We start from the raw sequence: 115,343 nt of genomic DNA on the forward strand, positions 1-115,343 counted from the left end.
AGAGCCGTGCAGCCTCTAATCCGCCTACGATTAAGATGCCATCTGATGTCACTTTTTATAATGATGATGCCATCACGAATTTTCAGATACAATTACGTGATGATAGAGGGATGGATAAAATCAAGGCTTCTGACTCCAATGCTATCATTACAGGTGTAACTTCCCCAAACTATCCTGCTACTAGTAGAAGAGGTCCAGGGGATTTGTGGACCTATGATTATCAAGGAAGGCGAACAGGATTCCAAAAATCATATAACATTGATATAACAGGAACGCTTGGTCGTAAAGGTACTGCTTGGGAACCGTATAAACCAGGTACCTATCCTCTTGAATATACAGTTACAGATATTGATGGTCAGCCTGCTACAGCCACTACCAATTTCCATGTCAAAGGATTTAACGAGCGACAAAACCCTGTGAGTGGTGCGACTGTCGCAGTTAATAATACGAAAAATCTAAGTCCGGCGGAAAGAGAGCAAGTATTGGCTAACTTTAAAGCAGCTAATGCAAGCGTTCTTTCAAGTACAGACTACAAAAAAGGATCTGAAGAAGGATCAATCAGTGTAGCTAATAATGGAGATGTTACCATTACTTATCGTGATAAAACCACGGATACAGTCACAAACAATGTTAAGTATGGTGTAGAGAAAACAACTGAGCACTTTTATGCAGTTAGCGACGAGCCTTTATCTAATATAAATCCAAGAAGTCTTGTGCGTCCAGTTGGCGGAGCTTCTGACTTCCCTAGTGGGACAAGATTTGCATGGAAACAAGGGCAAGCTCCTACAATGACAGCGATGGGGGACAGAGAGAACCCTAGAACTGCAATCTTAACGGTAACTCATCCAGATAATACTACTACGGATTTAACATATAATTACAGAGTCTATCAAAAGATAGAGACTAAAACCAAGAATGGAGTTACTGGTCAGTTTTATGCCTTTAAAGCAGCTTCAGGTGATCGAACTGTTGGCAGTAGCTATGCTAATAATATAGGTGGAGATTCATATCTTTATATCAATAGTCCATCTCTTCCTTCGGGGACTACATTTGCTTATGAATATCGTCTGAATAATAATGCAAGTGCACCACTAAATAATCGAACTGGGTCACCTAAATTTAGTGATGTCTGGCATACAACTGACTCTGCAGCTACGACACACCGTACAACCTATACTGCAAAAGCAACTTATCCAACAGGACGCTTTGGAACTCCGTCTGCACAAGATCGTGCTTTGACAAGTGAGACAAGCTTTACTTATACAGTAGTGGATCCAGTAGCTAAACAAGAATATACTACAAAAGTTGGGGATACAACTCCGCTAAATGATATTATTGCCAATCCTGGCAATGCACTTAAAAATTCTGATTCTAGAGTGGCGATTCCTACTGGAACAACTTATGAATGGGTATCCAGACCTGATGCTTCAGCTCCAGGTATCTATAAGAAAGAAGTTAAAGTTACTTTACCACAAGGTTCTGCAGATAAAGCAGGCAACAGTACAAATGTTCCTGTAACTATCAAAGTTAGACCGAACCCACCACGAATCGCAGATAGTCAAGTGAAGCTACAAGGAGGTCTGCCAAATCGTAGTATTACAGTGACAGATGTAATACCAGGAGCAACAGTCACTTTAACCATTGGTACCGAAACCTTTACTAAAAAGTCTACTGGAGCAAGTGTGACGTTTGAACCGTCTGAGTTGAAACGGGTTACTGATACCAATAATGGTTTGTTGCCTACAAGAAATGTAACGGTTAAACAAGAAATGGTTGTTAGGGATCCAAATGGTAGCAATGTAACTCTTCAATCTGACACATCTTCTAATATAATTACTAAAGAAAATGTATCTCCAAACCCTGAATTTGAAATCTATGTCAAGAATAATGGTAAGTGGGAAAAACTTTCTCCGAAAAATAATGTCCGTCCTGGTACGAGTGGATACGAGATTTTTGCAGGAGACGAAGTTAAGGTTGTCTTAAAAGGTTCAGATAATAGTGGTAAACTTAGAGATTTGAAACTTTACGATGGTACATCAGATAAAGATAGAATATTCTCAGGTGACTATTCTTCGAATGATAGTGCACTAGGATTCAAGAATAAACCAACGAATGCTCCTGCTACTTTAGAGTATACAGCTACTTATAATCCTAATCAGCCACATGCAGATGGAAATAGATGGACACTTGGTGTAAAAGCTGTGGACTTGTCTAATAATGAATCGAGAACTCCAACAGTAGTTGTCGCCCAAGGGAAGTTGAATGAGAAATTCCCTGGTAAGAAGCCGTCAGTAGTCTTCCAAGTTAAACATCCAAACGCTCTGAGTCAGCGTGAGAAAGATGAAATCTTAGCTGCTGTGAAAACAGCGAACCCTGAGACTGCAAACCGTATCAGAAGTTATTCTATTGCAGAGAATGGAACGGTAACCATTACTTATAAAGATGGAACGGTAAATACGGTAACGCCAAATATATCTGACTCAGATTACCGTGCGTCAGTATCAGCGTCAACCAGTGCCAGCCAAAGTGCTTCAACGAGCGCGTCTAAGTCCGCGTCAACCAGTGCGAGCCAATCAGCCAGCACGAGCGCGTCTAAGTCCGCATCGACCAGTGCGAGCCAATCAGCCAGCACGAGCGCGTCTAAGTCCGCATCGACCAGCGCAAGTCAATCAGCCAGCACGAGCGCGTCTAAGTCCGCATCGACCAGCGCAAGTCAATCAGCCAGCACGAGCGCGTCTAAGTCCGCATCGACCAGCGCAAGTCAATCAGCCAGCACGAGCGCGTCTAAGTCCGCATCGACCAGCGCAAGTCAATCAGCCAGCACGAGCGCGTCTAAGTCCGCATCGACCAGCGCAAGTCAATCAGCCAGCACGAGCGCGTCTAAGTCCGCATCGACCAGCGCAAGTCAATCAGCCAGCACGAGCGCGTCTAAGTCCGCATCGACCAGCGCAAGTCAATCAGCCAGCACGAGCGCGTCTAAGTCCGCATCGACCAGTGCGAGCCAATCAGCCAGCACGAGCGCGTCTAAGTCCGCCTCGACCAGTGCAAGTCAATCAGCAAGTACATCAGCTAGCCAGTCGGCTTCAACCAGCGCAAGCCAATCAGCCAGCACGAGCGCAAGTCAGTCAGCCTCGACCAGTGCAAGTCAATCAGCCAGCACCTCAGCTAGCCAGTCGGCTTCAACAAGTGCAAGCCAATCAGCCAGCACCTCAGCTAGTCAATCGGCCTCAACAAGTGCCAGCCAATCAGCCAGCACGTCAGCTAGTCAGTCCGCATCGACCAGTGCGAGCCAATCAGCCAGCACAAGTGCTAGTCAGTCGGCTTCAACAAGTGCGAGCCAATCAGCCAGCACAAGTGCTAGTCAGTCGGCTTCAACAAGTGCGAGCCAATCAGCCAGCACGTCAGCTAGCCAATCAGCCAGCACAAGTGCGAGCCAATCAGCCAGCACCTCATCTAGTCAATCGGCCTCAACAAGTGCCAGCCAATCAGCCAGCACGTCAGCTAGCCAGTCGGCTTCAACAAGTGCAAGCCAATCAGCCAGCACATCGGCTAGTCAGTCAGCGTCAACAAGTGCAAGTCAATCAGCCAGCACCTCAGCTAGTCAGTCGGCCTCAACAAGTGCGAGCCAATCAGCCAGCACCTCAGCTAGCCAGTCGGCTTCAACAAGTGCAAGTCAATCAGCAAGCACAAGTGCTAGTCAGTCGGCTTCAACAAGTGCAAGCCAATCAGCCAGCACCTCAGCTAGCCAGTCGGCTTCAACAAGTGCAAGTCAATCAGCCAGCACAAGTGCTAGTCAGTCGGCTTCAACAAGTGCAAGCCAATCAGCCAGCACCTCAGCTAGCCAGTCGGCTTCAACAAGTGCGAGTCAATCAGCAAGCACGTCAGCAAGCCAAAGTGCTTCAACAAGTGCGAGTCAATCAGCAAGCACGTCTGCAAGCCAAAGTGCTTCAACAAGTGCGAGTCAATCAGCAAGCACGTCAGCAAGCCAAAGTGCTTCAACAAGTGCGAGTCAATCAGCCAGCACGTCTGCAAGCCAAAGTGCATCGACAAGTGCGAGCCAATCAGCAAGTACCTCAGCTAGCCAGTCAGCATCGACAAGTGCGAGCCAATCAGCAAGCACCTCAGCAAGTCAATCGGCTTCAACAAGTGCGAGCCAATCAGCAAGCACGTCAGCTAGTCAGTCAGCATCGACAAGTGCAAGTCAATCAGCCAGCACCTCAGCTAGTCAGTCGGCTTCAACAAGTGCAAGCCAATCAGCAAGCACGTCAGCTAGTCAGTCGGCTTCAACAAGTGCAAGCCAATCAGCCAGCACATCGGCTAGTCAGTCCGCATCGACAAGTGCAAGCCAATCAGCAAGCACCTCAGCTAGCCAGTCGGCTTCAACAAGTGCAAGTCAATCAGCAAGCACAAGTGCTAGTCAGTCAGCATCGACAAGTGCAAGCCAATCAGCCAGCACGTCAGCTAGCCAGTCGGCCTCAACAAGTGCAAGCCAATCAGCAAGCACCTCAGCTAGCCAGTCGGCTTCGACAAGTGCAAGCCAATCAGCAAGCACATCGGCTAGTCAGTCCGCATCGACAAGTGCAAGCCAATCAGCCAGCACCTCAGCTAGCCAGTCGGCTTCAACAAGTGCAAGTCAATCAGCAAGCACAAGTGCTAGTCAGTCGGCATCGACAAGTGCAAGCCAATCAGCAAGCACAAGTGCTAGTCAGTCGGCTTCAACAAGTGCAAGTCAATCAGCAAGCACATCGGCTAGTCAGTCAGCATCGACAAGTGCAAGCCAATCAGCAAGCACATCGGCTAGTCAGTCCGCATCGACAAGTGCAAGCCAGTCGGCTTCAACAAGTGCAAGCCAATCAGCAAGCACGTCAGCTAGCCAGTCGGCATCGACAAGTGCAAGCCAGTCCGCATCGACAAGTGCAAGCCAGTCGGCATCGACAAGTGCAAGCCAGTCCGCATCGACAAGTGCAAGCCAGTCCGCATCGACAAGTGCAAGCCAATCAGCAAGCACAAGTGCTAGTCAGTCAGCATCGACAAGTGCAAGTCAATCAGCAAGCACAAGTGCTAGTCAGTCGGCTTCAACAAGTGCAAGCCAATCAGCAAGCACAAGTGCAAGCCAGTCGGCTTCAACAAGTGCAAGCCAATCAGCAAGCACCTCAGCTAGTCAATCAGCTTCAACAAGTGCAAGTCAATCAGCAAGCACAAGTGCTAGTCAGTCGGCATCGACAAGTGCAAGCCAATCAGCAAGCACCTCAGCTAGTCAGTCGGCATCGACAAGTGCAAGCCAATCAGCAAGCACCTCAGCTAGCCAGTCGGCTTCAACAAGTGCAAGCCAATCAGCCAGCACATCAGCTAGTCAATCGGCCTCAACAAGTGCAAGCCAATCAGCCAGCACCTCAGCTAGCCAGTCGGCTTCAACAAGTGCAAGTCAATCAGCAAGCACAAGTGCTAGTCAGTCGGCATCGACAAGTGCGAGCCAGTCGGCTTCAACAAGTGCAAGCCAATCAGCAAGCACGTCAGCTAGCCAGTCGGCATCGACAAGTGCAAGCCAGTCCGCATCGACAAGTGCAAGCCAGTCCGCATCGACAAGTGCAAGCCAATCAGCAAGCACAAGTGCTAGTCAGTCAGCATCGACAAGTGCAAGTCAATCAGCAAGCACAAGTGCTAGTCAGTCGGCTTCAACAAGTGCAAGCCAATCAGCAAGCACGTCAGCTAGCCAGTCGGCTTCAACAAGTGCAAGTCAATCAGCAAGCACATCGGCTAGTCAGTCAGCATCGACAAGTGCAAGCCAATCAGCAAGCACCTCAGCTAGTCAGTCAGCATCGACAAGTGCAAGCCAATCAGCAAGCACCTCAGCTAGTCAATCGGCCTCAACAAGTGCAAGTCAATCAGCAAGCACGTCAGCTAGTCAGTCGGCCTCAACAAGTGCAAGCCAATCAGCAAGCACAAGTGCTAGCCAGTCGGCTTCAACAAGTGCAAGCCAATCAGCAAGCACCTCAGCTAGTCAATCAGCTTCAACAAGTGCAAGTCAATCAGCAAGCACAAGTGCTAGTCAGTCGGCATCGACAAGTGCAAGCCAATCAGCAAGCACCTCAGCTAGTCAGTCGGCATCGACAAGTGCAAGCCAATCAGCAAGCACCTCAGCTAGCCAGTCGGCTTCAACAAGTGCAAGCCAATCAGCCAGCACATCAGCTAGTCAATCGGCCTCAACAAGTGCAAGCCAATCAGCAAGCACATCGGCTAGTCAGTCAGCATCGACAAGTGCAAGTCAATCAGCAAGCACATCAGCAAGTCAATCAGCTTCAACAAGTGCAAGTCAATCAGCAAGCACGTCAGCTAGTCAGTCAGCATCGACAAGTGCAAGTCAATCAGCCAGCACCTCAGCTAGTCAGTCGGCTTCAACAAGTGCAAGCCAATCAGCCAGCACAAGCACGTATGAGTCAGCGTCCACAAGTGCATCAGAATCAGCAAGCACATCAGCATCTGAGTCAGCATCAACAAGTGCGTCAGCTTCAGCCAGCGTATCAGCATCAGCAAACACATTATCTTCTGAAACACCATCAGAATCAGCAGGTAAGTCAAGACAGCAATTGCCAAATACAGGTACAGAAGCTTCCAAATCATCTGTACTCCTTGGAGCTTTGGCAGCCGTGACTGGTCTAGGTCTGTTTGCGAAACGCCGTAAACGTGATGATGAAGAATAATCGGATTAAAAATACATAGAAAGTATTGTTATTTCGATTTATGAAGAATCCCTTGGATGAAAAATCATCCAGGGGATTTTTTTGCATTATTTCGTCGTAAATGTCCACTAATGATCGATAGTTGTATTCGCATTTTTCCTGTACGATTGTAACCTATGGTAAACAAGACTTTAAGACCTCATTTTACTTGTTGATTAATATCCTTGAAGAAATAAAACTCCATCGGCATGACTTTGAATCGTATATGATTATCCTTCCAATTCGTTAATTGTATGTAAATTTATTAATTTTCAATTCTGGGATATCCTTGATATTTCTATGTAAGTTACTTTTATTATAAGAGTATTTGTGGTAAGATGTATATAACAAGAGAACACTATATAGTCTCTCTATATGAAGGGTAAATAATACTAAATTGTATAAAAGTTTTAGTTAGATGACTACTTAGTCATGTTGTAGGCACACTGATAGATATAGTCAATTTAGTTGAAGGGGGAGAGTTTTAATTGCTATCTGGAAAATTCTGTTTATTTTCACATAAAAATAAGCAACACCAACGTTATTTTCAATTCTTACCTGATGGTCAGATTAGGGATATTGGTGGAACAGGTCATGATAATGAGCGATTTTGGGAATTAGAAGATCAAAAACTTAAATTATATTCTAAATCAGAGCAACTAACAGCAGTTTTTGAGTGTTGCTATGAAGAAGTAGGCCATTCCTATTGGGAAGGATTACATCAGGAAACGATTCCCTTGGAAATACGAATATACGATTCGCGTCCAGATTTATTTGATTACCTGACAAAATATACTTGTCGCTATTTGATTGATTACGGAGCCTTAATAGTAGGGAAACATACGTATGGCATTCCACAATTAATTGACTATGACCACGGAGGTCAAGTTATAATTGGTGATTATTGTTCTATTGGCCATAATGTTCAATTTATAACTGCAAATCATGATTTAGAGTTGATTACAACTTATCCATTCAAGAGTTTAGAGGTATTTTACACGGATGAGTCATTGCAGATGACTGATGATCATATTTTGAAAAGTCCAACTCGAGTTGGTAATGATGTTTGGATTGGTAACAATGCTCAAATCATGGCTGGGGTAACTATTGGAGATGGTGCAGTCATAGCAGCAGGTGCTCTAGTGAGCAAGGATGTAGAACCATATGCTGTTGTAGGAGGCAATCCAGCAAAAGTGATTCGTTATCGTATAGCAGAACCTACTTTTCGGAAACAGATGTTAGAAATTGCGTGGTGGAATTGGCCAGAAGACATTATTTCTGAACGATTGGATAAAATCATGAGTAAGGATATATCAGAATTTATAAGAGAATACTTACCAAATGCTGGGGAAGTTAAATGTGATTAATCTGTTATCAGAAATATTAGAATTGATTTAGGATATATCTTAAATAATACGCACTGTACTAGAATTGACTTTGTTTTTTATATAATGCATCAGAAAAGGAGTATATGATTGAAATGATGGAAAAAATTAGTGTTATCGTTCCTGTTTATATGTCAGAACTATATCTTGAAAAATGTTTGGATAGTATCGTTCAACAAACCTATCAAAATCTTGAAATTATTTTGATTAATGATGGCTCAACAGATGGTTCAGCAGCAATCTGTCAACGTTATCAAAATCAAGATGAACGTGTTAAAGTCTATCATAAAAGAAATGGGGGAGTTTCTTCTAGTCGTAATCGTGCCTTGGAAGTTGTAACTGGGGATTATATCGTTTTTGTAGACAATGATGACTGGTTGGAGTTGGATCATATCCAAAATCTTTACGATTTATTGAAAAAAACAGATGCAGATATTGCAATCGGAAACTTTACTCAATTTTTGGATGATCAAGCTAGTTTTTTGATTCATGTAGGAGCAGATGATTATTTTGAGAAGACTTATTCGCCATTTGAATGGTTTTGCCATCAATATGACAGTAAGTATAATCTCAGTCAATGCTTTACAGTTCCGTGGGCGAAGTTATACAAGACAGAGCTATTTAAGGATATTGTATATCCAACAGATAAAAGTGTAGAGGATGATTACACAACTTATAAAGTTTATCTTCAGGCAGATAAAATTGCTTTTATGAATAAGGCTATTTATATCCATAGAAAACGTTCTACAAGTGTTACAAGGACAGTCAATCTTGCAGATGTATATCCCTTAAAGAGTATTGAAGAACGTATGACTATTCTCCAATTGATTGGAGCTCCTCAGGAGTTATTAGATAGAGAAATTCAAGCTTATAAATGGCGATTATCTATTCATGAAGAAGAAACTCTTAAACATGGAGATGTGGAATCTTATCAACAAATTTTGGTCAAAAAAGCAATTGCAGCTAAATATTTTAAAGGTTAGTAAAACACATTTTACAAATTTGTTTTTCTCTATTTTTGGTGGATGTTTTTAGATAGAAAAAGTGACCTATACTCAAAAATTAGAATGATATCTAATTTTTGATGTGGGTTGCTTTTTACGTTTATCAGATAGCTATTCTAAAATAATAAGGTTATTTACATCAAAAGATTCCTAAAAGATACTTGATATGCAGATAGACGAGTCATTTTTTGTATGTCTGAGATGAATTAAAAATTTATTTTTAGGATTGATCATTTGAAAATGTTATTGTGTAACTGTATTAAGATTATAACGCTGAATATTTTAAATTATTCAACTTATATTTTTGCGAGATTATTCAATTTGGAAAGTGATTATAATTTAGTGCTGTATGAACGATACTATCAATGAAATAAATATATTTTTGGTAACTTCTAAAACTAACTTCCAGTTTCCCACAACCTAGCTTTTAGTATGAGAAAAACGCGTGAAATCAGTGGAAATCCGTCTTAGACTAACTTCCGCTGGTTTTCTTTTTCTTGATATATAAGGGTTCAAAAGCGAAAAGACTCAGAAAAAAGTGCACGACAAATAGCCCTAAAACAGAGTCGTCTTAGAGTAACTTCCAGTTGCTAGCGTTTAGTGTGAGACTTTTCGATGGTGATAAGATGTGTAGTTAGAGGGGAAAATTCCCTTTATTTCAATAAATCAGGTGATAAGTGTGTGTCTTCTGGTTTGACAAATTGACACCCCAGAAGAGCAGCGATGTCCTCGCCAAAGTTGAAGGTGAAGACGTTGTAAGCAGATTTTCCTTGAGACTCTTCTCGTTTCAAGGAATTGACATGGGAAATGACTAGATTGACGTCTTTCTGAGTCAGCTGGTCAAAGGAAGTGCCCTTGGGAAGAATGGCTCGCAAAACTGTATGGTTCTTCTCAATCCGCCCCTTCTGGTCAGGACGGCTAGGGTCGCAGAAGTAGAGGTGAGACTTCCCATCAATGTCTCGCTCAAGCTCCTCCACATAGGAGAACTCAGATCCGTTGTCCGTTAGAATGACAGGGAACAGCTGATGGAACGCATACCCTCCGTCCATGACTCTTTCTTTCAAAGCTGCGAATTTAGTGGCGACCTCCAGAGCGGTCTTGTTGTCCAAAAGCAAGGCGAAGAGGAAGTTGCAGAAGGAAACGTTGAAGGTGAGTAGCACCTTTCACCAGGTCTGCCGATGACCGTGTCCATTTCCAAACATTTGAAGAAATCATCTGTTTCTCGTAACTGTTGGAAATCTTGGTAGGTCCGTCCAATTTTTAGCTCTTTGGGAATAGCTACTTTTCTGGATTTTCTGCGTTCCTTGAACTTGACCATCCGAGGAAAATCAATGGGCTTGGCTGTCAGATATCCCAGCTTGGCATGCCGATACACCGTGGCTTTCGACACAGGTAGGTTATGTGTCTGAATGATATGGTAGATGCTTTGTTTCTTCTGGATGCCTTGGGTTAAGACCTTATCCATCTGATAAAAACTTTCCTTGTTTAGGGGGATGCCTTGTCTGGATTCCCTCAACATAGTCTCGTACTGTTCCTGCGCCTTTTTCGCGTAGTAAAGATAGCGGTTAAACCCATAATCCGTCCTCTTTTTTGGACAGTTGTTACAGACATAAGGAGCTTTTTTGAGAAGAGGGCAATCCGTGCAATCAGATTTGACGGATGTTGGATGCGTGATGCGATTGCGCTTGATTTCCTTTGAAATCGTTGACGGATCTTTTCCCATCTTCTCAGCGATGGAACGGAAAGTCTCTTGTTGGCTGATTCCGGTTTGGATGTCAATCCGGTCTTCTAGAGTGAGATGTTTTTTGTTTTTTCGTCATGAGGTGCCTCCTCACGAAAAGTCTCAGGCTTAATTCTAGCATAATTCGTCGTCTGAGACTAACTTCCAGTTTTGGGAGAGAGATGGAAGTTACTTTGAGAAGTTACGTAAATATATTTTTTTAAATTTGAAATTCCGTAATAGCTCAAAAAATAGCAAAAAAATGTTATAATAGTAGGAAAGGAGAATAGCTTCATGACTGAAAAAATTACGGTAATTGTACCAGTTTACAATGTTGAAAATTACCTAAATAAATGTCTGGATAGTTTAATTAACCAAACTTATAAAAATCTTGAAATTATCGTTATCAATGATGGCTCTACAGATAATTCGGGGACAATTTGTCAAGAGTATGCACAAAAAGATAATAGAATTGTCTATATTGAAAAAGAAAATGGTGGTTTATCAGATGCGAGAAATGTAGGTCTGAACAAAATGACTGGCTCCTATGTAACTTTTATTGATTCTGATGATTGGGTTGAATTAGATTATGTAGAAGTTCTATATAATAAAATAATTGAGTATCAGGCAGATATTGCAGTTGGAAATTATTGTAAGTTTAATGAGTCTGATTCAAATTTCTATTTTCATATATCTGGAAATTATTTTGAGAAACTTTATGACAATGTGTCTATAGTGGATTGTTTAAATGACTCTAATAAGTTATTTAATTCAGCATTGATAGTTGCTTGGGGGAAAATTTATAGAAAAGAAATTGTTTCTAATTTTCGTTTTCCGGTAGGAAGAGTAGCTGAAGATACAATATTTAATTTGAGAGCATTATTAGCTTCTAAAAATATTGTTTATATCAATAAAGCTTCTTATATTTACAGAGTTAGGAGTGGAAGTATTTCAAATACTTGGGATGAAAAATGGGTTAGAGATTGCATATACGCTATAGAAGATAGATTGGCATTGTTATCAACATTAGGTTATCCAATGTCAGAACATATACATGCTTATAAATCTATTTTAAATCATATAACTTTTGAAAGTAAGAACAGAGGAATATCAGATTCTCATGTGTTAGATCAGATAAAAGAGAAGAAGATGTTATTAGATTTGCTTCAGACTCAAAATCAGGAATCTAAGAAAGCCATCGTATTGGCAGCTAACTATGCCTATGTCGAGCAGGTCATGACGACCATTAAGTCTATTTGCTATCACAATCGCTCGATTCGGTTTTATCTGATTAATAGTGATTTTCCTAATGAATGGTTTAAACAATTAAACAAGCGATTAGAAGGATATGACTCAGAGATTATCAATTGTCGGGTAACTTCTGAGCAAATTTCGCGTTATAAAACAGATATTAGTTACACAGTATTTTTGCGTTATTTTGTATCTGACTTTGTGCAAGAAGATAAGGCTCTCTATTTAGACTGTGACTTGGTAGTAACTAAAAATTTGGATAACTTGTTTGAAACAGATTTGCAAGAATATCCATTAGCAGCTGTTCGAGATTATGGAGGAAGAGTATACTATGGCAGGGAAATGTTCAATGCGGGTGTTTTACTAATCAACAATCGTTTGTGGAAACAAGAAAACATGTCCCAACGCTTGATAGATTTGACAAATGAGTGGCATGACAAGGTGGATCAAGCAGATCAGAGTATTTTAAATATGCTCTTTGAAAATAGATGGATAGAGATGGAATTTGACAATAACCATGTTGTGATTCATAAGCAATTTACAGACTATGAGTTACCAGCAGGTCAAGATTATCCTGGTATTATCCACTATCTCTCGCATAGAAAACCGTGGTTTGATTTAGCTGCGCAGACCTATCGTGATGTTTGGTGGTATTATCATAGCCTCGAATGGACAGAGTTAGGAAAAAATCATCATTTACACCCATTACAAAAATCACATATCTATCCTATCAGAGAGCCGCTTACTTGTTTAATTTATACGTCTTCAGATCAGATTGAACAAATCGATACATTGATTCAATCTTTGCCTAATATTCAATTTAAGATTGCTGCTAGAGTGATGGTCAGTGATCGTTTGAAACAATTGTTGGTTTATCCAAATGTAACTGTTTATGCTGGAATTAATTATTTAGTAGAACTAGATCAAGAATTAATTGAGACTAGTCAGGTACTTTTGGATATTAATCATGGCGAAAAAACAGAGGAAATGTTAGATCAATTTTCAGAAAGAGGAAAGTTGATTTTAGCTTTTGAGAATACAAAATATCGTGAAGTTGGACAGATAACCTACAAAATAGAACAAGTTCAAGAAATGATTGAGAAATTAAGAGAGTTAAATAAATGAAGAAAAATCATATCGTTGGAGATGCTCTGATTTTGACGGTTAGTGATCAGATTGAAGAGTTGGATTATCTCCTTGAAAACTTGCCAAACATCTGTTTTCATATTGCAGCACCTGTCCAGTTTTCGGATAGAATCCGTAGTTTAGAAACTAAACACAATGTCCAACTCCTAACAGTTACGAATGAACAACAGTTAAACTTTCTAGTGAACATGTCCGACATTCTATTAGATATCAATCATTTTCAAGAAGTCGATTCTATTGTTTCTAAGTTTGTCCAGACTGGGAAACTTGTCTTGGCTTTTGACAATACAGTCCATGGAAATCAGGGGCAGGAACTCTTTTCTTCAAGCAATCCAGATAAATTGGTTTCTAGAGTGAGAGAGTATCTGAATGAAGCCAGAGTAGGCATTAATCATCAAGAGAAAATCATTCAAGATGGGACTTGGAATGTATTTCAAATTGATAATAAAGCGGACCTAATTGTCGGAAGCAATGTCATTTGTAGAAATTTTGAAAATTTCCATGTTTCTTCTGGCAAGTTGGTATTGAATGATGGTGTCTTTATCAATAACTCTTGTAGTTTTAACTGTATGGAAAGAATTGAAGTCGGAGCAGGTACCATGATGGGGGAAGGAGTTCGTTTTTACGATCACGACCATGTTTATACCGCTGAAAAGATAGAAAAGTGGCAGTGTACTACGGCTCCGATTAGAGTTGGAAGAGATTGCTGGATAGGAAGCAATGTCACGATTTTAAAAGGAGTGACTATTGGGGATAATACCATTATTGGAGCAGGATGTTTGGTTCGTAAGGATGTTCCAGCTAATAGTGTAGTTTATAATGATGGAAATGTACTTGTAAAAGAACGTAGCTAAAAATAGATATTCTAGGGAATGGTTATATGGAAAATGAATTAATTAGTATTATAGTTCCAATCTACAATGTTGAAAATTATTTGCGACAGTGTTTGGATAGTATTCTGAATCAAACTTATCAGAACTTTGAGTGTTTATTGATAAATGATGGCTCTCCAGATAATTCAGCAGATATTTGTAGAGAGTATGTTGAGAAGGATTCTCGTTTCAAATATTTTGAAAAGGAAAATGGTGGAGTTTCTTCAGCACGTAATCTAGGTATTGAACGTTCGGGGGGGGGGCGTACGTTACGTTTATTGACTCAGATGATTGGGTAGATTCTGATTATCTAGAATTATTGTATATGAAAATAAATGAATATAATACTGATTTAGCAGTTCTGACATATAAACAATACAGTATGAACGATGGATGTTTTTATCTGCATGTTTGGGACCAAGATTATTACGAAAAATATTATACTGGAAACGAGTTGTTAAATTCACTACCAAATTTAGAGAATTATGACAGTACATTTAATGTATCGTGGGGGAAGTTATTTAAACGTAATTTTTTAGAAACTGCTACCTTTAATGAACAACGAATAATGGGAGAAGATTTAGAGTTCAATTTTAAGATTTATTTACAAGTTAAGAGTTGTATTTATCTCAATAAGGCGCTTTATAATTTTCGACAGCATCATTTATCTACTAGAGCTAAAAAAATTAGTGAGAAATATTTGATGGATGATGTAGAAATAAGATTAGGCCGTTTACCGTTTCTTATCGAAAAACCTGTTGATATCAATCTTTATATAGCTAAAACAAAAGAATTCTTAAAACGTTACATTGAAAGAAAAGAAGAACTTGGGATTGAAAATACAAATGCTTTACAAATTTATAAAGAAATTTTTAACAACTTATAAAATTACTAGTCAATAAATAGAATAATGGAAATGAATAGAAGTTAAATTAAGGGAGAAATAGATGGGAAATGAATTAATTAGTATTATAGTTCCAATTTACAATGTTGAAAAATATTTGCAACAGTGTTTGGATAGTATTCTGAATCAGACTTATCAGAATTTTGAGTGTTTGTTGATAAATGATGGTTCACCGGATAATTCAGCAGATATTTGTAGAGAGTATGCTGTTAAGGATTCTCGTTTCAAATATTTTGAAAAGGAAAACGGTGGACTATCAGATGCGCGTAATTATGGAATAATACAATCCAAAGGATCCTATCTTACTTTTGTAGATTCAGATGATTGGCTAGATTCTTATTACATAGAAACTCTATATGAACTGATGATAAAACATAATGCAGATATTTCCGTAGCTTGTTATGGTGCTTTTGATGAAGAAAAGGGAGTCTTTCTCTTTTATGCTTATGGAGATGAGTATGAGAAGGTTTATAGTGGGAGAGAGGTAGTTGAACAGTTGCCTAAATTTGAAGGAGGAGACTTAACCTTTCAAACTTCATGGGGGATGTTGTCAAAACGTGATTTATTTGATCAGATAATGTTTCCAGTGGGCAGGATTAACGAAGATATAGGGACAAATTATAAGTTATTTATGCAAGCTAGCCGAGTAGCCTATGTACATAAAAATCTATATCTATATAGAATTCGAAAAACTAGCATTTCAAATAGTGGTTTTTCAGAAAAAATGATGAGGGACGATCATGATTTGAGATTGGAACGGATTGCGATGGTAGCTTTAAAAGGATACGACATCAGTCACTACATTCAACAACATCGTTTCTACCTAGACTATTGGCATAGAACAGCTGAGGTGCAGGGATTGAGAAATAGTATTGAAACGAAGAGATTAGAAGAGTTAGATTATCTATTAACAGGGAAAATTTACGAGGAGAAATAAAGTGAGAAAAGCGATCGTTCTTGGAGCAGATAATGGTTACTTAAATAAGCTAGAGACTACAATTAAGTCAGTATGTACGCATAATAAAAATTTAAAATTTTATATTTTTAATGATGATCTTCCGAGCGAATGGTTTCAAGTTATGAATAGACGGTTGAAAGTAATTGATTCAGAAATTGTCAATATTAAGATTTCGAATCATCAATTAAAAGGTTATCATCTTCCGATTGCGTATTTGTCATACGCGACATTCTTTAGATATTTTATAGCAGATTTTGTAGTTGAAGAAAAAGCTTTATATCTAGATTCGGACATAGTAGTGACTCATTCATTGGATGAACTATTTCAGGAAGAATTAGGAGAATATTGGATTGCTGGAGTTCGTGATGTTTTTGTTAAAGGTTATGAAGACCGCTTTAATGCAGGAATGATGTTGGTTAATGTCAAGAAATGGAGAAGAGAAAATCTTTCTGTGAAATTAATTGAATTAACAAATCAACACCATCAAAATGTTTTTGGAGACCAAGGTATTCTCAATATGGTATTTGGAGAAAACTGGAAAAAATTGGATCGTAAATTCAATTTTATGGTTGGTTTAGATAGTTTAATTCATATCGCTGTTGAGACAACTCCAGAAGCACTATCGGCTTGGTACAGTTCAGCCCTTCCTGACGATGTTTTGCCTTACATCATCCACTATACAGGAGAGAAACCTTGGTTACATATGAGTCAAAATCGTTATAGAGATATTTGGTGGTTCTATCAGGGGCTAGATTGGTCTGATATTTTGTTACGTAAGGAAAGGGTATTTCAGACCTATCAAGATCTGACAGTTATTCCTAAGGCATACACAGCTGTTTTTACCAATAGTTGTGAACTGGAGCAAGTAGAGCATTTAATAGAAAATTTACCAGATGTTCATTTTTCTATATTAGCTCATACTTGGGTTGCTTCTAACATTATTGATTTAATGAGATACCCGAATGTAACAGTTTATCATCAGTATAACCGTTTTTCTTATGATAAAGTAATGAAAAAATTAGATTTTTATTTAGACATAAACCATCATGATGAGGTTGATGATATTACAAGTGTAGTAATGAATATGGGGAAACCAGTATTTTCTTTTTCAAATACAAATCATTGCAAAGAAGGTGCAAAGATATTTTCTCCTACCGAGCCAGAAAAAATGGTTCAGGAAATAAGAAAGTATATAAATTAAGAGGAGAATTAAATGGAGAAAAAAGTTATCGTTTTAGGTGCAGATAATGGTTATCAAGATAAGCTAGAAACGACAATTAAGTCTATTTGTGCCCATAATCGAAATTTAAAATTTTATGTCTTTAATGATGATATTTCCTCAGAATGGTTTCAATTAATGTCTAAGCGACTGGAACCTTTATTATCTGAAATCGTTAATGTGAAAATAAGTGGTAATAGTTTGAGAGATTACCATCTTCCGTTACCTCATTTAAGCTATGCAACATTTTTTCGTTATTTTATTCCTCAATTTGTAAAAGAGGAAAAGGCTCTTTATTTAGATTCGGATATTATAGTAAGAGGGGATATCGAAGAATTATTTTTGACTGACATGACGGATATTCCTATAAAAGCTGTTCAAGATGAGTTGGTTCCAAGCACATTTAATGCTGGAGTAATGTTAATCAACGTTGAATTATGGAGAACAGAAGGAGTAACAGATAAACTTATTGTATTAACAAATGAATTTCATGATAGTTCTTTTGGTGATCAAGGAATTTTAAACAGATTATTTGAAAACCGTTGGCAGAATTTGAACTCTTCTTATAATTTTATGGTCGGAATGGATACAGTTGCAAGGAATTATCAGATTGATAGCTGGTATATCGATTCGTTGAAATTAGAAGATTCAGCAAAGATTATTCATTTTACAGGAGACAAACCATGGTATCAAGTGAATTTAAATCGCTTTAGAGAAGATTGGTGGTTCTATTATTCTTTGGAATGGTCTGATATTGTGATGAGAAAGGCCGACTTTAAGAAGGGCTTAAACTCACTCATAGAAGCACCACTCTATCATACAGCTATCTTTACAAATACTTGCAATATAGAGCATCTGGAATACTTGATTAGAGAATTACCGCAGGTTCACTTTTCAATTCTGGCTCATACAGGATTTGCATCTGAAATTGTTGATTTACAACGATATTTAAATGTACGAATACTACCTTCATTCAATCCGATGAATTTCAAAAAGGTCTTAGAAAAGATTGATTTCTATTTGGATATTAATCATGAAAATGAAATTGCTAATGTTATTGAAAAGGTATATCAATTTGGAAAACCTATTCTCTCATTTGATAATACATGCCATAATGTAGAAAAAGCAAGTTTTATCTGTGAATCTAAGAGACCGGAAAAAATGGTAGATGCGATTAAAGAATTATTGAATAGTGATGGATACTAAAATATAGGTAATTAAAGATACTTTGTAATTACTGAGTTAAAGAGTTTGAAAACAATGATTAGTAGTTATATTAGGGGAATTTGAAACTTTTCAGGAAGATATGTATATTATTTATCAGTTGTTCGAAAATGACATAAACGAAGAATCATCTGTTTGTTAGAACGATAAATCATATGAATAATGATGTAGGAAATAAGCTTGATACAAATATACAAGGGTAGAGTGAAGGAAGAATGGAAAAAGAATTAGTTAGTATTATAGTACCAATTTACAATGTTGAGAATTATTTGCGAATGTGCTTGGATAGCATTCAGAATCAGACGTATCAAAATTTTGAGTGTTTATTAATTAACGATGGGTCGCCAGATAACTCTGCTGATATTTGTAGAGAGTACGTTGCTAAAGATTCTCGTTTCAAATATTTTGAAAAGGGCAATGGAGGTCTATCAGACGCACGTAATTATGGAATAAGACAATCAAAAGGTTCCTATCTTACTTTTGTAGATTCTGATGATTGGTTGGAAAATGATGCTTTACAACTGCTATATGATGCATTGAAAAAAGAAAATGCAGATATTAGTATAGGACGTTATAATTGTTATGATGATTCGCACTGTCAATATTTATTTTATGATTCTAATCCAGATGATTCTCTTGAAGTGATTGAAGGAAAAGAAATTATTGATAGAGAAGGTGTGGAAGAAATGAGAAATGGGAATTGGACTGTAGCTTATTTGAAGTTATTCAAGAGAGAGTTGCTACTAGATTCACCATTTCCTATAGGTAAAATTGCAGAAGATACTTACTGGACATGGAAGGTGCTTCTAAGAGCTTCAAGGGTGGTCTATTTAAATCGTTGTGTTTACTGGTACCGTGTTGGTTTGACTGGTACTTTATCGAATATATGGAGTGAAAAGCGTATATATGATGAAATCGAGGCTAGGGAAGAAAAACTCGCTATTTTAGCAAGTTTGAATTATGACTTGACCAATCATATTTTGATTTATAAAAATAGATTACAAAGAGCAATAGCAAAATTAGAAGAACAAAATATGCAGTTCACAGAGATTTATAGAAGAATGATGGAAAAATTATCTTTACTTCCGTAGATATTGATAAATAATGAGAAATACAATATGAAACTACATTTAACAAACTTATACGGTATGGCAGGAGATAGTACCGTCATTCTTGCCCAAAATGCTGTTCAAAAAATTGCCATCCAACTGGGATTTAGAGAGGTTGGCATTTATTTTTACAATATTGCTTCAGATAGTCCTTCTGAAATGAATAAGCGTCTGGATGGAATTATGGCTAGTATTTCTATTGGAGATATCTTAGTCTTTCAATCTCCTACTTGGAATGGCTTTGAGTTTGATCGAGTCTTGTTTGATAAGCTGAAGGATATGCAGGTGAGAATTATTTGCTTTATCCATGATGTTGTACCTCTCATGTTTGATAGTAACTATTATCTCATGAAAGAATACATGTATATGTATAATCTATCGGACGTTTTGATTGTTCCATCTGAACAGATGAAAGAACGCCTGATGGAAGAAGGCTTGACAACTAAGAAGGTTCTCGTTCAAGGTATGTGGGATCATCCTCATGATTTATCCTTATATACCCCAGCTTTTAAAAAAGAACTCTTTTTTGCTGGAAGTTTAGAGCGTTTTCCAGACTTACAAAATTGGTCTCAAGACACGCCTTTAAGAGTATTTTCAAATAAAGGAGAAGCTAGTTCCAATGCCAGAAATCTGAGTATTGAGGGTTGGAAAAAAGATGAGGAACTGTTACTAGAATTATCAAAAGGTGGCTTTGGTCTTGTCTGGGGAACTCATCAAAATGATGGAGAAAGCAACCAATACTATACCTTGAATATATCTCATAAGGTTAGTACCTATCTAACAGCTGGTATACCAGTGATTGTACCGAGCAGCTTATCAACTGCTAAATTTATAGTAGATCAAGGCTTGGGCTTTGTGGCAGATAGTCTAGAGGAAGTACATGCGATAGTTGATAAAATGAATCTACAAGAATATCAAGAAATGTCGAATCGGATAAAAACCTTTAGCTATTTGTTAAAAGAGGGTTATTTCACTAAAAAATTATTGGTAGATGCAATCTACCATTTGGGAATTGATTAAGAGAACAAGATGATTAAAACAATTGTATTAGCTGGTGATTGTAATTACACCACGCAATTAGAAACAACCATAAAATCTATCCTATACCACAACCGAGATGTTAAGATTTATATTTTAAATCAAGATATCATGCCAGATTGGTTTCGCAAACCACGCAAAATAGCTCGCATGTTAGGTAGTGAGATTATTGATGTTAAACTACCTGAACAGACTGTATTTCAGAATTGGAAAAAACAAGCTCACATTAGTTCGATTGCCTATGCTAGGTATTTTATCCTAGATTATATACAAGAAGAAACTGTTTTGTATTTAGATTGTGATTTACTTATAAACGATAAATTAGACAGTCTATTTGAGCAGGATATAGAAGAACGTTATATCGCAGCGATTAGAGATGCAAATGGCCAAGGTTTTAATACTGGTGTCCTACTAATCAACAATAAAAAATGGCGTCAAGAGAAACTAAAAGAACGATTAATTGAACAGTCCATCCTAACAACGAAGGAAGTTGAAGAAGGTCGTTTTGAACATTTTAATGGTGATCAAACGATTTTCAATCAGGTCTTGCAAGATGATTGGTTAGAGCTAGGTCGAGCTTATAATTTACAAGTAGGACATGATGTGGTGGCCTTGTATAATAATTGGCAGGAACATCTGGCTTTTAACGATAAACCAGTGGTGATTCATTTTACGACCTACAGAAAGCCTTGGACTACCTTGATAGCTAATCGTTATCGTGATTTATGGTGGGAATTCCATGATTTGGAGTGGACTAAAATTTTACAACATCATATAGGGGAGTTTGAACTGACATCGCCTCTAGATAAGGGATTTTCTTGTTTAACTTTGACAAATTCCCAAGATTTAGAAGGAATAGAAGAGCTAGTTACAGCTCTACCAGATGTAGTATTTCATATAGCGGCTTGGACGGATATGGGTGATAAGCTAACAAAATTAGCTGTATATGATAATGTGAGATTGTATCCACAGATTGTTCCTCCTGTACTGGAAAAACTGAAAAGAAAAACGGATATTTATTTGGATATCCATCAGGGATCCGAAGTTGAAAGTATCTTGAGAGATGTTTGTAAGTTTGAGATTCCTATCTTAAGTTTTTCTAATACACAGCATGGAATGTATGATCAAATAGTATTTGACAAAGAAGATATCAATTTAATGATAGAAGCTATCAAAGACTATGCAAGTCATTCTCGGTTTTTAAAAGATTATAATCAGGAGACATTTCATTGCTTAATATTTACAGATACACAAGAAATTGAACAATTAGACTATTTAGCTCAATATCTTCCATATGTTATTTTTGATGTCGCAGCCTGGACAGATATGGGGCCTAAGTTATATGAACTACAAAATAACTATCGAAATATTCGTTTACATCCAGCTATAACTATAGAAAAATTAGAACAATTAAAAGTAAGAATGGGCTTGTATTTGGACATTAGCTGTGGCCATTCGACACATGATATAGTGAAGTCAGCTCATGAAATGAATAAAATCATTTTCTCTTTTGATAGTACCCAACATGGCTCTTTTGGACAGCATATATACTCTTCAAAATCACCTGAACGTATGGTGGAAGACATTGAAAATCTTATTTCTGGAACATTCCAGGCAAGAAGACCAGCGATTATAGTTAAGGATATTGATCAAACTCTAGATTATATAATAGAAAACCAATCTTCTATTATCCGTTTTGGAGATGGGGAGATGGATTTAATCTTAGGGAAATCTATTCCTTATCAAGTTTATGATGAAAACCTTGCAAGTCAGTTGAAAAAGATTATTGCTCTTCAAAGTGATAAAAAATTGGTTATCGGTCTACCAAATGTATTTTCTGATCGCTCTAATTTTACACCAGCAGCGGAATCATTTTGGCAGGGGCATTTAGAACAGCATTTGAAAGATTATGTAGAATTAGCTAGCGCAGATTGGTATGGGACTACATTTGTATCTCGACCATACATAGACTATGTGGACAAATCTAAATCGTTTAGTCAGTTTGAAAAATTAAAACAAATTTGGGAGAATCAGGACATCCTGATTGTAGAAGGAGTAACTTCTCGTTCAGGTGTAGGTAATGATTTATTTGATGGAGCAACTTCAATTAAGCGAATTATCTGTCCCTCCCATAATGCTTATTCGCGTATAGAAGAAATTCAAGAAGCTGTATTGCAATATGCTGAAAATCGCCTTATTTTATGTATGCTGGGCCCCACAGCTAAAATTTTATCCTACAATCTTTTTAAGAAGGGATATCGGGTCCTAGATATTGGTCATATTGATTCAGAGTATGAATGGATGAAAATGGGAGCTGACACAAAAGTTAAATTTAATCACAAGCATACTGCGGAACATAATTTTGATCAAGATATTGAATTTATAGAGGATGAGACATATAATAGTCAAGTGGTTACTGTCTTATCGTAATGAATTACCTTAAATTTAAAGGAGATAAAATGTTAGAAGATAAAAAAGCTGTAGTTTTCGCAGGTGATTACGCTTATATTCGACAAATCGAAACGGCAATGAAGTCACTTTGTAGGCACAATAGTCATGTGAAAGTTTATGTACTAAATCAAGATATTCCCCAGGAATGGTTTAGTAGATTAAGACTGTATGTACAAGAGATTGGGGGCGATTTGATTGATTGCAAGTTAATAGGGCAACAGTTTCAAATGAACTGGTCAAATAAACTACCGCATATCAATCACATGACCTTTGCACGCTATTTTATTCCAGATTTTGTAACAGAAGATAAAGTTCTTTATCTTGATAGTGATTTAGTGGTGACAGGTGATTTGACATCCTTATTTGAAGTAGATTTGGGTGAGAATTATCTGGCTGCAGCACGCTCTTGTTTTGGAGCAGGTGTTGGTTTTAATGCAGGAGTTCTATTGATAGACAATAAAAAATGGAAATCAAATAATATTCGTCAACAGTTAGTTGAATTAACTGAGAAAGAACATGAAAATGTTGGAGAAGGAGATCAATCTATTCTTAATATTCTTTTTCAAAATAGTTATTACCAGCTAGAGGATACCTATAATTTTCAAATAGGTTTTGATGCTGGTGCAGCTGAAAAAAATCATGCTTTTGTTTTTGAAATTCCACTAACACCTCTTCCAAAAATTTTGCACTATATTTCTCCTGATAAACCATGGAAGCAGTTTTCGGTTGGACGTTTGAGAGAAGAGTGGTGGAAATATTCTTTTATGGAATGGAGTTATATAGTATCTAGCTGGAAAGAAAAGGGAGTATGGTATTCTCCAAATATTTATGAAGCCAAATTGACTTGTATGAATTTAACCAATTCTTGGTGTGTAGAGAAAATTGATTATTTAGTCGAACAATTACCAGAAATACATTTTTATATAGCCGCTCATACTTATATGTCGGATGAATTAAAGAGACTATCTAAGTTTCAAAATGTAACTCTTTACCCTAATTCTTTTCCTATTTTAGTGGAAAAACTTCTAAAGAGTTCAGATGTTTATTTAGATTTAAATTTAGACCATAAACTAGTATATATCTATGATTTGGTGAAGAAATACAATAAACCGATGTTAACTTTTTCTAATACTCGTTATCATAATAATGAGGAAGAATTATATGATGGTATTTACTTACGTGAAAATCCTGAATCAATGGTCAATGCAATCAAAGAATTTATGGAGAAAAAAATATGCAAAAATCAATCGTTTTAGCTACAGATAATAACTACTTAATACAGGTCGAAACAACGATTAAATCTATTTTAGTTCATAACACAGATGTATGTATCTATGTTTTAAATAGCGATATAGCTCCAGAGTGGTTCAAATTACTAAATGCGAAGTTAAGAAATGTAAATTCAGAAGTAATCAGTATCCATGTTGATCAGAATATGTTTAATAGTTATAAAACAGGTGACTTGATTAATTATACAACTTTTTTTCGATATCTGATTCCAGATTTAGTAACTTCCGATAGGTCTTTGTATTTAGATTGTGATTTGGTAGTAACAGGTGATTTATCTGAGTTATTTAATATGGACATGGAAGAAAAACCAGTGGCTGCTGTTGCTAGTCCCTATGCATGGGAAAGTGATCCATATGGTTTCAATGCTGGTGTTTTATTAATTGATAATAGGATGTGGAGGTCGCATTCTTACATTTCACAACTTTTAAAACTAACAGAAGAGAAGCAAGCAGAAGTTGCAATGGCAGATCAAAGTATCTTAAATATTTTCTTTCAGCATAATTGGAAAGAAATAGATAGTACATATAATTATCTTGTTGGATTGGATTACAATTATAGAGCGGCAGAATTATCAAGATTAGAAAATTCTCTTCCTAAGATTATTCATTTTGCAGGAACTCATAAGCCATGGCATACCTATAGTAGTACTAGGCTTCGGGAACTTTGGTGGACTTATAGAGATTTAGATTGGTTTGAAGTTTTATCTAAATCTCCTAATTTAAATTACTACAAGCGAGTTAATCAGTCAACAAAACAAATTTTTATTTTAACATTAGCTGCAGAAATAGAGCATATTCACTATCTTATTACCTCGTTATCTGATTGGCACTTTCATTTAGCAGCCCCATGTGATTGTTCTGAACCATTGACATCTCTTTCACAGTATAGTAATGTAACGGTATATCAGAATATTTTACATAGTAAAATAGACTGGTTGTTGGATGATTCAAAAGTTTATCTAGATATTAATCATTATGTAGAAACGATGGATATTCTTAGTAGAGCGAAGGAGAGAAATAAAAAGATTTTTACGTTTGATACGACAAGAAAGTCGCAAGATGACAGTTTATATGATGGAATATTTTCTATAGATGCCCCCGAACAAATGGTTGAAGTTATAAAAAAATTATAAAATGTAACATTAAATTGGGAACGGGATAATGAGATATGTCTGCATAGGAAGTAGAGTTAAAGCTAAGAAATAATATCAGTAGTAATAAAGGAGTATTAAGTGAACAAAATTTACTCATCAATGGCAGTAAAAAAAGGATTAACAACTTTATTTCTGCTGTTTATTTATGTATTAGGAAGTCGTATTACCCTTCCTTTTGTTGATTTGAATAGTAGAGACTTTCTAGGTGGGTCAACGGCATATTTGGCGTTTTCAACCGCCCTTCTAGGAGGGAATCTGAGGAGCCTATCTCTATTTTCTATAGGCCTTTCACCATGGATGTCATCAATGATTTTATGGCAACTACTTTCCTTTTCTAAGAAATTGAATATTTCTTCAGGGTCAGTAGAAGTTCAAGATAGAAGGAAGATGTATTTAACACTAGTTATTGCTTTGATTCAATCTTTAGCGCTCTCGTTGAATCTACCAATCCAGCATCTCTATTCATTTTTATTGGTGACTACAATGAATACCTTATTATTAATAGCAGGAGCCTTCTTTCTAGTATGGTTATCAGACTTAAACGCGCAACTTGGAGTAGGTGGCTCGGTGGTCATTTTACTGTCTAGTATTGTTTTAAATATTCCACAAGATATTTTAAGTACATTTCAGCTTGTTCGAATTTCTATGGGAATAATGATATTGATTGCATTGAGTAGTATTGTATTGACCTATATGATGGTGCTCATGTATAGAGCGCGTTATCGTATACCAGTTCATAAAATTGGCTTACGTAGTCGGTTTAAGCGTTATTCTTATTTTGAAATAATGTTAAATCCAGCTGGTGGTATGCCATTTATGTATGTGATGAGTTTTTTAAGTTTGCCTACCTATATCTTTTTATTGTTACAGACTCTTTTTCCAAAGTCATCAGTCTTCTCTGAACTATCAGCTCAATATGGAGTCGGAAAACCATTATGGATTTACTCATACATTGCCATGATTTTTTTATTTAGTATTGCTTTTGCTTTTGTCAATATGAGTGGAGACCAAATATCTGATCGTATGAAGAAATCTGGGGAGTATATATATGGGGTTTATCCAGGTGAGGAAACAAGTCGTTTTATTAATCGATTAGTATTACGCTTTTCGATCATAGGAGGAATCTTTAATGTTTTGATGGCAGGTACTCCAATGTTATTTGTTTTATCTGATGAAAATTTATTGAGGATTGCTATGATTCCAGGTTTGTTTATGATGTTCGGAGGTATGATTTTTACAATTAAAGATGAAATGAAAGCTCTGAGATTAAATGAAACTTATAAACCCTTGATTTAGGAGGTTTTTATGTATTATTTTATACCAGCTTGGTATGGTTCAAACCGCCAATGGCACGCTGATTTAACTCCATGGTATTATTCTCACTTTAAACTTGAATTTGATGATACTTTCAATCAAATTAGGCTTTTTCAAAGACAAGAGATAGCATCTCGACTATTAGTATTAGCCTATCAGCCACATTTACGTTATTTTTTACATAGACACGGTGTCTTAGAGACAGAAGTCTATTCTATCTTTGATGACATGCAAGACTTCCATGATATACCACCCAGGTTCTTAATATGAGAGATATTGAGTGGGATAGTGATTGTCAATTTCTTTACAGTCCATTTGTAATAGTGGTTCAGAAAAATGGCAAAAAGTATGCTAAGGTAGAACATGGTGTAGAAGGATTTATTACTGAGATACAATATTTTGATCACGATGGACAAATAAGCAAGAATTATATCATGGATGATCGTGGTTTTGTATCGAGTGTTATTTATTTTGATAATGGACAGCCTACCTATCAAGACTACTTGGATCCGAAAGGTATCTGGAGATTTAGGGAGCATTTAAACGAGGAAGGACGAGTAGAGGTAAATCCAATATTTGGTTATCGTTTTAAACAGCTTCACTATACTGATATGAGTCAACTAATCGCAGAATATTTTGATAAATATCTGAAAACGCAACAGAAAAAACAGGATATTTTTATCATTCCATCTCATCCTCATCATGACCAATTTATCTTTAGTTGCTTACCAAGTGACACTGCTAAAATTTTGAGTCTTTTTATTAACCGGAATTCTCAAGCTAGTTTTAAAGATTTAGCTCCATCATTTGAACAAGCAGATCTAGTCCTAGTGGATAGAGAGGATAGTTTACAACTTTTGCAGGAACTATATCCTAAACTATCAGATAAATTTTATCATCTCTCTCCTTTTGATACGCGTTTACGACTCGGTCGAAGTCAGACTCGAAAAGAATCAATACTTTACTATCAATTAGATTTTTCTGAAGGAATTGATAGACAAGCCCTATTTCAGGTTTTATCATTTATTGCTGAAACCAAAAATACAGAGGTCATTTTTGGAGCCTTTTCTGCTAGTCAGGAGCAAATGGAGGAAGTAGAATCACTTATCAATGAAATCATTCAGGAACAAATCCATACGGATAGTTTAGAAAAAGGAATAGACTATGGTGGAGCAGAAAATCCTTTAGAAGAAAATCAAGAGCAGGAATTACGTTTTCAATTTGTCAACATGAATGATGAGTTGGATCTGATCAAGACGCTAGAGTTTGTTCGTTTGATTGTGGATTTGAATAAACAACCACACCTCTATACTCAAATCGCAGGTATTAGTGCGGGAATTCCTCAGATTAATCAGGTCGAAACCGTCTATGTGGAACATTTGAAAAATGGTTATTTGATTTCAGATGTGACAGAATTTTCCAAGGCTGCACATTATTATACAGATAAACTAAAAGAGTGGAATCAAGCTCTAGTATACTCTATTGATAAAATCAAAGAACATACTGGTCAACGATTCTTAGATAAGTTGCATCACTGGATTGAGGAGGTTACAGATGTCAAAGGATTATAAAATCCTACAGATAGGAATTGATAATTGGGCTCATTATTATGAAATTCCTGAAAATATGGATTGGTATTATTTTTGCCCTAACTCACCGCTAGCCCTCCGTAAAATGATGGAAATGGATAGCATCACAAATTTTCATGCAATTTTGGTAGAGGATGGTCAGTATATAAGAGATTTAATGCCTTTTGTACACCATATCGAACCTTATACTCTACTTTATAGTCAAGATTTTCAAACGACAGATTTGGGTATTCTTGATTGCTTAAAAAAGCGGTGTGCTCAGGCTGTAGATTTCTCAGATCCTCAGCAATTAGTGAATGATTTATCCACCTCTCTTTTTAGCGGAGGTTACGGTGATAAATTATTTCCATCAAGTATTCAAATTCATCCCTCCTTTGAAGGTTCCATTTCCTATCAAGGATTTGAGCATGTGACCTTAGAAGGAAATTTTGGGGATGATTTTCAACAACTAGCATACTGGTCTTATAATTTTGTGGTTAATAAAAACTTACCCATAGAACTATGGTTAGAGTACGAAAAACAAGGAAATTGTGAATTTCAGCTAGTGGTTCGCAAGATATGGGATGGTTCAGTGGATAAATTTTTTGAAGAGGAAGTTTATTCAGAAGATGATTTAGAAAAATCTATTATCATGGATAGTAAAGAAGCGAATTATATTATATATATATCGATTGAAGGACGAGGTGAAGGCAAACTTCAATTAGGAAATCTTCATCAGCGCTGGAGTCGTAAACAATTCGGGAAATTTTTCCTCGGAGGTCATATTTTACATGATAGTAAGCGCGATGAAATTAATTACTTTTTCCATCCAGGTGATTTCAAGCCACCTTTAGCTGTTTATTTTTCAGGTTTTCGTCCTGCCGAGGGATTCGAGGGATATTGGATGATGAAAAAATTGGGTTGTCCTTTTCTCTTGTTTTCAGATCCCCGTCTACAAGGAGGCGCTTTTTACTTAGGAAGTGATGAATTAGAAAATAAGGTAAAACAAACAATTCAATATTATTTGGATTATCTTGGTCTGACTCCTAGAGAGTTGATTTTATCGGGTATTTCTATGGGAAGCTTCCCATCATTTTATTATGGTTCTATCTTTGAACCTCATGCCATTATTGTAGGTAAGCCTCTTGCTAATATTGGAACAATAGCTAGACGTGGGCGTTTGGAGGCGCCGGGAGTTTTTGATACATCGTTTGATATTCTAAGACTTCAAACAGGAGATATTAGTCAACAAAATATGTTGGACTTGGATCACCGTTTTTGGAAGGTCTTTAAACAAGCTGATTTTTCAATGACAACCTTTGGCTTATCTTATATGAAGGATGAAGATATGGATAGTAAAGCCTATGAGCAATTAGTATCTCATCTATGTAATACTGGAGCAAAGATACTATCTAGAGGAACAGTGGGTCGACACAATGATGATTCCAATACCAATATTTTGTGGTTCTTGCATTTTTATAACATGGTTCTAGAAGATTTCGGAAGGAGTAGATAGTGATTATCAAACAACGAGAAGATATTGGGTGGGGAGAGATTGCTAATACTTATATGTATGGTACGAAGGTTTTATACCATACTAACAAATGCATCAGTATTTATAACCCTTTGGTACGTTCTGGAGTAGTAATCAGAAGTTGGGATTCTAGTGTAAACTATCAAGCCTCCAGAACTCAGCCCAGTCTCCCTTTGCTGAAGAGAAAACAGGATTATCAATTATGTATGAATTTTGAATGTCATCCTACAAATGGAGTCTATACAAAGATTGCATTTTTTGATAGATATGGGGATGTGATTGAAGAGAAAATTGAAAAAATGAAAATCTTTAATTTTACCTATCCTGATGACACCTATACCTACCAAGTCTCCCTTCTAAGTGCTGGTTTTGAGTCCTTAGATTTCTATTCTTTTTCTATTAAGGAGATGAATCGTGTTTAAAGGTATATATCAAGATTTTCAGTTGCGGAAAGTCAAAAGGATTTTAAAAAAGATTAATGCCCTTAAAGGGAAGATGGAGTCTCTAACAGACCAGGAACTAGCGACAAAAACAGTGGAATTTCGCCAACGTCTTGCTGAGGGGGAAACCATTGACGACCTCTTGGTAGAAGCTTTTGCAGTTGTTCGTGAAGCGGATAAACGCGTATTGGGAATGTTCCCCTATGATGTCCAAGTCATGGGAGGAATTGTGATCCATCAGGGAAATGTTGCTGAGATGAATACTGGTGAGGGGAAAACTCTAACAGCTACTATGCCTATTTATCTTAACGCCCTAACAGGTAAAGGTACCATGCTGATTACTACCAATGATTATCTAGCTAAACGCGATGCTGAGGAGATGGGACAAGTTTACCGCTTCTTAGGATTGACAATTGGGGTACCTTTTACAGATGATCCAAAAGAGGAATTGACGTCAGAAGAGAAAAAAAGAATTTATGAATCAGATATCATTTATACAACTAATAGTAATTTAGGTTTTGATTATTTAAATGATAATTTGGCCTCAAATGAGGAAGGAAAATTTTTACGTCCTTTTGATTATGTCATTATTGACGAGATTGATGATATCTTGTTGGATAGTGCCCAAACACCTCTTATCATTGCCGGAGCCCCTCGGGTTCAGTCTAATCACTACGGTATTATTGATACGCTGGTAACGACTTTGGTAGAAGGAGAGGACTATATCTTTAAAGAGGAGAAGGATGAAATCTGGCTTACTACCAAGGGAGCTAAAGCTGCTGAAAGCTTCTTAGGAATAGATCATTTTTATAAGGAAGAACATGCGGTTTTTGCTCGTCATTTAGTTTATGCGATCCGAGCCCATAAACTCTTTACAAAAGATAAAGACTATGTCATTCGTGGGGATGAAATGGTACTGGTGGATAAGGGAACAGGGCGTCTAATGGAGATGACAAAACTACAGGGAGGTCTTCATCAGGCCATTGAGGCAAAGGAACATGTCAAATTATCTCCAGAAACGAGGGCCATGGCTTCTGTCACCTATCAGAGTCTTTTTAAAATGTTCAATAAGATATCAGGTATGACAGGGACAGGTAAGGTCGCAGAAAAAGAGTTTATTGAAACCTACAATATGTCGGTAGTGCGGATTCCAACCAACCGTCCTAGACAACGGATTGACTATCCAGATAATCTATATATCACTTTACCTGAAAAAGTGTATGCTTCTTTGGAGTACATCAAGGAATACCATGCTAAGGGGAATCCCTTACTCGTTTTTGTAGGCTCAGTTGAAATGTCTCAACTTTATTCGTCACTCTTGCTTCGAGAGGGAATTGCCCATAATGTTTTAAATGCTAATAATGCGGCGCGTGAGGCTCAGATTATCTCCGAGTCAGGTCAAATGGGAGCTGTTACAGTGGCCACCTCTATGGCAGGACGTGGTACGGATATCAAGCTTGGTAAAGGAGTCGCAGAGCTTGGGGGCTTGATTGTTATTGGAACGGAGCGGATGGAAAGCCAACGAATTGATTTACAAATCCGCGGTCGTTCTGGCCGTCAGGGAGATCCTGGGATGAGTAAGTTTTTTGTATCCTTAGAAGATGATGTTATTAAGAAATTTGGTCCATCTTGGGTGCATAAAAAATACAAAGATTATCAGGTTCAAGATATGACTAAACCAGAAGTATTGAAAGGTCGTAAATATCGGAAACTAGTTGAAAGGGCCCAACATGCAAGTGATAGTGCAGGACGCTCTGCGCGTCGTCAGACTCTAGAATATGCTGAGAGTATGAATATTCAACGAGATATGATTTACAAGGAGCGTAATCGTCTAATAGATGGATCTCGTGACTTAGAGGATGTTGTGGAGGAAATCATTGCTAGTTATACAGATCAAGTGACTTCTTCAGAATATGAAAGCCGAGAGTTACTCTTCCACTTTATTGTGACCAATATTAGTTTTCATATTAAAGAAGTTCCAGACTATGTAAATGTGACTGACAAAACTGCAGTTCGTAGCTTTATGAAGAAGGTGATTGATAAAGAACTTTCTGAAAAGAAAGAATTACTTGATCAACATGGTCTGTATGAACAGTTTTTACGACTTTCCATGCTCAAGGCTATTGATGACAACTGGGTAGAGCAGGTAGACTATCTACAACAGTTATCTATGGCTATCGGTGGTCAGTCTGATAGTCAGAAAAACCCGATCGTAGAGTATTATCAAGAAGCCTACGCGGGCTTTGAAGCTATGAAAGAACAAATCCGTGCGGATATGGTGCGTAATCTCCTGATGGGCTTGGTTGAAGTCACTCCGAAGGGTGAGATTATGACTCATTTCCCATAAAAAGAGGAAAATATGACAATTTACAATATAAATTTAGGAATTGGCTGGGCTAGTAGTGGTGTTGAATACGCTCAAGCCTATCGTGCTGGTATTTTTAGGAATTTAAATCTGCCCTCTAAGTTTATCTTTACAGATATGATTTTAGCCGATAATATTCAGCACTTAACAGCCAATATTGGTTTTGATGATAATCAGGTTATCTGGCTTTATAATCATTTCACAGATATCAAGATTGCGCCGACTAGCGTGACAGTGGATGATGTCTTGGCTTACTTTGGTGGTGAAGAAAGTCACAGAGAAAAAAATGGCAAGGTTTTACGTGTCTTCTTTTCTGACCAAGATAAGTTTGTCACCTGTTATTTGGTTGATGAGGACAAGGACTTGGTTCAACACGCAGAGTATGTCTTTAAAGGAAAACTGATTCGAAAGGATTACTTTTCTTATACGCGTTATTGTAGCGAATACTTTGCTCCCAAGGATAATGTTGCAGTCCTATACCAACGAACTTTTTACAATGAAGACGGGACTCCGGCCTATGATATCTTGATGAATCAAGGGAAGGAAGAAGTTTATCGTTTCAAGGATAAGATTTTATATGGGAAACAAGCCTTTATGCGTGCCTTTATGAAATCCTTGAATTTGAACAATTCTGATTTGGTCATTCTTGATAGGGAGACAGGCATTGGACAGGTTGTGTTTGAGGAAGCACAAGCAGCGCATTTAGCGGTAGTTGTTCATGCGGAGCATTATAGTGAAAATGCTACAAATGAGGACTATATTCTTTGGAACAACTATTATGACTATCAGTTTACAAATGCAGATAAGGTTGACTTCTTTATCGTATCAACTGATAAGCAGAGAGAAGTTCTGCAAGAGCAATTTGCTAAATACACCCAGCATCAACCAAAGGTTGTTACAATTCCTGTAGGAAGTATTGATGCATTAACTGAGCCAAGTCAGGGGCGTAAGCCCTTTTCATTGATTACGGCTTCACGTCTTGCTAAAGAAAAACACATCGACTGGTTGGTCAAAGCGGTCATTGAGGCTAAAAAAGAAATTCCTGAATTAACCTTTGATATTTATGGTAGCGGTGGAGAGGATTCTCTGCTCAGAGACATTATTGCAACTCATCAGGCTGAGAATTATATCCAGCTCAAGGGGCATGCGGAACTTTCGCAGATTTATAGCCAGTATGAGGTCTATTTAACGGCTTCTACTAGTGAAGGATTTGGTCTGACCTTGATGGAAGCTATTGGTTCAGGTCTACCACTAATCGGTTTTGATGTGCCTTATGGCAATCAGACCTTTATAGAAGATGGGAAAAATGGTTATTTGATTCCAAGTTCATCAGACCACGTAGAAGACCAAATCAAGCAAGCTTACGCGGCTAAGATTTGCCAACTGTATCAAGAAAATCGTTTGGCGGATATGCGTACCCATTCTTACCAGATTGCAGAAGGCTTCTTAACCGAAGAAATTTTAGAAAAGTGGAAGAAAACAGTAGAGGAGGTGCTCCATGATTGAACTTTATGATCGTTATAGTCAGGAAAGTCGAGATTTACATGAAAGTCTAGTCGCTACTGGACTATCTCAACTTGGAGTGGTCATCGATGCAGATGGTTTTCTGCCTGATGGTCTGGTTTCTCCTTTTACCTATTATCTAGGTTACGAGGATGGAAAACCTCTCTATTTTAACCAAGTCCCTGTTCCAGCTTTTTGGGAAATTTCAGGAAATAATCAGTCTGCTCGTATTGAGGATATGACACAGGAGAGGGCTATCATTCATTATGCAGATGGTTTGCAGGCTCGCTTGGTTAAACAGGTAGACTGGAAAGACCTAGAGGGTCGAGTACGTCAGATTGACCACTACAATCGCTTCGGAGCTTGTTTTGCTACAACGACCTATAGCGCAGATAGTGAGCCGGTTATGACGGTTTACCAAGACGTCAATGGTAAGGAAGTCTTGCTGGAAAACTATGTGACGGGTGATATCTTATTGACTTTGCCTGGTCAGTCCATGCGTTACTTTGCAAATAAGGTTGAATTTATCACTTTCTTTTTGCAAGAATTGGAAATAGATACAAGTCAGCTTATCTTTAATACTCTAGCGACTCCTTTCTTGGTTTCCTTCCATCATCCAGATAAATCTGGCTCAGATGTCTTGGTTTGGCAGGAACCTCTCTATGATGCCATTCCAGGCAATATGCAGTTGATCTTGGAAAGTAATGATGTGCGTACTAAGAAAATCATCATTCCCAATAAGGCGACTTATGAACGTGCTTTAGAATTGACTGACGAGAAATACCATGCTCAGTTTGTGCACTTGGGTTACCATTATCAGTTTAAACGTGATAATTTCCTAAGACGAGACGCCTTAATCTTGACCAATTCCGATCAGATTGAGCAAGTAGAAGCAATCGTAGAAGCCTTGCCTGATGTTACCTTCCGTATCGCAGCGGTGACAGAGATGTCTTCTAAGCTCTTAGACATGCTTCGTTATCCTAATGTGGTACTTTATCAGAACGCTAGTCCACAGAAGATTCAGGAGCTCTATCAATTGTCGGATATTTACTTGGATATCAACCATAGCAATGAGTTGCTACAGGCAGTGCGTCAGGCCTTTGAGCACAATCTCTTGATTCTTGGATTTAACCAAACGGTGCACAATAGACTTTATATCGCTCCAGAACATCTATTTGAAAGTAGTGAAGTTTCTGCTTTGGTTGAGACCATTAAATTGGCCCTTTCAGATGTTGATCAAATGAATCAGGCACTTGGCAAACAAGGCCAACATGCAAATTATGTTGATTTGGTGCGATATCAGGAAACCATGCAAACTGTTTTAGGAGGCTAACATGTCAGAGGAAGATTTATTTTACAAAGACGTTGAAGGTCGCATGGAAGAGTTGAAACAAAAACCTATCAAGAATGAAAAAGAAACCCGAGGGGAAAAGATTAGTAAGACTTTTTCACTCTTACTGGGCTTAATGATTCTGATTGGTTTGCTCTTTACTTTGCTGGGAATTTTGAGGTAGGTCTATGATTGAAATACTAATTGTTTTAGCTATTATCCTATCTCTTGCTTTGATTGTATTGGTAACCATACAACCTCGTCAAAATCAATTATTTTCCATGGATGCGACTAGTAATATTGGTAAGCCGAGTTACTGGCAGAGTAACACCTTGGTAAAGGTGCTCACTTTATTGGTGAGTTTGGCCTTATTCGTTTTACTATTAACCTTTATGGTAATAACTTACAAATAAAAGAAAACTTCAGATATTCACTTTTTGTGATTTGTCTGAAGTTTTCTTTTTTACTGTCCATATTTTTTGTAAAAGTCAACTTTTACTTGGATGAAGGTTTTTGCTTCACGTAGGAGTTGAAGAAGGGTGGCACGGGTTTCAAATTCTTCTCTTGTCTTTGGCAGACTGCGATTACGGAAGACTTCCAGATAACGTTCAATTTCATCTAGCAAATCAGAAGCAGGATTGGTCTGGCTCAGTTGGCCTGCAATTTTTGAAAAGAGTTGCGCTAAAATCAGGCTCTCGCTGGCAGCTAGGTGACAGGTGTTGATTTGCTGGGCCATGTTTCGCAGGATGCGACTTTGCCGCTGTCTCATCTCAAAGTAGTGAATGTGGTAATCAGTCTGGTGAAAGAGGTGGTCTGAGTGATCCAAATAGACCAGTCTGAGGGCTTCTTCCAAAAGGGTGTCCAATTCTTCAACCAACTGTGCTTGGTTGCGTCCATCCCCTCTGGATAAATAATATTTGAAGCGCTGGAGAATATCTTTTAACTTTTCTTCTACCAATGTGTGGTAGTGATGAATTTCCTCTTCTCGTGAAGGCATGTAGAGATTGACCAGCAAAGCAAATCCAGTACCGATAGCAAAGAGAAGGAATTCGTTGACTAGGAGGTCTGGAGAGGTTGACTCTTGAATCAAGAGGTGGCTAACCAAAACAGTGCTTGGTGTGATGCCAATTTCCCAGCCCATCTTGTAGGCTAGGGGAACATAAAGAGCCAGATAGAGGCCAAGGCTCCAGATATGAAATCCGCTCAAGTGAAAAGCCAAACCCCCGATAACCAGAGCCAGAAGCATGGAAAAGAGCCGATTGCGGGCCAGTTTTAAGGTACTTCTACGCGTATCAGATATGCTCAAGAGAGCAATAATTCCGGCCGAAACTGCTGACGAAAGATTGAGAAAATAAGCAAGAAGGCAGGCAAGACAGGTAGCTAAGATGAGCTTGGCAGTACGTTGGCTAATAGACATAAGAATTTCCTAATAAGTTAGAATAAAAGCGTAAAAGACAAGACCCGAGAGGCTTGCCTTTATGAGTTATTTTTTACGGGCTGCTGCGTATTCGGCAACGGCGGTAAAGAGGACATCTGTAGAAGAGTTAAGGGCTGTTTCACATGAGTCTTGGATGACACCAATCACAAATCCAACCCCAACAACTTGCATGGCAATATCGTTAGAAATACCGAAAAGGCTACAAGCAACTGGGATAAGAAGGAGGGAACCTCCCGCAATACCGGAAGCACCACAGGCTGAGATTGCGGCAACTACACTAAGGACAAAGGCTGTCGCAAAGTCAACAGGAATTCCAAGAGTGTTAACTGCAGCAAGAGTCAAAACGTTAATAGTAATCGCTGCTCCGGCCATGTTGATAGTAGAACCAAGTGGGATAGAAACAGAATAGGTATCTGGATCCAGACCGAGGTCGTGGCAAAGTTTCATATTGACAGGGATATTAGCCGCAGAACTACGAGTAAAGAAGGCTGTCACACCGCTGACACGCAAACATTTCCAAACGAGGGGATAAGGGTTGCTCTTCATAAAGAGGAAGGCTATTAGTGGATTGACCACCAGAGCCACAAAGAACATAGTTGTCACCAAGAGGGCAAGCAAGATTCCGTAGTTGGCTAGGCTTCCGATTCCCTTATCAGAGATGGTTTTGAAGACAAGACCAAGGATACCAAATGGAGCTAGGTTAATGATCCATTCGACAATCTTAGAAGTCACATCAGCCATAGTTTTCAGTAATTCTTTACTATTTTTGCTGGCTTCTCTCATAGCAATCCCGAAAACAACTGCCCAAGATAGGATACCGATGTAGTTGGCAGTAATGAGGGCATTAACTGGATTGTCAACCAGTTTGAGCAAGAGGTTGCTGAGGACTTGTCCAATCCCATCTGGTGGAGCAATATCGGTATTAGCGCTATTTAGGGTAATTTCAACAGGGACGATGAAACTTGCTAGTACAGCGATAAGGGCAGCGGCAAAGGTTCCCACCAAGTAAAGGAAGATAACGGTTTTCATATTGCTATCTTGTCCCTTTTGATGTTGGGAAAGGGCATTGGCAACGAGGGCAAAGACCAGAATCGGTGCGATGGCTTTGAGGCCACCAACAAAGAGATCTCCTAGCAGGCCAATTCCTGAAATGTTAGGAAGTGTCAGTCCTAGGGTTCCTCCAATAAGCATGCCAATCAAGATACGTTTGATTAGGCTTGCCTTATTCCAAGCATGAATAAATTTTTTCATAACAATCTCCTTTGTTGTGTAATGTTTATGATTATAGTATAAATATGAACTAAAATCAAGAATTTTCTGTCTATTTTTGAAATTATTTTTGAATATTTATGGAGAATGACACTTTATGAAAGTATGGTATAATAAATGAAAGGAGTTTTCTATGCAAGAATTTTTTCACACCTACCTCAATAAGCTTGATATAACAACGATTATCGAGAATATCTTAACCAAGTTACTTTCTCTGTTATTTCTTTTTTTGCTATTCTACATAGCTAAAAAACTGCTTCATACCATGGTGCAGAGAATTGTTAAACCTTCTCTAAAAATGTCTCGTCATGATGTCGGGCGTCAGAAAACCATCTCACGTCTGTTAGAAAATGTGTTTAATTATACCCTCTATTTCTTTTTACTCTACTGTATTTTATCGATTTTAGGCTTACCTGTATCTAGTTTGCTGGCTGGGGCTGGAATCGCTGGGGTGGCCATTGGTATGGGAGCTCAAGGTTTTCTGTCTGATGTCATCAATGGCTTTTTCATCCTTTTTGAACGTCAACTGGATGTGGGAGATGAGGTTGTTCTGACAAATGGTCCTATTACTGTCTCGGGCAAGGTTGTCAGTGTCGGCATTCGAACAACGCAACTCAGAGGAGAAGATCAGGTTCTGCACTTCGTTCCCAATCGGAATATCACCGTCGTCAGCAATTTCTCACGCACAGACTAGACCTGTTATTTTAAGTAATTTGTGGTACAATAGAAAGAGTTTAATTTTAATAAAGGAGAAAAAAAAGATGGTTTTAGAAAAGCAGTTGGGCAATGGTTGTATTTGGATAGACCTTGATGTGGATAAGATTAAAAATATGGAAGATCTTTCTGACATCTATGGATTGGACAAGGAAACCATTGAGTATGCTCTGGATAGAAATGAACGAGCTCATATGGATTATAACCGTGAAACGGAGACGGTAACCTTTATTTATAATGTTCTTGATTTAGAAAAAGACAAAGAATATTATGAAGCGATTCCGATGACCTTTATCGTTGAAAAACAACGAATGATTACCATCAGCAACCATAAGAATGCTTATGTCATTGATCAGATGTCAGCTTATCTGGATAGCCATGAGTCGCTTTCTATTTACAAGTTTCTCTTTGCTGGTTTAGAGATTATCAGTAACGCTTATTATCCTGTCATTGAAGAGATGGATAAAAGTAAGGACGAAATTAGTGCCTTGCTACGTCAAACTACAACAAAGAAAAATCTCTTCGCCCTCTCTGACTTGGAGACAGGTATGGTTTACTTGACAGCAGCGGCAAAACAAAATCGACTCCTCTTGGAACATATCCAGGGCCATGCTCTTTATCGGAGATTTAATGATGTCGAACGAGAGCAGTTTGATGATGCCATGATTGAAGCCCATCAGTTGGTGTCTATGACAGACTTGATTTCTCAAGTCTTGCAACAACTCTCAGATTCTTACAACAACATCCTAAACAATAACTTGAATGATAGTTTGTCAATTTTGACTATTGTCTCCGTCTTACTAGCAGTACTTGCGGTTATTACAGGTTTCTTCGGAATGAATGTTCCTCTACCATTTACAGAAGAGCCAAATGCTTGGATTTATATCTTAATGGCTAGCTTGATTTTATGGGCAGCCTTATCTCAATGGCTGAAGAAAATTACTAGAAAATAAAAGAGAAGGAGCCAGAATGGCGATTGAAAATTACATGCCAGATTTTGCTGTGGAAGCAGTTTATGATTTGACAGTAGAAAGCCTGCAAAAACAAGGAATAAAAGCTGTTTTGGTGGATTTAGATAATACTCTCATTGCTTGGAATAACCCTGACGGGACTCCAGAGATGAAACGATGGTTGCATGACCTTCGTGATGCTGGTATTCGCATCATCGTAGTCTCAAATAACACAAAAAAACGGGTTCAACGAGCAGTTGAGAAATTTGGGATTGACTACGTTTATTGGGCTCTGAAGCCCTTCACATTTGGGATTGACCGTGCCATGAAGGAATTTCATTATGAGAAAAGTGAAGTGGTCATGGTTGGCGACCAGCTCATGACAGATATACGAGCAGCCCACCGTGCAGGCATTCGCTCGATTTTAGTCAAACCCTTGGTCCAACATGACTCGATCAAAACGCAGATCAACCGAGCTCGTGAGCGCCGTGTGAAGCGAAAAATCACTGAAAAGTACGGACCGATTACATATAAAAAAGGAATTTAACTATGGAAGAAATTCTCTGTATTGGTTGTGGAGCAACCATTCAGACGACAGATAAGGCTGGTCTTGGTTTTACCCCCCAGTCGGCACTTGAAAAAGGTTTGGAAACTGGCGAAGTCTATTGCCAACGCTGTTTCCGTCTCCGCCACTATAATGAAATCACGGATGTCCAGTTGACGGACGATGATTTCCTCAAGCTCTTGCACGAGGTGGGAGACAGTGATGCCTTAGTGGTCAATGTCATTGATATCTTTGATTTTAATGGCTCTGTCATTCCAGGCTTGCCACGCTTTGTATCGGGCAATGATGTCCTCTTGGTTGGAAATAAAAAAGATATTCTACCTAAGTCAGTTAAACCGGGCAAGATTAGCCAGTGGCTGATGGAGCGTGCCCACGAAGAAGGTCTTCGTCCAGTCGATGTCGTCTTAACTTCGGCACAAAACAAACATGCCATTAAGGAAGTCATTGACAAGATTGAACACTACCGTAAGGGCCGCGATGTCTATGTGGTCGGTGTAACCAACGTTGGAAAATCAACTCTCATCAATGCCATTATCCAAGAAATCACGGGTGACCAGAATGTCATTACGACTTCGCGCTTCCCAGGGACAACCTTGGACAAGATTGAGATTCCGCTTGACGACGGATCTTATATTTACGATACGCCGGGGATTATCCACCGTCACCAGATGGCTCACTACTTGACGGCCAAAAACCTCAAGTATGTCAGCCCTAAAAAGGAAATCAAGCCTAAAACCTATCAGCTCAATCCTGAACAAACCCTGTTTCTAGGTGGCCTGGGACGATTTGACTTCATTTCAGGAGAAAAACAAGGTTTCACAGCCTTCTTTGACAATGAACTCAAACTCCACCGTACCAAGCTAGAAGGCGCTAGTGCCTTTTACGATAAGCACGTCGGAACTCTTCTGACACCACCAAATAGTAAGGAAAAAGAAGATTTTCCAAAATTAGTCCAACATGTATTTAACATCAAGGACAAGACAGACCTAGTCATCTCAGGCCTAGGCTGGATCCGAGTAACAGGCACCGCCAAAGTCGCCGTCTGGGCACCAGAAGGCGTCGCCGTCGTCACACGAAAAGCCATTATTTAAAATAAAATCACTGAGCGAACAAAGTGAGCTCATAAAAAGATAGTTATTGCCGTGGTGTGATTGCCAATCTGTAGATTGGCAAGGGGCACAATTGAGACCAAGGCTCAATTGTGAGGTCAGGAAATCCATTTTTCAAAGATGAGATCTTTGGAAAATTAGTTCCGACCGTCCCTCACCACCTAAAATAACTATCAAAAAACAAGGAAGAAAATTATGTCATTAACATCAAAACAACGTGCCTTCCTCAACAGTCAGGCACACACCCTCAAACCCATCATCCAAATTGGGAAAAATGGACTTAACGACCAAATCAAAACCAGCGTCCGTCAGGCACTTGACGCCCGTGAATTGATCAAGGTTACTCTTTTGCAAAACACCGATGAAAATATCCACGAAGTAGCTGAAATTTTGGAAGAAGAAATCGGTGTGGACACAGTCCAAAAAATCGGACGAATCTTGATTTTGTATAAACAATCTAGCAAGAAAGAGAATCGCAAGATTTCTAAAAAAGTCAAAGAAATTTAAAAAACTACTCCAAACAACTGTTTTTACAGAGAAATAAAGGAGACTAGCCTATGGCAATCGAACTATTGACTCCCTTTACCAAGGTAGAGTTGGAGCCAGAAATCAAGGAGAAAAAACGCAAACAAGTCGGGATTTTAGGGGGGAATTTTAACCCTGTTCACAATGCCCATCTCATCGTTGCGGACCAAGTACGCCAGCAGTTAGGACTGGATCAAGTTTTGCTCATGCCTGAGTACCAACCTCCTCATGTAGATAAAAAGGAAACAATCCCTGAACACCATCGTCTCAAGATGCTTGAGTTGGCGATTGAGGGGATTGAAGGTCTGGATATTGAAACTATTGAGTTGGAGCGCAAGGGCATTTCCTATACCTACGACACCATGAAGATTTTAACAGAGAAGAATCCAGATACGGATTATTACTTTATCATCGGTGCCGATATGGTGGACTATCTGCCTAAGTGGTACAGAATTGATGAACTGGTAGATATGGTTCAGTTTGTGGGAGTTCAGCGCCCACGCTACAAGGCAGGGACTTCCTATCCCGTTATCTGGGTGGATGTGCCTCTCATGGATATCTCGTCCAGCATGGTGCGTGACTTCCTTGCCCAAGGTCGGAAACCCAACTTTCTCCTGCCTCAGCCTGTGCTAGACTACATCGAGAAGGAGGGGATCTACTGATGGCCTATCAAGACTATATCAACTGCTCTCGTGAGGCTTTGTTAGAAAAAATGGCAGAGCTTCTGCCTGAAAAACGCTTAACCCATTGCTTGGGTGTGGAGAGTGCAGCCATAGAACTGGCTCAGCGCTTTGGAGTCGATGTCGAGAAAGCAGGTCTTGCAGGCCTTCTTCATGATTATGCTAAAAAGCTGTCAGATCAGGAATTTCTGGATTTGATTGACCGTTACCAGCTAGATTCTGATCTCAAAAACTGGGGCAATAATGTCTGGCATGGCATGATTGGCATCTACAAGATTCAGGAAGATTTGAATTTGCATGATTCTGAAATCCTGCGAGCTATTGAAATCCATACAGTCGGGGCGGCTCAGATGACAGACCTAGACAAGGTTATCTATGTCGCAGACTATATAGAGCACAATCGTGCCTTTCCAGGTGTGGACCAGGCGCGTGAAATTGCTGAGCTATCGCTCAATAAAGCTGTGGCCTACGAAACAGCTCGTACCGTGGAGCATCTAGCTCATCAGGGATTCCCCATCTATCCCCAAACACTTGAAACCTATAACGCCTTTGTGCACTATTTGAAAGAGGACTAAATGAACGAAAAAGAATTACTAGAACTAGTTGTGAAAGCGGCTGATGAGAAACGTGCGGAGGATATCCTCGCACTTGACGTACAAGATTTGACTAGCGTGACGGATTACTTTGTTATTACTAGTTCAATGAATAGCCGTCAGTTGGACGCTATCGCTGATAACATCCGTGAAAAAGTAGCTGATGCAGGCTTTAAAGGTAGCCATATCGAAGGCGATGCAGCTGGAGGTTGGGTCTTACTAGACCTAGGCGCTGTCGTTGTGCATGTCTTTTCAGAAGAAATGCGTGCCCACTATAACCTAGAAAAGCTATGGCATGAGGCAAATTCAGTAGATATTTCAGAAGCTCTTGCTTAGAAGATGAACTCAGTTGTAGTCAACTGGGTTTTATTTGCTTATTTTAGAAAAATTGATAGAAAGGTAAAGGGCGAGTGGTGTTTGCCATTGACGCTCTTGGTATCATGATTATGGCAACTTATGAAACTTTTGCGGCTGTTTACGATGCGGTCATGGACGACAGTTTATACGATAGATGGACGGATTTTTCGCTTCGTCATTTGCCTAAGACCAAGGAGAGAAAGAAACTCTTGGAATTGGCTTGTGGGACAGGCATTCAATCTGTGCGCTTTTCTCAGGCTGGTTTTGATGTAACTGGACTTGACTTGAGTGCGGATATGTTGAAGATTGCTGAGAAGAGAGCTACTTCAGCCAAACAAAAGATTGACTTTATTGAAGGCAATATGCTGGATTTGTCCAAGGTAGGTCAATATGATTTTGTCACTTGTTATTCGGACTCAATCTGCTACATGCAGGATGAGGTGGAAGTAGGGGACGTCTTTAAGGAAGTGTATAATTCCCTCAACGAAGATGGTATCTTTATCTTTGATGTGCATTCGACCTACCAGACAGACGAAGTTTTTCCAGGCTATTCTTATCATGAAAATGCAGAAGATTTTGCAATGCTCTGGGATACCTACGAGGATGCAGCGCCTCACTCTATCGTTCATGAGTTGACTTTCTTTATCAAGGAAGAGGATGGGTCCTTTAGTCGCCACGATGAAGTGCATGAGGAGCGTACATACGAAGTATTGACCTATGATATCTTGCTGGAGCAGGCTGGTTTCAAGTCTTTCAAACTCTATGCAGACTTTGAGGACAAGGAGCCAAAAGAAACCAGCACCCGTTGGTTTTTTGTGGCGCAGAAGTAGGAGATCACTATGACCATCACAGGTATTATCGCGGAGTTTAATCCTTTTCATAATGGACACAAATACCTGCTGGATCAGGCAGAGGGGCTGAAAATCGTGGCTATGTCAGGGAATTTCATGCAGCGTGGAGAGCCTGCTATTGTGGATAAGTGGGCACGGGCCCAGATGGCTATGGAAAATGGCGCAGATTTGGTAGTAGAATTGCCCTTTTTAGTCAGTGTTCAAGCAGCAGATTTCTTTGGTCAAGGAGCTGTGGATATCTTAGCTCAGTTAGGGATTGATAACTTAGCCTTTGGGACGGAGGAAGTTCTGGATTACCAGAAAATCGCTGATTTATACACAGAGAAAGGTGCTGAGATGGAGAAATTTGTGGAAAATCTACCTGATTCCCTCTCTTATCCTCAGAAAACTCAGGTCATGTGGAAGGAATTTGCAGGTCTTGATTTTTCTGGTAATACGCCCAATCATGTTCTTGCTCTGGCTTATGCTAAGGCGGTTGCTGGGTACAACATCAACCTGCATCCGATTCAGCGTCAGGGGGCTGGTTACCATTCTGTCGACAAGGATGTGGACTTTGCCTCGGCGACAGCCCTCCGTCAGCATCAGAAGGACCAAGACTTCTTAGAACGCTTTATGCCATCTGTTGCTCTCTTTGAGCAGGCTAATAAGGTGAGTTGGGACGACTTTTTTCCTTTGCTCCGCTATCAAATCTTGTCAAATCCAGCCTTAACAACGATCTATCAGGTTAATCAAGAAATGGCTGTGCGCATTAATGAAGCTATTAAAACAGCCCAGTCTGTGGAAGAATTGGTCGAGTTAGTGATTACCAAACGTTATACAAAGGCGCGTGTCAGACGCCTCTTGACCTATATCTTAGTGCAGGCAAGAGAAAGTAATTTGCCAGAAGCCATTCATGTCCTTGGTTTTACCGAAAAAGGCAGACAACACCTCAAGTCTCTGAAAGGGCAGGTCAATCTAGTCAGCCGAATTGGCAAAGAGCCTTGGGATGCCATGACTCAAAAGGCAGACCAGATTTATCAACTTGGAAATCCAAGTATAACAGAGCAGAATTTTGGAAGAGTGCCGATTAGAATAGAAACAAACTAAGTCTACTGAAATGTAGGCTTTTTCTCAAATCTCTACTAAACTACTATTTCTAAATAACAATTTTATTTTGGCAAACGCGTTCCAAATTCCCCAAAACATATTCTATTTTAGGTTTGTGAAAATCACTTTTTTATGGTAGAATGTAAAAGAATGTATGTCATTCGGAATAACAATAAAATGAGGTAAAAACATGGAAATCATGTCGCTTGCGATTGCTGTTTTTGCCGTCATCATTGGTTTAGTCATTGGATATGTCAGCATCTCAGCCAAGATGAAATCATCTCAGGAAGCTGCAGAGTTGATGCTTTTAAATGCTGAACAAGAAGCAACTAATTTACGTGGACAAGCTGAGCGTGAAGCAGATTTACTTGTTAATGAAGCTAAACGTGAAAGCAAGTCTCTTAAAAAAGAAGCACTATTGGAGGCCAAAGAAGAAGCCAGAAAATACCGTGAAGAAGTGGACGCTGAATTCAAATCAGAACGTCAAGAACTCAAACAAATCGAAAGTCGTTTGACAGAGAGAGCTACTAGCCTCGACCGCAAGGACGACAATTTGACGAGTAAAGAACAAACACTTGAACAAAAAGAACAAAGTATTTCTGATAGAGCGAAAAACCTTGATGCGCGTGAAGAGCAATTAGAGGAAGTCGAAAGACAAAAAGAAGCTGAACTAGAACGTATTGGTGCTCTGTCTCAGGCAGAAGCACGAGATATTATCTTGGCTCAGACAGAGGAAAACTTGACCAAGGAGATTGCCAGCCGCATTCGTGAAGCTGAGCAAGAGGTCAAGGAACGTTCTGATAAAATGGCCAAGGACATCTTGGTTCAAGCTATGCAACGTATCGCTGGTGAATATGTGGCGGAATCAACAAACTCAACGGTTCATCTGCCAGACGATACTATGAAGGGACGCATTATTGGTCGTGAAGGTCGTAACATTCGTACCTTTGAAAGTTTGACAGGGGTCGATGTGATTATCGACGATACACCAGAAGTGGTAACCTTGTCAGGATTTGATCCGATTCGTCGTGAAATTGCTCGTATGACCATGGAAATGTTGCTTAAGGATGGACGTATCCATCCAGCTCGTATCGAAGAGTTGGTTGAGAAAAACCGTCAAGAGATTGATAATAAGATCCGTGAATACGGTGAGGCTGCTGCCTATGAAATTGGTGCGCCAAACCTTCATCCAGACTTGATGAAAATCATGGGACGTTTGCAGTTCCGTACTTCTTATGGACAAAATGTCTTGCGCCATTCGATTGAGGTTGCTAAGTTGGCTGGTATCATGGCGAGTGAGCTTGGTGAAAATGCGGCTCTTGCCCGTCGTGCTGGTTTCCTTCACGATATCGGGAAAGCCATTGACCGCGAGGTTGAGGGTAGCCACGTTGAAATCGGTATGGAATTGGCTCGTAAGTACAAGGAACACCCAGTTGTGGTCAATACAATTGCTAGTCACCACGGCGATGTCGAAGCTGAGAGCGTGATTGCAGTTATCGTTGCTGCAGCAGATGCCTTGAGCGCAGCCCGTCCAGGTGCTCGTAGTGAGTCTCTTGAAAGCTATATCAAGCGTCTTCATGATTTGGAAGAAATTGCTAACGGCTTTGAAGGGGTACAAAATAGCTTTGCCCTTCAAGCAGGACGTGAAATCCGCATCATGGTCAATCCAGGACAAATCAAGGACGACAAAGTCACAATCTTGGCTCACAAAGTTCGTGAGAAAATTGAAAACAATCTCGATTACCCAGGAAATATCAAGGTAACCGTAATTCGTGAACTTCGTGCAGTAGATTATGCTAAATAAATAAGAAAGAGCAGTTGAAAAATTACTGCTTTTTTGTTACACTAGATAGAAAGACTGTAGAAGGATAGTTTGCGCAAATTGCTACTATCTGAAGGGAAATCTTATTTTATTTTCACAGACTGACTAAAGGAGACACAATGGCAGACCGAGGCTTACTAATCGTTTTTTCTGGTCCTTCAGGGGTTGGAAAAGGAACGGTTAGAAGAGAGATTTTTGAGAGTTCTGAAAACCAATTTCAATACTCTGTATCGATGACGACACGCGCACAACGTCCTGGAGAAGTGGACGGTGCTGACTATTTCTTCCGCACTCGCGAAGAGTTTGAAGAGCTGATTCGTCAAGGACAGATGTTGGAATACGCGGAATATGTCGGCAATTATTATGGAACTCCTCTGACCTATGTCAATGAAACCTTGGACAAGGGAATCGATGTTTTCCTTGAAATTGAAGTTCAAGGCGCTCTTCAGGTCAAGAAAAAGGTTCCAGATGCTGTCTTTATCTTCCTGACACCACCAGATTTGGATGAATTGCAAGATCGTTTGGTAGGACGTGGAACAGACAGTGCAGAAGTGATTGCCCAACGAATCGAAAAAGCCAAGGAAGAAATTGCGCTTATGCGTGAGTATGATTATGCGATTGTCAACGATCAGGTGCCCCTAGCTGCTGAGCGTGTCAAACGTGTGATCGAAGCAGAGCACTTCCGTGTGGATCGTGTCATTGGTCACTATCAGGAGATGTTACCCAAATCTCCAACTACCCGATAAAATTTAGAAAATAGGTACAAGCAAATGATGTTAAAACCCTCTATTGATACCTTGCTCGACAAGGTTCCTTCAAAATATTCACTCGTAATCTTGGAAGCAAAACGTGCCCACGAATTGGAAGCAGGTGCGCCAGCAACTCAAGGTTTCAAGTCTGAAAAATCAACTCTTCGCGCTTTAGAAGAAATCGAATCAGGAAATGTAACAATTCACCCAGACCCAGAAGGAAAACGTGAAGCAGTGCGTCGCCGTATCGAAGAAGAAAAACGCCGCAAAGAAGAAGAAGAAAAGAAAATCAAAGAGCAAATCGCTAAAGAAAAAGAAGATGGTGAAAAAATTTAAGGTTGGGGGGACTCAATCTTATTTTTTCTATTGCAAGAATATACTGACAAGGAGGAGGTGAGAAGATGGTGATAGCTAAGATTATCGTAGATGTGCCCTTGATGCAGACGGATCAGCCCTATAGTTACAGGATTCCTGAGGAATTTGAGGGAATGCTGGAAGTTGGGATGCGGGTTCATGTGCCTTTTGGTAAGGGCAATCGCCTGATTCAAGGGATTGTTCTTGGTTTGGAGTCTCAATCAGACGAAGGAGAGGCTAATCAAGATTTAAAAGATATTGCTGAGGTGCTGGATTTTTCTCCTGTTCTCACGCAAGAACAACTCTGGCTGGCTGAGGAGTTACGCAAGTCCGTCTTCTCCTACAAGATCTCCATCCTCAAGGCTATGTTACCGGGATTTCTGAACTCCAGCTATGACAAGATTCTCTATCCTCTGGCAGGTCTGAGTCATGCAGATCGAGAGCGTCTGTTTGGTTCAGAGGATTCGCTTGCCTTTTCTTCTCTAGATATAGGTAAGCAAGCTGAAATGATGCGATTAACTAGAAAAGGCCTGCTTGGTCTAGAATATCAGGCGATTGATCAAAAGAAGGTCAAGACCCAGTCTTGGTATGAGGTAGACCTTGCTCAATTAGAAAGTGTAGAGATTTCTGCACGTGCCAAGAAAAAGTTAGAATTGAGAGACTATTTACTGTCACATCCTGAAAGTGCTTCCTTGGCTAGTTTGTTAGAGTCCTACTCACGGGAGCAAGTCAACTTCTTTGTGGAACAAGGTGCTGTGACCATAGTCCAAAAGGAAGTGCAACGCTCGGCTGCTTATTTTGAAGGCATTGAGGCAAGTCGGCCTTTGGAGTTGAATCCAGAACAAAGGCAGGCGCGTGATGCGGTTGTCAGTGCAATTGGCAGTCATCAGCCTCCCTTCCTCCTTCAAGGGATTACAGGAAGTGGGAAGACCGAGGTTTACTTGCAGATTATCCAAGGGGCTTTGGATAAGGGCAAGACAGCTATTTTGCTGGTACCTGAGATTTCCTTGACTCCTCAGATGACGGAGCGTTTTATCGCTCGTTTTGGGGATAAGGTTGCCATTCTTCACTCTGGCCTGTCTAATGGTGAAAAGTATGATGAATGGCGCAAAGTGGAACGTGGCGATGCCCAAGTTGTTGTTGGTGCTAGATCGGCCATCTTTGCTCCGCTGAAGAATCTAGGTGTTATGATTATCGATGAGGAGCACGAAGCGACTTATAAGCAGGACAGCAATCCCCGTTACCATGCTAGAGAGGTTGCTATTCTAAGGTCCCAGTACAATCAAGCAGCTCTGGTACTTGGTTCAGCAACTCCTAGTCTGGAAAGCCGTGCGCGGGCTGGAAAAGGCGTCTATCAACACTTGCGTCTGACTCAACGCGCCAATCCTTTAGCTAGGATCCCTGAGGTTCAAGTGGTTGATTTTCGTGACTATATCGGACAAAACGAGACGTCAAACTTTACGCCTCCCTTGCTAGAAGCCATTCAAGACCGTCTAGCTAAAAAAGAGCAGGTGGTTCTCATGCTCAATCGCCGTGGTTATTCTAGCTTTGTCATGTGTCGGGAATGTGGGACGGTAGATACTTGTCCCAACTGTGATATTTCCCTGACCTTGCATATGGATACCAAGACCATGAATTGCCATTATTGTGGTTTTTCAAAGGACATACCTCAGGTCTGTCCTAACTGTAAGAGTCGCAGTATTCGTTATTATGGGACAGGAACTCAGAAGGCTTATGACGAGCTGGCAGAACTCTTTCCCCAGGCCCGCATTTTGCGGATGGATGTGGACACGACTCGTAAGAAAGGTAGTCACCAAGCTCTTCTTGACCAGTTTGGACGAGGAGAAGCGGATATCTTGCTAGGAACTCAGATGATTGCTAAGGGATTGGATTTTCCAAATGTGACTTTAGTCGGAGTTCTAAATGCGGATACGGCCTTGAATCTGCCTGATTTCCGTTCTTCTGAGAGAACCTTCCAGCTCTTGACTCAGGTTGCAGGCCGGGCAGGTCGTGCTGAAAAAGCTGGGCAGGTCTTGATTCAGTCTTACAATCCTCAGCACTACGCTATTCGATTTGCAAAGGATCAGGATTACGAAGGTTTTTATGCCTATGAAATGGGAATCAGACGACAACTTGGTTATCCGCCTTACTATTTCACCATTGGCATTACCATTTCTCACAAGAAAGAAGAAGAGGTGGTCAAACGTGCTTATGAAGTTATGAACATTTTGCGGTCAGGATTGTCAGAGACCAGTAACATTCTTGGGCCAACCCCCAAACCGATTGCTCGTACCCACAACCTCTATCATTACCAGATTTTAATTAAATACCGTTTAGAAGATGAGCTGGGGCTAACCCTCAACCAGGTCTTGGCCTTGACTCAAGAGCGGGAAAATAGTGAGCTCCGTCTCAGTATTGACCATGAGCCACAGCAATTTTTATAAGAAGGAGAAGATATGACAAAATTAATCTTTATGGGGACCCCCGACTTTTCAGCAACAGTCTTAAAAGGACTTTTGACAGATGACCGTTACGAAATTCTAGCCGTTGTGACCCAGCCAGACCGTGCTGTAGGACGTAAAAAAGTGATCCAAGAAACCCCAGTCAAGCAGGCTGCTAAAGAAGCGGGTCTTCCAATCTACCAACCTGAAAAATTATCTGGAAGTCCAGAGATGGAAGCTATTATGAAGCTAGGAGCAGATGGAATTGTGACTGCTGCTTTTGGGCAGTTTCTCCCAAGTAAACTCCTTGATAGCATGGACTTTGCGGTCAATGTTCACGCTTCTCTTCTTCCTAAACATCGTGGTGGAGCGCCAATCCATTATGCATTGATTCAAGGGGATAAGGAAGCTGGTGTGACCATTATGGAAATGGTTAAGGAAATGGATGCAGGAGATATGATTTCTCGTCGTAGCATTCCGATCACAGATGAGGACAATGTTGGCACCTTGTTTGAGAAATTAGCTCTTGTTGGTCGCGATTTGCTTTTGGATACTTTGCCTGCCTACATTGCTGGTGACATTAAACCTGAACCGCAGTATCCAAGTCAGGTCACTTTCTCGCCAAATATCAAGCCAGAAGAAGAAAAACTAGATTGGACTAAGACCAATCGTCAACTTTTCAATCAGATCCGTGGAATGAACCCGTGGCCTGTTGCCCATACTTTCCTTAAGGGCGACCGCTTTAAGATTTATGAAGCACTACCAGTAGAAGGTCAGGGAAATCCAGGTGAGATTCTCTCTATTGGCAAGAAAGAATTGATTGTCGCAACGGCAGAAGGGGCTCTATCCCTCAAACAAGTGCAGCCAGCTGGTAAACCTAAGATGGACATTGCTTCCTTCCTCAATGGAGTTGGACGTACATTGACTGTAGGAGAACGATTTGGTGACTAAAGTAGAAACGGCTAGAAGTTTAGCCCTAGCAGTATTAGAGGATGTTTTTATCAATCAAGCATACTCAAATATCGCCTTAAATAAGCATTTCAAGGGAAGTCAACTTTCGGCAGCAGACAAGGGCTTGGTGACCGAGCTGGTCTATGGAACGGTAGCCCGTAAACTGACTCTGGAATGGCACCTATCCCACTTTATCGAAGACAGAGACCAGTTAGATAGTTGGCTTTATGTTCTTCTTCTCATGAGTGCCTACCAACTCCGCTATTTGGACAAGATTCCAGATCATGCTGTGGTCAATGAAGCAGTAGAATTGGCCAAAGTCCGTAAAAAAGGCAGTGAAAAATTGGTCAACGCTGTCCTTCGCCGTATCTTGCGTGAAGGCTGGCCAGATATTGCTAGCATCAAGCGAAAAAACAAGCGTGATTCCGTTGCCTATTCTCTCCCAGTTTGGCTTGTGTCTAAACTTAAGGAAGAATACGGCGAAGAGCGAGCGCAAGCTATTTTTGAAAGTCTTTTGGTGCGCAATAAGGCCAGCATCCGCGTGACTGATTTAAGTCGAAAAGAAGAAATCCAAGTCTTGTTGGAGGCCAGTGATTCATCCTTGTCTCCCTCTGGTCTTGTGAAGGAGCAAGGCCACTTTGCGGGATATGACCTATTTTCAGAGGGAGCCATTACCATCCAAGACGAGTCCAGTCAGCTTGTTGCTCCGACGCTTGATTTACAAGGTGATGAGCAGGTTCTAGATGCTTGTGCAGCTCCAGGTGGAAAAACAGCTCATATAGCCTCTTATCTCACGACAGGTCAGGTAATTGCTCTGGATTTATATGACCACAAGTTGGACTTAATCCAAGAAAATGCCCAACGTCTAGGGGTTGCAGAACGAGTTCAAACGAAAAAATTGGATGCCAGAAAGGTGCATGAGTTTTTTGGTCAGAATTCATTTGATAAGATTTTGGTGGATGCTCCTTGTTCAGGAATCGGTCTTCTGCGTCGCAAACCAGATATCAAATACAACAAAGAAACGGCAGATTTCGCGTCCTTACAGGAAATTCAGCTAGAAATATTAGGTAGTGTTTGTCAAACACTACGCAAAGGTGGTATAATAACTTATAGTACCTGTACTATTGTCTCAGAGGAGAACTTTCAAGTCGTTCAGGCATTTTTAGAAAGTCATCCCGACTTTGAGCAGGTAAAACTAGAACATGAATGTAAGGATATCGTGAAAGATGGTTGTATTCTCATTACACCTGAATTGTATGGAAGTGATGGATTCTTCATCAGTCAATTTCGTAAGATATCGGATTAGGAAGGAACTAACACATGGAAATTTCATTATTAACAGATGTTGGTCAGAAACGAACAAATAACCAAGACTATGTCAACCACTATGTCAATAGAGCTGGACGTACCATGATTATCCTAGCTGATGGTATGGGAGGTCATCGCGCAGGGAATATCGCTAGTGAGATGGCGGTAACAGACCTAGGTGTAGCTTGGGTAGATACTCAAATCGATACAGTTAATGAAGTACGTGAATGGTTTGCTAACAACCTTGAGATTGAAAATCAAAGGATTAACCAATTGGGACAAAATGAAGCCTATAAAGGAATGGGAACAACCCTTGAGGCTGTAGCCATTATTGATAATCAGGCTATCTATGCCCACATTGGGGATTCTCGTATCGGTTTGATTCGTGGAGAAGAATACCACCAGTTAACGAGCGACCATTCTTTGGTCAATGAATTGCTTAAGGCAGGTCAATTGACCCCTGAAGAAGCTGCTAGCCATCCACAGAAAAATATTATTACCCAGTCAATCGGTCAAAAAGACGAAATTCAGCCTGATTTTGGAATGATTACCCTTGAGCCTGGGGACTATCTCTTACTCAATAGTGATGGCTTGACAAATATGATTTCAGGCAGTGAGATTTCTGATATTGTAACCAGCGATATTTCTTTGGCAGATAAAACAGCGACGCTCGTGCGTTTTGCTAACAATGCAGGTGGTTTAGACAACATCACAGTTGCCCTTATTGCTGTTAATGAGGAGGCAACAGAATGATCCAAATCGGCAAGATTTTTGCCGGGCGGTATCGGATTATCAAACAAATTGGTCGAGGAGGCATGGCAGATGTCTATTTGGCCAAGGATTTGATTTTGGACGGTGAAGAAGTGGCAGTGAAGGTCCTGAGGACCAACTACCAAACAGATCCTATTGCAGTGGCTCGTTTTCAGCGGGAAGCGAGAGCCATGGCAGATCTGGACCATCCTCATATCGTTCGGATTACAGATATCGGTGAAGAAGAGGGACAACAGTATCTCGCAATGGAATATGTTGCTGGATTAGACCTCAAACGCTATATCAAGGAACATCACCCTCTTTCAAATGAAGAAGCGATTCGAATCATGGGACAAATCCTCTTGGCTATGCGCTTAGCCCATACTCGAGGAATTGTTCACAGGGATTTGAAACCGCAAAATATCCTTTTGACTCCAGATGGGACTGCCAAAGTTACAGACTTTGGGATCGCAGTAGCCTTTGCAGAGACGAGTCTGACTCAGACCAACTCTATGCTGGGCTCGGTTCATTACTTGTCACCAGAGCAGGCGCGTGGTTCTAAAGCGACTGTACAGAGTGATATCTATGCCATGGGGATCATCTTTTATGAGATGTTGACAGGACATATCCCTTACGATGGGGATAGTGCAGTGACCATCGCCCTCCAGCATTTCCAGAAACCATTGCCATCGGTTATAGCTGAGAATCCATCTGTGCCTCAGGCTTTAGAGAATGTTGTCATCAAGGCAACTGCCAAGAAATTGACAGATCGTTATCAGTCAGTTGCAGAGATGTATGTGGACTTGTCTAGTAGTTTGTCTTATAATCGTCGCAATGAGCCTAAATTGGTGTTTAATGATACCACTAAGGCTGACACCAAGACTCTTCCTAAAGTTCCACAAAGTACTCTGACTTCTATTCCTAAAACTCCGGTACAAGAGGGAAGACCTCAACCTAAGCCCCAACCTCATCAGACAGAAAAAACAGTACCTAGTTCAAAGCCAACCAAACGCCATCGCATGAAAGCACGTTATCCAATTTTATTTGCGACCTTCTTGTTGGTTGTGGCATCCTTGGTATGGATTTTATATAGAACGCCCGCTACCATTGCTATTCCAAAGGTGGCAGGTCAGACGGTTGCTGAGGCTAAAGAAGCCCTTAAGAAAGCCAATTTTGAGGTTGGTGAAGAAAAATCAGAGGCTAGTGATAAGATTGAAGAAGGTCGGGTTATTCGGACCGATCCTGACGCTGGTACGACACGCAAAGAAGGAACAAAAATTAATTTGATTGTGTCTTCTGGTCAGCAGTCTTTCCAACTCGGAAATTATCTCGGAAGAAAGTCCAGTGATGTAGTGGCAGAATTGAAGGGCAAGAAGGTTCCAGAAAATCTAATTAAGATTGAGGAAGAAGAATCCAACGAAATCGAAGCCGGTACAATCATGAAACAAAGTTTACCGGAGGGAACAACCTATGATCTTAGCAAGGCAACTCAAATAGTTTTGACAGTCGCTAAGAAGGTAAATTCTATTTCAATGCCAAGCTATATTGGTTCTAGTCGAGAATTTGCAGTCAATAATCTTACAGAGATATATGACATTAAAAAAGCTAATATCGAAGTTGTAGAAGTGTCTAAAGCTCCTGAAGGAACTGCTGAGGGGACTGTTGTAGAGCAAAGTCCAAAAGCAGGAGAAAAAGTAGACTTGAGCACTACTCGTGTTAAAATTTCTATTTATAAACCCAAAACACCACCATCAAGTTCCTCTTCAACGTCAGTTCAACGTGGTAACAAAGGTTCACCTACTACTCCAAATCAAGGGAATCAACAAGGTGGCCAGCAAGGGAATCAACAAGGAACGGTTCCTACTCCGAGTCAACCAAATAGTGAAGGAAACCACGAAAATTCTCGTGATTAAACGAATCTTTGTCATGATTTCATGGCAAAGATTTTTTTTGACTCCAGATTTGTGATAGAATAGAGGGAGTTGATAAAAGGAGGGACGCATGGAAGAATCAAGAGAATTAAATGCCGTCATCGATGTGATTATGTTAGCTGGAACCATTCTTCTCAAAAGTGGTTCAGAGATTCATCGTGTAGAAGATACCATGATTCGTATTGCGCATTCGCAGGGAATTTTGGATTGCAATGTTCTTGCCATGCCTGCTGCTATCTTTTTCTCCATTGAAAATACCAATATTTCGCGAATGAAACGCGTGACTTCCTCTTCTTATAACATTGAAAAAGTCTGCGATGTGAATCAGATTTCTCGTCAGTTAGTAGGGGGGCAGATTGATTTAGAGACAGCCTTCAAGCAATTGAAGGCCTTGCAAGCCCAACCTCTTCCCTATACTAAGTTGCAGGTAACTCTGGCTGCGACCTTTAGCGCCCCTTTCTTTTCGATTATGTTTAGTGGAAATATCTACGACGCACTTGGGGCAGGAGTGGCTACCTTGTTTGGTTTTGCCTTTTCCCTCTATGTGGAGAAGTTTATCCGAATTCCCTTTGTGACGGCCTTTGCTGGAGCTTTTGTATTTGGGATGATTGCCCAGTTTTGGGCTCGCTACACAGGTTTTCCTTCAACGGCAGATTTGATTATAGCTGGTGCGGTCATGCCGTTTGTACCAGGGATTGCCTTGACCAATGCGGTTCGTGATATTATGACCAACCACATAAACTCTGGTATGAGTAAGATGTTTGAATCTCTACTCATTACCCTTGCTTTAGGGGCAGGAACTTCTGTCGCCTTGGTATTGATGAATTAATATGACACTAACAACCTTTTTATTCCAAGCAGTAGCAAGTCTTCTTGCTATTATCACTTTTTTAATCGTACTCAATGTTCAACGTTCTATGCTCTTACCAGGAGGAATTTTGGGCATGGCTGTCTGGCTGATTTATCTCTTGCTCAAGGAACCGACCAATGTTATTGTGGCTACTTTTATTGCAGCCATTATCGGTTCTTGTGTCAGCCAGATTTTAAGTATTCTTTATAAGACTCCTGCTGTGGTCTTTATCTTGGCCATCTTGGCACCTCTGGTTCCGGGTTATCTCTCCTATCGGACAACTGCCTTTTTTGTGACGGGAGATTACAGTCATGCCATTGCTAGTGCAACCTTGGTTGTTATGTTGGCTTTGGTGATTTCCATTGGAATGGCTAGCGGAACAGTGATTCTCAGACTTTATTCTCACTTACGAAAATAGCATAATGGTTAGAATAATAAGCGACTTGATTTGGTGAATCAAGTCTTTTTTCTCTCTTTTACTGCTATTTGTGATAAAATAGTATAGAACGATTTTTTACATGAATGATAAAACAGAGGTAAATATGACAATCGGTATTGATAAGATTGGTTTTGCGACCAGTCAATATGTCTTGAAATTACAAGACTTAGCAGAAGCGAGGGGAATTGACCCTGAAAAATTAAGTAAAGGACTCTTACTCAAGGAATTGAGTATTGCGCCTCTAACTGAGGATATCGTGACCTTGGCAGCCAGTGCAAGTGATTCTATTTTAACTGAGCAAGAAAGATCAGAAATTGATATGGTCATTGTGGCTACTGAGTCAGGAATTGACCAGAGTAAAGCTGCGGCCGTCTTTGTGCATGGTTTGCTGGGCATCCAGCCCTTTGCTCGTAGTTTCGAGATTAAAGAAGCCTGCTATGGAGCGACAGCGGCCCTTCATTATGCCAAATTGCATGTGGAAAATTCTCCAGAGTCCAAGGTTTTGGTCATTGCCAGTGATATTGCCAAGTACGGTATTGAAACTCCAGGAGAACCAACTCAGGGTGCTGGCAGTGTGGCCATGTTAATTACACAAAATCCACGCATTATGGCCTTTAATAATGACAATGTGGCTCAGACTCGTGACATCATGGATTTCTGGCGTCCAAATTACTCAACAACCCCTTATGTAAATGGTGTTTATTCTACCCAACAATACTTGGATAGTTTGAAAACGACTTGGCTTGAATACCAAAAACGCTACCAGCTTACCTTAGATGATTTTGCGGCTGTTTGTTTCCACTTGCCCTATCCTAAATTAGCACTAAAAGGCTTGAAAAAAATCATGGATAAGAGCCTGCCTCAAGAGAAAAAAGACCTCTTGCAAAAGCATTTTGACCAGTCTATTCTATACAGTCAAAAGGTGGGGAATATCTACACAGGTTCACTTTTCCTTGGACTCTTGTCTCTCTTGGAAAATACAGATAGCTTGAAGGCTGGCGATAAAATCGCCCTTTATAGTTACGGAAGTGGTGCCGTGGCTGAGTTCTTTAGTGGCGAATTGGTTGAAGGATATGAAGCTTATCTGGATAAAGACCGTTTGAACAAGCTCAACCAACGAACTGCCCTGTCTGTTGCTGACTATGAAAAAGTCTTCTTTGAGGAAGTAGACTTAGATGAAACAAATTCTGCCCAGTTTGCTGGCTATGAAAATCAAGATTTTGCCTTGGTTGAAATTGTTGACCACCAACGCCGTTATAGCAAGGTTGAAAAATAATGAAGATAAGTTGGAATGGATTTTCTAAAAAATCATACCAAGAGCGCCTCGAGCTGTTAAAAGCTCAGGCGCTCCTTAGTCCTGAGAGACAAGCGAGTCTGGAGCAGGATGAACAGATTAGTGTGACTGTGGCAGACCAGCTGAGTGAGAATTTGGTGGGAACTTTTTCTCTGCCTTATTCACTGGTCCCAGAGGTCCTCGTTAACGGTCAGGAATACACAGTTCCCTATGTGACAGAAGAACCGTCCGTGGTTGCTGCGGCCAGCTATGCAAGTAAAATCATCAAGCGTGCAGGTGGCTTTACTGCTCAAGTCCATGAGCGTCAGATGATTGGGCAGGTAGCTCTTTATCAAGTTGCTAATCCTGAACAAGCGCAAGAGAAAATTGCCAGCAAGAAAGCCGAACTCTTGGAACTTGCCAATCAAGCCTATCCTTCTATCGTTAAACGTGGAGGTGGGGCGCGTGATTTGCATGTCGAGCAGATAAAAGGCGAAACAGACTTTCTCGTTGTTTATCTCCATGTCGATACCCAAGAAGCCATGGGTGCTAATATGCTCAACACTATGCTGGAAGCCTTGAAACCAGTCTTAGAAGAACTGAGTCAGGGACAGAGTCTCATGGGGATTTTATCAAACTACGCGACGGATTCTTTGGTGACGGCAAGCTGTCGCATCGCCTTTCGCTACTTGAGTCGCCAAAAGGATCAAGGACGAGAAATTGCGGAGAAAATTGCGTTGGCTAGTCAGTTTGCGCAGGCTGATCCTTACCGAGCTGCTACTCACAATAAAGGGATTTTTAATGGTATTGATGCCATTTTAATTGCAACTGGTAATGACTGGCGTGCCATCGAATCCGGGGCCCATGCCTTTGCCAGTCGAGATGGACATTACCAAAGTCTTAGTCAATGGACGCTGGACCTTGAAAGAGAAGAATTGGTGGGCCAGATGACCCTGCCCATGCCTGTAGCGACCAAGGGTGGCTCTATCGGCCTTAACCCTCGTGTAGCCCTCAGTCACGAACTACTGGGAAATCCTTCTGCCAAAGAATTAGCCCAGATTATCGTGTCTATCGGGCTTGCACAAAACTTTGCGGCTCTCAAAGCCTTGGTGAGCACAGGAATTCAGCAAGGTCACATGAAATTGCAAGCCAAATCCCTGGCTCTCCTAGCAGGTGCCAGTGAATCTGAGGTTGCTCCCCTAGTCGAGCAACTTATCGCAGATAAAACCTTTAACCTAGAGACAGCCCAGCTCTACCTAGAAAATTTAAGATCATAAAAAAACTCAGACGAATTCGGTCTGAGTTTTCTTGTGCTTATACTCAATGAAAATCAAAGAGCAAACTAGGAAGCTAGCAGCAGGCTGCTCAAAACACTGTTTTGAGGTGGCAGATGGAAGCTGACGTGGTTTGAAGAGATTTTCGAAGAGTATTAAATACTTTTTCCTGGTAATAGGGTGACTGGTAAGAAGTAACCGGTTGTTGCGACTTCCTTGCCTTCAATCTTCTGTAAGAGAAGATCAACAGTAAGGCAGGCAATCTCTTCCAAAGGTTGCTTCACAGTCGTCAAATGAGGGTAGTAATTCTCGATAAAATAGGTCCCATCATAGCCGATGACTTTGAGCTCTTCCGGGACAGAAATGCCCAGTTCTTGAGCAATTTTAATGACCAGAATAGCTGTCAAATCATCCGAAGCAAAAATGGCATCTGGTTTTTGTCGGGTCAAGATATTCTTGATTTCCATTTCTTTTCTGACAGGAGAAAAGTCACTGGAAACATTGATAATAGGAGCTTTGGGGAGTACGGATGCAAAACCAGCGTGGCGTAGTCCGGTTGGCGAGTTAGAATTGTCATTCCCTGTAATCATGATGATAGACTGGGCGCCTGTCTTGACCAAGGTCTGGGCAGCAAGAACCCCACCAGCATAGTTGTCAGAGGAAACGACAGGAATGTCAGGTGATAGGTTTCGGTCAAAGGAAATAATTGGTGCCGTCACGCGATTGTAGTCTTCGATTCCCAAGTTGTGACTACCCGAAATGATGCCGTCCACCTGATTGGCTTCCAACATTTCGATGTATTCACGTTCCTTCTCAGAATCGTGCTCACTGTTGCAGATGATGGTCTTATAACCATTCTTGAAGAGTTGGTGTTCCAGCTTATCAATCAATTCTGCATAGAAAACGTTAGAAATATTGGGGAAAATCAAGCCGATTAACTTAGCTGATTTTCCTTGCAGACTACGAGCTAGGTTGTTGGGTTTGTAGCCCAATTCTCGCATGGCTTCATTTACCTTTTGAATGGTTTTCTCAGAGAGATAGCCTTTTTTATTGATAACCCGAGAAACGGTAGTAGGGCTGACACCTGCAAGTTTTGCGACATCAGTTAGTTTTGCGACCATAATCTAATTCATAGTAAGTTCCAGTTGGGTTTCCAGATTTGATGAGGATACCATTTTGGTCTGCATGTGGGAAGACACGACCAGAAAATACTTTTTCTCCTTTATTGATGAAAATTTCAAAGACAGAGTTATCGATGAAGATTGTAGCAGTAGTAGCCTGATTATCGATAGGGCAAGAACGAGTTGTCCCAAATTCTTGGGCGTACTGTTCACCAGCCTGGCTACGATCCACTGTTACTTGACCATTTACAAGGTCAAAGTTGATTGAAAGTCCCTTGCCTTCTTTGTCAGCAAGTAAGACAATCTCACTTTGGCTATTGGCTTCCAAGTTGAGATCAAGTTCATAGGTGTTCTTTGTTTGAGCACGGTTTGAGAAGGCTTCTTCAGACACACGAAGGTCCTTGATAGCTGCGACTGGGTATTGGTAGAGTTTACCGTCTTTGATAGTGAGTTCTTTGACCAAAGAGAAGGTTCCTTGGTGGTCAAAACGGTCAGATGGGTAAGAAACATCTGGCAATCCAAGCCAGCTAACTGCTAGAGCACGTCCATCAGGAGCGTTGAAGGCTTGAGTTGCATAGGCTTCAAAACCATAATCCATGTTTTGAAGTTGAGATACATCTACCATTTTAGCATTTTCAGGGTCAAAGGAAGCCCCAATCTTATACATATTTGGAAAGATATTATCGTAGTCTAGAACTTTCTTATCCAATCCTTGTGGGCAGTAGAGAAGGACAGGTTGTTCCCCTACAAAGACCAGATTTGGACATTCCATCATGTAGGCAGTACGGTCGTTAGCAAAGTCAAGGTTGCCAACGGCTTGCCAGTTTGTATAGTCGTTGTCTACAGCCTTGTAGAGACGGACGAAGCCTTTTTTATCCAAGTCCTGTCCACCGACGATGGCATAATATTGACCTTTAAAGTTAAAAATTTGTGGATCGCGGAAGTGGTCTGTAGAGTCTGCTGGCTGTTCAATCAAGATCTTATCAATCTTTGTAATCTTGCCATCCTTATCCATCAAAGCTCCAATCTGGTAAGGGTGACGGATCCAGTTTTCATCACGGACATTTCCTGTATAAAATAGGAACAAGTTATCGCCAAACTGCATGGCAGAACCAGAGTAAGCACCGTGGCTATCTAATGGAGTATCTGGTAAAACTTTGATTCCAGTTTCTTTAAAGTGAATCAAATCATCACTTTCTAGCTGTGCCCAAGATTTCAAACCGTGGGCTGCACCAAAAGGAAAATTCTGGTAAAAGAGGATCCACTTGCCATCAAAGTAAGAAAAGCCATTTGGGTCGTTGAGAAGTCCTGTTTTTGGCTCAACATGGTAATGAGTATGCCATGGAGATTGTGCCATATTTTCCTTTATATGTTGAATTTCTTCTTGCGTCCAATCTTGATAAAGTCTGTAACGACGCTCGGTTGTCCATTCCATTCATTCATTCCTCCGAAAATCTTATCACTTCTAATAGTAACCGTTTTCGATTAAAAATGCAAGCCTTTTATGTTAAAAAAGAGAAAAAACTGTCAAACGTTTGTCATAAAATAAATGCAGGGAATCAATCAAATTTTCAGGAAAATATGAAAGATAATGAAACGAAACCCTTTTAACTAAGATTTTAAACTTATTTTTTAAGGAATATCTGATAAAACAGTCAAAACCAATCAAACTAAAGTATGCCTATTAAGTGGATAGAATATTTTTTCTGCAAAACGCTTGACATATTTCTAAAACATGATAAAATAAAAGTCGTAGGGCGGATAAAATCGCTTTCAAACAAGAACAAAATTTTATATAAGGAGATTTTTGCAAATGAACAATCAGGAAATTGCAAAAAAAGTCATCGATGCCTTGGGTGGACGTGAAAATGTCAACAGTGTAGCTCACTGTGCGACTCGTCTTCGTGTCATGGTCAAAGATGAAGGAAAAATCAATAAAGAAGTGATTGAGAACTTGGAAAAAGTTCAAGGTGCTTTCTTTAACTCAGGTCAATACCAAATCATCTTTGGTACTGGTACAGTAAACAAAATGTACGATGAAGTTGTTGCACTTGGTTTACCAACATCATCTAAAGATGACATGAAAGCAGAAGCTGCGAAACAAGGGAACTGGTTCCAACGTGCTATCCGTACTTTCGGTGACGTTTTCGTTCCAATCATCCCAGTTATCGTAGCGACAGGTCTCTTCATGGGTGTGCGTGGTCTTTTCAATGCTCTTGAAATGCCACTTCCAGGAGACTTTGCAACTTACACACAAATCTTGACAGATACAGCCTTCATCATCTTGCCAGGTTTGGTTGTGTGGTCAACCTTCCGTGTATTCGGTGGAAATCCTGCCGTTGGTATCGTTCTTGGTATGATGCTTGTTTCTGGCTCACTTCCAAACGCTTGGGTAGTCGCTTCAGGTGGTGAAGTAACGGCTATGAACTTCTTTGGTTTCATCCCTGTTGTTGGTTTGCAAGGTTCCGTTCTTCCAGCCTTCATCATCGGGGTTGTCGGAGCAAAATTTGAAAAAGCTGTCCGCAAGGTCGTTCCAGATGTCATTGACCTCTTGGTAACACCATTTGTGACACTTTTGGTCATGTCTATCCTTGGACTCTTTGTCATCGGACCAGTCTTCCACATTGTTGAAAACTATATCCTTATTGGTACAAAAGCAATTCTTGGCTTGCCACTTGGTCTTGGTGGTTTCTTGATTGGTGGGGTTCACCAATTGATCGTCGTGTCAGGTGTGCACCACATCTTCAACTTGCTTGAAGTGCAATTGCTTGCTGCTGACCATGCTAACCCATTCAACGCTATCATCACTGCGGCTATGACAGCTCAAGGTGCTGCGACTGTTGCGGTTGGTGTTAAAACTAAAAATCCAAAACTGAAAACACTTGCTTTCCCAGCTGCTCTTTCTGCCTTCCTCGGTATTACAGAGCCTGCTATCTTCGGGGTGAACTTGCGCTTCCGTAAACCATTCTTCCTCTCATTGATTGCTGGTGCAATCGGTGGTGGATTGGCTTCTATCCTTGGACTTGCTGGTAATGGTAGTGGTATCACCATCATCCCTGGTACAATGCTTTATGTTGGTAACGGACAACTTGCCCAATACCTTCTTATGGTAGCTGTATCATTTGCACTTGGTTTTGCTCTTACTTACATGTTTGGTTATGAGGATGAAAAAGAAGTTGCTACTGAAGTAGAGACAGAACGTTTGGTCCAAGAAGAAACAACTGGTAACATTCCAGCAGCTCTTCAAAATGAAACACTTGTAACTCCTATCGTTGGTGATGTTGTCGCTCTTGCTGATGTCAATGACCCAGTCTTCTCAAGTGGAGCTATGGGACAAGGTATCGCTGTGAAACCAAGCCAAGGTGTGGTATATGCACCAGCTGATGCTGAAGTTTCAATCGCCTTTGCAACAGGTCACGCCTTTGGTTTGAAAACAACTAATGGTGCTGAAGTCTTGATCCACGTTGGTATCGACACTGTAACTATGAACGGTGAAGGTTTTGAAGCAAAAGTTGCTCAAGGTGACAAGGTTAAAGCAGGAGATGTTCTTGGAACATTTGACTCAAACAAAATCGCTGCAGCTGGACTTGATGATACAACAATGGTTATCGTTACAAACACAGCTGACTTCTCTTCAGTAGCTCCAGTCGCAACAGGTTCAGTTGCGAAGGGGGATGCTGTGATCGAAGTGAAAATCTAATCAATCCTCTCTAATGCGAAAACGAACAAATGACATGTTTGTTCGTTTTTGCTTGAATGGTAAGATTTACAGAGGAAAATCTAAAAAATAGAGAAATTTAGACTTTCGAAATATGCTATAATAAAGAAAATAAAAACAAGAGGTTTATCATGACAAAATTATATGGAAGCTTGGAAGCGGGCGGTACAAAGTTTGTCTGTGCTGTCGGTGATGAAAACTTTAACGTTGTAGAAAAAACACAATTTCCAACAACAACTCCAATCGAAACAATCGATAAAACCATTGAGTTCTTCTCAAAATTCGACAACCTTGCTGGTCTTGCAGTTGGTTCATTTGGTCCGATTGATATTGATAAAAACTCAAAAACTTATGGCTTTATCACAACGACTCCAAAACCAAACTGGGCAAATGTGGACTTGCTTGGTGCCCTTCGTCGCGCCCTCAACGTGCCAATGTACTTCACTACAGACGTAAACAGCTCTGCCTATGGTGAAGTGGTTGCCCGTAACAATGCTGGTGGTCGTATCGAAAACTTGGTTTACTACACAATCGGTACAGGTATCGGTGCAGGTGTCATCCAACGTGGTGAGTTTATCGGCGGTGTGGGTCACCCTGAGATGGGTCACTACTATGTTGCTAGACACCCAATGGATATTGAAAAAGAATTCAACGGTGTTTGTCCTTTCCATAAGGGATGTCTGGAAGGCTATGCAGCTGGTCCAAGTTTGGAAGCTCGTACAGGTGTTCGTGGGGAAAACATTGAACTCAACAACCCTGTTTGGGATGTCCAAGCCTACTATATCGCTCAAGCTGCGGTCAATGCGACAGTGACTTTCCGCCCAGACGTGATTGTCTTTGGTGGAGGGGTTATGGCTCAACAACACATGCTGGACCGTGTCCGTGAGAAATTTACATCTCTTCTAAATGGTTACCTACCAGTACCTGATGTGCGTGACTACATCGTGACGCCAGCAGTCGCAGGAAATGGTTCTGCCACACTTGGGAACTTTGTCCTTGCAAAAGAAGTTTCAAAATAAAGCACAAAATTCGCTTGGGAAACCAAACGGATTTTTGTTTGAAGACAATGTTTTTTGAGCCTTTCCTTAAGTGATTACGGACGGTAGCGACTTTCTTCGAAATTCCATACCTAAACTTTGAGCCTAATGTCTCAAAGTTTCCGAACACCTGAAACCATTAGATTTCAGGTGTTTCTATCACGGCGGAAAGGCTAGGTAAGTCCTCGCTTCACTATCGAAAAATAGGCATGATTTCCATACCAAAGTATATTTAGTATCAAGCTATAGTCAATCTACGCTCTAAAAATCCGCTTGGGAAACCAAACGGATTTTTTACGTGTCAAAGCATTTGCCAGAAGAAGTCGATAATATAGGTCAGACCGTAGGTATAAACCACGAGGGTAAAGGGCTTGGTCAGAATGATGATGGTCATATAGCGCTTGAAGCTCATCTTGGTCAGGGCAGCCAGCATACAGAGAAAGTCAGCTGGACTAATGGGCCAAATCATCATAAAGATAAAGAAACGGTCAAAACGATTGCCCTTATCCAACCAGCCGATATACTTGTCATAGGTGCGCTTGCTGACGACAGACTGGACAAAGGCAGCCCCATAGAGGCGCACCAGATAAAAGATAATGGCACAGCCAATCACGATGCCAATATAGTTGTAGATCGTACCGATGATGTGGCCGTAGATAAAGACACCAGCCACCGAGGTCAAGGCCCCAGGAATGATAGGGACGACAGTCTGTAAAATCTGTAAAAAGATAAAGAGAGGTGGCCCCCAGATACCTGCCTGCTGGATAAAGGCAGAGAGGGTTTCCTTGGATTGTAAAATCCCAGCCTGATAAGCCCAAATACAGAAAATCAAACTCCCAACCCCACCGACAATCGATGAGATATTGATAACTTGCTGTAAAAGGGGAGAAACAGCTTTCATTTGTTTATCCTGTGACATGTAAACTCCTCATAGATAGTATAACTCTACTATACCATATTTTGGAGGAGAAAGGGGGAATGATTGCTTTTGTGATGGGAATAGTGATGGATTTTGAGCCTAAACATGCTATAATAGACCTAGTATAAAATTTGGAAATTTCAGGATATGAATAGTTCAAATGAAGTGTAAGGAAGGTTTGCGATGGCAAGACGAAAAGATTTTTCTGAATTAACAAGAGTACAAATCCCAGCAGCTCTGCATTTGATGCGTATGGGCTATACCTATCTTCCTCGCAATGGGAAGGAAATTGAAGAAAGAGATCCAGATACCAATATTCTTGTATCTGTTTTTAAGGAGCAATTTTTAACATTTAATAACTATTTAACAGATGAAGATTTTGAGAGAGAATTGGCCAATATCAAGCTGGAACTGGATCAAAATGATTTAGGACGATCTTTCTTTAAAAGGATACAGGGACAAGAAGGTGCTGTTTATATCGATTGGGAAAATCCTGAAGCCAATACCTTCCATCTGGCGCTTGAAGTCACTTGTCAAAATGGACAAGATGAATTTCGTCCGGATATAGTTGTGTTTATCAATGGACTTCCTCTTTCTTATATCGAAGTTAAACAACCCAATGCTATCCGTGATGGAAAGACAGGGATTCAGTCAGAACAGGACAGAACCAGATACCGTTTTGAAAATCGTAAGTTCCGTCGTTTTAACAATATTACCCAGTTGATAGCTCTATCAGATAATTTACCTTATATCAGTGGCCAAGGTCAACAAAAACAGGGTTCTTACTACGGTTCAAATGCCTATTCAAAAACAAAATTTAATGCTTTCAAGGAAGAAAGAGAAGTAGATTTTCTGAATTCAATTGTACCTTTAACAGATGAACAAATTGATTTCGTACTTGAGGATGTGAAGCGTTTTGCTCTCAAATCTCAACCAGAATTTACAACAAACTTACAGCCCGACACTCCCTGTAATACTTTCCTATCATCTTTGTATCAAAAAGAACGCTTGCTTTTCATGCTTCGTTTTGGGCTAGTCTATGTAGAGGAAGAAAGTAAGGAAGGTCAGATGCAATTGCAGAAGCATGTTATGCGCTATCCGCAATACTTTGCTACAAGAGCTATCGAAGAAACCATTGCAAAAGGTGTCAAAAAAGGTGTTATCTGGCATACACAGGGCTCAGGTAAGACTGCCCTGGCTTTCTTCAATATCCGCTATCTGACCAATTATTTTTCAAAACAGGGGATTGTTCCGCAGTTTTACTTTGTCGTTGATCGCTTGGATTTGGCAGACCAAGCCTTTAAGGAATTTACCAAAAGAGGTCTAAAAGTTAAGCGCATCAACAATCCTCGAGAACTCAATCAAAAACAAGATGGTTATGATGTCGCTGTTGTCAATATTCAGAAGTTCAAAGATGATTCAGACCTGACCGACCGCTCTGGCTATGATCTCAATCGTCAAAATATCTATTTTATCGATGAAGCCCACCGCTCTTATAACGAACTAGGTTCCTACCTGCCAAATCTCTATCAGGCAGATATCAATGCGATCAAGATTGCCTTGACTGGGACACCCTTGATTACCTACAAGAAAGATGGTAAGACAAAGGAAAACCATGCGACTACACGTGATATTTTTGGGGATTATATCCATAAATACTACTACAACCAGTCTATAGATGATGGTTTTACCTTGCGTTTGATGCGAGAAGATATCGAGACGTCCTATAAAGATAATCTCAGGGCAATTAATGAAGAAATCCAACGTGGTGATTTATCCAAAGAAGATATCTTTGCTCATCCGCACTATGTGGAACCTATGCTTGATTTTATTCTGGAGGACTTTAACCGTGCGCGTGATCTGGTTTTTGATGATCAGACTATTGGTGGTATGATTGTCTGTGATTCGTCTAAGCAGGCGCGTGAGCTTGAAAAGCAGTTAGAAGAACGACGAAAGGCTGGAACAACCAACTTGACCTCTGCTCTCATCCTCCATGATGAGGGAGACAAGGAAGAGAAAAAGGAAAAGGTGGATGCCTATAAGGAAGGCAAGATTGACCTCATTATCGTCTATTCGATGCTCTTGACAGGTTTTGATGCGCCTCGCCTCAAGCGTCTCTATCTAGGTCGCAAGATTAAGGCTCATAACCTTCTCCAGACTTTGACTCGTGTGAATCGTCCTTACAAGGACTATCTCTTTGGCTATGTAGTTGATTTTGCGGATATTTCTAAAGAATTTGATAAGACTAATCGTGCATATTTGGAAGAACTCAATCAAGAGTATGATACAACCCTGACTGGGGAAAATGGAGAGGATGTGTTTGGCTCGCTCTTTGTGCCCGCGGAGGAAATTTCTCAGGAACTAAGCAAGACAGAGCGCATCCTCATGGACTATCCAACCTCTAATCTAGAGTTCTTTTCTCAATCAATTGATGATATCAAGGATAGAAAGCAACTAAATGAACTACGAAAAGCCTTAGAATCGGTTAAGCAGTACTATAATATCGCCCGCTTACTTGGTCATGACCATTTGCTCAAACAGATTGATATTACTCAGATTGCAACTCTGCTCAATGTCATCTCAAGACGTTTACTGACCTTGTCACTGATAGATAAGCCAGATGACTTTTCCAGTCGTATTCTTTTAAATCTTGCCATGTCTGAGACCAGTTTTAGTTTTGTCAAGATTGCGGAGGAAGAACTCCGTCTAGCAGCCAATGACCTAGAAGATTTGAAGCGTCGAGTTGCTGGAGGCATCATAAAACAGCGTGATGAGAAAGATCCTGAGTGGGTCTCTCTCTACGAAGAATTCCAGCGCATCATGAAAAAACATCTGATTCATGGGCAAGAAGGCTACACTATGGAAAACATCAAAGAAATTCAAAAAGAGTACGAAGAGCTCTTTAAGTCAGTGGAAGATTATCATACTCATATGAGACGTTTGACGATGAATTTTGGCGGAGATGAAATGGCGGCGCGTTCCTATAAACACGTGACCAACTCGACTATGGTAAGCGAGTACCCAGCAGTTTATCATGTCATTAAAGATTCTAAAGTTACTCTGGATCACAAAATCGGTCAAAATCGAGGAGTTCTCGATAACGAGGACTTCTTCAAAAAAATGATTCGAGAAGTCGCTCGAATTGCAATGAAAACCAACCAATCTGCAAGTAGTTTGACAAGACAGGTTTTTAACGATATCGTAGAGTCGCTATTTGAAGGATATGAAGAGGAATACCAACACTAATGAATGAAACATACAAAGTCCAAGTCCAAGACTTGGTAGATGATTTGAAAGCAGTCTTTACCCATGCGGGCCTAGGAGGGGAAGCGGGTGAGTACAAACTCCTCACCCAGTCCTTCCTCTACAAGTTTTTAAATGATAAGTTTTTATATCAAGCCAAGGTGCTGGATGAATCCAACACTTATGAAAACTTGTTGGCAATGAGTGAAGATGACTATGACTGGCTCTTGGAGGATATCGGTACAAGTACGGCTTGGCTCAAGCCAGACCAGTTGATCGAAACGCTTCACCGTCAGCAAAATGAAGCGACTTTCTACGAGAGTTTTGAAAATACTCTTAATCAGATAGCTATTGATAATAACGATATTTTCTCTGTTCATACTGATGGAGATACGGCTATTCGTCTATTTGATGAGCGTCTGATTACCGACACAATATCAGATAGCAGTAAGCGTAACGAAGTGGCAAAAGCCATCATCAATCTCCTTGCACGCGTCAAGTTTGATGAGACCATCTTTTCACAAGGCTTCGACTTTTTCTCTACTCTCTTTGAGTACATGATCAAGGACTACAACAAAGACGGTGGTGGCAAGTATGCCGAGTACTACACACCTCACTCTGTGGCTAAGATTATCGCTGATATTCTTGTGGGAAATGACCAGCCATCAAACGTGCGGATTTATGACCCGTCTGCTGGGTCTGGAACCTTGCTGATGAACCTGGCTAGTCGTATCGGTGTAGATAAGACCACTGTCTATAGTCAGGATATCTCGCAAAAATCATCTAACCTTCTTCGTCTCAACCTCATCTTGAATGGCCTCCAACACTCCATTCATAATATCGTACAGGGAAATACCATTATCGCTAATCGTCATCCTGAAAAGATGGACTATATCGTGTCCAACCCCCCTTTCAAGCTGGACTTTTCAGAGTGGCGTGACCGAGTAGAAAGTTTGCCAGAAGCCAGTGATCGTTTCTTTGCAGGTGTGCCAAAGGTTCCAGCTAAGTCTAAGGACAAGATGGCTATCTATGAGCTCTTTGTTCAGCATATCATCTACTCCTTGAAGCCAGACGGTCAAGCAGCCGTAGTCCTACCGACAGGCTTTATCACGGCCCAGTCAGGGATTGATAAGACCATCCGTCAACACTTGGTGGATCATCAAATGCTGGCAGGTGTCGTTTCCATGCCTTCTAATATCTTTGCGACGACAGGTACCAATGTCTCCATCCTCTTTATTGATAAGAAAAATAAGGGCGATGTCGTCCTTATCGATGCCTCAAACCTCGGAACCAAGGTCAAGGAAGGCAAGAACCAAAAGACCGTGCTCTCTCCTGAGGAAGAGCAGAAAATCGTCGAGACCTTTATCAATAAAGAAGCCGTCGAGGACTTTTCTGTCACCGTCTCTTATGAGGACATCAAGGAGAAAAACTACTCTCTCAGCGCAGGTCAACACTTTGACATTAAGATAGATTATGTAGATATCACAGCAGAAGAGTTTGAAGCTAAGGTGACTGCTTTTCAAGATAAACTTTCAGACTTCTTCAAGCAATCGCATGTGTTGGAGCAGGAGATTGGAGAGCAGATGAAGGGGTTGAAATATGAGTGAGTGGAAAAGATATAAATTATCTGACCTTTATGAGATGAGTTCGGGAATTTCTTCAACAAAAGAGCAAGCGGGACACGGTTCACCATTTCTTTCATTCTCTGTTGTATTTAATAATTATTTTTTGCCAGATAATCTAATTGATTTAATGGATACGACAGATGGTGATAAACAAAAATACTCAATAAATGAGGGTGATATTTTTTTAACACGTACTAGTGAAACAGTTGATGAATTAGCTATGTCTTCAGTTGCTTTGAAGGATTATCCTGAAGCTAGCTTTAGTGGATTTCTTAAAAGACTTAGACCTGTTGATAAAAGAATTGTTTATCCTAAATTCATGGCTTTTTATTTAAGAAGTCCTTTGTTTAGAAGAACAATAATAAATAATACTGTAATGACCCTAAGAGCTAGTTTCAATGAAGTAATGTTTTCATATCTTGAAATTATGCTTCCAGATTTTGATACTCAAAAGAAAATTGGTGATTTCCTTTATTCGTTAGAAAAGAAAAAGCAAACCAACAACCAAATCAACCAAGAGTTGGAAGCCATGGCTAAGACCCTCTATGACTACTGGTTTGTCCAGTTTGATTTCCCAGACCAGAATGGCAACCCCTACAAATCATCAGGCGGAAAGATGGTCTATAACCCAGAACTCAAACGCGAAATCCCAGAGGGGTGGGGAGTGGAGAGTGTTGGTAACTTATTAGATAAAGTTACTAAAGCGGAAAAAATTGAAAATAATTCTATTGAATTTATAGGAAAAATGCCTGTTATCGATCAGAGTCAAAAATATATTGCAGGTTTTACGAATAATGAAAATGGCTTAATCCAACCTCAAAAAGGACATGTAATATTTGGGGATCACACTAGGGTAGTCAAATATATAAATTTTGATTATGCCAGAGGAGCTGATGGAACTCAAGTCTTAATTTCAAAGAATGAGCATATTTCAAATGTATTACTTTATCACATGATTAAAGATTTTGATTTGTCAAATTATGGGTATGCTAGACATTTCAAATTTCTAAAAGAGAAAATTGTTATAGTTCCTGATAAAGAAGTATCGTCAAAATTTGAAACACAGGCAAATGTTATTTATGAAAAAATTAAGAACAATATTTTTGAAAACCAAGAACTCACCCAACTTCGCGATTGGCTCTTACCAATGCTGATGAATGGACAGGTGAAGGTGGAGTGAGAGGGAGTTTAAAAACTTTTATATAAAATTTCTATCAAGGAGGTGTGTGAATATTGTCTTGTGTAATTGGTACGGTATTTAGAAATTTCGCAATTATTTCAGGAGATACGCGTCTTAGTAATGATTCAGGTGAAACTGTAAGTGAAAAATACTCTAAAGTGTTCAAGGTAAATCAAAATGTGTTGGTAGGTTTTACTGGTTCAGGTAATGCTGTAGATGTTTTAAATAAAAATGGAATTTTTGACAAAGATGACTGTCCAAGCGCTGAAGATTTTCTAGAATTTTTATGGCTTTTATTAGGTAACAGAGTGGTAAATGAACCAAACCATTGTAATATATTGGTTTTGGGAAAAAGTAAAATGAATTATGGTTTTGGTGGAAACTTTCATATGTCAGAAGATGATGTTCAAAATCAGCTACATTTAACAGATCACAGAAACGTATGGGCTCCTATTATGACACCTCCAAATGTTGATTACGAGTATTATCAAGATTTAGTTAATTCAAAAGTACAATTTATTATTGCTGAACAGATAATTTCTCCTGTATTTAGTAGAGGGATTGCGATTAAGAAAATCAAAGAAGTACATAGAGAAATTATTCTTGAAATTTCAAAAAAGGATAGATCAGTTAATAGTAATATTGAACAACATGTGATTAAATGGTGACTATGAGTAAGAAAATTGTTGAATCCAAAGACCTGATTGCTTTTCATCCAGGTCAGTATGTTGAGGAGTTGATTGAAGATTATAACCTAACGCAAAAGGAATTTGCGGAGCGTTTGGGAGTTTCTGAAATGAAGCTCGGTAAATTAGTGAATGGTGAGGAATCAATTAGTAATGATATTGCTCGGAAGTTAGCAAAGGTTACTAATATCTCGATAATAACTTGGCTCAATCTTCAGAATGCTTACGATGTAAAAGTGGCTGAGTTCATAGAGTAATCGTGGTATAATGACAATTATGAATAATAACAACCAACGTGCCCTTTGCCAACAACTCTGGGCTAGAAACAAATACCTCGTTTTGAGTCATTCCAGCAATATTTACAATGAGATTCGTCAGTATCTCAAGAATGAAGAGGTGGAGGTGAGTCAGGTTCAGGAGATGATTGACCGTGCCTGCCAGATTCCAGAACACAGGGGTCAGGTTTGCAATGCCTTTCAGCATATTTGGGGCTATTTTAAAAAGAAAGCGACAGATGCTGAGCGCAAGGACTACATGCTCTTGCTTGATCGCTACCGCTTTGGTCAGGCTTCTAAGGAAGACTTGATCACTAAGATTCGAGACTTGCTTGATTGCTATCCAAATACCTACTTGCAACATTCGACTTTACTGAAAGGAGATTGTCATGAGACTTTGGCATGAGGCTTTGATTTCACAACTTCCCCGTCCTCAACTCTTGGGGCAGCATCGAGAGTGTTGCGCCCTGCGTGGCAATGGCTGGGGCAGAAAGCATGCGACGGTGGACTATGTCTTTACCCACTCGCCCTATCGTCTCTATGCCTATCATCGCTTGATCATGGAGGAAATGGCTGGTCGTGGCTACAATGTCAGTCCAGAGTGGTTGGACAAGAACTACCGAGGTAAGACCTTCCCTCCTTATCAAGACTTAGCAGAGGAAAAGCTGAAAAGTCCTATCTATAGCGAGCATGATACTACCTACTATGAGGAGTGTCTGGCAAATCTTCGAGAGAAGGGGATTGAGCTGGAATAATAGTAAGGATTGCCTTCAATTTATAACTCTTCTCGTAATTTTTTCGAATAATAAAGATGAGACCTTTAGAGTTTTTCTAAGGTCTTCTTTTTATGAGTGTTCAGATTTACTTTTAATAACTTTTGAGTTATAATTTAATTAGAAAGAGGTTGCTTGGTGCATACGATTTACTTCTATAAGGACAAAAATGGAAACGAGCCAGTTTTGGATTATATGAGAGAATTGGCTAGTCAGAAAAGTAAGGATAGTCGCATCAAACTCAATAAACTAAATGACTATATCGAGTTGCTTAGTCAGCATGGGACGAGAGCTGGGGAACCCTATATGAAACACTTGGAAGATGAGATATGGGAACTAAGACCTTTGAGAAATCGAATTTTATTTATAGCGTGGCTTGATGGTAGTTTTGTTCTTTTACATCATTTTGTCAAAAAGACTCAGAAAACTCCTAGAAGAGAAATTGAAAAAGCCAAGCGTGAATTGAAGGACTTAAAAGAAAGAGGGTTAAGTGATGAAGAATAGTGCTATTGGAAGTAACTGGAAGGATGTCCGGTCAGAACTCTTTACCAAGGAGGAAATCCTTGAAAGTGATATGCGAGTGGCTATCATGAGTGAGTTGATTGAAGCCAGACATGAGCAAGGAATCAGCCAGAAAAAGCTAGAAGAACTCAGTGGAGTGAGTCAACCTGTCATAGCTAGGATGGAAACAGGAAAGACTAGCCCCCAGTTGGATACAGTCTTGAAAGTTTTAGCCAGTTTAGGAAAGACACTAGCAGTCATCCCCCTCGAACAGAGAAAGAGTTGATAGGGATGAAATTACTTGGTTGGCTAAAATCATCCACTGGATAATTTTACCTCCCGTCCGCACTTTTTCAGGGAAATATCAGAATTACAAAAGAAAAATCAACCTATAGTCTTTTCTAATAACAAGCCATAGTCACTTATAAGAATTACTAATAACGTGTTTGATCAGTCTAACTGAAATATAGTAAAAAAACAAGTTACACAAAGGATTTGAGTCATGTGTCTCAAGTCTTTTTCTTTTGTATAAAACGGAGATATAGTTTCAAACTATATCAAAGCCTAATTTTTTACAATTATACAGATGATTTCTTTTCTGTTAAGATAGTTTCAACAACAAATTTTGGAGGACACATCATGTCAACTACAATCATCGGTTTCCCTCGTTTGGGAGAATTCCGCGAATTAAAATTTACAACTGAAAAATACTTTAGAAAAGAAATCTCAGAAGAAGAACTCTTGGCAGCAGCAAAAGACTTGCGTGCTAAACACTGGAATATCGTCAAAGAAAAAGGCATCACTGAAATTCCATCAAATGACTTTTCTCACTATGACAACTTCCTAGATGCAGCTTTCCTTTTCAACGTGGTGCCTGCTTCAGTTCAAAACTTGGACTTGTCTGACCTTGAGCGCTACTTCGCTTTGGGTCGTGGTTACCAAGGAGAAAAAGGGGATGTTCGTGCCCTTCCAATGAAGAAATGGTTCAACACCAACTACCACTACATCGTTCCTAAATTTGAAAAAGACACTCAAGTCAAACTTGCAGGTCACAAGATTTTTGATGAGTTCCAAGAAGCTAAAGAACTTGGTCTCAACACTCGCCCAGTTCTTGTAGGTCCATTTACTTTCCTTCAATTGTCAGACTTTGAAGAAGGCGTGAAAGCAGAAGACTTCGTAGACAGCTTAGTGGCTGCTTACCAAGAAGTTTTTGCTAAATTGGCAGAACTTGGTGCGACTCGTATCCAACTCGATGAAGCGGCTCTTGTAAAAGACTTGACAGCTGAAGAAAAAGCTCTCTTCTTGAATCTCTACAACAAACTCTTGGCTGACAAAAAAGGTCTTGAAGTCTTGCTTCAAACTTACTTCGGTGATGTTCGTGACGTTTACGCTGATCTTGTGAACTTGCCAGTAGATGCTATCGGTCTTGACTTCGTTGAAGGTAAGAAAACTCTTGAATTGGTTAAAGGTGGCTTCCCAGCTGACAAGACTCTCTACGCAGGTATTGTCAATGGTAAAAACATCTGGCGTAACAACTACGAAAAGAGCTTGGCTGTTCTTGAACAAATCCCAGCTGAAAACATTGTCTTGACAAGCTCATGCTCACTTCTTCATGTGCCATTTACAACTGCTAATGAAGAATTTGAACCAGCAATCTTGAACCACTTTGCATTTGCAGTTGAAAAATTGGATGAGATTCGTGATTTGGATGCTATCCGCAATGGTCAAGGTGAAGAAGCACTTGCAGCTAACAAAGAACTCTTTGCGACTGAGCGTGTTGGTGAAAATGCTGAACTTCGTGCGCGTATCGCTGGTTTGACTGATGCAGACTACACTCGTTTGCCAGCCTTTGCAGAACGTGAAGCTATCCAAGAAGAAGCTTTCAAACTTCCAGCTCTTCCAACAACAACTATCGGTTCATTCCCTCAAACTAAAGAAGTTCGTGCTAAACGTTTGGCTTACCGTAAAGGTGAAGTGTCTCAAGAAGAGTACGACGCTTTCCTTGCTGAAACGATTGACGAATGGATCAAATGGCAAGAAGATATCGACTTTGATGTCCTTGTTCACGGTGAATTTGAGCGTAATGACATGGTTGAGTACTTCGGTCAAAACTTGTCAGGTTACCTCTTCTCTAAAAATGGTTGGGTACAATCATACGGTATGCGTGGAGTTAAACCACCAATCATCTGGGGTGATGTAACTCGTCTTAACCCTATCACTGTTAAATGGTCTAGCTATGCACAAAGCCGTACAAATAAACCTGTTAAAGGTATGTTGACTGGACCTGTTACCATCCTCAACTGGTCATTCCCACGTGAAGACATCTCTATCAAGGATTCTACTCTTCAAATCGCCCTTGCCATCAAGGATGAAGTGCTTGACCTTGAAGCTGCTGGTGTGAAGATCATCCAAATCGACGAGGCTGCTCTTCGTGAGAAATTGCCACTCCGTCGTAGCGACTGGTACGAAGACTACCTTGACTGGGCTATTCCTGCCTTCCGATTGGTACACTCAACAGTAGCGCCAGACACACAAATCCACACTCACATGTGTTACTCAGAATTTACAGATATCATCCCAGCTATCGACAACATGGATGCAGATGTTATTTCCTTTGAAGCTAGCCGTTCAAACCTTGAAATCTTGGACGAACTCAAAGCGAAAAACTTCCAAACAGAAGTGGGACCTGGGGTTTACGATATCCACTCACCTCGTGTACCAAATGAAGGCGAAATCGACAATACAATCGAAGCCATCCTTGCTAAAGTGCCAAGCAAGAAAGTTTGGATCAACCCTGACTGTGGTTTGAAAACACGTGGTATTCCAGAAACAAAAGAAAGCTTGATCCGCCTTGTTGAAGCAGCTAAAGCTGCGCGTGAGAAATTGTAAGATAGGATTTCTCAAGAAGCGCTGTTTGGTCAATCTGCCTGTTTCACTTGGATTCTAGGAATCCAGCTAACGAAAAAATTAACTAGAAAAGGATAATGACTATGTCACGCCAAACACCGTCACTCTCATTTGAAGTGTTCCCTCCCAACCCAGCCGTGGGTAATGATAACATTATTTCTGCTCTTCAAGATATGCAGGAGTTGGCTCCTCACTTTATCAGTGTAACTGCCAGCAATAATAAATTTAATATCAAGGAAACGACGGTCCGTTTGGCTGATTTTATCCAAAACGACTTGGCGATTCCGACCATTGCTCACTTGCCAGCTATCTATTTGACTAAGGACAAGGTGGCTGAAACTATTGCTGATTTGGACAAGGTTGGGGTGCAGAAAATCTTGGCTCTTCGTGGGGATATTATTCCTGATGTGGAACCACAAAAGGATTTCCGCTACGCAACTGACTTGATCGAGTTCATTAAGGAGCAAGCCCCTCACTTTGATATTGTTGGTGCTTGTTATCCAGAAGGTCATCCAGATTCACCAAATCAGATTTCAGATATTCAAAATCTTAAGAAGAAAGTGGATGCAGGTTGTTCGAGCCTTGTAACTCAGCTTTTCTTTGACAATGAGCGCTTCTATGATTTCCAAGACAAGTGCATCTTGGCTGGGATTGATGTTCCCATTCATGCAGGGATTATGCCAATTCTGAATCGAAGTCAGGCTCTCCGCCTCTTGAAGACTTGTGAGAATATCCATCTTCCACGCAAATTTAAAGCCATCTTAGACAAGTATGAGCATGACCCTGAGTCGCTCAGAGCAGCAGGACTTGCCTATGCAGTGGACCAAATCGTGGACTTGGTAACTCAGGATGTTGCCGGTGTGCATCTCTACACTATGAACAATGCTGAAACAGCAAAATACATCCATCAAGCAACACATGCATTGTTTAATCATCAGTCCTTAGGATAATAAAAAGCAAACCATTCTTCTCAGGTGAGGGGAATGGTTCCTTTTTAATGGTAAAGACAGCACTTTTTAAGAAAAATATGATAAAATAGACTCTGTACGTACTTGATACAAAGATGAGGGTATTAAAAAAAATAATGCATTTAAACTGGAACTCTTAGATGTTTTAGCATCAAATCTTTCTGATAACTAACGGTAGGAAAGAGCGACACGATCGAGTCAAATCGATGTTATTTGACGAGAGAGTTAGTAAAGCATTTAGCTAATCACCTAATAGTGATTAGCGTGAAAGGATTAGATGCTTTAGCATCTAATCTTTCTAATGATTTGTATCTTGAGAATTGAACACGCCTACAACTCTGTTGAAAAAGATAAATCTGCCTAGGAGCAGTCGCTCCGTCGTTCGATTTCCTATTTTCCTTTGAGTTGCTTGACGGCTTAGTATCCTGATTTTTGTAGGCAAGGCGTATAATTTCATCAATCCAAAGGGGATTAAAATGACAAAACAAGTGTTTCAAACGACTTTTGCGGGTCGTGAGTTAATTGTAGAGACTGGTCAGGTTGCTAAGCAAGCGAATGGCGCAGTTGTCGTGCGTTACGGTGAGTCAACTGTCTTGACTGCTGCCGTTATGTCTAAGAAAATGGCAACTGGGGATTTCTTCCCTCTTCAAGTCAACTATGAAGAAAAAATGTATGCGGCTGGGAAGTTTCCTGGTGGCTTTATGAAACGTGAAGGACGTCCTTCAACAGATGCGACCTTGACAGCGCGTTTGATTGACCGTCCAATCCGTCCTATGTTTGCGGAAGGTTTCCGTAATGAAGTGCAAGTTATTAATACTGTGCTTTCTTATGATGAAAATGCTTCTGCACCGATGGCAGCTATGTTTGGTTCATCCTTGGCGCTTTCTATTTCAGATATTCCGTTTGATGGACCGATCGCTGGGGTGCAAGTGGGCTATGTAGATGGTCAAATCATTATCAACCCTACGCAAGAACAAGCAGAGCAATCTCTCCTTGAATTGACAGTAGCTGGTACCAAGCACGCTATCAACATGGTAGAATCTGGTGCTAAAGAATTGTCAGAAGAAATCATGTTGGAAGCTCTCCTTAAAGGGCACGAAGCAGTTAAAGAATTGATTGCTTTCCAAGAAGAAATCGTTGCAGCTGTCGGTAAGGAAAAAGCAGAAGTAGAATTGCTTCATGTGGACGCTAACTTGCAAGCTGAAATTATCGCAGCCTACAACAGCGACCTCCAAAAGGCAGTTCAAGTAGAAGAAAAATTGGCTCGTGAAGCTGCAACTCAAGCAGTTAAGGACCAAGTTACTGCTGTGTATGAAGAAAAATATGCAGACCACGAAGAATTTGATCGTATCATGCGTGATGTGGCTGAAATCTTGGAACAAATGGAACACGCAGAAGTGCGTCGTTTGATCACAGAAGACAAGGTACGTCCTGACGGTCGTAAGGTTGATGAAATCCGTCCTTTGGATGCGGTTGTTGACTTCCTTCCTCGTGTGCACGGCTCTGGTCTCTTTACTCGTGGGCAAACTCAGGCCCTTTCTGTCTTGACCTTGGCTCCGATGGGAGAAACTCAAATCATTGATGGTTTGGATCCAGAGTACAAGAAACGCTTTATGCACCACTATAACTTCCCACAATATTCTGTAGGGGAAACTGGACGCTACGGTGCGCCAGGTCGTCGTGAAATCGGTCACGGTGCTCTTGGTGAGCGTGCTCTTGCTCAAGTCTTGCCAAGTTTGGAAGAATTCCCATATGCTATCCGCTTGGTAGCTGAGGTCTTGGAATCAAATGGTTCTTCATCTCAGGCTTCTATCTGTGCTGGAACTCTTGCCCTTATGGCTGGTGGTGTGCCAATCAAGGCGCCAGTAGCAGGAATTGCCATGGGTCTTATTTCAGATGGAAACAACTATACAGTCTTGACAGATATCCAAGGTTTGGAAGACCACTTTGGAGATATGGACTTCAAGGTTGCAGGAACTCGTGACGGGATTACAGCCCTTCAAATGGATATCAAGATTCAAGGAATCACTGCAGAAATCTTGACTGAAGCCCTTGCCCAAGCCAAGAAAGCTCGTTTTGAAATCCTTGATGTGATTGAAGCAAGTATTCCAGAAGTTCGTCCAGAATTGGCTCCAACTGCTCCGAAAATTGATACGATCAAGATCGATGTGGACAAGATCAAGATTGTCATCGGTAAGGGTGGAGAAACCATCGACAAGATTATCGCTGAAACAGGCGTTAAGATTGATATCGACGAAGAAGGAAATGTGTCTATCTACTCTAGCGACCAAGATGCTATTAACCGTGCTAAAGAAATTATTGCTGGTTTGGTCCGTGAAGCCAAAGTGGATGAAGTTTACCGTGCTAAAGTTGTTCGTATCGAGAAATTTGGTGCCTTTGTCAACCTCTTTGACAAGACAGATGCTCTTGTTCATATCTCTGAGATGGCTTGGACGCGTACCAATAATGTCGAAGACTTGGTAGCCATCGGAGACGAAGTCGATGTTAAGGTTATCAAGATTGATGAAAAAGGACGTGTGGATGCTTCTATGAAAGCTCTTCTTCCTCGTCCTCCAAAACCTGAACGTGATGAAAAAGGTGAAAAATCAGAGCGTCCTCACCGCCCACGTCATCACAAGGATCACAAACCTAAGAAAGAAATTACAGAAACACCAAAAGATTCAGAATAAGAAAAGGAGAAATGTATGGGATGGTGGCGCGAAACCATTGATATCGTAAAAGAAAATGATCCAGCGGCCCGCACCACTTTGGAGGTTTTGCTGACTTATCCAGGTGTCAAGGCCTTGGCGGCCCACCGTCTCTCGCATTTTCTCTGGAAGCATGGCTTCAAACTCCTGGCTCGTATGCACAGTCAGTTTTGGCGCTTTTGGACTCAGATTGAGATTCATCCAGGTGCCCAGATTGATTCAGGTGTCTTTATCGACCATGGTTCAGGCCTGGTGATTGGAGAGACAGCTATCGTTGAGACGGGAGTTCTCCTCTATCATGGGGTGACTCTTGGGGGAACAGGGAAAGACTGTGGCAAACGCCATCCGACCGTTCGAAAGGGAGCACTCATATCAGCCCATGCCCAAGTTATCGGACCAGTAGAAATCGGTGAAAATGCCAAGGTTGGTGCTGCAGCAGTTGTTGTAGCAGACGTACCTAGTGATGTGACGGTTGTCGGTATTCCTGCTAAGATTGTCCGTGTACATGGTAAAAAGGATGAGCCGGTCATTCACGAAGTCGAAGAAAAACGAGAGTACTACGTCAATAAACTCGAGCAGGCTAAAGAAGCCAGTCACAGATCGTCTGGGTTGTAGAGGATACCTATATGATTCAAGCAAGAAACAAGTTAAGCCAAGAGGAGATATCTGAGGCGAAAAAACTAATTAACTGTTGCCAAAACTATGACGGTACCTATCGTGATCCCTATCTCTCTAACATGCTTAATTTTGACCCAAACATGCCCGCCTTTTTCCTTTATTATGAAAAAGGCGAACTTGTTGGTTTATTAACTGTCTATGCAGATGACCAAGATGTGGAAGTGACGATACTGGTTCATCCAGATCATCGCCGTCAGGGAATTGCGCGTGCATTGTTTACTTGTTTTGAGAGAGAAACAGCTTCTTTTCCGATTCATTCAGTCACTTTTCAGACAGAGCGTGTTTTTCTAGACCGCCATCCTGATTTTGTTAGCAACTGGGGATTGGTCGAGGACGAGGATACAGAAACTTGGTTAGGTAAGGATAGAAAACCTTATCCGTTAGCAAAGGTTTCTAATCTTGAAGTTTTGTTAGCAGATAGTTCGTATCAGGAGCAAATCAGTCAGTTAAAACTTCAGGCATTCTCAGAAGAGCATGAATCTAGAGAGATTGTGGATAGATATGTCGCTGAAGCTCTGAAGGATCCAGAAAGTCGCTTATATATTTTGTTAAAAGACGGTCAGGTTATTGGAACTTGTACGGTAGATTTATCGACTAATACGAATTACTTCTACGGGTTAGCAATATCTGAACCTGAACGTGGGAAAGGCTATGGAAGCTACTTAGCAAAATCCCTTGTCAACCAACTAATTGAGCAAAATGACAAGGAATTTCAGATTGCAGTAGAGGACAGCAATGTAGGTGCCAAGCGCTTGTATGAAAAAATTGGCTTTGTCAAACAGACCCAGGTGGTTTATCTGAATGAGAAAGGAGCAAGGGATTCCGAAGTGTAGAGAGATTCGGACTGAAATTCAATTGAACTCTTAGTGATGAAACTAATTGTTCTTGGATTTTAGCTTTCCTAACTATGATTTATGATTAAAATCTATGACACTATGTCTCGTGATTTGCGAGAATTTGTCCCAATCGAGGACAGCAAGGTCAAGATGTATGTCTGTGGGCCAACGGTGTACAACTATATTCACGTGGGGAATGCTCGTTCGACGGTGGCTTTTGATACCATTCGTCGTTATTTTGAGTACTGTGGGTATGAGGTTGCCTATATTTCCAATTTTACGGATGTGGATGATAAGATTATCAACCGTGCCAAGGAAGAGGGCATCACGCCTCAGGAGGTTGCGGACAAGTACATCGCTGCCTTTCGTGAGGATGTGACGGCCTTGGGCGTCAAACCTGCGACTCGCCATCCGCGTGTGGTGGAGTTTATGGCTGACATTATCCGCTTTGTGGAAGACTTGATTGGAAAAGGTTTTGCTTATGAGAGCCAAGGAGATGTCTATTTCCGTGTGGAAAAATCTCATAACTATGCCAAGTTGGCCAATAAAACCTTGGAAGATTTGGAGTTAGGTGCTTCAGGTCGTACCGATGAAGAAACGGCTCGTAAGGAAAATCCTGTAGATTTTGCCCTATGGAAATCTGCCAAGCCAGGCGAGATTTCTTGGGACAGTCCTTGGGGACCTGGTCGTCCGGGCTGGCACATCGAGTGTTCAGTCATGTCGACAGAGATTTTGGGCGACACCATTGATATTCACGGTGGTGGAGCTGACCTAGAGTTTCCTCACCATACCAATGAAATTGCCCAGTCAGAAGCCAAAACAGGCAAGATCTTTGCCAACTACTGGATGCACAATGGCTTTGTCAATATCGACAATGTCAAGATGTCCAAGTCCTTGGGTAACTTTATCACCGTACATGATGCCCTTAAAACTCTTGATGGGCAAGTGCTTCGATTCTTCTTTGCGACACAACATTACCGTAAGCCTATCAACTTTACGGAAAAGGCAGTGCGTGATGCAGAGACCAATCTCAAGTATCTGAAAAACACCTATGAGCAACCATTTACTGGAACTGTAGATGCTCAAGAGTTACAGGCCTTTAAAGATAAGTTTGTAGCTGCTATGGATGAGGATTTCAACTCTGCCAACGGTATTACAGTAGTCTTTGAAATGGCCAAATGGATCAATTCAGGCAACTATGATACAAGTGTCAAGCAAGCTCTTGCAGATATGTTGGAAGTCTTTGGAATTGTCTTTATTGAGGAAGTTTTGGACGCTGAGATCGAATCCTTGATTCAAAAACGCCAAGAAGCGCGTGCCAATCGTGACTTTGCGACAGCGGACCAGATCCGTGACCAATTGGCTGCTCAAGGGATTAAGCTCCTTGACACCAAAGATGGAGTGAGGTGGACACGTGATTGATGTCAATCTCATTAACGGGATTGCGTTAGCTTTTGAGGGGGACGCGGTGTATTCTATGTATATTCGTCGTCACCTCATTCTAAAAGGTATGACCAAACCCAATAAACTCCATCAAGAAGCGACCAAGTATGTCTCAGCCAAAGCTCAGGCTCGCCTGATTTCCCTTATGTTAGAGGAGCAAGTCCTGACGGAAAAAGAAGAAGAAATCTACAAACGTGGTCGCAATACCAATAGTCACACAAAGGCTAAAAATGCCGATGTGGTGACCTACCGTATGTCCACAGGTTTTGAAGCAGTCATGGGTTATCTCCATATGACTGAAAATCTGGAACGTCTTGAGAGCTTGATTTCGTGGTGCATCCAAAAAGTGGAGGGCTAGGACATGATGGCAAAAGAATTACAAGAATGGTTTCCTGAAGCTCAGATTTCAGACCAACCAGTAGAGAAAGAGGGTTATCTCACTCTTCCTTTAGCTTCTCAACAGTGGATTTTGCTGGAGGAAGCTGGGCTCAGCGAGCGTGAAAAGCAGTTGATTTCACTTTTGACCCAGCAGGAGCAGGCTCGTTCGCTCAATCCTTGGTATTCTTTTTTGATTGAGGGGAAGGGACAGACACCACAAACTTTTAAAAAGATTCAGTTGGCCTATTGTCATCTTTCCTATTTTCAGCAGGAAAATCTAGCTTCTTGGCTGGATATGATGCGGACTCTATTTCCTAACTGTCAGACAGTGCTTCAGGTCGGAGCTCAGGATTATGTTTTCGTGCTTCAACAAGATAAATACACCTCTGTACGAGCTATTTTAAGTGATACGATTGAAGCGGTTGAGTATGACTTTGGATTGCGTCTCTCTATCATGTTAGGCCAGGTTTGGTCTCAGACGGGCCATCAAGCCCTATCAGACTTGATTAAAGCGGAGCGGGATTTGTTTAAGACTTGGTGGCGTCAGGGTCACCAAGGTGTTCATACTTTTTCTCAGCTCTATCTTTGGAGTATGGGAGAAAGACTCGTGGACTTGAAGGCAATCAAGGAATGTCTACACCAGATGATTTTGGATCAAGATCAGATTCAGGAAATCATCCTCTCTCTTTGGGAAAATAGTGCTGTTCTCACTAAAACAGCTCAGCAACTCTATCTGCACCGCAATTCTCTCCAATACAAGATTGATAAGTGGGAAGAATTGACAGGGCTTCAATTGAAGGAATTGACCGATCTCACCCTGTGTTATCAATTGATTTTACCAGATATTCTTTAAAGTTTTGTGCAAGTTGCACAGAACTTTTTTATTTTTTTGGTCACTTTGCCATAGAAAAATAAAGCGTTTTCATCTATAATAAAATTATCAAAATACAAAAGGAGTTCACCTCATGGTAGAATTGAATCTTAAAAATATTTACAAAAAATATCCAAACAGCGAACACTATTCAGTTGAAGATTTCAACTTGAACATCAAAGACAAAGAGTTCATCGTTTTCGTAGGTCCTTCAGGATGTGGTAAATCAACAACTCTTCGTATGATTGCTGGTCTTGAAGACATCACAGAAGGTACTGCATCTATCGATGGCGTGGTTGTCAACGACGTAGCTCCAAAAGACCGTGATATCGCCATGGTATTCCAAAACTACGCTCTTTACCCACACATGACTGTTTATGACAACATGGCTTTCGGTTTGAAATTGCGTAAATACAGCAAAGAAGACATTGACAAACGTGTGCAAGAAGCAGCTGAAATCCTTGGATTGAAAGAATTCTTGGAACGTAAACCTGCTGACCTTTCAGGTGGTCAACGTCAACGTGTTGCCATGGGGCGTGCCATTGTCCGTGATGCAAAAGTATTCTTGATGGACGAACCTTTGTCAAACTTGGATGCAAAACTTCGTGTATCAATGCGTGCTGAAATCGCTAAAATCCACCGTCGTATCGGAGCTACAACTATCTACGTAACTCACGACCAAACAGAAGCAATGACACTTGCAGACCGTATCGTTATCATGTCAGCAACTAAGAACCCTGCTGGTACAGGTACTATCGGACGTGTAGAACAAATCGGTTCTCCTCAAGAAGTTTACAAAAACCCAGTTAACAAATTCGTTGCAGGATTCATTGGAAGCCCAGCTATGAACTTCATTAATGTGAAATTAGTTGGTAGCGAAATTGTTTCAGACGGTTTCCGTTTGAAAGTGCCAGAAGGCGCTTTGAAAGTTCTTCGTGAAAAAGGCTACGAAGGTAAAGAATTGATCTTCGGTATTCGTCCAGAAGACGTGAATGCAGAGGAAGCATTCCTTGAAACATTCCCAGAATCAGTTGTAAAAGCGACTATCTCTGTATCAGAATTGCTTGGTTCAGAATCTCACCTATACTGCCAAGTTGGTAAAGATGAATTCGTTGCTAAAGTTGATGCTCGTGACTACTTGCAAACAGGCGCAACAGTTGAACTTGGATTTGACTTGAACAAAGCCCACTTCTTCGATGTAGAAACTGAAAGAACAGTTTATTAAGATAAATGAAATGTCAAAACACTGCTAGAGAAACCTGGCAGTGTTTTTTGAAATGTGGATTGATTGAGAGGGAATTTTCTAGTTTTCATATTCTTAAAAAAGTGATAAAATGGTAGGAAGAATTGGAGAGTAGAGATGCCGAAAGAAGTGAATTTGACGGGCGATGAGGTTGTCGCTTTAACGCAAAAATATTTATCAAAAGAAGATGTTGCTTTTGTCCATAAGGCCTTAGTCTATGCTGTTGAATGCCACAGTGGCCAGTATAGGAAATCTGGCGAACCTTACATTATTCACCCTATCCAAGTGGCAGGGATTTTAGCCAAACTTAAGCTAGATGCCGTAACGGTTGCTTGTGGTTTCTTGCATGATGTGGTAGAAGATACAGATGCGACCTTGGATGATTTGGAGAGAGAGTTTGGCCCTGATGTGCGGGTAATCGTCGATGGGGTTACCAAACTTGGTAAGGTCGAGTACAAATCGATCGAGGAGCAATTGGCGGAAAATCATCGTAAGATGCTCATGGCCATGTCTGAGGACATCCGTGTTATCTTGGTCAAACTGTCTGACCGCTTGCACAATATGCGGACCCTGAAACACCTTCGAAAAGACAAGCAGGAGCGCATTTCCAAAGAAACCATGGAAATCTATGCTCCACTTGCCCATCGTTTGGGGATTTCCAGTGTCAAATGGGAGTTGGAAGACCTATCTTTCCGTTATCTAAATCCAACGGAGTTTTACAAGATTACCCATATGATGAAGGAAAAGCGCAGAGAGCGTGAGGCCTTGGTGGATGAAGTAGTCACAAAATTAGAAAACTATACGACGGATCGTCACTTGAAAGGGAAGATTTATGGTCGTCCCAAACATATTTACTCGATTTTCCGCAAAATGCAGGATAAGAGAAAACGTTTTGAGGAAATCTATGATTTGATTGCTATTCGTTGTATTTTGGATACCCAAAGTGATGTTTATGCCATGCTTGGTTATGTGCATGAGCTTTGGAAACCGATGCCAGGTCGCTTTAAAGACTATATTGCTAATCGTAAGGCTAATGGTTACCAGTCTATCCATACGACTGTTTATGGGCCAAAAGGACCGATTGAATTCCAGATTCGAACCAAGGCCATGCATGAGGTGGCTGAGTACGGGGTTGCGGCTCACTGGGCTTATAAGAAAGGTATTAAGGGGCAGGTTAACAGCAAGGAATCAGCTATTGGGATGAACTGGATCAAGGAGATGATGGAGCTCCAAGACCAGGCTGATGATGCTAAGGAATTTGTCGATTCAGTTAAGGAAAACTATCTGGCTGAGGAAATTTACGTCTTTACCCCAGATGGAGCTGTCCGTTCACTTCCAAAAGATTCAGGACCGATTGACTTTGCCTATGAAATCCATACAAAAGTTGGTGAAAAAGCGACTGGTGCCAAGGTCAATGGTCGTATGGTTCCACTGACAACCAAGCTCAAGACAGGGGATCAGGTTGAAATTGTCACCAACCCTAACTCCTTTGGGCCAAGCCGTGACTGGCTCAACATGGTTAAGACCAGCAAGGCGCGCAATAAGATTCGTCAGTTTTTTAAAAACCAAGATAAGGAATTGTCTGTCAACAAGGGTCGTGAGATGTTGATGGCCCAGTTCCAAGAAAATGGCTATGTGGCCAATAAATTCATGGACAAGCGCCATATGGACCAAGTTCTGCAAAAGACCAGCTATAAGACAGAAGAGTCCCTCTTTGCGGCTATTGGTTTTGGCGAAATCGGTGCTATTACCGTCTTTAACCGTCTGACTGAAAAGGAACGTCGTGAAGAAGAGCGTGCCAAGGCCAAGGCTGAAGCAGAAGAGCTTGTCAAAGGTGGCGAAGTCAAGGTTGAAAATAAAGAAACCCTCAAGGTCAAGCATGAGGGTGGTGTGGTCATTGAAGGTGCCTCAGGTCTCCTAGTGCGGATTGCAAAGTGTTGTAACCCTGTACCTGGTGACGATATTGTCGGCTACATTACCAAGGGCCGTGGTGTGGCTATTCACCGTGTGGACTGTATGAACCTGCGCGCCCAAGAAAACTACGAGCAACGTCTCCTTGATGTGGAATGGGAAGACCAGTACTCAAACTCAAATAAGGAGTATATGGCCCATATCGATATCTATGGTCTCAACCGTACAGGATTATTGAACGATGTACTGCAAGTTCTTTCAAACACAACCAAGAATATTTCAACGGTCAATGCCCAACCAACCAAGGATATGAAGTTTGCTAATATCCATGTGTCCTTCGGTATTGCCAACCTCTCTACATTGACCACGGTCGTGGACAAGATTAAGAGTGTGCCAGAAGTTTACTCTGTTAAACGGACCAATGGCTAATTGTCCTAGCTCTTACTAGAAAGGCTATTATGAAAATCATTATCCAAAGGGTTACAAAAGCCCAAGTGAGTATAGAAGGTCAGGTTCAGGGAAAAATCAATCAGGGGCTCCTATTGCTGGTTGGTGTTGGACCAGAGGACCGAGAGGAAGATTTGGACTATGCTGTGAGAAAGCTTATCAACATGCGGATTTTTTCAGACGTAGAAGGCAAGATGAACCTGTCTGTCAAAGATATTGGAGGAGAAATCCTCTCTATTTCTCAGTTTACTCTCTTTGCGGATACTAAGAAAGGCAATCGTCCAGCCTTTACAGGTGCAGCCAAGCCTGATATGGCATCAGACTTCTATGATGCCTTCAATCAAAAATTAGCGCAAGAAGTGCCCGTTCAGACAGGCATTTTTGGAGCGGATATGCAGGTTGAGCTGGTCAATGACGGACCAGTCACTATTATCCTTGATACTAAAAATAGATAAGAAAGACCAAGCCCAGACGGCTTGGTTTTTCTCATCTATTACAAAATACTCCAAAATGAAATCGATTTCTGATAGGCTTTTGGGAAGCCTTGTTTCAGGATTTTACTCATGCGATAGGAAGGGATGAGGTGGCCTAGGATGAGGAGAGTGACCTGAAGGAAAAGTGGCACACCACTCAAACATATCAAGGAGAGAATCATCAGGCTATCCCATAGGAGGATTTGTAAGGCAAAACGCCAGAATCGCGGTCTAATCTGGGAATAGAGTTGACTAAAGTGGTCACAAAGCTGATTAGACAGATAGGTCAATAGCACAGGATGAAAGAAAATGAGCCAACCGCTATAAATTAAAATCCAATCCCAAGTAAGCCCTTCTTTAAATGTCAAAAATGCCAGCATGATTCCATCAATGACAAGGAGTTGAGTGGTTTTGATGAAGATGATTTTTTTCATGCTAAAACCTCCTTTTCCTTAGAGACACTCCCATAAAGAGATGTGTTTATCGTAAAAATCTGGATAGTGTTCTCTTAGGTAGTCAGTCGTCATATAATATAAAGTAGAATGGCAAGCAGTGATGATTGGCATAAGAGAGGAAAAACGCTGAGAACTAACGAAAGTTAAAAGGACAAAAAATAGAAAATCAATGGAGAGAACCCCTAAATAGTAGAAGCGAATCTTTTTATTGATTTGAGGATAAATCTCCGCGAATTGATGTTTGAGTCGGACAACCAAGCGAAATAACAGGAGTCCTTGAGTAAGGAGGAAAATAAAACCAGAGAGCAAGAGAGACTCCAAAGATGTCTCGGGTCTTTTGCTAAAAAATGCGAATAGTAGCAAATCGATAACTGCAATTGCTGTAAAATGGATTCTAAAGAGTTTTTTCATGACAAGACCTCCTTCTTTTATCTATTTTCATTCTACTCCAAAAGAATGGGAGTTACAAGTAAAATGATAAAAAATTTTAGTAAGGAGATTCTGTTAGATTTCTTTATTTGATTTCCTTCTTATTGTTCCACTTCTTCATCATTCCAGACAAATAAAGCTCCAATTGCATTGAGGATATAAAAGATGTATTTTCCGATATTGGCAAAGTTTCCTTGAATACCAGCCTTTGTAAGCTGCACAAAATTGTAAATCAACCAAAAGCCCCACTGAGTTGTCAGTTTCAATGCGTTCAAAGCGTTGGCAATGAGGGACAGTGCAAAGGCAATAGTTGTTACGTAGGCAAGGAGATTCATCTTTCCTCCATAGCCGATATAGTTGGTCACAAAGGCAAAGAGGAAGGCGATGATTGAAATGATGATGGCTGCCAATTTTACCTGTTTTTGGCTCATTTGGTTGGGTCTGCCTTCTTGCGAAGCTTCCCATTTCTTAATAGCAAAGGTATAAATGAGGAAGGTGACAGGATAGGTGATAATGGCCGCCTTATTTCCAAGGATATAGTCAATGGTACCAGATAAAATGGTATTAACAATGCCAAAGTAATTTCCCCATTTGCTTAATTTTCCCGTGAAACGAGTGGACAACATGGAAATCCCAACGTTGGTTACGGAAATCAATCCAAAAGGAACAAGGGCAGTCCAGGGGCCCCAATCTACGAATTTATCGAGACGTGAGTTGAGGTAACCAGATGCAATCGCAATCCCAACGACCAAAGCAACCCCGAAGAGGTCAAACCATTTGGATGTCGCAAAAATTTTTAGTGATTTTTTCATATATTAAGATATCTTTCTTTTTTAACAAATATTATACAACTAAATGAAAGTAAAATCAAATGATAGAAATAAACCCCTGAAAATAAAATTTTCAGGGGTGGTTGGGATACTTGAGAAATTAGTCGATTTTCTCGACATAGAGTTGTTTGGCAATGTCCATACTTACTTGTAAATCCTCGTTTTTACTGATGATAGTGAAGGTATTGCTGAAGCCATCAAACTGCTGGACTTGGAGATGATCACCGATGTGAAGCGAGTGCTTATCCAAATAATTGAGAATCTCAAAACTATCATGCACCCGAGTCAGGAGGTAGGAGCCAGCTTCCTTGATGTCAGCTAGTGGCAGGTTATTAATTTCAACTAGGAGTTCTCCCTTGGCAGGAATAGTTCCTCCGTGAGGGCAGGTCTTGGGGAATCCAAGCAATTTTTCTAGTCTCTCCACGAATAGCTCAGAGACAGTATGTTCCAAGACTTCAGCTTCCTCGTGAATCTGGTCACTCGTATAGTCTAAATGATGGACTAGAAAAACTTCAATCAAACGGTGCTTACGATAGAGCTCAGAGACCAGCTTGAGACCGAGGTCGGTCAGTAGATAACCGCATTCTTTGTCCTTGAGGATGAGATTTTCACTCTTCATCCGTTTAATCATTTCAGTTACGGCAGGGGGAGAGACTTGCATGCGGGCCGCAATTTCCTTGTTGGTAATTTTATGCAGGTCTATGCCAATTTCATAAATACACTTTAGATAATCTTCTTTATTCGGGGTCATTCGTTTCCTCTTGTCTAATATCTTTATCTAGTATATCAAAAAAAGCTAGATTTCTCTAGCTATCTGCCACAATGGCTTCTAATTTAGTTCTTTAGCAGCTGCAATTGCGGCTTCGAAGTTTGGTTCAGAGTTGATATTATCCACGTATTCAACGTAGCGAATCGTATTGTCAGTGTCGAGGATAAAGACTGCGCGTGCCAATAGGTGCCACTCATTGATTAAGAGAGCATAATCACGTCCAAAGGAATGGTCGAAATAGTCTGAGAGCATGATGGCATTTTCAATACCTTCAGCACCACACCAACGTTTTTGGGCAAATGGTAGGTCCATAGAAACAGTCAAGACGACCGTGTTGTCCAGTCCAGCCAGTTCTTCATTAAAGCGACGCGTTTGAGTTGAGCAGATACCTGTATCGATAGAAGGCACGACACTCAAGACTTTTTTCTTACCATCAAAATCAGCCAGAGATTTTTTAGAAAGGTCTGTTGTAGTGAGTGAAAAATCAAGTGCCTTGTCGCCGACTTGTAGTTGTTTACCTGTAAAGCTCACAGGATTTCCGAGAAAAGTTACCATAAGATACTCCAATCTTTTTTCTTCCATTGTAGCTGAAACGGTCAGAATTTTCCAATGATTTGACTGGAAATGTAGGCATAGAAAAAACGCCAGCTCATGTGAGAATGACGTTTTTCAGAGTCTTATACTCAATGAAAATCAAAGAGCAAACTAAGAAGCTAGCCACAGGTTGCTCAAAACACTGTTTTGAGGTTGCAGATGGAAGCTGACGTAGTTTGAAGAGATTTTCGAAGAGTATTATTTTGCCAATCCTTCAGCAATCTTGTCAAGGTTGTATTTCATCATGTTGTAGTAGCTGTCGCCTTCTTTACCTTGTTCTGCGATAGAGTCAGTAAAGATTTGTGCGTAGATTGGGATATTTGTATCTTGTGAGACAGTCTTCATTGGACGGTCATCTACACTTGATTCTACAAAGAGTGATGGAACTTTTGTTTGGCGAAGTTTTTCAACCAAGGTCTTGATTTGTTCAGGTGTTCCTTCTTCTTCAGTATTGATTTCCCAGATGTAGGCACTTGGGACACCATAGGCTTTAGAGAAGTATTTGAATGCTCCTTCGCTGGTTACAATGAGTTTCTTTTCAGCAGGGATGTTATTAAATTTATCCTTACTTTCTTTATCAAGTTTGTCTAACTTATCAGTATATTCTTTGAGATTTTTTTCATAGAATTCCTTGTTGTTAGGATCTTTAGCGCTCAATTGTTTGGCGATATTTTTAGCAAAGATAATTCCATTTTCAAGGTTAAGCCAAGCGTGTGGGTCTTCTTTACCTTTTTCATTTTTTCCTTCAAGGTAGATAACATCAACGCCTTCGCTGACTGCAAAGTAGTCTTTGTTTTCAGTTTTCTTAGCATTTTCTACCAATTTGCTAAACCAAGCATTGCCACCTGTTTCAAGGTTGATACCGTTATAGAAAATGAGGTCAGCCTCAGAAGTTTTCTTAACATCTTCAGGGAGTGGTTCGTATTCGTGTGGGTCTTGTCCAATCGGAACGATACTGTGAAGATCAATCTTGTCACCAGCAATATTTTTAGTAATATCAGCGATGATTGAGTTTGTAGCAACAACTTTTAGTTTTTGACCAGAAGCTGCATCTTTTTTTCCGCTAGCACATGCTACAAGAGCAATAACGGAAAGAAAGAGAACGAGTAATGTACCTAATTTTTTCATTAGATCCTCCAATTTATTGGGGTTTTGCCCCTTATTTTAACAAATGTTTATTTTTCAGTTTCAAATATCGTTGTTTAGGAGAGATAAAGAAACTGATTAAGAAGAAGCTAGCAGCTGTAAGTACGATGCTAGAACCAGCTGCTAAGTTTAAACTATAGCCAATAAAGAGTCCCAAAACTGAAGCTGTAGCTCCAAAGGTTGAGGAAAGGAAAATCATACTTTTCAGGCTATTAGCATACAGATAAGCAGTTGCAGCTGGGGTAATCAGCATGGCTACAATCAGGATAGTTCCAACACTTTGCATGGCTGTCACAGACACGAGAGTCAGGAGTATCATGAGGAGGTAGTGATAGAAATTGACAGGCATTCCCATGGCTTTAGCCAGAAGTTCATCAAAGGAAGTTATCAAGAGTTGCTTGAAGAAAATCCAGATTAACAAGAGAATGACCGCCCCTACGCCCATAGTGATAAACATATCCGTATCTTGGACGGCTAGAATATTACCAAAAAGGATATGGAAAAGGTCAGTTGAACTTTTAGCGACACTAATCAAGATGATACCGAGGGCTAAGAAAGAAGAAAAGGTAATGCCGATGGCGGTATCGCTTTTGATAATCGAGTTCCCCTTGATGTAGGTAATGATGATAGCAGCTAGCAATCCAAAGACAATGGCTCCGATAAAGAAGTCAACGCCTAAGATGAAGGAGAGGGCTACACCTGGTAAGACAGCATGTGAAATAGCATCTCCCATGAGTGACATCCCACGTAGAATGATGAAACATCCCACAGCTCCAGCTACGACCCCGACGACAATAGCTGTTATCAAGGCATTTTGTAGGAAATGGAATTTTTGCAATCCATCGATAAATTCTGCAATCATAGGTCACCTCCATTGAAAAAGAGTCGATTACCGTAAGCTTCTTTGAGATTGGCTTCGGTAAAGGTTTCTTTGGTTGGACCAAAGGCAATCACTTCTCGATTGACAAGTAAGACTTGATCGAAGTAGTGGGAAACCTTGCTGAGGTCGTGGTGAACGATGAGAACCGTCTTACCAGCTTTTTTCAAATCTCTCAGCGTATTCATGATGATTTCCTCACTGACAGAGTCAATCCCAACAAAGGGTTCATCCAAGAGGATATAATCGGCTTCCTGCACCAAACATCTGGCAATCAAGACCCGCTGGAATTGACCTCCAGACAGTTGACTGATTTGACGTTCAGCGTAGTCAGCTAGGCCGACGATTTCAAGGGCTTCCTCTACTTTTTTCCAATGTTTAGCATTTAAACTGCGAAAGAGAGGAATAGAAGGAAATAGTCCTAGCGAGACACATTCCTTGACCTTGATGGGAAAGTTGTAGTCGATATTGATTTTTTGTTCGACATAGGCAATTCGGTGTAAGGATTTTTTAACTTCCTTGTCATCGAGAAATGCCTGACCTTGATGTGGGATAATTCCCAGCATACCTTTTAATAATGTTGATTTTCCGGCGCCGTTTGGACCAATGATTCCGGTAATTGTTGGTCCTTGGAGCACTAGTGAAATATCCTTAAGTGCCAACGTTTCTTTGTAGGAGACACTGAGGTTTTCGATACGTATCATAAACTTGTATTCCTCCTTACTCTTAATATACCTTAAAAAAAAAATTAAGTCAAGTTAATTTTTGAAAAATTTAAAATAATAACTGAAAATGATGAAAAAGGAAAGTCCATTTTTAATTGCATTCCCAAGCAATTTTTGTTAAGCTAGCAATAACTTAAAAAATGAAAGCGAGAACAAGATGACACGTTATCAAGATGATTTTTATGATGCAATCAATGGAGAATGGCAACAGACAGCTGAAATCCCAGCAGATAAGTCTCAAACAGGAGGTTTTGTTGATTTAGATCAGGAAATTGAAGAACTTATGCTTACGACTACAGATAAGTGGTTGGCAGGTCAAGATGTTCCAGAGGATGCTATCTTGGCAAATTTTGTCAAATACCACCGCCTAGTTCGTGATTTTGACAAGAGAGAAGCTGACGGTATCACACCTGTTTTATCTCTTCTTAAAGAATTCCAAGAATTAGAGACTTTTGCAGATTTCACTGCTAAATTAGCAGAGTTTGAACTTGCTGGCAAACCAAACTTCCTTCCTTTTGGTGTATCACCAGACTTCATGGATGCCAGAATCAATGTTCTATGGGCCAGTGCTCCAAGCACTATCTTGCCAGATACAACCTACTATGCAGAAGACCATCCTCAACGCGAAGAGCTCTTGACTCTTTGGAAAGAAAGCAGTGCAAATCTTCTCAAGGCTTATGATTTCTCTGATGAAGAAATTGAAGATTTGTTAGAGAAGAGATTAGAACTAGACCGCCGAGTTGCGGCAGTGGTGCTTTCTAATGAAGAAAGTTCAGAATATGCTAAACTCTACCATCCATATGCTTACGAAGATTTCAAGAAATTTGCGCCTGCCCTACCTTTGGATGACTTCTTCCAAGTCGTTCTTGGACAAGTACCAGACAAGGTTATCGTAGACGAGGAACGTTTCTGGCAAGCAGCAGACCAATTCTATAGTGAAGAAGCATGGCCTATCCTCAAGGCAACCTTAATTTTAAGTGTTGTGAATCTCTCAACCAGCTATTTAACAGAAGAAATTCGTGTCTTGTCAGGTGCCTATAGCCGTGCGCTTTCAGGAGTTCCAGAAGCCAAAGACAAGGTCAAGGCAGCCTACCAGCTGGCACAAGGTCCTTTCAAGCAAGCTTTAGGCCTATGGTATGCCCACGAAAAATTCTCTCCAGAAGCTAAAGCAGATGTGGAGAAAAAAGTAGCGACTATGATTGATGTTTATAAGGAACGCTTGGCTAAGAATGACTGGCTGACTCCTGAAACTCGTGACAAGGCCATCGTTAAACTCAATGTTATCAAGCCTTATATCGGTTACCCAGAAGAATTGCCAGAACGCTACAAGGACAAGGTAGTGGATGAGACTGCTAGTCTTTTTGACAATGCTCTAGCCTTTGCGCGTGTGGAAATCAAACACAGTTGGAGCAAGTGGAATCAGCCTGTAGACTACAAGGAATGGGGCATGCCTGCTCATATGGTCAATGCCTACTACAATCCACAGAAGAACCTGATCGTCTTCCCAGCGGCTATTTTACAGGCTCCTTTCTATGACTTGCATCAGTCATCTTCTGCTAACTACGGTGGTATTGGGGCGGTTATTGCCCATGAAATTTCCCACGCCTTTGATACCAACGGAGCATCCTTTGATGAAAATGGTAGTCTCAAAGATTGGTGGACAGAGAGTGACTATGCTGCCTTCAAGGAGAAAACACAAAAAGTCATTGACCAATTTGATGGACAGGATTCTTATGGAGCAACCATTAACGGTAAATTGACTGTGTCAGAAAACGTGGCTGACTTGGGAGGAATCGCTGCAGCGCTTGAAGCAGCGAAGAGAGAACCAGACTTCTCAGCAGAAGAATTCTTCTACAACTTCGGTCGCATTTGGCGCATGAAAGGTCGTCCAGAATTTATGAAACTTTTGGCTAGTGTCGATGTGCACGCACCAGCCAAACTCCGTGTCAATGTACAAGTACCAAACTTCGATGATTTCTTTACAACCTATGATGTCAAAGAAGGAGACGGTATGTGGCGTTCGCCAGAAGACCGCGTGATTATTTGGTAATGAATTCAATCTAATACTAAAATCCGTAAATCTGCATGGGATGGGTTAAAGAGGTTAACATGAAGAAATTTTTAATGATGCTTTCAGCTATTCTTACTGTTTTTGTTTTAGCATCTTGTGGTGCAAATAAAAAAGATGAAAAAATAGAACCTTCGGCAACACAATCATCTTCTACCAAAGAGGAACTGAAGGAAAGCTCTACGAAGTCAGAGAGCCAAACTAGTACAAGTTCTTCAATGGCAACGCCGTCAACAACAATGGAAACGAAAAGCGAAACAGGAAAAGATTTGTACAAGGAAGTAATAGAGCGGTACAATCACTATCAGGCACTTTTAAGTAGTGGTGACCGAGAATCCTTGTATGAAAAGTTGAAACAGAATAAGATTTTTTCTGAAGAGTATGGCTATATCTTTACACTAAGCACCTACGATAAACCAGCTAGTCTTCATTATGTGTTTGCTGATTTAAATAATGATGGTCAGGATGAATTAATTATTGGAGATAAAAAATATATAGGAGCCATTTACTATTTAGAGAATAAACAACCAAAGTTGCTTCATACAGCTTATGTAGCTTCTGCAGGTGGTTTTCGTTCCAGTTTAGTTATTTATGAAAACGGTCAAGTCAGATATGCAGACTGGCAGTCAACACGACCAGAAATGAACTTAAGTCTGTATGCTTTTGATAAAGACGGAGTACAGAAGATTAAAGAAGGTATCTTTCAAATTGGTAGTGATCAAAAGCCAGAGCAAATCTTAGAGATTTCTTCTAATGCACTTGATTTAGCTAAATTTGATTGGAAAGAATTTGAGCCAGTCAACTAGTATTTGATGAAATTCAATACTAGACTAGATTCTAAGATCAAAGAATGGAGAATTGAATAGCAATATACAAAAACCAAGGATAAAAATTCCTTGGTTTTTTGCTTGCTAGAAAAAAGGATTAAAGGTCTTTTCATGGGCGATGGTCGTAGCAGGTCCATGCCCTGGATAGACATCGTAGTTTGGTAGGGTGAAGAGTTGGGTTTGGATACTATGGAGTAGCTGCTCTGTACTACCAGTCGGAAGATCTGTCCGTCCGATTGTTTCTCTAAAGAGGGAATCTCCGGTCAAGACTAGGTGAGCCTCAGGAAAGACGATTGAAACGCCGCCGATAGAGTGACCTGGTGTTGGCAAGACGGTAAAACGAAATTCCTCAAGCTGGTATTCCTCATGAAAGACAAAGGTGTGCTCTGCTGGTTTTGCAACCACATCTGCCATATCATCATGACGAGGGAGACCAGAGAGATTATCGACTGGAGTGTAAAGCCAGCTAGCTTCGCTCTCTGCGATATAGACAGGAGGATTGCCAAAAGTTTCGCGAACTAGGTCCAGACTCATGATATGGTCATAATGAGCGTGGGTCAAGAGAATAGCGCAGATCGGTTTGTTGATGCTCTCTATTGTCTGACGAATGGCTTCCCAATGGCTACCAGGATCGACAACGATGAGGTGTTTTTCACCTTCTAGGTAATAGGTGTTTTCATAGGCAACAGGATTCACAGTTTTATGGATTTTCATACTAGCTCCAATCTCAAAGAATGTACTAAATTAAGTATAGCACAGTTAGGGAGAATAAAGTGGATAGAAAATCCTTCTCTTTTAAAGAATGTTAGTTGCTATCTACTTCATTCTGTTCAAAATAGGGGTGGCTGTTTTACAGCTAGGAACTAGCTAGAATTTTTAATGATTTCACAGAGATTTTAAATGAGTTGGAGAGTAAATGATTAAAAAATGATAATGAATTAAGAAAAGTGCATCTATTAATGGAATAAAGTTTGTGATAAAAGAAAATAAAATATACATGTAAAGTTAATTTGCGTTAATATATTGAATTCTCAAAACTCTAGTATCTAACCTATAACAACTTGCTATATCTAATCATACAAGTCAAAGAGTCTGAAAATTATTGTATTTTTGGAAAATATTTATTTTTAATTTAGAATAAAAAAAAGAAGCTATTTTATTTGCTATGCACTAGAAAATATGATATCATAAAGTCGTATGTTGTAGACAATTTTATGATATTGAAAATGACCTCTAACATCTTTTGTTTCAGCTGAGTTTAGCAGTTAATTTTCGATATCAAGAACTTGTAAACTAACATCAAAATAAAAAAGGAGGTTGTAGGTCTAAATGAAAGGCAAGCAACAAGATTATAGAGTATAGAAATATATACGATACGGAATTCGTAAATATAGTTTTGGTGCAGCGTCGGTAGCTATTGCGGCTGGACTTATGTTCCTAGGAAATGGGGCTGTATCAGCAACTGAAGTACAGGGAACTGAAGTGGCAGTAGCATCAACGACATCAAAAGTACAAGATGGGGTTCCGTCATCTGACAAAGGAAAATCTGAGTCAGAGACTGCATCTACCAACGCAACAGTAGAAAGCAAATCAGAAGCTATTAAGGTTGCAGATAAAGTAGCTTTGACAAATAAAGTAGCAGCTTTGGAAGCGAAATTGTCTACTGCTAAGAAAGCGGACGCAGCAGCTCAAACAGCAGTTAAAGAAGCATTGGTTTCAGCTAAAGCAATTCTAGCGAAGGCAGATGCTAGTCAAGCAGATGTTGATGCAGAAGTAGCTAAAATTGCTGATTTGACTGCTGTTTTGACAGAGTCAGACGCAACTGCTCAAAAAGCTGAAGAGGCAAAAAAAGCAGAGGAAGCTAAAAAAGCTGAAACAGCAAAAACAGCTACCCCTATCACTGAGGCTAAAAAAGTTTTGGACCAAGTGACGTCAGAAGCGGAAGTAACTAATGTCCTTGCAGAAGAAGCTGTTCGTAAGAATCATGTTGAGGGTGAAAATAAAGAAGCAATCGAAGCGGCGGTTGCAAAAAACAAAGAGATTATTGCAGAAGCTAAAAAGACCTTGGACGTAAAAGACTTGACTGTCAAAGAAATTGATGCTCAACTTTCACGCTTAAACGAGTCTATCCTTGCGGTATACAATGACCTTAAAAAAGCAGGAATCGGTCGTGATGGGAAGCTTGCTGTAGCCTTAGCACCTCAAGATTTCTATGCTGAAGCAACTGCTAATTCAAACGGTACACGTACCACTCATTTTAATCCTGTTACTGCAGCAACTGCTACAGGTATGGATATTTATAAGTACAATCCTGACGGAACAGCGACTCGAGATGGTTCTAATCAGTCAGGAGAGTTGAATAGAGTAACTACTGTAACAGGAGGGACTGCTGAAGGTTTAGAAGTTGTTGTCTATTCTAATCAACGTAATGGTTCAGAAATTAACCCTGCTAATGGTTTGACATCTGCTGAAGGTGGTAAAATAGGTCACAACAACAAGGGACGTATGGATTATCCCCTTACTCCAGAAATGGCTAAAAAACTAGCTAAAGAAGCAGAACTTTGGAGAGGTAAACCTCGTCCAAGTGGTAGCAATAATTTTTCAGGTGGTGCCAATGTATTCTCAAATGGAGGTCCATACGAATTCCTTGCAACAGAAATCTATAAATTGGGATATGAGCAAGGAATTGATCGTGTCTACATTCCAGGTATCAAGTCTCGATTTGGAGTGACAGATGCAGCGGCTAAAAAAGGTTGGTCCTTTACAGGTATTGATGGTTCAGGACTTGCTGCTACACCTTACAATCTACCTAATGGTCTTGTGTATGATGCTACAAACGATGTTGTCGAAGGGATTGTTACAAGTAATATTGAAAATGGGGTACAAGACTTCAAACTTAAAGCAATCTTTACAAACAGCAAAACAGGTGCAGTAGTAACAACTCAATTTGCAAATATGCGTTTGGGTTGGGTAGGTTGGATCGATACAACTCCGCCAACTATCGCAACAGATAATGCAGTCTACGAACGTACAGTTGGCCAAGACATCGATATTGATATCAAGTATCAAGACGCATCAGGTGCTCGTACAATGCGCGGTCGAAGTGCGAACGTATCTTATACTAAAGCTGATGGGACAACAACATTGATTCGTCAACGATATGAAACTGCCGTAACTGGTATTGCTGGTGTCAATGTAAATAAACAAAGTCAAGTTCTTGATGAAACAGCAACAACAATTCCAGGTGTTAGCTATCAGATGGATCCAAATAAAAGAGCGGAGTCTGTTACTATTGATGGTCAAGCTTCATATAATTCTCCTGCTAAATTGTCTGGTGCCTTGACCGAAGCAGGTGTGTTTTATGTATCAACTTTTGCTAAAGATTACAATAGTACTGATGGTTCACGTGAACAGTGGATTCAATCTGGTCAGGAAACACAAGGAAATATTACAGTTGTCGTTAAACCAAAAGTAGAAGCTTTGAATATTGAAACCTACTCAGAAACTGTTCCTGTGACTATTTCTAAAGGTGCAACAAACGCTGTAGTTACTATGCCAGATGGAACGAAGACTGTCCTTCAAAATCAAAATGGAAGTTGGGTTGTAGTTGCATCAGGAGAAGATGTAGATGGCAATGCAGTAACAACAACCAATAGGGCTGCAGCAGTAGGCACAAATTTGGGTACAGTAGGTGGAAAAATTAATGTTCCAGTTACACAAGCTGCAACTGCAAAAGCTGGAGTGGATAACATCAAGGTTGAAGCAATCACTGAAAATATCAAGGCTACTTTCCTACGTAATAAGGTAGTGCTGAAAGATGTGGACAAAACTACTCATGAAGCTACGTTGAACTCTAAAACTGGTCATTGGGAGCTTCCAGCAGAATATTCTACTATTCAGACTACGAATGCAGACGGAACATATACATTAACTAAACGTCAAGTCTATACTGAGACTCAATTAGATGGTTCTCAAAACTTCTATATCTATACATACAAACGTACATTTGAAACAGATGGAACAATTAAGAGTGTTGATGCGGTAACTCGTCATAAAACAACAGTTGCAAGTAAAAATGGAACATCTGCAGATGGAATGTCTGTTACAGTAACCTACAATAAAGTTACAGATGCATGGACTGCTTCTGATGGTTCTACTGTGATAGCTACTAAACTTGGAGATTCATCATGGGACATCAAGACTTCATCAGGATTTGGTGGTGAAGTTCGTGCTCGCAAAGCAACAAGCACAGATGTTGCGACTATCATTAACACAAAACCAACTGCAAAATCAACAAGCTATGAATCAACTAAGGGAACAACTGTTGACCTTCGTAATGCGGCACAAGCTGCAGTTACGATTGCAGATAAAGAAGATACTGCTCATAGTAAAACGACTTACATTACTCGTTTGACAGTAACATCACCATCTGGAGCTCAAAAAGTATATGATACAAAGACAGATGCTGCAGCTTACACATTAGCTAGTAACTATGTTTTATCAGAAGTGGGTGTGTATAAAGTTGTTGTAGATGTGATTGATAGTAACGGAAATGTTGTTACGGCTACTTTGGATGGTACAGATTCAGGTACAGATTCAGGTGCAGGTTCATCTGTAGCTCAAACAACTTACACCATTACGGTTAAGGATACGATTGTAGGTCACAATGTTACATCATCTGATATCCAAGGAGCTACTCAAACAGGAACACCAACCTTTACTTCTGTAGGTGATGGTTCAACCATCTCACCAAGTGCAACATCACTAGCTAAGTTGGTTGCCACTGATGGTAGTCTAGTTGAGACTTTAAAAGTTGCAAATGAGGGAACTTATACAATTAACCCAGCAACAGGTGTTGTAACCTTCGAACCACTTCCAACATTCACAGGACCAGCAACTCCAGTAACTGTCCAACTAACTGCTATTTTAGGTAGAGATGCTAACAATGCTAATATTACTGCAACTGCGACAGCTACATATACACCAACAGTAGTTCCAGTAAAACCAACAGCAGTAGCATCTCAAACAACTGGACCTCAAGGGAAAGCCCAAACTTCTGCTATTAAGTTTGACGCAGCAGATACAGATGATACAACTGTAAACTTTGCTAAAGGAACAGTTTCTATTGATGCAAATACAACAAAATCTGTTGATCTTAATACAGCATCAGTAACTCTTCTTAATGAAAACGGTGATGCTGTACCGTCTGTAACAGTTGCAAATGAGGGAACTTATACACTGGATAAAGCGACAAATGTTATTACTTTCCAACCAGTCGCAACATTCACAGGAACTGTTACAAAACCAGTTAATGTACGTATTGCAGATGCAAATAGTACTACTGTAACAACTACTTACACTCCAACTGTTACAGATGTAACTATGACAGCTGAAAATGCAACATCTGAAGACGTTCAAGGTAAAACACAAACTGGAACACCAGAATTTGAAACATCAGATCCATCAGTAACGATTGCAACACGTCAGTTGATTGATCCATCAACGATGCAACCAACTACTAGTGTTACAATTGCAAATGAAGGAACATACACAATTGATCCAACAACAGGTGTTGTAACCTTCGTACCAGTCCCAACATTTACTAGAGAAGGAACAGGAGTAACTGTTCAAGCAACAGACTCAAATGGTGAGACAGCAACAGCTACTTATAAACCAACTGTAACACCAATCACGATTACTGGTGAAGATGTAACATCTAAGAATATTCAAGGTGAACAGCAGTCAGAAACACCACTATTCTCATCATCAGATGAGAGTGCTCCAGTATCAAATTACAAACTTGTAGATCCAGCTACTGGAAATCCAACGACTGAACCTTCAGTGACTGTTGAAAATGTTGGTACATACACAATTGATTCAACAACAGGTGTAGTAACATTCCAACCAGTTGCAACTTATAAAGGAACACCAACACCAGTAAAAGTTCAAGCATCAGCTACTATTACTAATGAAAAAGGTGAATCAACAGTCATCACAGGTACAGCTACCTATACTCCAACAGTAGTTCCTGTAGCCCCAACAGCTAAAGAATCAGCGACAGTTGGTAAACAAGGTCAAGCGCAAACGTCACAAATTGTTTTTGACACCCCTGATACAGATGCTACAACATTGAACTTCGCTAAAGGAGAAACATCTGAAGTATTAGGTGAAGATGGTCAACCAAAATCAGTTGCTCTTAATAAGAGTACTTTGACACTTCTTGATGCGAACGGAAATTCTGTAACTACAGTTACGGTTGATGGTGAAGGAACTTACACTCTTGATAAAACAACTAATGCCATTACATTCCAACCAACTGAAGAATTCACAGGCAAAGCTACACCAGTGCGTGTGCAAATTGCAGATGTCAACGGTACTACTGTAACAACTAATTACACTCCAACTGTTGTTGCTGAAGATGGAACTGTCATTGTTGAGTACAAGGATGAAGAAGGTAACGTTATCTCTCCTTCAACAACTCCAGTAAACAACGAAAAAGTAACAACTCCATTTACAACTGAACCAAAAGAAATTACTGGTTACACTCTTGTTAAAGTGGCAACAACAAATGGTACGGTTGATGAAGCTACTAAGAATGTTTCAGGTAAGGTTACAAATGATACAACTACTGTAACATATACTTATAGAAAGAATGTTCAAACAGCAACTATTTCTTACTATGATGTGACAACTGGTGCAGAAGTTGCGATTGATTCAGCTAAAGTACCAGCAGCATCTGTTGAGACAGTAGAAGGTGTTTATAACGGTGCTATCGACTTTACTAATCGTGAAAAAGCAATTGCAGCTCTTGAAAAAGCTGGCTATACGTTAGTAGAAGACAGTTTCGTTGCAGCAACGACAGCTGATAAACTGTTTGATAACGACACAGCGGTAACTCAAAACTTCAAGGTAACAGTTAAACAACGTGTGGAACCAGTAACTCCAAATGATGAGAAACCTGTTCCAGGTCAACCAGTTAATCCAGAAGATCCAAACTCACCAGTATGGCCAAATACTGCAGAAAATCTTGAGTTAACTAAGACAGTTACTCGTACAATCAAGTACCGCTACAACGATGAGAATGGTAAAGAAGTAACAGCTGATGAAGTTCAAACAGTAACCTTCACACGTAGCGCAAGCGTTAACTTGGTAACAGGAAATGTGGAATACACTGACTGGTCAGCAGCACAAACGCTTGAGGAAGTAGTTTCTCCAGAAGTAGCTAATTATACTTACGATAAGGAAACTGTTCCAAGTCTTGAGGTAACAAACGAGTCAACTGATAGTACAGTATACGTTATCTATAAACCAGTAGCGCCAACTACAACACCTGCTACATCAACTGATATCCAAGGTAAGCCACAGACAGGTACTCCAACATATAAACATGCTGATGGAACTGAGTTGAAACCAACAACAGATAATCCAGCTAAGTTCGTTGGAACTGAGGAAACAACTATTCCAGCTACTAAGGATGGTAAGACAGTTGGTACATATACAATCGATCCAACTGGTACAGTAACCTTCACACCAAATAAAGACTTCGTTGGCACACCAGATCCAGCTAAAGTAGTTGTAACAGATCCTACAAATGGTACAACTGTTGAGTCAAGTTACACTCCAACTGTAACCCCAGTTACACCAACAGGTGTGGATACAGGTTCTACAGGTCCTAAGAACACTCCTCAATCTGGTACACCAACATTTGTACCTGGTCATAAAGATGTACCAATGGACAATACTGTTCCTGCTAAATTTGAAGATGGTACAACAAGTAAAACAGTTCCAAACGAAGGAACATATACTGTTGATCCAACAGGTAAGGTAACCTTCACACCAAATAAAGATTTCGTTGGAACTGCAACAGGAGTAACTATTGTACGTAAAGACACTAACGGAACAGAGGTAAAAGCTAAGTATACACCAACTGTTTATGAAGTGAAGTCTGATACACAAGTTGCAACTGTAACTTACAAAGATACTAAGGGAACAATTCTTGGTGAAGTGGATATCCTTCAAGGTGATTCTGGTTCTGAAATGAACTACTCTACTGCAGAACGTATCAACGCACTGAAAAAACTTGGCTACGAACTTGTATCTGATGAGTTTACAAAAGCTGATGGCAGCAAGCAATCATTTGATAATGATACAAATGCTGTTCAAAAATTTGTAGTCACTGTTCAACCACGCCTTGTTCCAGTTATTCCAAGTGATGTGACACCAGTTCCAGGTCAACCAATTAATCCAGAGGATCCAAACTCACCAGTATGGCCTGAAAGCGTTAAGGAATTGACAACTTCAGAAGAAGTAACTCGTACAATTACTTATGTTGATGAAGATGGTAAAGAGGTTACTACTTCTGTGACTTCATCAGTTAAATTCACTCGTGATGCTAAGGTGAACTTAGTGACAGGTGAAGTTACTTACGGCGAATGGAAAGCAGCTACAACTGATGTTCTTTCTGGTAACAAACTTCCACTTGTTAAAGGTTATATTGCAGTAAGTGGAGATATTGAAGCATCTACTAAGGATCAAACTGTTAAGGCTGAAGACAAAGATATCGTTCAAAAAGTTGTCTATAAGAAACTTGGAGCCTTGATTCCAAACGTGCCAGGACAAACAAATCCTCCACGTATTGATTATCCAAATGATCCAAATGGTGATCCAACTAAACCAGGTGTACCAACGGAAGATATTGTAATTCCTTATGTTCCAGGTTACATTCCAAGAGATAAAGATGGAAATCCATTGAAACCAGTTGATCCAGAAGATCCAACTAAAGGTTATGTGCCACCAACATTACCAACTGATCCAAGTCAAGATACACCAATCAACTATACTAAGATTACAACGTCTTATGTGACAGTTGATCCAAATGGTAAAGAAATCTCTATTCCAGATTATCCAACAGTTGAGGGTAACCAACCTAAGAAAGATATCCCAGGATACGAGTTTGTTAAGACTACAACTGATAAAGATGGTAATGTAACTCACGTTTACCGTAAAGTAGTTAAGACAACTACATCATTCGTAGATGGAAATGGTAACCCAGTTTCACCAAATGAAGAAGGTAACCAACCTAAGAAAGATATCCCAGGATACGAGTTTGTTAAGACTACAACTGATAAAGATGGTAATGTAACTCACGTTTACCGTAAAGTAGTTAAGACAACTACATCATTCGTAGACGGAAATGGTAACCCAGTTTCACCAAATGAAGAAGGTAACCAACCTAAGAAAGATATCCCAGGATACGAGTTTGTTAAGACTACAACTGATAAAGATGGTAATGTAAGTCACGTTTACCGTAAAGTTGTTCCTGCTGCTCCAAAACAAGAACAATCTAAACCAGCTCCAGCTAAACCAGCTAAGGAATTGCCAAATACTGGTACAGAAGATCACTCTAGCCTAGCAGCTCTTGGACTTCTTGGAGTATTGAGTGGATTTGGTCTTGTAGCACGCAAGAAAAAAGAAGACTAATGTTTTAATATTTAAAATATTAAACAATTAGAAAGGACGAATTTCGTCCTTTCTTTTTTGATGTTTAGAGCGATAAAACTCCGTTTTTTGAAGTTTTCACAGTTTCGACAACCAAAGACATTTCGTTTGATAAGTTTGGTGAGATTATTGGTTGCTTCCAATTTTGCATTGGAATAGGGGAATTGAAGAGCGTTGACGATTTTCTCTTTGTTCTTTAGAAAGGTTTTAAAGACAGTCTGAAAAGAAGATGAATCTGCTTTAGATTGTTCTCAATGAGTCCGAAAAATTTCTCGGGTTCCTTATTCTGAAAGTGAAAAAGCAAGAGTTGAAAGAGATTATAGTGGTGTCTATACTTAACAAAATCTAAAAGTTTTCTTTGTATATTTTATAGGAACAATTGATTTCAATTTCTCTCTAGATAAAGTTTGAATTACTTCCTGTTTCTAAATTTTTACAAGTCACTTTTGAATATGGTTTGATTAAAAGAAAATCAGTAATTTTAAAAAAGAGCAAGTGATTTGTAAAGATGATATTCTTCTTAATTGATTGTAAAAATTACTAAGATTTATTTTAATATATTAAATTTAGAATATGATAAAAGTAAGATAATAGAGTAATTATTAAAAATTTGAGTACTGAAGTGAAAGAAGTTCGAGCAATCATTTTAGGAGTAGTAAAGAAAAATTATGCTTTTGATCTAAAATATATATATTTAAAAGTGAATAAATTGAAAATGAAATGAAAAAATTGACGTGTTAAGTAGATTGTTTTATAATTAAATTTAGAGGATTTTGATGGATAAAATTTCTGTTTTCAAAAATAGTATCCTCTGATTTTTAGAAATTGGTTTAATATGAAAGAAAAAATAATGCAATCATCAAATCAGCGACAACTATTCTCTTTTCGTAAGTATAAAGTTGGCCTCTGTTCTGTTTTATTAGGTACAGCGTTGATTTTTGGAGCTTCAGTGTCTAGCCCTGTTAGTGCAGCTGAACTTGAGAAAAAACCTTCTGTTACAGAAGGAACTGATGTTACAGGAAGCAGTACGGTGTCTAGTCCTAATGATGCTTCCAATGGGGTATCTAATCATACAAATAAAGTAGAAGCTGCTCCCATAGTCAATGTAACAGCTAGTGCTGATGAGATGAAAAAAGAAGACGATTACTACGCTCGTGAGATATTCAAGGGTTCAGAAGTGGTATCGGTAGATGACGTACAGACAAATAATAAGGTAGATAAGAGTATTGATCTTAGTTCAGATTTGAAAAAGGTCAAGAATTTAACCAATGCTACAGTTCATGTTGAGTTTAAAGCAACAGAAACGGTACCAAATTTATACAGTGTATTTTCTGCCTCTAGTAATTCAAATCGAAATGAGTATTTCCTTTTAGGAGTAAGTGGAAACAAGCCTGTTGTAGAGGCTAGAACAGGAAAAGAGGGGAACTATCAGTACGATCGTTTTGAAGATGGAAAGGAAAGTATTCGTCCTAATGAGTGGAACTCGTTGACCTTTACTATTTCTCGACCTAATGTTAATGTAGATGCTGGTGAGGCAAAACTTTATGTTAATGGTAGGTTATCCAAAGCTTCTACTAAATCGGGTCTTTTTTTGACAGCTATGCAAAACTTGACCAATATGCAGTTAGGAGCTATGCAACGTGGAAATGGTAAAGTTTGGGGGACTAATCTAGATATTCGTAATCTAACGATTTATGATTATGCCTTCAGTGACACAGAGGTAGGACAACGAAGTGCTGTTTTTCTTCGAGATCCTCAGGGAAACAAGTCTCTTAGTTCAGCTGAATTAACAGATAATAAGGTTGTTTTTCAAGCTGGATTGAATGGTCAGAAAAATAGTGATGGTATTTATTCTTATCGTATACCATCATTGCTGAAAACGGCTGATAGTACGATTATTGCAGGAGCAGATGAACGTCGTTTGCATTATTCTGACTGGGGTGATATCGGAATGGTTGTTCGTCGAAGTGAGGATGGTGGTAAAACTTGGGGTGAACGAATTAATATTTTAAATATTCGTGATAATCCAATAGCTAGAAATGCTAATATTGGTTCTCCTATTTCTATTGATATGGTTTTAGTTCAAGATCCTCAGACAAAGAAAATTTATTCTATCTACGATGTCTTTCCAGAAGGACAAGGGATTTTGGGTATGAGTGTTACTCGTGAAGAGTCTTATACAGTTGTCAATGGTCGAACATACCAGATAGTATATAAGGGAAATGAAAAATATACTATTCGGGAAGATGGTTATATTTATGATAGCAATAATCAAAAGACATCTTATCATGTAATCACTAAATCGACTAAGTCTGATAATAAGTACAGTGATACAGGTGATTTGTATAATGGCAGTAAGTTAGTGGGAAATATATATTTTAACCCAACAACTGACTCTCCTTTTCGTGTAGCCAAGGATAATTTTATTTGGATTTCAGAGAGCAATGATGACGGAAAAACTTGGTCAGCACCAAGGGACATTACACCCCAGATAAAAAAAGATTGGATGAAATTTTTGGGTACGGGTCCAGGTTCAGGTATCGCATTGAAGAATGGTCGATATGCAGGACGTTTAGTAGTACCTATGTATTCAACTAATTATGTATCTCATCTCAATGGTTCTCAGTCTTCTCGTGTAATTTATTCTGATGATCATGGTTTGACTTGGAATATGGGAGCTTCTCCTAATGATGGTCGTATCTTCAGAGGGGAAACTTTGAATTCTAATACTATGAGAAACACAGCAGCAGAATTGACTGAGGCTAGTGTTGTCGAGTTAAACGATGGCACACTCAAGATGTTTATGCGTAATCGAAGTGGTCATGTTCAATTTTCTACTAGTAAAGATGGTGGTGCTACTTGGGGTGCTGTTGAAACAATTAGTGATATTCCAGATGTTTATGTACAACTTTCAGCAGTTCACACTGTGCAAAATGGTCGGGAGTACATTGTATTAGTAAATGCTAATGGACGTGGTCGTGAAAATGGTTATGCTCGACTTGCAGAAGTTCAATCAGATGGTAGTTTGAAATGGATTAGACATAATTTGGTCCAAGCTGGTAAGTTTGCTTATAATTCTGTTCAAAATCTAGGTAATGGTGAGTTTGGTCTTCTCTATGAGCACAGTGAAGATAATGAAAATGACTATACTCTTTCCTTTAGAAAATTTAACTGGGATTTCTTAAATCCAAAGGTTCGGGCAGTTTCTGCTCAAGTGACGACAGATGATAACTTAGTTTCTATACGTTATGATGGTGAGGTACTTGCTCGAAAAGGCCTGGTTTTAACATTATCTAATGGTAGAAAACTGCCTTTTGTTACTCAGTATGATCATCGTACCCTTCTTTTCCAATGGCAACCAGAGGATGAGGGGGCGACTGTAACAGGTATTCAAACAGGGACTTTGGATAGCGTGACAGATATTCCACTGGATACTACCAATGTTCGTCTGCCAATCCGTACTCGCACTGTTGAACCAACGGATCCAAAAGTAGCCAATTCTCTCCTTTATCCTGATATCAACAATGACTTAAGGTGGCCAGCTGGTTTGAGCTACAATGATTTGAATAGAACTGTAACCCGAACTATACATTATGTTGCTGATGACGGAAAAGTTTTCCCAGATACAGTACAGACAGTCGCTTATAGTCGTAATGCTATTATTGATCTGGTTAAAGGTACGGTTACTTATGGTTCTTGGGTCTTGGCTAAGTCAGAGTTTGACAGTCTTGTTGTTCCTATACAGGCTGGATATTTGGCTGATAGATCTTTGATTACTAACCAAAATATCGAAAAAGATGTTCATACTTTGGTACCAATTTCGGTGACAACTAGTGTCCGTTATAAGAAATTAGGTTCTTGGATTGTTCAAACTCCAAATTCTGAAATGAATAGGATCTCTTATCCCAATAGCTATTTAGATGCGAGTGTTATCGGTAATCATAGTACGGTTACCATTCCTTATGTAGCGGGTTACCGTGCGATTGGGAAAGATGGGAATTATTTGATCTTGAAAAATACGGATCGTCCAGCAGAAGGATATCTAGCACCACGTCCTGATGATGCCACCCAAGATAGCATCATTCGTTATGATAAAGATAATCAAAGTGCTCAGATTCGTTTTGTAAATCAATCTAATAAAGCGGTCTTATCAACTGTTTCTTTAACTGGAAAAACAGGTGAAGTGATTGATAGTAAGTCTGTAGACAGGGAAATTTTATCTTTTTTGAACAAAGGTTATCGGATTGTTACAGATGAATTTCATCAGATACTAACTCCTGTTTATGGTGACAACAGTCGTGTGGTTACTCAGTTTACTATTGTACTTACACCAAGGGTGGAGAAGATTGATGCTAGTCAGTATAAAGAAAAAGATTCATTGGTAGATAGCCAGTTGAAGCTTACTTGGCCAGCTGGTTTGACAGAAAAAGACTTACAGAAGTCGGTTAGTCGTACGACTCGTTTCTTGAATACACAAGGTGAGGAAATTGCGCCTGCTCACGAAGCTGTTCTTAATTATAGAAGAACAGCAACTGTTAATCTTGTAACCAAAGCTGTTCTTTATACAGGTTGGATTGCTGAACAAAATAAATTTCCGGCAGTTCCAGCTCCAGTTGTGGTTGGTTACCTAGCAAATGAATTAGAGAAACCAGAATTATCAAGCACTCCAAATATCCCAGCAAGAGTGGATGCTATTTATTATCGTAAACTTGGACAATGGGTACTAAAATTACCGTCAGAGACAATAAGAATAACTTATCCTAACGACCGTAGCAATGCAGGACGTGTTGGAACAGAACAGTCAACGACTCCAGTTGTGACAGGTTATCAAGCCAAATATCAAGGTAAAAACCTAGTTTTAGCACAGGATGGAAGAAGTTATATTCTTTCCCTTCCAGAAGATGTTACACGTGATATGATAATTGACTATACTCGTATTCCAGCTGTAGAAGGGAAAGAAGAAGTTCGTGAAACGGTATCAATTCCTTACGAACGCTTGACTGAGGTTAGCTCTGATCTCTATACAGATCAAACTCAGCTGAAACAGTCAGGTCGTGCAGGTTCTAAGACTGTTGTGAAGCTATACCAAACATTAGATGGCGTGAAAACAGACAAGGTTCTCTCTGTCCGTGAGGAAAATGTAGTGGCTTCTCAACCTGAAATTACCTTAGTTGGTACTAAGCCTATTAAGAGTCGAGAAAACGTTGTTAGCACAGAAGAAATCGCACCAGTACTTGTGTACCGAGAAGACCCTTCACTCCTGAAAGGTCAAAGTCAGACTGTTCAAGGTCGTGCAGGTCAGCGTAAGATTATCACTATCTATGAAACAGACCACGGTATACGTACTGGAATTATCCTTTCTCAAACCAGTGAAATTGTGCAAGAAGCAACCCCAACAATCATCTATCAGGGTGTGAAGGTTATCGGTCGTACTATTCCAGAAGATGGTCCTCTATCGCCAATGGTTGAAAAATCAAGTGTGGAAACCCGTATAGAGGAGACTGACTTTACTACTGAATATAGGGATAGTGCTAGCTTACCAAAAGGTCAAACCAAGGTCTTGATTGCAGGAGAGAAAGGTCAGCGTACCATCATTACAGAAATCAGTAGTGACAATGGTGTAGAAACACGTCGTGTGCTATCTAACAATATTACCAAAGAACCGATTAATCAAGTTGTCTTAATAGGGATCAAAGCTGTAGAAGGGAAAGAAGAAGTTCGTGAAACGGTATCAATTCCTTACGAACGCTTGACTGAGGTTAGCTCTGATCTCTATACAGATCAAACTCAGCTGAAACAGTCAGGTCGTGCAGGTTCTAAGACTGTTGTGAAGCTATACCAAACACTGGATGGTGTGAAAACAGACAAGGTCCTCTCTGTCCGTGAGGAAAATGTAGTGGCCTCTCAACCTGAAATTACCCTAGTTGGTACTAAGCCTATTAAGAGTCAAGAAAATGTTGTTAGCACAGAAGAAATCGCACCAGTACTTGTGTACCGAGAAGACCCTTCACTCCTGAAAGGTCAAAGTCAGACTGTTCAAGGTCGTGCAGGTCAGCGTAAGATTATCACTATCTATGAAACAGACCACGGTATACGTACTGGAATTATCCTTTCTCAAACCAGTGAAATTGTGCAAGAAGCAACCCCAACAATCATCTATCAGGGTGTGAAGGTTATCGGTCGTACTACTCCAGAAGATGGTCCTCTATCGCCAATGGTTGAAAAACCAAGTGTAGAAACCCGTATAGAGGAGACTGACTTTACTACTGAATATAGGAATAGTGCTAGCTTACCAAAAGGTCAAACCAAGGTCTTGATTGCAGGAGAGAAAGGTCAGCGTACCATCATTACAGAAATCAGTAGTGACAATGGTGTAGAAACACGTCGTGTGCTATCTAACAATATTACCAAAGAACCGATTAATCAAGTTGTCTTAATAGGGATCAAAGCTGTAGAAGGGAAAGAAGAAGTTCGTGAAACGGTATCAATTCCTTACGAACGCTTGACTGAGGTTAGCTCTAATCTTTATACAGATCAAACTCAGTTGAAACAGTCAGGTCGTGCAGGTTCTAAGACTGTTGTGAAGCTATACCAAACACTGGATGGTGTGAAAACAGACAAGGTCCTCTCTGTCCGTGAGGAAAATGTAGTGGCCTCTCAACCTGAAATTACCCTAGTTGGTACTAAGCCTATTAAGAGTCAAGAAAATGTTGTTAGCACAGAAGAAATCGCACCAGTACTTGTGTACCGAGAAGACCCTTCACTCCTGAAAGGTCAAAGTCAGACTGTTCAAGGTCGTGCAGGTCAGCGTAAGATTATCACTATCTATGAAACAGACCACGGTATACGTACTGGAATTATCCTTTCTCAAACCAGTGAAATTGTGCAAGAAGCAACCCCAACAATCATCTATCAGGGTGTGAAGGTTATCGGTCGTACTACTCCAGAAGATGGTCCTCTATCGCCAATGGTTGAAAAACCAAGTGTAGAAACCCGTATAGAGGAGACTGACTTTACTACTGAATATAGGAATAGTGCTAGCTTACCAAAAGGTCAAACCAAGGTCTTGATTGCAGGAGAGAAAGGTCAGCGTACCATCATTACAGAAATCAGTAGTGACAATGGTGTAGAAACACGTCGTGTGCTATCTAACAATATTACCAAAGAACCGATTAATCAAGTTGTCTTAATAGGGATCAAAGCTGTAGAAGGGAAAGAAGAAGTTCGTGAAACGGTATCAATTCCTTACGAACGCTTGACTGAGGTTAGCTCTGATCTCTATACAGATCAAACTCAGCTGAAACAGTCAGGTCGTGCAGGTTCTAAGACTGTTGTGAAGCTATACCAAACATTAGATGGCGTGAAAACAGACAAGGTTCTCTCTGTCCGTGAGGAAAATATAGTGGCC

82 protein-coding genes and 5 pseudogenes (2 of these 87 only partly in view) are annotated in these 115,343 nt (G+C 40.2%); 71 read left to right on the plus strand and 16 right to left on the minus strand.

Annotated elements, in window-relative coordinates:
* The 3 genes from FQT24_RS11145 to FQT24_RS10145 all read left to right on the plus strand — a co-directional run.
* Positions 1-6,701 carry the 3' portion of an accessory Sec-dependent serine-rich glycoprotein adhesin gene (locus tag FQT24_RS11145; RefSeq protein WP_143952922.1) on the plus strand. Its footprint begins 1,531 nt before the window's first position, so only the last 6,701 of its 8,232 coding nucleotides appear in the window; the start codon falls outside the window, past its left edge; its stop codon occupies positions 6,699-6,701.
* A 506-nt stretch (positions 6,702-7,207) separates the two neighbouring features.
* On the plus strand, positions 7,208-8,086 hold the full coding sequence (locus FQT24_RS11205) for a CatB-related O-acetyltransferase (protein ID WP_185952569.1): 879 nt from the start codon (positions 7,208-7,210) through the stop codon (positions 8,084-8,086).
* A 116-nt stretch (positions 8,087-8,202) separates the two neighbouring features.
* Entirely contained in the window at positions 8,203-9,087 is an 885-nt protein-coding gene (locus FQT24_RS10145) for a glycosyltransferase family 2 protein (protein ID WP_143953041.1), read from the plus strand.
* Between the two features lie 674 nt (positions 9,088-9,761).
* Here FQT24_RS10145 and FQT24_RS10150 read toward each other — a convergent pair.
* A pseudogene (locus FQT24_RS10150) lies at positions 9,762-10,928 on the minus strand (IS30 family transposase).
* Between the two features lie 194 nt (positions 10,929-11,122).
* Between FQT24_RS10150 and FQT24_RS10155 the strand changes: the two are divergent.
* From FQT24_RS10155 to asp5, 20 genes and pseudogenes are all read left to right on the plus strand, one after another.
* Positions 11,123-13,204 carry a glycosyltransferase gene (locus FQT24_RS10155; protein WP_143952923.1) on the plus strand — a complete coding sequence of 694 codons (2,082 nt, stop codon included), beginning with the start codon at positions 11,123-11,125 and terminating at the stop codon, positions 13,202-13,204.
* Positions 13,201-14,079 carry an acyltransferase gene (locus tag FQT24_RS10160; protein ID WP_143952924.1) on the plus strand — a complete coding sequence of 293 codons (879 nt, stop codon included), beginning with the start codon at positions 13,201-13,203 and terminating at the stop codon, positions 14,077-14,079. The genes FQT24_RS10155 and FQT24_RS10160 overlap by 4 nt, the downstream gene beginning before the upstream one ends.
* Positions 14,080-14,105: 26 nt before the next feature.
* A pseudogene (locus tag FQT24_RS11255) lies at positions 14,106-14,983 on the plus strand (glycosyltransferase family 2 protein).
* Between the two features lie 61 nt (positions 14,984-15,044).
* Positions 15,045-15,938, plus strand: coding sequence for a glycosyltransferase family 2 protein (locus tag FQT24_RS10170; protein ID WP_143952925.1), 894 nt, complete (start codon positions 15,045-15,047; stop codon positions 15,936-15,938).
* Position 15,939: 1 nt separating this feature from the next.
* Positions 15,940-17,160 (plus strand): glycosyltransferase family 8 protein, encoded by a 1,221-nt coding sequence (locus FQT24_RS10175; protein WP_143952926.1) that lies wholly within the window; start codon positions 15,940-15,942, stop codon positions 17,158-17,160.
* Positions 17,161-17,172: 12 nt separating this feature from the next.
* On the plus strand, positions 17,173-18,384 hold the full coding sequence (locus tag FQT24_RS10180; protein ID WP_143952927.1) for a glycosyltransferase family 8 protein: 1,212 nt from the start codon (positions 17,173-17,175) through the stop codon (positions 18,382-18,384).
* A gap of 233 nt (positions 18,385-18,617) precedes the next feature.
* Positions 18,618-19,493: a glycosyltransferase family 2 protein gene (locus FQT24_RS10185; protein ID WP_143952928.1), complete on the plus strand. Its 876-nt coding sequence runs from the start codon at positions 18,618-18,620 to the stop codon at positions 19,491-19,493.
* Positions 19,494-19,520: 27 nt separating this feature from the next.
* A complete protein-coding gene (locus tag FQT24_RS10190; RefSeq protein ID WP_143952929.1) occupies positions 19,521-20,531 on the plus strand; it encodes a sugar transferase in 1,011 nt (336 codons plus the stop codon).
* A gap of 9 nt (positions 20,532-20,540) precedes the next feature.
* On the plus strand, positions 20,541-22,979 hold the full coding sequence (locus FQT24_RS10195; RefSeq protein WP_143952930.1) for an SP_1767 family glycosyltransferase: 2,439 nt from the start codon (positions 20,541-20,543) through the stop codon (positions 22,977-22,979).
* Between the two features lie 29 nt (positions 22,980-23,008).
* Positions 23,009-24,256 carry a glycosyltransferase family 8 protein gene (locus tag FQT24_RS10200; RefSeq protein WP_143952931.1) on the plus strand — a complete coding sequence of 416 codons (1,248 nt, stop codon included), beginning with the start codon at positions 23,009-23,011 and terminating at the stop codon, positions 24,254-24,256.
* Positions 24,235-25,422 carry a glycosyltransferase family 8 protein gene (locus tag FQT24_RS10205; RefSeq protein WP_143952932.1) on the plus strand — a complete coding sequence of 396 codons (1,188 nt, stop codon included), beginning with the start codon at positions 24,235-24,237 and terminating at the stop codon, positions 25,420-25,422. Before FQT24_RS10200 ends, FQT24_RS10205 begins: the two co-directional genes overlap by 22 nt.
* Before the next feature lie 99 nt (positions 25,423-25,521).
* Positions 25,522-26,739 (plus strand): accessory Sec system protein translocase subunit SecY2, encoded by a 1,218-nt coding sequence (gene secY2, locus FQT24_RS10210; RefSeq protein ID WP_143952933.1) that lies wholly within the window; start codon positions 25,522-25,524, stop codon positions 26,737-26,739.
* Positions 26,740-26,748: 9 nt separating this feature from the next.
* A pseudogene (gene asp1, locus FQT24_RS10215) lies at positions 26,749-28,328 on the plus strand (accessory Sec system protein Asp1).
* On the plus strand, positions 28,312-29,841 hold the full coding sequence (gene asp2 / locus FQT24_RS10220) for an accessory Sec system protein Asp2 (protein WP_143952934.1): 1,530 nt from the start codon (positions 28,312-28,314) through the stop codon (positions 29,839-29,841). The pseudogene asp1 and the gene asp2 overlap by 17 nt, the downstream one beginning before the upstream one ends.
* Positions 29,841-30,281 (plus strand): accessory Sec system protein Asp3, encoded by a 441-nt coding sequence (asp3, locus tag FQT24_RS10225; RefSeq protein ID WP_143952935.1) that lies wholly within the window; start codon positions 29,841-29,843, stop codon positions 30,279-30,281. Before asp2 ends, asp3 begins: the two co-directional genes overlap by 1 nt.
* The gene (gene secA2, locus FQT24_RS10230; RefSeq protein WP_143952936.1) at positions 30,274-32,646 is read left to right on the plus strand and encodes an accessory Sec system translocase SecA2; all 2,373 of its coding nucleotides are present in this window, start codon (positions 30,274-30,276) and stop codon (positions 32,644-32,646) included. The genes asp3 and secA2 overlap by 8 nt, the downstream gene beginning before the upstream one ends.
* 12 nt (positions 32,647-32,658) lie before the next feature.
* A complete protein-coding gene (gene gtfA / locus FQT24_RS10235) occupies positions 32,659-34,170 on the plus strand; it encodes an accessory Sec system glycosyltransferase GtfA (protein ID WP_143952937.1) in 1,512 nt (503 codons plus the stop codon).
* Positions 34,163-35,500, plus strand: coding sequence for an accessory Sec system glycosylation chaperone GtfB (gene gtfB / locus FQT24_RS10240; RefSeq protein WP_143952938.1), 1,338 nt, complete (start codon positions 34,163-34,165; stop codon positions 35,498-35,500). The genes gtfA and gtfB overlap by 8 nt, the downstream gene beginning before the upstream one ends.
* A 1-nt stretch (position 35,501) precedes the next feature.
* Positions 35,502-35,681, plus strand: a complete 180-nt coding sequence (gene asp4 / locus FQT24_RS10245) for an accessory Sec system protein Asp4 (RefSeq protein ID WP_143952939.1) — start codon at positions 35,502-35,504, stop codon at positions 35,679-35,681.
* A gap of 4 nt (positions 35,682-35,685) precedes the next feature.
* Positions 35,686-35,910, plus strand: a complete 225-nt coding sequence (gene asp5 / locus FQT24_RS10250; protein WP_000569970.1) for an accessory Sec system protein Asp5 — start codon at positions 35,686-35,688, stop codon at positions 35,908-35,910.
* Positions 35,911-35,960: 50 nt separating this feature from the next.
* On the opposite strand, the gene FQT24_RS10255 is transcribed toward asp5, so the two are convergent.
* Positions 35,961-36,914 (minus strand): aromatic acid exporter family protein, encoded by a 954-nt coding sequence (locus FQT24_RS10255; RefSeq protein ID WP_143952940.1) that lies wholly within the window; start codon positions 36,912-36,914, stop codon positions 35,961-35,963.
* Positions 36,915-36,980: 66 nt separating this feature from the next.
* Complete coding sequence (gene sstT, locus FQT24_RS10260) at positions 36,981-38,186, minus strand: serine/threonine transporter SstT (protein ID WP_143952941.1); 1,206 nt, start codon at positions 38,184-38,186, stop codon at positions 36,981-36,983.
* Positions 38,187-38,337: 151 nt separating this feature from the next.
* Here sstT and FQT24_RS10265 point away from each other — a divergent pair, with 151 nt between their 5' ends.
* The 22 genes from FQT24_RS10265 to FQT24_RS10370 all read left to right on the plus strand — a co-directional run bounded on the left by FQT24_RS10265 (position 38,338) and on the right by FQT24_RS10370 (position 59,779).
* Positions 38,338-38,898, plus strand: coding sequence for a mechanosensitive ion channel family protein (locus FQT24_RS10265; RefSeq protein ID WP_143952942.1), 561 nt, complete (start codon positions 38,338-38,340; stop codon positions 38,896-38,898).
* Between the two features lie 67 nt (positions 38,899-38,965).
* The gene (locus tag FQT24_RS10270) at positions 38,966-39,871 is read left to right on the plus strand and encodes a magnesium transporter CorA family protein (RefSeq protein WP_143952943.1); all 906 of its coding nucleotides are present in this window, start codon (positions 38,966-38,968) and stop codon (positions 39,869-39,871) included.
* Between the two features lie 16 nt (positions 39,872-39,887).
* Entirely contained in the window at positions 39,888-40,415 is a 528-nt protein-coding gene (locus tag FQT24_RS10275) for a YqeG family HAD IIIA-type phosphatase (RefSeq protein ID WP_143952944.1), read from the plus strand.
* Positions 40,416-40,417: 2 nt separating this feature from the next.
* A complete protein-coding gene (gene yqeH, locus FQT24_RS10280) occupies positions 40,418-41,524 on the plus strand; it encodes a ribosome biogenesis GTPase YqeH (RefSeq protein ID WP_143952945.1) in 1,107 nt (368 codons plus the stop codon).
* Between the two features lie 213 nt (positions 41,525-41,737).
* Positions 41,738-42,049, plus strand: coding sequence for a ribosome assembly RNA-binding protein YhbY (gene yhbY, locus FQT24_RS10285; RefSeq protein WP_000060171.1), 312 nt, complete (start codon positions 41,738-41,740; stop codon positions 42,047-42,049).
* A 50-nt stretch (positions 42,050-42,099) separates the two neighbouring features.
* The gene (locus tag FQT24_RS10290) at positions 42,100-42,729 is read left to right on the plus strand and encodes a nicotinate-nucleotide adenylyltransferase (protein ID WP_143952946.1); all 630 of its coding nucleotides are present in this window, start codon (positions 42,100-42,102) and stop codon (positions 42,727-42,729) included.
* Positions 42,729-43,322 (plus strand): bis(5'-nucleosyl)-tetraphosphatase (symmetrical) YqeK, encoded by a 594-nt coding sequence (yqeK, locus tag FQT24_RS10295; RefSeq protein WP_143952947.1) that lies wholly within the window; start codon positions 42,729-42,731, stop codon positions 43,320-43,322. Before FQT24_RS10290 ends, yqeK begins: the two co-directional genes overlap by 1 nt.
* The gene (gene rsfS, locus FQT24_RS10300) at positions 43,323-43,676 is read left to right on the plus strand and encodes a ribosome silencing factor (protein ID WP_049546916.1); all 354 of its coding nucleotides are present in this window, start codon (positions 43,323-43,325) and stop codon (positions 43,674-43,676) included.
* A gap of 110 nt (positions 43,677-43,786) precedes the next feature.
* Positions 43,787-44,527 (plus strand): class I SAM-dependent DNA methyltransferase, encoded by a 741-nt coding sequence (locus FQT24_RS10305; protein WP_313769922.1) that lies wholly within the window; start codon positions 43,787-43,789, stop codon positions 44,525-44,527.
* Positions 44,528-44,536: 9 nt separating this feature from the next.
* Positions 44,537-45,634 (plus strand): nucleotidyltransferase, encoded by a 1,098-nt coding sequence (locus FQT24_RS10310; protein WP_143952948.1) that lies wholly within the window; start codon positions 44,537-44,539, stop codon positions 45,632-45,634.
* A gap of 190 nt (positions 45,635-45,824) precedes the next feature.
* Complete coding sequence (locus FQT24_RS10315) at positions 45,825-47,438, plus strand: ribonuclease Y (protein WP_000404934.1); 1,614 nt, start codon at positions 45,825-45,827, stop codon at positions 47,436-47,438.
* Between the two features lie 137 nt (positions 47,439-47,575).
* The gene (gene gmk, locus FQT24_RS10320) at positions 47,576-48,202 is read left to right on the plus strand and encodes a guanylate kinase (protein ID WP_143952949.1); all 627 of its coding nucleotides are present in this window, start codon (positions 47,576-47,578) and stop codon (positions 48,200-48,202) included.
* Positions 48,203-48,226: 24 nt separating this feature from the next.
* Entirely contained in the window at positions 48,227-48,541 is a 315-nt protein-coding gene (rpoZ, locus tag FQT24_RS10325; protein WP_000979235.1) for a DNA-directed RNA polymerase subunit omega, read from the plus strand.
* Positions 48,542-48,606: 65 nt separating this feature from the next.
* Positions 48,607-51,003: a primosomal protein N' gene (locus tag FQT24_RS10330; RefSeq protein WP_143952950.1), complete on the plus strand. Its 2,397-nt coding sequence runs from the start codon at positions 48,607-48,609 to the stop codon at positions 51,001-51,003.
* Between the two features lie 12 nt (positions 51,004-51,015).
* Positions 51,016-51,951 (plus strand): methionyl-tRNA formyltransferase, encoded by a 936-nt coding sequence (gene fmt / locus FQT24_RS10335; protein ID WP_143952951.1) that lies wholly within the window; start codon positions 51,016-51,018, stop codon positions 51,949-51,951.
* On the plus strand, positions 51,944-53,257 hold the full coding sequence (rsmB, locus tag FQT24_RS10340) for a 16S rRNA (cytosine(967)-C(5))-methyltransferase RsmB (RefSeq protein ID WP_185952570.1): 1,314 nt from the start codon (positions 51,944-51,946) through the stop codon (positions 53,255-53,257). Before fmt ends, rsmB begins: the two co-directional genes overlap by 8 nt.
* 14 nt (positions 53,258-53,271) lie before the next feature.
* Positions 53,272-54,012 carry a Stp1/IreP family PP2C-type Ser/Thr phosphatase gene (locus FQT24_RS10345; RefSeq protein ID WP_143952953.1) on the plus strand — a complete coding sequence of 247 codons (741 nt, stop codon included), beginning with the start codon at positions 53,272-53,274 and terminating at the stop codon, positions 54,010-54,012.
* On the plus strand, positions 54,009-55,922 hold the full coding sequence (gene pknB / locus FQT24_RS10350; RefSeq protein WP_143952954.1) for a Stk1 family PASTA domain-containing Ser/Thr kinase: 1,914 nt from the start codon (positions 54,009-54,011) through the stop codon (positions 55,920-55,922). Before FQT24_RS10345 ends, pknB begins: the two co-directional genes overlap by 4 nt.
* Before the next feature lie 88 nt (positions 55,923-56,010).
* The gene (locus FQT24_RS10355; RefSeq protein WP_000392943.1) at positions 56,011-56,769 is read left to right on the plus strand and encodes a threonine/serine exporter family protein; all 759 of its coding nucleotides are present in this window, start codon (positions 56,011-56,013) and stop codon (positions 56,767-56,769) included.
* Between the two features lies 1 nt (position 56,770).
* Complete coding sequence (locus FQT24_RS10360) at positions 56,771-57,208, plus strand: threonine/serine exporter family protein (protein WP_143952955.1); 438 nt, start codon at positions 56,771-56,773, stop codon at positions 57,206-57,208.
* Positions 57,209-57,332: 124 nt separating this feature from the next.
* On the plus strand, positions 57,333-58,505 hold the full coding sequence (locus FQT24_RS10365; RefSeq protein WP_185952591.1) for a hydroxymethylglutaryl-CoA synthase: 1,173 nt from the start codon (positions 57,333-57,335) through the stop codon (positions 58,503-58,505).
* Positions 58,505-59,779: a hydroxymethylglutaryl-CoA reductase, degradative gene (locus tag FQT24_RS10370; RefSeq protein WP_143952957.1), complete on the plus strand. Its 1,275-nt coding sequence runs from the start codon at positions 58,505-58,507 to the stop codon at positions 59,777-59,779. The genes FQT24_RS10365 and FQT24_RS10370 overlap by 1 nt, the downstream gene beginning before the upstream one ends.
* A 152-nt stretch (positions 59,780-59,931) precedes the next feature.
* Here the strand turns inward: FQT24_RS10370 and FQT24_RS10375 are convergent, their stop codons facing one another.
* Together FQT24_RS10375 and FQT24_RS10380 are read right to left on the minus strand one after the other, a co-directional pair.
* Positions 59,932-60,897, minus strand: a complete 966-nt coding sequence (locus tag FQT24_RS10375) for a LacI family DNA-binding transcriptional regulator (protein ID WP_070481867.1) — start codon at positions 60,895-60,897, stop codon at positions 59,932-59,934.
* On the minus strand, positions 60,878-62,332 hold the full coding sequence (locus FQT24_RS10380; protein WP_143952958.1) for a sucrose-6-phosphate hydrolase: 1,455 nt from the start codon (positions 62,330-62,332) through the stop codon (positions 60,878-60,880). Before FQT24_RS10380 ends, FQT24_RS10375 begins: the two co-directional genes overlap by 20 nt.
* Before the next feature lie 378 nt (positions 62,333-62,710).
* On the opposite strand from FQT24_RS10380, the gene FQT24_RS10395 reads away from it, so the two are divergent.
* Together FQT24_RS10395 and scrK are read left to right on the plus strand one after the other, a co-directional pair.
* Positions 62,711-64,597 carry a sucrose-specific PTS transporter subunit IIBC gene (locus FQT24_RS10395; RefSeq protein WP_143952960.1) on the plus strand — a complete coding sequence of 629 codons (1,887 nt, stop codon included), beginning with the start codon at positions 62,711-62,713 and terminating at the stop codon, positions 64,595-64,597.
* Between the two features lie 149 nt (positions 64,598-64,746).
* Positions 64,747-65,634 carry a fructokinase ScrK gene (gene scrK / locus FQT24_RS10400; RefSeq protein WP_000164316.1) on the plus strand — a complete coding sequence of 296 codons (888 nt, stop codon included), beginning with the start codon at positions 64,747-64,749 and terminating at the stop codon, positions 65,632-65,634.
* A gap of 319 nt (positions 65,635-65,953) precedes the next feature.
* Here scrK and FQT24_RS10405 read toward each other — a convergent pair whose 3' ends face one another.
* Positions 65,954-66,571, minus strand: a complete 618-nt coding sequence (locus FQT24_RS10405; RefSeq protein WP_000076168.1) for a TVP38/TMEM64 family protein — start codon at positions 66,569-66,571, stop codon at positions 65,954-65,956.
* A 183-nt stretch (positions 66,572-66,754) separates the two neighbouring features.
* Between FQT24_RS10405 and FQT24_RS10410 the strand changes: the two genes are divergently transcribed.
* The 20 genes and pseudogenes from FQT24_RS10410 to dtd all read left to right on the plus strand — a co-directional run bounded on the left by FQT24_RS10410 (position 66,755) and on the right by dtd (position 89,699).
* The gene (locus FQT24_RS10410) at positions 66,755-69,817 is read left to right on the plus strand and encodes a type I restriction endonuclease (protein WP_143952961.1); all 3,063 of its coding nucleotides are present in this window, start codon (positions 66,755-66,757) and stop codon (positions 69,815-69,817) included.
* Entirely contained in the window at positions 69,817-71,421 is a 1,605-nt protein-coding gene (locus FQT24_RS10415) for an HsdM family class I SAM-dependent methyltransferase (RefSeq protein ID WP_143952962.1), read from the plus strand. Before FQT24_RS10410 ends, FQT24_RS10415 begins: the two co-directional genes overlap by 1 nt.
* Positions 71,414-72,619, plus strand: a complete 1,206-nt coding sequence (locus tag FQT24_RS10420; protein WP_143952963.1) for a restriction endonuclease subunit S — start codon at positions 71,414-71,416, stop codon at positions 72,617-72,619. Before FQT24_RS10415 ends, FQT24_RS10420 begins: the two co-directional genes overlap by 8 nt.
* A 53-nt stretch (positions 72,620-72,672) precedes the next feature.
* Positions 72,673-73,287, plus strand: coding sequence for an Ntn hydrolase family protein (locus FQT24_RS10425; RefSeq protein ID WP_143952964.1), 615 nt, complete (start codon positions 72,673-72,675; stop codon positions 73,285-73,287).
* A 2-nt stretch (positions 73,288-73,289) separates the two neighbouring features.
* Positions 73,290-73,559, plus strand: a pseudogene (locus FQT24_RS10430) (HigA family addiction module antitoxin); the annotation flags it as partial.
* Positions 73,560-73,581: 22 nt separating this feature from the next.
* A complete protein-coding gene (locus tag FQT24_RS10435; RefSeq protein WP_143953043.1) occupies positions 73,582-73,986 on the plus strand; it encodes a YbgA family protein in 405 nt (134 codons plus the stop codon).
* Entirely contained in the window at positions 73,970-74,335 is a 366-nt protein-coding gene (locus FQT24_RS10440; protein ID WP_143952966.1) for a TIGR02328 family protein, read from the plus strand. The genes FQT24_RS10435 and FQT24_RS10440 overlap by 17 nt, the downstream gene beginning before the upstream one ends.
* 156 nt (positions 74,336-74,491) lie before the next feature.
* Positions 74,492-74,857 carry a type II toxin-antitoxin system RelE/ParE family toxin gene (locus tag FQT24_RS10445; RefSeq protein ID WP_143952967.1) on the plus strand — a complete coding sequence of 122 codons (366 nt, stop codon included), beginning with the start codon at positions 74,492-74,494 and terminating at the stop codon, positions 74,855-74,857.
* Positions 74,847-75,140: a helix-turn-helix domain-containing protein gene (locus tag FQT24_RS10450; RefSeq protein ID WP_143952968.1), complete on the plus strand. Its 294-nt coding sequence runs from the start codon at positions 74,847-74,849 to the stop codon at positions 75,138-75,140. Before FQT24_RS10445 ends, FQT24_RS10450 begins: the two co-directional genes overlap by 11 nt.
* Before the next feature lie 353 nt (positions 75,141-75,493).
* Complete coding sequence (gene metE / locus FQT24_RS10455) at positions 75,494-77,743, plus strand: 5-methyltetrahydropteroyltriglutamate--homocysteine S-methyltransferase (RefSeq protein WP_143952969.1); 2,250 nt, start codon at positions 75,494-75,496, stop codon at positions 77,741-77,743.
* A 101-nt stretch (positions 77,744-77,844) separates the two neighbouring features.
* A complete protein-coding gene (gene metF, locus FQT24_RS10460) occupies positions 77,845-78,711 on the plus strand; it encodes a methylenetetrahydrofolate reductase [NAD(P)H] (protein WP_143952970.1) in 867 nt (288 codons plus the stop codon).
* A gap of 494 nt (positions 78,712-79,205) precedes the next feature.
* Complete coding sequence (gene pnp / locus FQT24_RS10470) at positions 79,206-81,419, plus strand: polyribonucleotide nucleotidyltransferase (RefSeq protein WP_143952971.1); 2,214 nt, start codon at positions 79,206-79,208, stop codon at positions 81,417-81,419.
* Positions 81,420-81,434: 15 nt separating this feature from the next.
* Positions 81,435-82,052 (plus strand): serine O-acetyltransferase, encoded by a 618-nt coding sequence (gene cysE, locus FQT24_RS10475; RefSeq protein ID WP_049516296.1) that lies wholly within the window; start codon positions 81,435-81,437, stop codon positions 82,050-82,052.
* Positions 82,053-82,063: 11 nt separating this feature from the next.
* Positions 82,064-82,948 (plus strand): GNAT family N-acetyltransferase, encoded by an 885-nt coding sequence (locus FQT24_RS10480; protein WP_143952972.1) that lies wholly within the window; start codon positions 82,064-82,066, stop codon positions 82,946-82,948.
* Positions 82,949-83,029: 81 nt separating this feature from the next.
* Entirely contained in the window at positions 83,030-84,373 is a 1,344-nt protein-coding gene (cysS, locus tag FQT24_RS10490; protein WP_143952973.1) for a cysteine--tRNA ligase, read from the plus strand.
* Entirely contained in the window at positions 84,366-84,752 is a 387-nt protein-coding gene (locus tag FQT24_RS10495) for a Mini-ribonuclease 3 (RefSeq protein WP_000567927.1), read from the plus strand. The genes cysS and FQT24_RS10495 overlap by 8 nt, the downstream gene beginning before the upstream one ends.
* 3 nt (positions 84,753-84,755) lie before the next feature.
* On the plus strand, positions 84,756-85,625 hold the full coding sequence (locus FQT24_RS10500; protein ID WP_143952974.1) for a helix-turn-helix domain-containing protein: 870 nt from the start codon (positions 84,756-84,758) through the stop codon (positions 85,623-85,625).
* A gap of 112 nt (positions 85,626-85,737) precedes the next feature.
* Positions 85,738-86,868 (plus strand): ABC transporter ATP-binding protein, encoded by a 1,131-nt coding sequence (locus FQT24_RS10505; RefSeq protein ID WP_042901384.1) that lies wholly within the window; start codon positions 85,738-85,740, stop codon positions 86,866-86,868.
* Between the two features lie 135 nt (positions 86,869-87,003).
* On the plus strand, positions 87,004-89,226 hold the full coding sequence (locus tag FQT24_RS10510) for a RelA/SpoT family protein (protein ID WP_136937438.1): 2,223 nt from the start codon (positions 87,004-87,006) through the stop codon (positions 89,224-89,226).
* Between the two features lie 29 nt (positions 89,227-89,255).
* Complete coding sequence (gene dtd, locus FQT24_RS10515) at positions 89,256-89,699, plus strand: D-aminoacyl-tRNA deacylase (RefSeq protein WP_143952387.1); 444 nt, start codon at positions 89,256-89,258, stop codon at positions 89,697-89,699.
* A gap of 38 nt (positions 89,700-89,737) precedes the next feature.
* Here the strand turns inward: dtd and FQT24_RS10520 are convergent, their stop codons facing one another.
* From FQT24_RS10520 to FQT24_RS10555, 8 genes are all read right to left on the minus strand, one after another.
* Positions 89,738-90,151 (minus strand): hypothetical protein, encoded by a 414-nt coding sequence (locus FQT24_RS10520; RefSeq protein ID WP_143952975.1) that lies wholly within the window; start codon positions 90,149-90,151, stop codon positions 89,738-89,740.
* Between the two features lie 18 nt (positions 90,152-90,169).
* Positions 90,170-90,583: a hypothetical protein gene (locus FQT24_RS10525; RefSeq protein ID WP_143952976.1), complete on the minus strand. Its 414-nt coding sequence runs from the start codon at positions 90,581-90,583 to the stop codon at positions 90,170-90,172.
* 119 nt (positions 90,584-90,702) lie between these two features.
* Entirely contained in the window at positions 90,703-91,413 is a 711-nt protein-coding gene (locus tag FQT24_RS10530; protein WP_000749117.1) for a nicotinamide mononucleotide transporter, read from the minus strand.
* A gap of 118 nt (positions 91,414-91,531) precedes the next feature.
* The gene (locus FQT24_RS10535) at positions 91,532-92,182 is read right to left on the minus strand and encodes a metal-dependent transcriptional regulator (protein ID WP_143952977.1); all 651 of its coding nucleotides are present in this window, start codon (positions 92,180-92,182) and stop codon (positions 91,532-91,534) included.
* 78 nt (positions 92,183-92,260) lie between these two features.
* Positions 92,261-92,755, minus strand: a complete 495-nt coding sequence (tpx, locus tag FQT24_RS10540; protein ID WP_143952978.1) for a thiol peroxidase — start codon at positions 92,753-92,755, stop codon at positions 92,261-92,263.
* Positions 92,756-92,992: 237 nt separating this feature from the next.
* A complete protein-coding gene (psaA, locus tag FQT24_RS10545) occupies positions 92,993-93,922 on the minus strand; it encodes a metal ABC transporter substrate-binding lipoprotein/adhesin PsaA (protein WP_000733069.1) in 930 nt (309 codons plus the stop codon).
* Between the two features lie 31 nt (positions 93,923-93,953).
* Positions 93,954-94,802: a metal ABC transporter permease gene (locus FQT24_RS10550; protein WP_000559791.1), complete on the minus strand. Its 849-nt coding sequence runs from the start codon at positions 94,800-94,802 to the stop codon at positions 93,954-93,956.
* A complete protein-coding gene (locus tag FQT24_RS10555; RefSeq protein ID WP_000619162.1) occupies positions 94,799-95,521 on the minus strand; it encodes a metal ABC transporter ATP-binding protein in 723 nt (240 codons plus the stop codon). Before FQT24_RS10555 ends, FQT24_RS10550 begins: the two co-directional genes overlap by 4 nt.
* A gap of 178 nt (positions 95,522-95,699) precedes the next feature.
* Here FQT24_RS10555 and pepO point away from each other — a divergent pair, with 178 nt between their 5' ends.
* Together pepO and FQT24_RS10565 are read left to right on the plus strand one after the other, a co-directional pair.
* Positions 95,700-97,592 carry an endopeptidase PepO gene (pepO, locus tag FQT24_RS10560; protein WP_143952979.1) on the plus strand — a complete coding sequence of 631 codons (1,893 nt, stop codon included), beginning with the start codon at positions 95,700-95,702 and terminating at the stop codon, positions 97,590-97,592.
* 59 nt (positions 97,593-97,651) lie between these two features.
* Positions 97,652-98,416: an LptM family lipoprotein gene (locus FQT24_RS10565; RefSeq protein WP_143952980.1), complete on the plus strand. Its 765-nt coding sequence runs from the start codon at positions 97,652-97,654 to the stop codon at positions 98,414-98,416.
* Positions 98,417-98,521: 105 nt separating this feature from the next.
* Here the strand turns inward: FQT24_RS10565 and FQT24_RS10570 are convergent, their stop codons facing one another.
* Entirely contained in the window at positions 98,522-99,151 is a 630-nt protein-coding gene (locus FQT24_RS10570; RefSeq protein ID WP_143952981.1) for an MBL fold metallo-hydrolase, read from the minus strand.
* Between the two features lie 654 nt (positions 99,152-99,805).
* Here FQT24_RS10570 and FQT24_RS10575 point away from each other — a divergent pair.
* On the plus strand, positions 99,806-107,917 hold the full coding sequence (locus FQT24_RS10575; RefSeq protein ID WP_260666713.1) for a mucin-binding protein: 8,112 nt from the start codon (positions 99,806-99,808) through the stop codon (positions 107,915-107,917).
* 11 nt (positions 107,918-107,928) lie between these two features.
* On the opposite strand, the pseudogene FQT24_RS10580 reads toward FQT24_RS10575, so the two are convergent.
* Positions 107,929-108,266: pseudogene (locus tag FQT24_RS10580) on the minus strand (transposase); the annotation flags it as partial.
* Between the two features lie 504 nt (positions 108,267-108,770).
* Here FQT24_RS10580 and FQT24_RS10585 point away from each other — a divergent pair.
* On the plus strand, positions 108,771-115,343 hold the 5' portion of the coding sequence (locus FQT24_RS10585) for a G5 domain-containing protein (protein ID WP_143952983.1). 747 nt of this gene lie beyond the right edge of the window; 6,573 of the gene's 7,320 nt are visible here — the first part of the coding sequence; it begins with the start codon at positions 108,771-108,773; its stop codon lies off the right edge, out of view.

The organism is Streptococcus mitis (genome assembly GCF_901542415.1).
Lineage (GTDB): Bacteria > Bacillota > Bacilli > Lactobacillales > Streptococcaceae > Streptococcus > Streptococcus mitis_BL.

Coding starts and splice junctions, on each gene's coding strand:
- FQT24_RS10145 (WP_143953041.1), top strand. CDS start 8,203: ATGGAAAAAATTAGTGTTATCGTTCCTGTTTATATGTCAGAACTATAT.
- FQT24_RS10155 (WP_143952923.1), top strand. CDS start 11,123: ATGACTGAAAAAATTACGGTAATTGTACCAGTTTACAATGTTGAAAAT.
- FQT24_RS10160 (WP_143952924.1), top strand. CDS start 13,201: ATGAAGAAAAATCATATCGTTGGAGATGCTCTGATTTTGACGGTTAGT.
- FQT24_RS10170 (WP_143952925.1), top strand. CDS start 15,045: ATGGGAAATGAATTAATTAGTATTATAGTTCCAATTTACAATGTTGAA.
- FQT24_RS10180 (WP_143952927.1), top strand. CDS start 17,173: ATGGAGAAAAAAGTTATCGTTTTAGGTGCAGATAATGGTTATCAAGAT.
- FQT24_RS10185 (WP_143952928.1), top strand. CDS start 18,618: ATGGAAAAAGAATTAGTTAGTATTATAGTACCAATTTACAATGTTGAG.
- FQT24_RS10190 (WP_143952929.1), top strand. CDS start 19,521: ATGAAACTACATTTAACAAACTTATACGGTATGGCAGGAGATAGTACC.
- FQT24_RS10195 (WP_143952930.1), top strand. CDS start 20,541: ATGATTAAAACAATTGTATTAGCTGGTGATTGTAATTACACCACGCAA.
- FQT24_RS10200 (WP_143952931.1), top strand. CDS start 23,009: ATGTTAGAAGATAAAAAAGCTGTAGTTTTCGCAGGTGATTACGCTTAT.
- FQT24_RS10205 (WP_143952932.1), top strand. CDS start 24,235: ATGCAAAAATCAATCGTTTTAGCTACAGATAATAACTACTTAATACAG.
- asp2 (WP_143952934.1), top strand. CDS start 28,312: ATGTCAAAGGATTATAAAATCCTACAGATAGGAATTGATAATTGGGCT.
- gtfA (WP_143952937.1), top strand. CDS start 32,659: ATGACAATTTACAATATAAATTTAGGAATTGGCTGGGCTAGTAGTGGT.
- gtfB (WP_143952938.1), top strand. CDS start 34,163: ATGATTGAACTTTATGATCGTTATAGTCAGGAAAGTCGAGATTTACAT.
- asp4 (WP_143952939.1), top strand. CDS start 35,502: ATGTCAGAGGAAGATTTATTTTACAAAGACGTTGAAGGTCGCATGGAA.
- asp5 (WP_000569970.1), top strand. CDS start 35,686: ATGATTGAAATACTAATTGTTTTAGCTATTATCCTATCTCTTGCTTTG.
- FQT24_RS10255 (WP_143952940.1), bottom strand. CDS start 36,914: ATGTCTATTAGCCAACGTACTGCCAAGCTCATCTTAGCTACCTGTCTT.
- sstT (WP_143952941.1), bottom strand. CDS start 38,186: ATGAAAAAATTTATTCATGCTTGGAATAAGGCAAGCCTAATCAAACGT.
- FQT24_RS10265 (WP_143952942.1), top strand. CDS start 38,338: ATGCAAGAATTTTTTCACACCTACCTCAATAAGCTTGATATAACAACG.
- FQT24_RS10270 (WP_143952943.1), top strand. CDS start 38,966: ATGGTTTTAGAAAAGCAGTTGGGCAATGGTTGTATTTGGATAGACCTT.
- FQT24_RS10275 (WP_143952944.1), top strand. CDS start 39,888: ATGGCGATTGAAAATTACATGCCAGATTTTGCTGTGGAAGCAGTTTAT.
- yqeH (WP_143952945.1), top strand. CDS start 40,418: ATGGAAGAAATTCTCTGTATTGGTTGTGGAGCAACCATTCAGACGACA.
- yhbY (WP_000060171.1), top strand. CDS start 41,738: ATGTCATTAACATCAAAACAACGTGCCTTCCTCAACAGTCAGGCACAC.
- FQT24_RS10290 (WP_143952946.1), top strand. CDS start 42,100: ATGGCAATCGAACTATTGACTCCCTTTACCAAGGTAGAGTTGGAGCCA.
- yqeK (WP_143952947.1), top strand. CDS start 42,729: ATGGCCTATCAAGACTATATCAACTGCTCTCGTGAGGCTTTGTTAGAA.
- rsfS (WP_049546916.1), top strand. CDS start 43,323: ATGAACGAAAAAGAATTACTAGAACTAGTTGTGAAAGCGGCTGATGAG.
- FQT24_RS10305 (WP_313769922.1), top strand. CDS start 43,787: ATGGCAACTTATGAAACTTTTGCGGCTGTTTACGATGCGGTCATGGAC.
- FQT24_RS10310 (WP_143952948.1), top strand. CDS start 44,537: ATGACCATCACAGGTATTATCGCGGAGTTTAATCCTTTTCATAATGGA.
- FQT24_RS10315 (WP_000404934.1), top strand. CDS start 45,825: ATGGAAATCATGTCGCTTGCGATTGCTGTTTTTGCCGTCATCATTGGT.
- gmk (WP_143952949.1), top strand. CDS start 47,576: ATGGCAGACCGAGGCTTACTAATCGTTTTTTCTGGTCCTTCAGGGGTT.
- rpoZ (WP_000979235.1), top strand. CDS start 48,227: ATGATGTTAAAACCCTCTATTGATACCTTGCTCGACAAGGTTCCTTCA.
- FQT24_RS10330 (WP_143952950.1), top strand. CDS start 48,607: ATGGTGATAGCTAAGATTATCGTAGATGTGCCCTTGATGCAGACGGAT.
- fmt (WP_143952951.1), top strand. CDS start 51,016: ATGACAAAATTAATCTTTATGGGGACCCCCGACTTTTCAGCAACAGTC.
- FQT24_RS10345 (WP_143952953.1), top strand. CDS start 53,272: ATGGAAATTTCATTATTAACAGATGTTGGTCAGAAACGAACAAATAAC.
- pknB (WP_143952954.1), top strand. CDS start 54,009: ATGATCCAAATCGGCAAGATTTTTGCCGGGCGGTATCGGATTATCAAA.
- FQT24_RS10355 (WP_000392943.1), top strand. CDS start 56,011: ATGGAAGAATCAAGAGAATTAAATGCCGTCATCGATGTGATTATGTTA.
- FQT24_RS10360 (WP_143952955.1), top strand. CDS start 56,771: ATGACACTAACAACCTTTTTATTCCAAGCAGTAGCAAGTCTTCTTGCT.
- FQT24_RS10365 (WP_185952591.1), top strand. CDS start 57,333: ATGACAATCGGTATTGATAAGATTGGTTTTGCGACCAGTCAATATGTC.
- FQT24_RS10370 (WP_143952957.1), top strand. CDS start 58,505: ATGAAGATAAGTTGGAATGGATTTTCTAAAAAATCATACCAAGAGCGC.
- FQT24_RS10375 (WP_070481867.1), bottom strand. CDS start 60,897: ATGGTCGCAAAACTAACTGATGTCGCAAAACTTGCAGGTGTCAGCCCT.
- FQT24_RS10380 (WP_143952958.1), bottom strand. CDS start 62,332: ATGGAATGGACAACCGAGCGTCGTTACAGACTTTATCAAGATTGGACG.
- FQT24_RS10395 (WP_143952960.1), top strand. CDS start 62,711: ATGAACAATCAGGAAATTGCAAAAAAAGTCATCGATGCCTTGGGTGGA.
- scrK (WP_000164316.1), top strand. CDS start 64,747: ATGACAAAATTATATGGAAGCTTGGAAGCGGGCGGTACAAAGTTTGTC.
- FQT24_RS10405 (WP_000076168.1), bottom strand. CDS start 66,571: ATGTCACAGGATAAACAAATGAAAGCTGTTTCTCCCCTTTTACAGCAA.
- FQT24_RS10410 (WP_143952961.1), top strand. CDS start 66,755: ATGGCAAGACGAAAAGATTTTTCTGAATTAACAAGAGTACAAATCCCA.
- FQT24_RS10415 (WP_143952962.1), top strand. CDS start 69,817: ATGAATGAAACATACAAAGTCCAAGTCCAAGACTTGGTAGATGATTTG.
- FQT24_RS10420 (WP_143952963.1), top strand. CDS start 71,414: ATGAGTGAGTGGAAAAGATATAAATTATCTGACCTTTATGAGATGAGT.
- FQT24_RS10435 (WP_143953043.1), top strand. CDS start 73,582: ATGAATAATAACAACCAACGTGCCCTTTGCCAACAACTCTGGGCTAGA.
- FQT24_RS10440 (WP_143952966.1), top strand. CDS start 73,970: ATGAGACTTTGGCATGAGGCTTTGATTTCACAACTTCCCCGTCCTCAA.
- FQT24_RS10450 (WP_143952968.1), top strand. CDS start 74,847: ATGAAGAATAGTGCTATTGGAAGTAACTGGAAGGATGTCCGGTCAGAA.
- metE (WP_143952969.1), top strand. CDS start 75,494: ATGTCAACTACAATCATCGGTTTCCCTCGTTTGGGAGAATTCCGCGAA.
- metF (WP_143952970.1), top strand. CDS start 77,845: ATGTCACGCCAAACACCGTCACTCTCATTTGAAGTGTTCCCTCCCAAC.
- pnp (WP_143952971.1), top strand. CDS start 79,206: ATGACAAAACAAGTGTTTCAAACGACTTTTGCGGGTCGTGAGTTAATT.
- cysE (WP_049516296.1), top strand. CDS start 81,435: ATGGGATGGTGGCGCGAAACCATTGATATCGTAAAAGAAAATGATCCA.
- FQT24_RS10480 (WP_143952972.1), top strand. CDS start 82,064: ATGATTCAAGCAAGAAACAAGTTAAGCCAAGAGGAGATATCTGAGGCG.
- cysS (WP_143952973.1), top strand. CDS start 83,030: ATGATTAAAATCTATGACACTATGTCTCGTGATTTGCGAGAATTTGTC.
- FQT24_RS10500 (WP_143952974.1), top strand. CDS start 84,756: ATGATGGCAAAAGAATTACAAGAATGGTTTCCTGAAGCTCAGATTTCA.
- FQT24_RS10505 (WP_042901384.1), top strand. CDS start 85,738: ATGGTAGAATTGAATCTTAAAAATATTTACAAAAAATATCCAAACAGC.
- FQT24_RS10510 (WP_136937438.1), top strand. CDS start 87,004: ATGCCGAAAGAAGTGAATTTGACGGGCGATGAGGTTGTCGCTTTAACG.
- dtd (WP_143952387.1), top strand. CDS start 89,256: ATGAAAATCATTATCCAAAGGGTTACAAAAGCCCAAGTGAGTATAGAA.
- FQT24_RS10520 (WP_143952975.1), bottom strand. CDS start 90,151: ATGAAAAAAATCATCTTCATCAAAACCACTCAACTCCTTGTCATTGAT.
- FQT24_RS10525 (WP_143952976.1), bottom strand. CDS start 90,583: ATGAAAAAACTCTTTAGAATCCATTTTACAGCAATTGCAGTTATCGAT.
- FQT24_RS10530 (WP_000749117.1), bottom strand. CDS start 91,413: ATGAAAAAATCACTAAAAATTTTTGCGACATCCAAATGGTTTGACCTC.
- FQT24_RS10535 (WP_143952977.1), bottom strand. CDS start 92,182: ATGACCCCGAATAAAGAAGATTATCTAAAGTGTATTTATGAAATTGGC.
- tpx (WP_143952978.1), bottom strand. CDS start 92,755: ATGGTAACTTTTCTCGGAAATCCTGTGAGCTTTACAGGTAAACAACTA.
- psaA (WP_000733069.1), bottom strand. CDS start 93,922: ATGAAAAAATTAGGTACATTACTCGTTCTCTTTCTTTCCGTTATTGCT.
- FQT24_RS10550 (WP_000559791.1), bottom strand. CDS start 94,802: ATGATTGCAGAATTTATCGATGGATTGCAAAAATTCCATTTCCTACAA.
- FQT24_RS10555 (WP_000619162.1), bottom strand. CDS start 95,521: ATGATACGTATCGAAAACCTCAGTGTCTCCTACAAAGAAACGTTGGCA.
- pepO (WP_143952979.1), top strand. CDS start 95,700: ATGACACGTTATCAAGATGATTTTTATGATGCAATCAATGGAGAATGG.
- FQT24_RS10565 (WP_143952980.1), top strand. CDS start 97,652: ATGAAGAAATTTTTAATGATGCTTTCAGCTATTCTTACTGTTTTTGTT.
- FQT24_RS10570 (WP_143952981.1), bottom strand. CDS start 99,151: ATGAAAATCCATAAAACTGTGAATCCTGTTGCCTATGAAAACACCTAT.